The following is a 110803-nucleotide window of genomic DNA, read 5'->3' as shown; positions in this document are numbered from 1 at the left end:
CGAGGCCGCGCAGCGCCATCCCCTCCCGGGTGTCCCGCTTGTGGAACAGTCGCCCCGGCCTGCTCGCGGTGGTCACCCTTGGGGCTGGGGGCCGGTGGGGGGGCCCGTCGGCCGCCGCCACCGGGTCCGGACCGCGAGGTACGCGGCCAGGCCGAGCGGTCCGAGCAGGATGGTCAGCAGCAGCACCGGAGCCATCACCAGCGCCGGCACCCCCCGATCGCGGCTGTCCAACCACGCCCACCGCCCGACGAACAGATCGAACGCGATCATGTGTGCCCAACCCGCCGCGGCCCCGTCGGAGGTGCCGAGCAGGTCGCGCACCCCGGTCAGGGTCGGCGACGCCACGGCCGGCAGCACGTCGCCGAACGCCGGGAGCACCAGCAGCGCGTAGATCACCACGACCGGCAGCACGATCAGCGGTGAGGCGATGATCCGGGCGGTCCACGACCAGCGCGGCAGCAGGATCATCAGCGCCCAGAACGGCGCGGCCACCGCGAACGTCAGGGAGAACAGCGTCGCGGTCACGCGGCCAGCGCCAGTTCCGGGCGACGTCGGCGGGCCAGCACCAGGCCGGTCGCGGTCGCCGTCACGACCACCAGGGCCGCGACCACGGCGAGCGTGACGCCGTCCGGCCGCAGCAGCGGCTGCTCGCGCAGGGCCTGCCACGTCAACAGCACGGTGAGTACGCCGTACGCGCCGCCCGCGACGACCAGCAGGCGAGCGCGGGTGCGCTCGTCCAACCGCGTCGCAAACCGGCTCAGCAGGATCGCCAGGATCGGCAACGCCTGGAGGGCGTGCAGCCCCACGAAGTGCCCGATCCGCAGGTCACCGCCCGTGGTGCTCCAGCCGACCACCGGCAACCCCGGCCCACCGTCGGGCACGCCGACGCTGTGCGCCCCACCGATACCCTCGATCCCCGGGTCCTGCATCGGCAGCGCCATCGGCACCGCGGCGAGCATGCCCAGCAGGGACAGGCCGAGCCCCCACCCGACGGCGGTCGCGGCGACCCGATCGGGGATCCGCTGGATCAGGACCACGATCCCGATGACGAGGTGCGCGAAGAACAGCACCATGATCGCCGCGCCCATCGCCGCGAACAGCGCGGTGTTCAGAGGTGTGGTGTCGTTGAAGTGGCTGGTCTGCCCGCGTATCACCTGACCGACGATCCACGCGTTCTCGACGACCGCCACGGCGACGATGACGACGACCGCCCTCTCGACGGCCCGGCTGCGTCGCGGCAGCAGGGAGAGCATCCAGGCGAGCGTCGCGCCGTACAGCACGAACGACACAGCGAACTTGAACGGCTTGAGCCAGATCGGCGCCCCGGTGAGGACGCGCGGGTCGACGAGGATGCCGACGACGGCAATGACGCCGAGCACCGCCATCACGGATACCAGAAACATCAGTGGGCGGTTCCAGCGCGTCGCCCGGCGCACAACGGTAGTCATGCCTGTAGATGTTCGTGGCCGCGTCCGCCGATCGCGTCCGACCCCGAGCCCCGGTTGCGGCCGGTGGTCGGAGCGCGCCTCCTCCCTGGGTAGGAGACGAAACCCGTCGAAGCCGCTCGGTGGTGCTGGCACAATGGCCGGCCTGCCGACCGGACCGGGAGTGACCATGACGATCAACGAGGACCGTGTCCAACCGAACGAGACCACAGTGCCGCTGCTGCACTGCGCGGCCCCGGAGGAGACCCTCGCGTTCTGGCGGGCCCTCGGGTTCGAGGTGGCTTTCGAGCAGCTCAGGCCATATGTGTACCTGGCGCTCACCTGGAGTGGGTTCCAGCTGCACTACGGCCCGGCGCCCAAAGACCTGGACCCGGCGAAGGAGCATTCCGGCGGCTGCCTGGTGATGGTGGACGCGGTCGCGTCGTACCACGCGGTGTTCACCGAGGCGATGCGCCGCAGCTACGGCAAGGTGCTGGTCAAGGGTCTACCCCGGATGACCCGCTACCGCGCCGGGTCGTCGCGGTTCAGCATCGTCGACCCGTCGGGCAACACCATCGTCTTCATCCAGCGGGACGAGCCGAAGGACGTGGAGTACGGCGGGTCGAAGGAACTTGACGGGCTGGCCAGGGTGCTCGACAACGCGCGGATCCTGCGCGAGTTCAAGATGGACGACCGCGCGGCCTATCGGGCGCTCGACTCGGGGATGCGCCGCCGCGCCGAGGACGCCCCGGTAATCGAGCAGGCGATGGCGCTGGCCGGCCTGATCGAGCTGGCCACCGTGTTGGACAGGGCCGACCGGGTGCCCGAGTGGGGCGCCCGACTCCTGGCGCTGCCGCTGACCCCGGAGCAGCGGCAGCAGGTGGCGCAGTACGTCGCCGACCCCACCCTCCTCGAACCGTGGTGGCGGCCCGACGCGACCTGAGCGTCCGCCTCAGCGGGCGGGGGCCGCCGCGCTGTGGCGGAACAGCATCGCCACGCCGGCGAGCATGACAAGTAGCAACCCGGTGAACCAGTTCATCGCCGTGCCGGCGGTGACGGCCTGGGTGGCGACGCCGATGCCGACGGACGGCAGGATCATCCCCAGGTAGCCGATGAGGAACAGCCCGGCCAGGGCCTCGCCGCGCTGGGCGGGTGCGGCCATCGCCGCGACGGCGCCGACGGCGGCCTTGAAGAGCACGCCGGCGCCGATGCCGGCGACCACCCCGCCGACCAGGAACACCGAGAGGCTGGCGGTGTGCATCCCCGTCAGCAGGACGGGCACGCCGACGGCCTGGGCGAGCAGCCCCAGGCGCACCTTCGCCGGGGCGGCCAGCCGGCTGGTGAGGGTCTGCGCCACGGCCGCACCGCCGAACACGGCGAACACGATCGTGCCGGCCAGGGCCCGCGACGGGAGGTGCAGGGCACCCGCGACGAAACCCGGGGCGACCGAGGTGAACAGGCCGAACACGGCGAACGAGGCGAACCCGGCGGCTGCCGCGGCCAGGTAGCCGGCGCGGTCCCCGTGGTCGGCGCTGATCCGCTGCGGCCGGTAGGTGGGCTTGACCAGCCGCTCCTCGACGGTTTCCGGGGTCAGGGCGACCGCCACGATGCTCACCGTCAGCAGGACGGCGAACACCAGGTACGGCGTACGCAGCGGCGCGTCGACGTACTGGGCGAGGACGCCCGCGACCAACGCGCCGACGCCCAGCCCGCCGATGTTGGCGGCGGTGGAAACCATCTCGAAGCGCTGACGGGACGAGCCGGGCCGGTGCGCGGCGTGCAACTCCTGGAGGTATGCGGTGGCGGTCGCGGTGATCAGGCCGATGCCCAGCCCGCTCACCAGCCGGGCGACCAGCAGCACCGGCAGGGACGGGTCACCCAGGAACAGGGCGGCGGCCACCAGCTCCAACGCCAACGCCGGAATGAGGATCTTCTTGCGGCCGACCCAGTCCGAGACGTGGCCGGCGAGCAGCAGGCTGATCACCACGCCCACCGCGTAGACCGCGAACACGATAGTGCCCATGAACGTGGAGAAATTGTCCCGCGCCATGTAGAGCGGGTAGAGCGGGGCAGGCACGGTGCAGAACGCCATCGCGGTCAGGAACGCCAGGGCGATCGCCCAGAAGCCACGGCCGTGCCGGCGGGACGAGCCGTCGCCGTTGTCGGACGTGGTGGGGCGGGGTGTCAGGGTCGACAAGGACATGACCCCACTCTTGCCTCGCCCAAGCATCAGGTCCAACGAAAGTTGATGTTTGCGACGATCGCGATCAGTGATACTTGGTGCCGTGGAGCTCCGCCAACTTGAGTATTTCGTCGCCGTGGCCGAGGAACAGAACTTCACCCGCGCCGCCGCCCGCCTGCACGTCGTCCAGTCCGCCGTCTCCGCCGCGGTCAAGACCCTCGAACGCGAACTGGGCGCGTCACTGCTGGACCGCAACTCCAAGCGCGTACGCCTCACCGACGCCGGTGCCGCACTGCTGCCGCGCGCCCGGATCGCCCTCGACGCGGCCCGCGACGCCCGCGACGCGGTCGCCGAGGTGCACGGCGGCCTGCGCGGCACCCTGCGCATCGGCACGATGACCTCGACCAGACTCCTGCACCTGCCGGCCCTGCTCGGCGAGTTCCACCGTCGACACCCCGGAGTGCTGCTGCACACCAGCGTCGCCCCGCACGGCTCCCAGGGGCTCATCGACGCCCTCGCGGAACGCCGGCTCGACCTCGCGTTCGTCTCTCTGCCCGGCGCGCCCCCGGCGGAGATCCACCTCACCGAGCTGGCCAGCTCGGTCCTCGACCTCGTCGTCCCGGACGACCACCCGCTGGCGACCCGCGAGGCGGTCACCCTCGCCGACATCGCCGGGTCGGACTTCATCGACTCCCCGGTCGGCTACGGCAACCGGGCCGTCACCGACCGGGCGTTCGCCGCCGCCGGCCTGTCCCGGCGCGTGACGATCGAGATCCCCGACATCGCCACCGGCGCCGAACACGTGCGGCACGGGCTCGGCATCGCGCTGTTGCCCCGCTTCGCCGTCGCCGACGACCACGGTGTGCGCCTGCTGAGCGTCGCCGGCGTCGACCTGAACTGGACGGCGTCCCTCGCCACCCCGGTGGACCGCCCGGTCGGGGCCGCCGCCCGTGCGCTGATCAGCCTCACCGCCGAGTTCCTGCCCTGACGTGCCGACGGTCCGCTTCGCCGTAGGTCACATCCGCCCGCACGTCTGCTGATTCCACGTAACGGCACGAAATTACCGCTTTAGGGTAAGTGAGTCGAACACGCCTACCTGCTCCGATAGCTTTCGAAGGAGAGGAAAACTCGTATTCCTCCCTTCGGGTGCACAAGGAGTCAGTGATGAAGCGCAGTGTCGCGCTCGCGGCAGCCCTCCTGGCAGGTCTGACCAGCATCGGATCGATCCCCGGCGCCGCCTCCGCCGATGGCCCCGGGTACCACGACGACCGCAAGGGGGGTGACCACCACCATGGCGACGAGGGCGCGGTCTTCGTCCAGACCAACAAGGCCGAGGGCAACACCATCAAGGTGTACGACCGGGACGAGGACGGCAAGCTCACCAAGGCGGGCGAGTACGAGACCGGCGGGCTGGGCGGCTTCACCATCGGTGCGCCGCTCGACGCGCTGGCATCGCAGGGCTCTCTGACCTACCACCGCGGACTGCTGTTCGCGGTGAACGCCGGCAGCAACACCGTGACGGTCTTCCGCGTCGAGGGCACCGGGCTGCACAAACTCCAGGTCATCTGGTCCGGCGGTCTGCTGCCGGTCAGCGTCGCGGCCCGTGGCGACCTCGTCTACGTCCTCAACGCCGGCGGCGAGGGCTCGGTGCAGGGCTTCGAGCTGCACAAGGGGCGCCTGTCGCGGATCGAGGACGCCAACCGGTCGCTCGGGCTGCACAACGGCAACCCGCCCGCGTTCGGGACCGCCCCGGCCCAGGTCAAGATCGACCCGGACAGCGAGTTCGTCCTGGTGTCGACCAAGGCCGCCAACGTCATGTTCAGCTACGAGATCGGTCGCAACGGCAAGTTGTCCCGCAACCCCGTCATCAGCGACGCGGGGAACACCCCGTTCGGCTTCACCTTCGACACCGATGACTCGCTGCTGGTCACCGAGTCGGGTGCGAACGCCGTGAGCCGGTTCGAGCTGGAGGACGACGGCGCGCTCGACCAGGTCGGCCCGTCGGTGCCCAACGGGCAGCAGGCGACGTGCTGGATCCAGCGCGTCGGCGACTACTTCTTCGTCGCCAACGCCGGCAGCTCCACCATCAGTTCCTACCGGGTCGACGACGACGGCAAGCTCGAACTCGTCAAGAACGTCGCCGCCGACACCAACGGCGGTTCGATCGACATGACCACCAGTGACGGCTTCCTGTACGTGCAGAACGCCACCGCCGGCAACGTGCAGGGCTACAAGGTGCACGAGGACGGGTCCCTGAATCTCGTCACCACCGTGGAGGGTCTGCCGAAGTTCGCCGACGGCATCGGCATGGAGGGCATCGCCGCCTCCTGAGCGCACCACCCGCTGGCCCCGGTCGTCCATCGACCGGGGTCAGCTCGCGCCGTGTCATGAGGCTGAGGCAGCTGGCGCGGCTTTCCCCCGTTCGCGCCGGCCGGCCTGCGTGGGCTCGGTCGGTCTCCGCCCGGTTGAGTTCCGGCTGCCGGATCACGTTTCTAGACGGCATCGGCTGGGTCCGGGCGCGTTCGCTCGCCCCACCGGACGACCGCGGGTGCGGCGAGCCCGACCGCGACGAAGATGCCGCCCATCAGCAGCCAGCCGGGGGCACCCCAGGCGATGCAGAGCAGGCCCAGGATGGAAGGGGCGACGACGTTGGCCAGGCCCGTGCCAAGGCCGGAGATTCCCATGTACTGCCCCTGCGCGTGCGCGGGTGCGAACCGGAACTGCAACTCGAGTGAGCCCGCCGCGTGCCACAACTCGCCGACGGTGTGCGAGGCGACCCCCAGCGTGATCACCGTGACGGCGACCCATCCGGGCATCGCCGACGTGGCGGCGATCAGCGCCATCCCGATCAGGAACGCCAACCCGGAGCGGCGCATCGCCCGACCTGCCGCTGAACTGGTGTCGACCCCCCGGCTCGCTCTGACCTGCAGCGTCGCCACGAGGGCGGTGTTGACCAGCACGGCCACCCCGACGAGCCAGCGTGGCGCGTTCGTCTGCGAGATGATCCACACCGGCAACGCGAAGACCAGTACCTGGCCCTGTATTCCCAGGATGGCGTCGAGCACGGTGACTGCCAGAAAGGGTCTGTCCTTCAGTGCGATCCAGCGCCCGGTCAACTGGGGCGCTGGAACGGGCGGCAGCGAGGGCAGCCGAGTGATGATGGCGGCGCATGCCACGAAGCTGACGGCGTTGCCGACGACCAGGGCCAGGTAGGCCGCGCGGGTGTCCAGTTGCACCGCTGCGCCGGCGGCGAGGGCGCCGCAACATCCCGCGAGGTTGGCGATCGACCGTAGATAGGCCCGGTACTGGCCAGGGTTGGTGCCGCCGAAGCCCCGCACCAGCGGACCGCGAGACGCCCCGCCGGCTGAGTGCGCGAGCTGGGTCAGGCAGACCAGGACGACGAATGGCCAGAACGTGTGCACGAGGGCCAGAGCGGCCATGGTGGCGGCGCGGATGGCCAGGGTCAGCAGGTAGATCTCGCGTGGGCCTCGACGATCGGCGAGGTGCCCCACCGGAACCCCGGCGAGCATCCCGACGAGCGCCGCGATGCCCATCCCCAGAGCGACCTGCGCGAGGGGAAGCCCGACGGACCGGGTGAAGAAGAGCACGGCGCTGGCCATGAAGATGCCACTTCCGAGCATGTTGACGAAGGTCGCGAAGGCCAGCACGCGCCGAGGGCCGTGCTCGGGGATGAGTCCTCGGGCAACGAGCCACGAGGTGTCGCGCGGAGGAATGGGAACGGGCGTTGTCGCTGCCTGCACAGGGACGAACCTTCCGGCCGAGATGCCGGATGAGTCCGGCGTCACGTAGCTCGGACCAGCGCGCCGAATCCGATCCGATTGACGCTCAGGTCACCGAGCGTCCAGGTACCCGCGGATTCCGCACCGATCATGTTGGTGGGCATTGGCGAACTTAGCCACCCCCGCTGACCTGCGCAGTCGGGCGTCTGCCCGATACCGATCGGGAAGAATCACTGTTAGGTTATCTATCGTGGGAAGCGCTCTGCCGGCGTGCGCAGTGACAGCCCGCAGTTCATTCGGGTCCTGACCGCATCCGCGTTTCGCACCCGACGACAGGCCGTCCCGACGACGAGGCCTTGACCGAGTCCTGGCCGACAAGGCGTCCACAGCGGAAGCGAATCGGGCCCACCCGCGGCGGCGTCAACCAGCTCGACGGCAGCGCACTAGGAGGCCAACCGTTCGCGCGCGGTGCGCGTCGGTCGGGGGAGTTCAGCGCTGCCGTCCGACGTGTTGATCTCGGACCAGACGGCGTCGAGGGAGAGGCCGAGGACGTCGGCGATCGCCGCGATTGTCGGAAACGCGGGGGTGGCTATCCGGCCGGACTCGATCTTTCGAAGGGTCTCCGGCGAGACGCCCGCGTCCAGCGCGGTGAGGAGCATCGAACGCTCTCCACGGGCTCGACGCAGGAGGGCACCGAGGCGCTGTCCGCGTTCGAGCTCTGCGGGAGTGAGCGGCAACCTGACCATGCTCCGATTCTAGTACCGGGATAATATGGCCGGGATACTTATTGGTCGTCCGAGGAAGGCGCTGCATGATCGAGATCCTGAGCCCCACCGACGTGCTGCGAGCGAAGGACACTGGCGCGTTGGTCGCCGGCATCCTGCAGACGCTGAAGAGCCGCTGCGTGGTCGGCACCAACCTCCTGGACATCGACCGGTGGGCGCAGGCCATGATCATCGAGGCCGGGGCGCAGTCCTGCTACGTCGACTATGAGCCGTCCTTCGGGCGTGGGCCGTTCGGCCACTACATCTGCACGTCGGTAAACGACGCCGTGCTGCACGGGCTGCCGCACGACTACAATCTCGCCGACGGCGACCTGCTCTCGCTCGACCTCGCCGTCTCCCAGGGTGGAGTCGTCGCGGACTCGGCCATCAGCTTCATCGTGGGCGACGTGCGGCCCCCGGAGAGCGTCGCGCTGATCGAGGCGACCGAACGCGCCTTGCAGGCGGGGATCGCCGCCGCCGGCCCCGGCGTCCCCATCGGTGACATCTCCCACGCGATCGGCTCGGTCCTGAAGGCGGCGGGATACTCGGTCAACACCGAGTTCGGCGGCCACGGAGTCGGATCGACGATGCACCAGGACCCGCACGTCTCCAACACCGGGCGTCCCGGTCGCGGCTACCGGCTACGCCCGGGGCTGCTGCTGGCGCTGGAGCCGTGGGTGATGGCGGACACCGCCACGCTCGTCACCGATGCCGATGGTTGGACCCTCCGCAGCGCGACGGGCTGCCGGACGGCGCACAGCGAGCACACCATCGCCATCACCGACGACGGCGCGGACGTGCTCACCCTGCCGACGCCCTGACCCGGACGGGACGATCGACGCCCCTGTGGGTGGGCCACCCACGATGGACGATTAATCGGCGGCCGAAGGGGCACGTCCCTCCGTGGCGCCCTGCCGGGTCGCGTTCAGAATGAACCGATCGGTCATATTTTCCGTGATGACGGTCAGGGTCACCCACCAGAGTCACGGAGGCACGATGTCAACGGTTCGAACTGGTCCGGTCATCGGACTGCTCGTGCAGATCGTCCTGCTGGCGGTGCTGGCGGAGACGGTCGGTCTGGGCACGGCGGGCTGGGTGGCGGGGCTGGCGTACGGGGTGGTGCTGTGCGCCCTGCTCAGCCGGGGGATGTCCCGCTCGGGCGCGGGTGCGCTCAGCCCGGCCGACCGGGTGACCCTGAGCCGGGCGATCCTCGTCGGCGGCGTGACGGCCCTGGCCGCAGACTCGTTCGGCCGGTCGGCGCCGATCACCCTGATGGTCGTCCTCACCAGCGTGGCGTTGGCCCTCGACGCCGTGGACGGGTACACGGCCCGCCGCACCGGGACCGCCAGCGAGCTCGGCGCGCGCTTCGACATGGAGATCGACTCCTTCCTGGTCCTGGTTCTCTGCCTGCACGTGGCCCCCGCGGTGGGTGGCTGGGTGCTCGTGATCGGCGCGATGCGCTACCTCTTCGGCGCCGCGACCTGGGTGTTGGAATGGATGCGGGGATCCGCGCCGCCGCGTTACTGGAGCAAGGTCGTCGCCGCGATCCAGGGCGTGGTGTTGACGGTGGCGATGGCCGACGTGCTGCCCGCGCCGCTGACGACAGTGGTGCTGGTGGTGTCGGTGGCGCTGCTGGTCGAGTCGTTCGGGCGGGACGTCGCCTGGCTCTGGTCGACCCGGCGCCTTAGCCGCACCGTCATCCACGGCGCTCCGGGTGCGATGGTCCAGCCGGCCAGCTCGGCGAGCCACAGCGCCCCGGGTGCCGGAGTGGGGCGGGCCGAGCTGACCCCGAGCACTACCGATGGGCTGGCGTGGTCGGACCGTCCCGCTGTCGCCGTGGCCCGACGCGGGATCGCCCGCGTCTGAGCCGCCCGGATGCCGCGCCCAGCAATGATCATGGAAGGATGCCCGGGTTGTCGCTCTTGACGCGCGTACGTCAGTTGCCGAGCCAGGGACGGAGGGCGATGAGGGGCGAAGCCTCGGGCGGGACCGCCGACGGCACCGACGTCGAGGATCGGCCGAGACGCTCCATCGCCGCCCGGCTGACGACCGTGCTGGCCGCGCTGCTCGTGCTGCTCGTCCTCACCGTGCCGTACGACTTCGGCCGGCTCAGCCCGGCGGCGTTCGCGCGGATCCCTTTGGAGGCGCTGCTGGTCGTGGCCCTCCTGCTCGCTCTGCCGTCTCGCGGCAGCCGACTGGTCGCGACGCTGGCCGGCGTGGCCCTCGGCCTGCTCGGCCTGTTGAAGCTGCTCGACCTGGGGTTCACCGCCTCGCTGAGCCGGGCGTTCGACCCGGTGCTCGACTGGGCGCTCCTCGACGAGGGGTTCGCCTTCCTCAGCGAGTCGTACGGTCGACCCGCCGCCATCGGCGTCGCCGTCGCCCTGGCGGTGGTGTTCGTGGGCCTGCCCACACTGGTCACGCTGTCGATGCGGCGACTGCGGCGGCTGGTGGTCCGGCACCGCACCGGGACCACCAGGATCGTGGCCGCGCTGGTGGTCGTCTGGGTGGCCTGCGCCGCGTTCAACGTGCGGGTGGTCGAGGGCGTGCCGGTCGCCGACACGTCCGCGACCACCCTGGCCAACGGTCACGGCTTCCAGGTGCGCCTGCGCCTCGACGACCGCGAGACGTTCGGCGCGCTGATCGAGGCCGACAGGTTCGGCGACACCCCGGGTGACCAGCTACTGACTGCGCTGCGCGGCAAGAACGTGGTCGTCGCCTTCGTGGAGAGCTACGGCCGGGACGCCGTCGAGGACCCGGAGTTCGCGCCGCAGGTCGGCGCGGTCCTCGACCGCGGCACCAGCGAGTTGAGCACGGCGGGTTTCGCCGCGCAGAGCGGCTTCCTCACCTCGCCGACCTTCGGTGGCGGCAGCTGGCTGGCGCACGACACGCTGCTCTCCGGCCTCTGGATCGACAACGACCAGCGGCACCGCACCCTGCTGGCCAGTGACCGGATGACGCTCAACGGCGCCTTCCGACGGGCGAACTGGCAGACCGTCGGCGTCATGCCCGCCGTCACCAGGGCATGGCCGGAGGGTTCCTTCTTCGGCTACGACAGGTTCTACGACGCCAAGACGCTCGCGTACCGTGGCCCGAAGTTCAGCTTCGGCACCCCGCCCGACCAGTACACCCTGGCCAGCTGGCAGCGCCTGGAGCAGGCGAAGCGCGACGGCAACGTGATGACCGAGCTGGCGCTGGTGTCGAGTCACGCGCCCTGGACGCCCGTCCCGCCACTGCTCGACTGGGCCGACATCGGCGACGGCGCGGTCTACAGTGGGGCCGGCGCGGGCAGGTCGGACGACAAGCGCCGCAACACCGCCCAGATCCGGGCGGACTACCGAAAGTCCATCGAGTACACCCTCGGCTCGCTCATCTCCTACGTGCGGACCTACGGAGACGACGACCTCGTGTTCATCGTCCTCGGTGACCACCAACCCGCCGCTGTCGTCACCGGCGAGAACGCCAGCCACGACGTGCCGATCTCGATCATCACCCGTGACCGGGCCGTGTTGGACCGGATCTCCGGGTGGGGCTGGCAGGACGGGCTGAAGCCCGGGCCGCAGGCGCCGGTCTGGCGGATGGATGCCTTCCGGGACCGGTTCCTGACCGCCTTCGGACCGTAACCCGGCCATCTCTCTCACGGACTGGACCAGACAGATGACGGCTACCACCGACACCAGGATCGCCGCGCTCCGGAACGACCCGGCCCTGTCCCTGCTGCGCCGGTCGCTGGACGTCTACTACGGCGATCCCGAACGGGACGCGAGGATGGACGCCTTCTACTCCCGCTTCGTCAGGAGTGGGGACCTCGTCTTCGACATCGGCTCCCACGTGGGCGACCACATCGCCAGCTTCCGTCGCCTCGGTGCCCGGGTCGTCGCTGTGGAACCGCAGCCGCTGTGTCTGCGCGTCCTGCGGGCGATCTACGCCGACGACGACCAGGTGACACTGGTCGACGCGGCGTCTGGCGCGCTCCCTGGGCGCACCCGGTTGCACGTCAACTCCGCCAACCCCACCGTCTCGACCGCCTCACCGGACTTCGTCCGCGCCGCGAAGGGCGCGGGCGGGTGGGAGGGCGAGGTGTGGGATACCGACATCGAGGTCCCGGTGGTCACCGTCGACGCGCTGATCGAGACGTACGGCGTGCCCACCTTCACCAAGATCGACGTTGAGGGTTTCGAGGACGAGGTGCTGGCCGGCCTCAGCCGCCCACTGCCCGCGCTGTCGTTCGAGTTCACCACCATCGCGCGTGCGGTCGCCGACCGGTGTCTCGATCGCCTGACCGCGCTGGGCTTCGACGGCTTCGACGTCGCGGTGGGCGACGACAAGTCGATGACGTTCCGACGTTGGATGTCCGCTACGGACCTGGCGACGCACCTGCACGAACTGCCGCACGCCGCGAACTCCGGCGACGTGTACTGCGTGGCTCGCGACAGGCAGACCATCACCACGCCGTAGCCATACCCGACGTCAGATCATGCGCAGGACGAGCGCGGTGGAGACCGCCAGCTCACGATCGAGCACCTCGTCCCGGGGGACGAACACCATCGCCTGCCCCTCACCGAGGACCACCTCCTCCTGCCGAGCCGTGGTGGTGCCGTGGAACACGTGGACGGTCACGGTGTGGGGAAAGCCCGGTGCTGCAGCAGCACGGCACCCGACGGATCGACAAGTAGCACGAGGGCGACGCCGTAGGTGGCCACAACGAGACCGTGCCACGTCGGCGCGGGCATGTCGACGACGGCCCCTCACGGCGCACCCGATCGCATACCCTTCGCGGATGGACCTCGACGATCTTCCGCTTGCCGAGTTCGCGTTTCCGGGGCCCCTGCGGGACAAGCTCGTGGGTGCGATCCTGTCCGGGGCAAAGACCTCGACGACCGGCCTGCTGGCCGGGTACGAGTGCGCGAACGAGCCGCTGCCCGAAGTGGGTCACCTGTCCGCCGTGGTCGACTCCGCCGGCCGCCGGGTCGCCGCCATCGAGCTGACCGACGTACGGGTGGTCCGGCTCGCCGAGGTCGACCTGCCACACGCCCTGGCCGAGGGGGAGGGCGACGAGTCGGTGGCGCAGTGGCGTGCGGGGCACGAGGCGTTCTGGCACAGTGCCGAGGTGCGCGCCGAGCTGGGCGACCCGGACTTCACAGTGGACGACGACACCCTGGTGGTGACCGAACGCTTCCGGCTGGTGCACGTCGCCTGAGCGCTCCGTCCACCATGGACCTCTAAGCGGCGGGCCACACGGTCGCGCAAGGTCACCTATGCTCGGCGCGTGATCCCCCCGGCACTAGAGATCCGTGGCCTGGTCAAGACCTTCGCGGCGCATCGCGCGGTGGACGGCATCGATCTGACCGTCCACCCCGGCACGTTCCACGGCATCGTCGGGCCCAACGGCGCCGGCAAGTCCACCACCATCGGGATGGCCGTCGGCCTGGTCACCCCGGACTCCGGGCAGATCCGGATCCTCGGCCACGACGCGCTGCGCGAGCGCGGCCTGACCCGCGCGCTGACCGGCGTGCTGCCCGACGGCCTCGACTTCCCGGAACGCCTCACCGGTGCCGAGCTGCTGCGCTACAGCGCCGGCCTGCGCGGGCTACCCCGGGCCACGGCCACCGACCGTGCCGCCGAACTGATCGACGTGCTCGGCCTGGCCAAGGGCGCCGGCACCCCGCTGGCCGACTGCTCCACCGGCACCCGCAAGAAGCTGGGCCTCGCCCAGGCGCTGCTGCACGCGCCCCGGCTGCTCGTGCTCGACGAACCCTTCGAGGCGGTCGATCCGGTCTCCGCGGCCACCATCCGCCAGGTGCTGCGCCGGTTCGTGGCCGGTGGCGGCACCTGCGTGCTGTCCACCCACTCGATGCTGCTCGTCGAGCAGATGTGCGACGAGGTCACCGTGATCCATCAGGGCCGGGTGGTCGCCGCCGGCTCGGTCGCCGAGGTCGCCGCCGGCAGCAGCCTGGAGGACCGGTTCGTCGAGTTGGTCGGCGCCGAAGCCTCCGGCAGCGCCGGTCTGGACTGGCTGACCGGGGCACGATGAGCAGGGAACTGACCGCGCGCGGCACCCTCGCCGCGATCGCGGTGCCGGCCCGGATGCGCGCGACGATGCTGCGTCGCTCGCTGCGCGAGCACCCCGGCCCCACGGTGGCCGGTCTGGTCGGTCTGCTCGCCGCCGCCTGGTTGATCCGGTACGCGCTCCGCGGCGACCAGCACACCCTCGGGCTGCTCGTCGGGGCGTGGGTTCTCGGCTGGATCGTGTTGCCGCTGCTGCTCGGCGGTGGGCGTGGCCGGGTCCGCCCGGCCCACCTGCGGTTGGAGCCGATCGGCGGGGTCCCGGCCGCGATCGGTCTGCTCGCCGCGTCGGCGATCGGTATCGGCCCGGCCGTCTCGCTGGTGGCACTCGCCGCGCTGCCTGTGCACGCCGCCCGGTACGGCACCGTGGCGGTCCTCGTCACCGCCGGCGGCGCGGTGCTGCTCTGGCTGCTCGGGCTGGTCGGCTCGGCCATCGCGCTGGAGGTCGTCGGCCACGCCGGCGGTCCGGCCGGTGCGCTGCTCACCGGCATCTTCACCGGCACGGCGATGGGTGTCGCCGGGTCGCTCTGGGCGGTCTTCCCGTGGGTGTCGGTCCTGCTCGTGGCAGCGCCGCAGGAGGTGGTCCGGGCCATGGCGTACGTGCCGAGCGCCTGGCCGGTCTCCGCCGCGTCCGGGCCAACCGGGCAAGGGGTGCGCCTGATGGCGACCCTGCTGGGCATCGTGGCGCTCTGCGCCGCCGCGTACATCATGCTCGTCCGAAGGGTGATCGCCGCCGGCGCGCCGTTCCGGCCGCGCCGGGCCACGGCGGCGTCACCAGCCGTGGCTGAACGCGAGTGGCTGGGGTGGGTGCCGGCGGCGACGCGGGCGGTCGTCGGCCGTGAGCTGCGGGCCTGGATGCGGCATCCGTTGCGGTTGCAGTATCTGGCGTTCGCTGTGGTGTACGGGACGCTGCTCGCCGGACTGCCGATGTTGTCCGACGTTGATCTGCTGCTGCCGTGGGCCGGACCGCTGGCCGTGCTCGGCGCGGCGGCGATGTCCGCCGGGCTGGTCGGGCTGGACGGCACCGCGTTGTGGCTGCCGCTCACCACGCCGGGCGGCGAACGGGCCGAGGTCCGGGGTCGGGCCTTGGCGTGGCTGGTGCTGGTCACCCCGATCGGCGTGCTGCTCACCGTCGCGGGCATCCTCCTCGCGCCCGACGTCGACCCGCTGGCCGCGCTCTCCACCCTGCCGGCCCTGCTCGGCGCGGGCGCGTCCGTGCCGGTGTGGGTGTCGCTGCTACGCGTACGCCCGGTGGCCGACCCGCGGCATCCGACCGCGGCTGACAACCCGACCGACATCGTCAGTGTGCTGGTCGCCACCGCGGCTGGGCTGCTCGCCGCCGCGCCGGTGCTCGCCCTGGTGATCTGGGGTCCGGCGGAGGCGGCACCGCTGTTGCCGCTGGTCGGGCTGCTCGGAGGCGCCGCAGCCTGGTGGGGTGGCGTGTGGCTGGCCGACGAGCGGCTCGCCCGGCGCGGCACGACGGTGCTCGCCGCGGCCGGTCAGCGGAGCCGGCCCCCGGAGACGGTGCTCCCGCTGACCTGGGACGCGCAGTGGTACCGGGAGAACAAGTCGACCGCGTGGGCGCTGGGGTTGCTGACGGTCGGGTGGATCCCGGTGATCCCGCAGGGGTTGATGCCACTGGCGTTCGGGATCGACAGCGGGTGGATCGTGGCGGGCCATCTGGACGGGGGCGCTCGCACCACCGTGGGGTTGGCCATGGTCGGTCTGGGCGTCGCGATGCTGCTCACCGGTCTGGTGCTGTGGGATCGCCGACCGCAACCGGGCGGCCCTGCCCAACCTGCTCCCCCCGAGTGACCGTCCCCGGTACGCGGGATCGCCACGTCGATCGGTGGCAGCTCAGCAGGGCGCCGCTCGGCGTGTCGAACAGCTCAGCTGCCAACGATCAAGGGAGCAGCACCACCTACAGCAGCGCGAGCTGGCCCTCGACCTCATCCGTGTGCGGCTCCCGCAACTGCCAGAGCCGGAGCACGCCAGCACCGGCGTCGTGCGTCATCCACCGTCCATGTCCACCGGCGGACCGGATCGAGTTCTGCGGCATGTCGATGCCGTAATCCATCACGGTCTGCGGGCGCAGAGTGCGGGTCGAGAGTAGGAGGTGCTGCTCGGCGTCGCCCTGGTCGGTCGCGACGCCGACCACGACCCAGTCGTCGGATACGACGGCTGCGGCCTCGTACATCCGGTAGTCGTCGGAGTCGCCCAACTCCGGGATGTCGTCGTAGCGGCGCTCCACCCGGGCACTGTCGTCGGCAGCATCGCGTATCGCGATCCAGCCGCTGCCGTGCGGCATGGAGAGATAGAAGCTCCCGCCGGCGTTCATGTCGGTCAGGCAGCCGTTCATGGTCTGCCCGGCGACCAACCGCCGATCGCTCGTCGTCCAGCGGTAACTGAGGCAGGTCTCCGATCCCACCCCGATGTGCAGCCCGACGTGCCGTCGATTGGCGTCCAGGATGAATGCGCCAAATCCTTCAACCGTTTGAAGGGGGCGCCGGTCGACCTCGGTGCCGACTTCGGACGCGTCCAACACGACGAGTTGGTCGCCGGAAGCGTCGGGCAGAAACAGCCAGAGAAGATCGTCCCCGGCCAGGTGACAACTCGGCCGGGGCCAACCTGTCGACAAGACCCTGCCGTGTTCGACCGCCCACCGGACGCGTCCGTCAGCGCTGCGGACCTGCACCTGTCGGGGTCCCACGAGCGCGAACCGCGACAGGTCCGGAGCCACGCCGACCGCCAGGATCGGGTCCTCGTCGGCCGGCTCCCACGCCAGCACGACGTTCAGGTCCGAGTCCAACACGCGCAGCGAACGATGGCACCACGCCAGTAACCCCGTGCCGGTCAACCACTCGACAGTGGTCGGCGGCGTCATCACTGTCTCGGCGATCAGCAACGGATGCACAGCGGTGAGCCTACGCACGACGAGAAGCCGCGACGGCACTCGCTATCTTGACTGACCACGCCAGGGGCGGGCCGGCCCTGAGGGGTGCGACTACAGCATTTCGACGGGAACCAGATTGATGCCGTCGACCCCGTCGAGCGTCATCAGGTGAGACGCTCCAGAGCCCTTGCCATTCAGGGGACGCGCGAAGCGGACGACTCGTGCGGCATCGGCGGTTTGAGCTGCGTGCTCAGGTCGCCCTTGTCCCGGCACCGCTGACGCAGGCGCTCGTACGCGGCGTCACGGCCCTCGAACCTGACCGACGTCGCGTGTGGCAGTCCGCGGACAGCGTCCTGGATCGCGGCTCGTTGGTCGTTGGTCGCTGGTCGCCGAGGATTTCAGCCGGACGATGACCCCGCGTAGGTCATCGTGAAGCAGGAAAGACGTCCGCGTCAGCGGCGGGCGACGCTGGGGAAGGTCGCCGGTTATGAAAGATCGCTTAGCCTCGGCTGGTGGATGACGGACTCCTTCGCCGGCTCCGGGCTGAACAGGCCCGAGCGCTGCTCGACGACGCCGACCCGCACCACGCGGTGATGCTGGCCTGCGACCTATTGGTGGCTGGCGTCGACGGCGACGCCGTGGTGGCGCTCGCAGCGGAGTCAGCTCGGACACTGCCGGCGCATGACGCCAGTCGGCGCCTGGCGGCAGTCATTGCCGAACTCGGGCTTCCGGAGCCGGCCCTGCCAACCGCTGTGGCGCTGGTCGCGGCCGACACCTGCGAGCGGATCCTCGACGGGAGCATCCCGGCCGAGGTGGGGACACACCGTCTCTACGTTGTCGGATATGAGGGCAGTCGATTGGACGACCTGCTCCCGGCAGTCGCCGCCCTGGCCAGGCATCTTGAGGACGACCTCGGTGGGCGGGCCGACGACGACCTGCGAACCCGGCTCGCTGCGCTGGCGCGGACCATCCTGAACCGCCTGGCCAGAGATCCGGCTTGAGGCTGCGACTGGTGGCTTGCGGCCGGTGGCGCGCAGGTGCGGAGTCGTCACGATCTCAGCCCCGTGGCTGGTCTTCGTAACCTTGGTCCGCCAGACTGCGCGGTATGGGTGATCGTTGGCGCCGGTGGGCGTGGGTCGGGGTGTTCGTCATCGGGCTGATCCTCTATCTGGCGGTTCTGCGGACCCTGGTCAGCACCAAGAATCCGAACTTCGTCCCGGCGTTGATCCTGCTCGGGGCGACGTTGGTGCCGTTGACGTTCCTGACGTTCGCGCAGGCCCGCACCGGGCGGTGGCAGGTGCCGGCGTCGGTGTTGGTGACGTCGGCGTTCTTCGGCGGTGTGATCGGCACGGTGGTCGCCGGCACCCTGGAGTACGACACCCTGCGCGGCCTCGGCACCCTGCCGATGCTGTTCGTCGCGTTGATCGAGGAGTCGGCGAAGCTGATCGTCCCGGTGGTGCTGCTGTTCACGGTGGTGGCCCAGCGTCGTCGCCGGGTGCCTTCCGACGGGCTGATCATCGGCATCGCCGCCGGGATGGGGTTCGCCGCGCTGGAGACGATGGGCTACGCCTTCAGCGCGCTGCTGAGTTCGCAGGGCAACATCGGCGCGGTGGAGCAGACGCTGTTCATTCGGGGTCTGACGGCGCCCGCCGGTCACACCGCCTGGACCGGGCTGACCGCCGGCGCGCTCTGGGCGTTGCTGGCGAGCCCGAGCGTCGCTCGGCTCTTCGGGTTCATCGGCACGTTCGTGGGTGTCGTCGTCCTGCACACCCTCTGGGACACGTTCTCCGGTTCGCTGGTCTTCGTCGTGTTGGCGATCATCAGCATCGGCTGGTTGTTCTGGGAGCTGCGCCGCTACCGGACGTTCAGCGATCAGCAGATTGGCCAGCTGCAACCGCACTGACCAACGCCGTACTCCATGCCTCTCCCGGCCCGCACCAGGGGCTGGGGGAGGCATGACTGTTTGTGATCCCGCTGCGACCGGGCCGGCACCTCATCTAACGTCAGAGTGTTCATATTTGCCGGGATTGGTGGGGAAGGTGCGGCGATGGGGGTGCGTAGCTGGTTCGAGGGTTGGCCGGTCTATCGCCAGCTCACCGGCACGGACCCGCTGGGCCGGGGTGCTGCGGCGAAGTCCGACGGGTCCCGCGCGCTCACCGCCCGCACCGACACCGCCGATTCGATGGCCCGGTCCGTCTGCCCGTACTGCGCTGTCGGTTGCGGCCAGCGGGTGTTCGTGAAGGACGGGCAGGTCAGTCAGATCGAGGGTGATCCGGACAGCCCGATCTCGCGGGGTCGGCTCTGCCCGAAGGGCGCGGCCAGCAAGAGCCTGGTCACCAGCCCGCTGCGGCAGACCACCGTCCGCTACCGCCGGCCGTACGGCACCGAGTGGGAGGACCTCGACCTCGACACGGCGCTGAACATGATCGCCGATCGGGTCCTGGCCGCCCGGGACGAGACCTGGGAGGACGTCGACGCCGAGGGTCGACCGCTCAACCGGACGCTGGGTATCTCCAGCCTGGGTGGGGCGACGCTGGACAACGAGGAGAACTACCTCATCAAGAAGTTGTTCACCGCGATGGGGGCGCTCCAGATCGAGAACCAGGCCCGTATTTGACACTCCTCCACCGTCCCCGGTCTGGGGACCAGCTTCGGTCGTGGCGGCGCCACCCAGTACCAGCAGGACCTGTCGAACTCCGACGTCATCGTCATCCAGGGTTCGAACATGGCCGAGGCGCACCCGGTGGGCTTCCAGTGGGTGATGGAGGCCAAGCGTCGGGGGGCGAAGGTCTTCCACGTCGACCCGCGGTTCACCCGGACCAGCGCGCTGGCTGACTCGTACCTGCCGATCCGGGCGGGCACCGACATCGCGCTGCTCGGCGGGGTGGTGCGCTACATCCTCGACAATGAGCTGGACTTCCGGGAGTACGTCGTCGCCTACACCAACGCCGCGACGATCGTGACCGAGGAGTACGCCGACACCGAGGACATGCACGGCCTCTTCTCCGGCTTCAACGACGACAACGCCACCTACGACCAGTCCAGTTGGCGGTACGAGGGCCACTCGCAGAACCAGACGACCCGCGACAGCGAGACACAGCGGGAGACGGCGGCCGGGCTGGAGAACGAGTCGCACGGCGCGCCTGTCGGCGGCCAGACCGAACGTGACGAGACGTTGCAGCACCCGCGCTGCGTCTACCAGATCCTCAAGCGACACTTCTCCCGCTACACCCCGGAGATGGTGGAACGGGTCTGCGGCATCCCGCAGGAGAAGTTCTTCGAACTGGCCCGGGCGTGGACGGAGAACTCCGGCCGGGACCGGACCGGCATGCTCGTCTACTCCGTGGGCTGGACGCAGCACAGCGTCGGCGTGCAGTACATCCGCACCGGCGCGATCATCCAGCTCCTGCTCGGCAACGTGGGCCGCCCGGGTGGCGGGGTGATGGCCCTGCGCGGGCACGCCAGCATCCAGGGGTCCACCGACATCCCGACGCTGTTCAACCTGCTTCCGGGCTACCTGCCGATGCCGCACCACGCCGACCACCCGACCCTGGACGAGTGGGTGGACAGCATCGCGCACCCCGGGCAGAAGGGCTTCTGGGGCAACGCCCGCACCTACGGCGTCAACCTGCTCAAGGCGTACTGGGGCGACGCGGCCACCGCCGACAACGACTACTGCTACGGGTACATGCCGCGGATGACCGGCGACCACGGCACCTACCAGCAGGTGCTCGACATGATCGACGGGAAGATCAAGGGCTACTTCCTGCTCGGGCAGAACCCTGCGGTCGGGTCGGCGCACGGCCGGGCGCAGCGTCTGGGCATGGCCAACCTCGACTGGCTCGTGGTCCGCGACCTGTTCATGATCGAGAGCGCCACGTTCTGGCAGAACGCGCCGGAGATCGAGACCGGCGAGATCGTGCCCGAGCGGTGCCGCACCGAGGTGTTCTTCCTACCGGCCGCCTCCCACGTGGAGAAGGAGGGCACCTTCACCCAGACCCAACGGCTGTTGCAGTGGCGGGAGAAGGCCGTCGAGCCACCAGGCGACGCCCGCTCCGAACTCTGGTTCTTCTACCACCTCGGTCGCGTCATCCGGGAACGGCTCGCGACGTCGACGAAGCCGCGCGATCGTGCGCTGCTCGACCTCGCCTGGGACTACCCCACGCACGGTCCGCACGCGGAGCCGAGCGCCGAGGCGGTGCTGCGCGAGATCAACGGGTACGACGTGGCCACCGGCCGGCCGCTGGCGTCGTTCACCGAGATGAAGGACGACGGCTCCACCGTCGGCGGTTGCTGGATCTACACCGGCGTGTACGCCGACGGCGTCAACCAGGCGGCCCGCCGCAAACCCGGCTCGGAGCAGTCCCTGGTGGCACCCGAGTGGGGTTGGGCGTGGCCGGCGAACCGGCGCATCCTCTACAACCGGGCGTCCGCCGACCCGGACGGCAACCCGTGGAGTGAGCGCAAACGCTACGTCTGGTGGGACGCGGACAAGAGCGAGTGGACCGGCTACGACGTGCCGGACTTCGAAAAGACCAAACCGCCGTCCTACCGACCGGAGCGCGACGCCTCGGGCGTGGCGGGAATCGCCGGCGACGACCCGTTCATCCTTCAGGGCGACGGCAAAGGCTGGCTGTACGCGCCCACTGGCGTCCTCGACGGACCGATGCCCACCCACTACGAGCCGGTCGAGTCGCCGGTGCGCAACCCGCTCTACCGACAGCAGGCCAACCCGACCCGCAAGGTGTACACGCACCCGATCAACACGCTCAACCCGAGCCCGCCGCAGGAGCACAGCGAGGTCTTCCCGTACGTGTTCACGGTCAGCCGGCTCACCGAGCACCACACCGCCGGTGGGATGAGCCGGACGGTGTCACCGCTGGCCGAGCTGCAACCCGAGATGTTCGTCGAGGTGTCGCCGGAGTTGGCGGCCCTGCGGGGGTTGACCCACCTGGGCTGGGCCCACCTGGTCACCAGCCGGGCGGCGGTCGAGGCGAGGGTGCTGGTGACCGACCGCGTGACGCCGCTGCGAGTGGATGGCCGGATCATCCACCAGGTCTGGTTGCCGTACCACTTCGGCTACGAGGGCCTGGTGACCGGCGACTCGGCCAACGACCTGTTCGGGATCACCCTCGATCCCAACGTCCTGATTCAGGAGAGCAAGGTCGGCACGTGCGACGTCCGACCCGGACGGCGCCCCAGAGGACAGGACCTGGTGGACCTCGTCGTCGACTACCGGCGGCGGTCGGGCAACCTCGTCCACCGCTACCCGCCGATGGTCACGACCGACGTCGCCGACAGCAGCAGCGACCAGGAGGCCTGACCGATGCCCCACGCCAACGCCCTGTACGGGCCGCTGGACCCCGCACCGGACGCCGGCTACGAGAACCCGCCGCCCCGGATGGGGTTCTTCACCGACACCAGCGTCTGCATCGGGTGCAAGGCCTGCGAGGTGGCCTGCAAGGAGTGGAACGGCGTCCCCGAGAGTGGGCTCGACCTGCTGGGCATGTCGTACGACAACACCGGCGCGTTGACCGCGAACTCGTGGCGGCACGTCGCGTTCGTGGAGCAGCCGCGCTCGGCCGGCTGGGCGACTCCGGCGTTCGAGGGGGACCCGGACGGGCCGGCGATCAGCCCGGTGACGGCGGCGGCCGGCGCGCGTACCAGCACCGACACCGGAACAGACCCGGGTCTGGCCACCGGCTCGCCCGCCGCGGCGGCCCGCATGTCGGGCGGGCCGGAGTTTCTGGGGATGCCGGGCGCGCAGCCGCCGGGGAGGGGTTCGGGCGCGGAGGGGCGGACGGATTTCCGCTGGTTGATGATGTCGGACGTGTGCAAGCACTGCACCCACGCGGCCTGCCTGGATGTCTGCCCGACAGGTTCCCTGTTCCGGACGGAGTTCGGCACCGTGGTGGTGCAGGAGGACATCTGCAACGGCTGCGGTTACTGCATCTCCGCCTGCCCGTACGGCGTCATCGATCAACGCAAGGACGATGGCCGGGCGTGGAAGTGCACGCTGTGCTACGACCGGCTCGGGGTCGGCATGACGCCGGCGTGTGCGCAGGCGTGTCCGACGGAGTCGATCCAGTACGGGGAACTGGACGAGTTGCGGGAGCGGGCCGCCGCGCGGGTGGCGAAGCTGCATGAGCGGGGCGTGCCGGAGGCGCGGTTGTACGGGCACGACCCGAAGGACGGCGTCGGTGGTGATGGTGCGTTCTTCCTGCTGCTCGACGAGCCGGAGGTGTACGGACTGCCACCGGACCCGATTGTGACCACCCGCGACCTGCCGGCCATGTGGAAGCGTGCCGGCCTGGCGGCGATGACGATGGCGGTCGCCACGGCGGTCGCGTTCCTGGGCAGGCGGCGATGACCGACGAGACATCATCGAACGAGCCGGTCGGCGCCCGGTTCCGCGAGTTCCAGGCCGGCATCGATCAGCCCGACGGAAAGCGCCAGCGGCGGCTCCGCAGACGAGGCGGCGACGGCGGCGAACAGCTCACGGTGCCGCCGGCCGACTTCGCCTCCTACTACGGCCGACCGGTACTGAAGCCGCCGGTGTGGAAGTACGACATCGCCGGCTACCTGTTCACCGGAGGCCTCGCCGCCGGAAGTGCGCTGATCGGCGCTGGCGCCCAACTGACCGGACGACCCGCGCTGCGCACTGTGGGCCGTTGGACGGCCCTCGGCGGCGTCGCCGCCAGCACGTACCTGCTGGTCCACGACCTCGGCCGGCCGGCCCGGTTCCATCACATGCTCCGGGTGGCCAAGGTGACCTCGCCGATGTCGGTCGGCACCTGGATCCTCGCCGCGTTCGGCCCGATGGCCGGCGTGGCCGCGGTCGCCGAGCTCGCGCCGCTGCTCCCGCAGCAGGGTGTGCTCGGCCTCGCCCGTCGGATCGCACCGCCCATCGGCAACGTCGCCGGCCTGGCTGCCGCGGCCACCGCGCCGGCGCTGGCGACGTACACCGGGGTGCTGCTCGCCGACACGGCCGTGCCGTCCTGGCACGACGCCTACCCGTCGCTGCCGTTCGTCTTCGCCGGCAGCGCGCTCGCCGCCGCGTCCGGGGTCGGCCTGATCGCGGCACCGACCGCGGAGACCGCCCCACTGCGGCGACTCGCCGTGGCCGCCGCGGCCATCGAGTTCGGCGGAGGGCACCAGCTGGAGCGGCAGGGCCTCACCAGCGAGCCCTACACGCACGGACGCAGCGGCCGGCTGGTCAAGGCGGGACGCGCCCTGCTCGCCGTGGGCACCGCCACCGCGCTGCTCAGTCGACGTAGCCGGATCCTGTCGGCGATCTCCGGCGCCGCCCTCGTGGCATCGTCGGTCGCCACCCGGTTCGGCGTCTTCGAGGCGGGACGGGTGTCGGCCCGCGATCCGAAGTACACGGTCGTGCCACAACGGGAGCGGCTCGACGAGAACCGGTCGGTGACCCGGCTCTGAGCGGACCGGCGCAACGGAAGGCGCCCCCTTGAAGGGGCGCCTTCCGTTGCGATGCAAGCGGTCCGGCGGCGATGGGCCGTCGCGCGTCAGCCGGTGAACAGCTTCGCGGCGGTGATGGCGGTCTGGACGATGCCGTACCCGAGTAGCACCGCGACCAGCAGCCACGACAACCAGAGCCGCCCGGTCTGGCTACCGACGCGCGGCGGCGCGGGCGGCTGGCTGTCCCGCCCGAGAGCGACCGGCTCGGTGACGGTGGCCTTCGCCACGGGTGAGGTCGGTCCTCGGTTGGGTTCGTGGAAGCGCTCGGGCACGGAACGGACCAGCAGGTTCGCGATGAACCCGATGGCGAGGATGCCGACCATGGTGAACAGCGCGGGCCGGTACGCCGCCGCGGTGAGGGTGCCGGGCTTGCCCTGTGTGTCGAGGATCCCGTTGACGATCAGCGGGCCGGCGACACCCGCGGCCGACCAGGCGGTGAGGATCCGGCCGTGGATGGCTCCGACCTGGAAGGTGCCGAACAGGTCCCGCAGGTAGGCGGGCATGGTGGCGAAGCCACCGCCGTAGAAGGAGATGATCGCGGCGGCGATCAGCACGAAGACCGCGGTCGCGGCGTGGCCGGCCACGGCGAGCAGCAGGTACAGCACCATGCCGACGCCGAGGTAGACCATGTAGATGGGTTTGCGGCCGATGAGGTCGGACGTCGTCGACCAGACGAACCGGCCAGCCATGTTGAACAGCGACAGCACTCCCACGAAACCGGCCGCCGCCGTCACCGAGACCGTGGTGGCGGTCCCGTTGTCCCGGAAGAAGTCCTGGATCATCGGGCTTGCCTGCTCCAGGATGCCGATGCCCGCGGTGACGTTGCAGAACAGCACGATCCACAGCAACCAGAACGACCGGGTACGCACGGCGTTCGACGCGGACACGCTCGCCGTTGTCACCAGTGGCCGAGCGGCGACGCTCGCAGGATCGAACCCGGCGGGCCGCCAGTCCGGCGCCGGAACCCGGACGTTGAACGGGCCGAACATCATGATCACGAAATAGCCGATGCCGAATGTGACGAAGAGCGCCACGAGGGCGCTGCCCGACGCGACGGCGGCCGGGTTGTTGGGGTTGTAGCCGGAGTCGTAGAGGGAGAGGAGTTGGCGCGCGAGCGGGCCGGCGACCAGGGCGCCACCGCCGAACCCCATGATGGCCAGCCCGGTGGCGAGGCCGGGGCGGTCCGGAAACCACTTGATCAGTGTGGAGACGGGCGAGATGTAGCCGATGCCGAGCCCGATGCCGCCGATGACGCCGTATCCGAGGTAGAGGAGCCAGAGTTGCTGGGTCGCGATGCCGAGCGCGCCGACCAGGAACCCGACGGCCCAGAAGCACGCCGAGACGAACATCGCCCGGCGCGGTCCGTTCCGCTCCACCCAACGGCCACCCACCGCCGCCGACGAGCCCAGCATCACGATGGCGATGCTGAAGATCGCCCCGATCGCCGTCTGGCTGGTGTCGAAGTGCGCGATGAGGGAGTTCTTGTAGACACTCGTCGCGTAGACCTGGCCGATACATACGTGCACGGCCAGTGCCGCGGTCGGGATGAGCCAGCGGCTGTATCCCGGGGGAGCGACAGTGTGCCGAGGATCGAAGACCGACAGCATGGGCATCGTCCACACCTCCTGCGGCCGAACAGGCCGCGACGTTGCCGAGCTGTCCGACCCGGCAGTTGGCCGAGCGGCGCCGCCGCAGTGGCGGCCCGGCGCACGTCTGGCGTCAGCCGTTGACCGGCTCAATCTCACGTTACGTGGCAACGGGTTCACGTCATGTCATTACCGGCAAACGCGGGACTGGGCGCAGCGCGGGGGCGGGCCAACCGGCCCGCCCCCGCCCTGCTGGCGTACGGCTCAGTGAATCGCGGCCTTTGCCGCCGCCTCCTCCTGGGCGCGTCGTTCGTCCCCGCTGAGGGTGTGCAGCGGCTTCTCCTTGATGAACAGCACGACGATCAGCGCCAGCAGCGCGATAGGCGCGCCGACCAGGAAGAGGTCCGCGGTGGCGATGCCGTACACATCCTGCACGATGCGCAGCACCGGCTCGGGCAGGGTGGACAGGTCGGGCACCTCGGCGGAGCCACCACCGGCGGTCGCCGCCGGGCCGAGCCGGTCGGTCGTCAGCGAGGTCACCCGACTTGCCAGGACCGCGCCGAGGGCGCTGACTCCGATCGCGCCGCCCATGCTGCGGAAGAACGTCAGCACGGAGGTGGTGGCACCGAGCTCGTGGGCCGGCACGTCGTTCTGCGCGGCGAGTACGAGATTCTGCATGAGCATGCCGACGCCGACGCCCAGCACGGCCATGTAGATCGACAGCACGAGGACGCTGGTGTTGGCGTCGATGGTGCCCAGCAGCAGCATCCCGACGGTCATCACCGCGGCGCCGGCCACCAGGTACGCCTTCCACCGGCCGTACTTCGTGATGAGCTGGCCGGCCACCGTCGACGAGACGAGCAGACCGAAGATCATCGGAAGGCTCATCAGGCCCGCGACGGTGGGCGACTTGCCCAGCGAGATCTGGAAGTACTGGGACAGGAAGACGGTGCCGCCGAACATCGCGACACCGACCAGCACGCTGGCGATGGTGGCCAGGGACACCGTGCGGTTGCGGAAGATGCTCAGCGGGACGATCGGCTCCGCCGCCCGCGACTCGACGACCACGGCCAGCGCCAGCAGAACCAGCCCGACGATGACCATCAGGGCCGTCCAGCCGGAGGCCCAGTCGAACTTGTTGCCGGCCAGGGACGACCAGATCAGCAGCGTGGAGACGCCCGAGGTGATGAGCAGGGCGCCCAGCCAGTCGATCTTCGCCTTGCGGCGGACGACCGGCAGGTGCAGGGTGCGCTGGAGCAGGGCGATGGAGATGATGCTGAACGGGACGCCGATCAGGAAGCACCACCGCCAGCCCAGCCACGAGGTGTCGACGAGCAGGCCACCGATCAGCGGACCGGCGATGGTGCCCACACCGAAGACCGCGCCGAAGATGCCGGCGTAGCGGCCCAGCTCACGTGGCGGGATCATCGCCGCCATGACGATCGTGGCCAGCGCCGTCATGCCGCCGGCGCCGATGCCCTGGACGACCCGGCTGAGCAGCAGAACCTCGACGTTCGGCGTGAGGCCCGCGATGAGTGAACCCACCACGAACAGCCCCAGCGACAACTGGATCAGCAGCTTCTTGCTGTACAGGTCGGCCATCTTGCCCCACAGCGGCACGGTCGCCGTCATGGCGAGCAGTTCGCTGGTGACGATCCACGTGTAGACGGTCTGGCTGCCGTTCAGATCCGCGATGATCCGCGGCAGCGCGTTGGCCACCACCGTGGAGGCGAGGATGGACACGAACATGCCGACCATCAGGCCGGAAAGGGCCTGCAGAACCTCCCGACGCGACATGCGCGTGCCGACGTCGGCGGTGTCGGCGGGCGGGACGGTGGTGGTCATTGACGCTCCCTTGTCGGGTTTGTGGCGGAGTGGCTGACCCCGGACCTGATGCGGCGGGGCGGGGACCGGCGGGTCAGGAGGGGGCCGGCGGATCCGGCAGTCCGGCGGCGATCGCGGCGAACGCCTCGTCGACGAAGTCGTGCAGGGGCCGGTCGTCGTCACCGGCGGCCCAGCGCAGCACCGCGGTGCGGAAGGCGGCACCGGCGACAGCGACGACCAGCGGCGGATGGCCGTGGTCGAGGCCGACACCGAGGCGGGTGGCGACGACAGTGACCATGGCCTGCTCGGTCGCGCTGTTACCGGCCACCAGTCGGGGCAGCAGCGCGGGGTTCTGGGCGATGACCGTCAGCCGCAGCCGCCACAACTCCCGGTCGGCCTGGATCGAGTCGACCGACTCGTCGAGGGCGACCCGCACGGCCTGCAACGCCGACACCTGCGCGGGGGCGGCTGCCAGACGCGCCACGACCGGGTTGCCGTCGAGTGCCGGATCGTCGGTGAGGGCCTCGTCCTTGCAGGTGAAGTAGTTGAAGAAGGTCCGGGAGGACACGTCTGCGGCCTCGCTGATCTCCTCCACCGTGACGTGCTCCAGGCCGCGTTCCGCGACCAGCCGCAGCGCGGCGGCGGTCAGCGCGGCCCGCGTCTGCGCCTTCTTGCGGTCGCGGCGCCCGGGTGCCGCGTGGTCGGTGTCGATCACGCGGGCGAGATTAGGAGCAAACTTGCAGACCCTGCAAGTTTTTAGACTGTGAAGTGATCTTCCTGACTCGTGACCTGGACGGAGGCCGACGGACCCGGTCGTTCGGTACGGGGCACGGCACCGGTGGTCTCCAGGATGAGCGCGGCGACCAGGTCCGGGTCGTCGCTCATCGGCACGTGCCCGCATCGGGGCAGCGTCACCACCCGCGCCGCCGGCAGGCCCGCGCGGACGCGCTCGGCCTGGTGCACGCCGAAGATCCGGTCGCAGTCCCCCCAGCCGATGGTCACCGGCACCGTCGCGTCGGACAGCCGAAGACAGTCGAAGCGATAGTCGCGGGCGGCTCGGGCCACGGCGTTGAAGCCGGCCCCGCGTCGCAGGGCGAGCGCGTCGCCCACCGCGCGCTCGACATCCAGCAGCGTCGGGCGGGCCATCAGCGGCGCGAAGCACAACGCCCGCAGGTACGCCGACCGCAGCGCGACCCGCATGATGGGGGTGGGCAGGTACGAGTTGGCCCGCAGCATCCGGAGGATGGCCAGCGCCCGGCGGCGCTCGGCCGGGGTGAAGAAGCCGGCGGGGGAGAAGGCGGTGGCCGAGGCCACCGCCCCGGTGGCGGCAAGCTCCAGGGCGATCGCCCCACCGAGGCTGTATCCGGCGACGTGCGGACGCTCCAGCCCCCACTCGGTCAGCGCCGGCAGGACCCCGGCCACGGTGGCGGCCATGTCGGCGGGCATGCCGGTGCCGGGCATCGGAGAGTTCCCGAAGCCGGGCAGGTCGAGCGCGATCACCTCGTGGTGGGCGGCCAGTCGGTCGAACACCGGCTCCCACGCCTGATGACGGTGACCGATGCCGTGGATGAGCACGAGCGGCTCTCCGCTGCCCGCACGTCGGAAATGAATGCTCATGACCGCCCTCCCACCGACGTCCTGCCGAAGGAACGCCCGAGCTGGCGTACCTCGTCTTCCATCTGGCCGACCATGGTCCGGCCGCCGAACCGGGTGATCAACGCGTCCGAGAGGCCGCTGAGCACCACCGGCCGCAGCGCCTGCACCAGGGCGAGCGACCGTGGCACGTACACCTTGCGCCTGCGGCGCTCGATACCGCGGAGCAGGGCCTCGACGCACTGCTCGACGGGTACGACGGTGGACAGCGGCCAGGGCAACCGGCGCAGCGCGGTGCGGAACGATGCCAGGTCGTCACGGATGTCGCGGACCAGGTCGGTGTCGATCCAGATGGGATGCGCCGTGCCGACGGTGACGCCGCGTGGGCGGGTCTCCAGGCGCAGCACGTTGGCGAACTGCTCCACACCCGCCTTGGACGCGCAGTAGGCGGCCATCCCGGGCATCGCCGTGAAAGCGGCAGCCGACGAGACGATCAGGACGTGGCCACGGGCGGCGGTGACGTGAGGCAGCGCGGCGCTGACCGTGCGGATCGCGCCGCAGAGGTTCACCTCGACGGTACGGACCAGCGCGTCGACCGGTCCCACGGCCACGGTGCCGAGGTTCGCGATGCCCGCGTTGGCCACGACCACGTCGATGCCACCGAAGCGGTCCACAGTGGAGGCGACCGCCGCGTCCAACGCCGTCTGATCGGTGACGTCACACTCGTACCAGTGCGCGTCGAGGTCGGCGCTGAGCTGTTCGAGCAGCTCACCTTCCAGACCGACGAGGGCCACCCGGGCCCCGCGGGCGACGGCATCGCGGGCCAGCTGGGCCCCGATGCCGCGCGCCGCGCCGGTGATGAGCAGGATCTTGCCCGCCAGGTCATACCGCATCGGCGTGCTCCCGTTCCGGTTCGTTGGGGGTGCTGCCGGTCGAGGCGACCTGGTAGTCGGCCGGCCGGAACCGGCGCAGCCGCATCCGGAAGCTGGTGGCGAAGCCCGGCCAGATGGTGGTGTTGCGGCCGGTGGCGTCGAGGTACCAGCTCGAACAGCCGGTCTGCCAGACGGTGCCGGCCATCTTCTGGTCGACCCGCTCGGTCCAGCGTCGTTGCGCCTGCGCGGTGGGCTCGATGGCCTGGATGCCCCTGGCCCGCATGTGACGCAGGGCCGCGAGCACCAGATGCAGCTGCGCCTCGATCATCAGCACCACCGAGGTGTGCCCGAGCCCGGTGTTCGGGCCGAGCAGGAAGAACAGGTTGGGGAAGCCGGCGATGGTAGTGCCCCGGTACGCGCGCATGCTGGGGGTCCACGCGTCGCCCAGGCTGCGCCCGCCCCGACCGTGGATGCGCCGGACGACGGGGGAGTCGGTGACGTGGAAGCCGGTCCCGAGGATGATCGTGTCCGCCCGGTGGTGGACGTCGTCGTCGGTGACGAGGCCGTCCGGCACGATCCGGGCGATGCCGGCGGTGACCACGTCGACGTTCGGTCGGGTGAGCGACGGCCAGTAGTCGTTGGAGATCAGCACCCGCTTGCAGCCCATGGCGTACCGGGGGGTGAGCTTGTCCCGCAGGATCGGGTCGGGAACCTGACGCCGCAGCGTACGCAGGGACAGGCGCGAGGCGAGGCGGTTGACCGCCGGGTGCAGGAAGCCCAGGCCCATGCTCTCGCGTACCAGGTAGAGCCCTGCCCGGGCGGCCCGCTGCGCGCCGGGCACGGTGCGGAACGCAGCCTGCTCGACCCCGCTGATCCGACGTGACAACCTCGGCATGATCCAGGCCGGGGTGCGCTGGAAGAGCGTCAGCTTCTCGACCGTCGGCTGGATCTGTGGCACGAACTGGACGGCCGAGGCGCCGGTGCCGATCACCGCGACGCGCCGGCCGGTCAGGTCGTGGTCGTGCCGCCAACGGGCGGAGTGGAACACGGTGCCGGCGAACTCGTCGATCCCGGGCAGGTCGGGGATGGCCGGGTCGCTGAGCGGGCCAGCGGCACAGATCAGGACCCGGGCGCTGTGGTCGCCGCCCGAGGTGCGCAACAGCCAGCGTTGGCGCTGCTCGTCCCACCTCGCCTCGCGCACCTCGTGGCGCAACCGCAGCCTCGGGCGTATCCCGAAGCGGTCGACGCAGCCGCGCAGGTAGTCCCAGATCTCCGGTTGGCCGGAGAACGTGTTCGACCAGCCGGGGTTGGGGGCGAAGGAGAACGAGTAGAGGTGCGACGGGACATCGCAGGCGCAGCCCGGGTAGCTGTTGTCACGCCAGGTGCCGCCGACGTCCTCACCCCGGTCGAAGACGAGAAAGTCGGTGAAGCCGGCCCGCTGTAGGCGGATGGCGGCGCCCAGACCACCGAAGCCGGCGCCGATGATGGCAACGTCTGTCTCCATTCACTCCTCCGTGAGCTCGGGCGCGCAGGTCGGGTCGGCCACGGGTGGCCAGGGCGGATCGCCCACGCCGGTGATTCGTACGCCACCCCACGGATCGACCTCGGCCAGTCGGGCCGCCCGGACGCGGTCGGCGATGCGCAACTCGACGTCGCGCCGGCCGGAGCGCAGCAGGTGGGCCACCCGTGGCTCGGGCTCGATCCGTCCGCCCCAGTGGAAGCGGCCGTCCACCGGCTCCCACCGCCCGCTGAGGTGCACCCGGACCGAGGTGCCCTCGACACCCGCCGGGCCGTGGTAGCTCATGGCACGATCCGCTCGTGGGCGCGGGTGAGCTCGTGCGGCAGATCGGCGCTGGCCCGTACCCCCTCGATGCCGCTCCACAGCAGAGTGGTCAGGTAGTCGGTGAGGGCGGCCCGGCTGATCGGCTGGCCGTGCGTGGTCCACCAGTCGCCGACCGCCTGCACGAAACCCACCAGGCCGTACGCCCAGGGCTCGGCGGGACCGGCGTCCAGGCCCAGCGTGCGTAGCCGGTCGCCGATCACCCGGGCCAGCCCGGCGGCCACCTGCCGGCTGGTGCCGGCGATCACCTGGTGAATGCCGGGGTCGCCGGACTGGTGCATCAGGAACCGGTAGAGCCTCGGCTCCGACTCGATCACGCCCAGGTAGGCGTCGATCGTCGCTTCGACCAGGCCGCGTTCCTCGCGGACCTGTTCGACGGCGGGCGCGATGGTGTCGACCATGCGGGCCGCCACCACCTCGCTGACCGCCACCCAGAGCTGCGACTTGTCGGCGAAGTAGCGGTACAGGACCGGTTTGCTGACCCCCGCGGCGGCGGCAACCTGTTCCATGTCGACCTCCGGCCCGTGTCGCAGCAGCGCCTGCACGGCGGCACCCACCAACTCCTGTCGTCGCTGCTCGCGATGGTCTGCCCAGCGGTCTCGGCGGCCGTTGCCCTTCGCCTTCGGGCTGCCGTCGGGGGGCGTGGCCGGCGGGTCGGACGCATTGACATCGGTGAGCGGCGATTGCATGCTACTACTCGTAACAGTTACTGGTCGTCACGTCAATATGGAGGAGCCATGGAGGCGGCGGAAACCGGGCGCGCGGCGGTCGCCGAGCGACTGCTCACGTCCTCACTGCGGACCAGCTACGACCCCACCGTCGAGATCGACTGGGACGCTCCGCACACCCCCGGTGCCTACTGGCTCCCGCCACAGCGCAGCAGTCTCTACGGCACGCCACTGTGGGAGCAGCTCAGCGAGGAACAGCGCGTCGAGCTGACCAGGCACGAGGTGGCCAGCGCGGCCAGCGCCGGGTTGTGGTTCGAGACGATCCTCATGCAGATGCTGATCCGGGAGTACTACCGCGCCGACCCGACCAGCCGGCAGGCGCAGTACGCGTTGACCGAGGTCGCCGACGAGTGCCGGCACTCCATCATGTTCGGCCGGCTGATCGAGGCGATGGGTTGTCCGGTCTACCGCGCGAGCACCGTGGACCACCACCTCGGGCGCTTTCTCAAGGCCACCGCCAGCGGCCCCCGGATGTACGCCGCGATCCTCATCGCGGAAGAGATCCTCGACGCGTTCCAGCGCGAAATCATGGCGGACGAGTCGCTCCAGCCGCTCATCCGGATGGTCTCCCGCATCCACGTGGTGGAGGAGGCGCGACACGTCCGGTTCGCCCGCGAGGAACTCGCCGCCGCGGTCGCGGCCACCGGCCCGGTGGGCATGGCGTACGCCCGACTGCTGGTCGGTCGCGCCGCCTACACGATCGCCAACCGCCTGGTCCATCCCGACGTGTACGCGGCGGTGGGCATTCCGCCGGCGGTCGGTCGGGCCGCTGCCCGCGCCAACCCGCACTGGCAGGCCACTCTCCGCTGGTCCGCGGCGCGGGTGCACGCCAACCTGGCGGACGTTGGCCTGGTGGCGGGGCCGGGGCGTCTGCTGTGGGCCCGGGCCGGCCTGATCTGACCCGTTGTCCCCGGAGTGAGTGGCATGGGGCCGGGCCGTTCCCGGCCGGACCCCACGCCGCCCGTGCGGCTCACTCGCCGCGGGCGAAGCCACCCTTCGGCGCGATGATCTCCACGTCATGCGACGTCGCTGTCAGGCCCGTTCGACCCGCGCCTGCTGGTGATCGGTCAGCCGCAGTCCCACGCCGCGGACGACATCGATGGTGGCCCCGGTGCCCAGGTCGTGCAGCTTGCGGCGCAGCCGCTTGACCAGCGACTGCACGTCCGCCTTGCGTTCGCGCCCCTCGTCACCCCAGACCGACCGGTGTAGCTCGGCGTAGCTCCAGACCCGGGCCGGCTCGGTGATCAGGCAGGTCAGCAGGTCGTGTTCCAGGCGGGTGAGGTCGATCTCACGTTCTCCGCAGCGGGCGCTGGAGCGGGCCGAATCGATCACCAGGGCGGCGACCGGCGGCGGTTCGGACGGGGCGGCTGCCTGCTGCGGGGCGGCGATCAGCCGGCGCAGCTCGTCGAGGTCGGAAACCAGCAGCAGCGGCGCGATGCCGTCGAGAAGCTCCGCGAGCCGGATGCGCTCGGCCGGCGACGGGGTCACCGCGATCAGCAGTGGGAACGGCTCGTCGGCCGGATCACCCCTGTTCACCGTTGCCTCGTCCTCGGCCACCGCACCACCCGGGATCGATGGGCATCCCTGCCCAACTCTCGTCACGGTCCTGACAATGATTGGCAAGCGTGCCGCCAGCCAGGGCAACTCTTAGCGACAAGTTGCTCACGGCAAGTTCTTGATCGTCCGTTCTTCTCGATCATAGTGTCCACTCGGGCAACCGGCGTGACCCGCGCGGTGCATGGGGGAGGTCCACCATGGCCCATTACACCCTGGGTCGTTCTGAGGGAGGCAGCACCGATGTTCAGACGTCCACAATGGCGGCGCGCGGCCAGATCGCTGGTGAGCGCCGGCGCGGCGACGATCCTCGCCGCGACATGCTTGGCCACGATCAGTTCGGGCGCGCAGGCCGCGCCGGGCGGTGCGATGGGGGCGGGCGCCCCGACCGGGGACAAGATCCGACCGGAGCTCGCCAAGCAGCTCCAGGCCAAGAGTGAAGGGGACTTCTGGATCCGGTTCAAGGACCGGGCGGACCTGAGCAAGGCCAGCGCCATCAAGGACTGGTCGAAGCGTGGTACGGCGGTGGCGGACGCGCTGCGCAAGACCGCCGCCGCGAGCCAGGGCAAGATCCGGGCCGACCTCGACAGCTCGGGCACCAAATACCAGACCTTCTGGGCCACCAACGCCATCAAGGTGAACAGCGGTTCGCTGGCGATGGCCCAGAAGTTCGCCGGGCACTCGGAGGTCGAGGGCCTCTACGCGCCGGTCTCGTACAAGGTGCCGGAGACGACCAAGGGCACCGACGAGAAGACCGTGAACGCCCTGGAGTGGGGCATCGCCAACATCAACGCCGACGACGTCTGGTCCCAGTACGGCGTCAAGGGCGAGGGCATCACGGTCGCGAACATCGACACCGGGGTGCAGTTCGACCACCCGGCTCTGGTGAACTCCTACCGGGGCAACAACGGCGACGGGACGTTCGACCACAACTACAACTGGTTCAACGCCGCCAACGCCACCGGGGCCTGCGCCACCGCCCCCTGCGACGGCGACGGCCACGGTACGCACACGATGGGTACCATGGCCGGCTCCGACGGCGCGAACCAGATCGGTGTCGCCCCCGGGGTCAAGTGGATCGCGGCGAACGGTTGCTGCCCCAGTGACGCCGCTCTGGTCGAATCCGGTCAGTGGATGCTCGAACCTCTGGACCTCAACGGTCAGAACGCGGACGCGAGCAAGCGCCCCAACATCATCAACAACTCGTGGGGCACCCGGGACCCGTCCAACGAGCCGTTCATGGAGGACGTGACGAACGCCTGGGCCGCGTCCGGGATCTTCGGCACCTGGTCCAACGGCAACAGCGGGCCGGCCTGCCAGACCAGCGGCTCGCCGGGCAGCCTCGTCAGCAACTACTCGACGGGCGCGTACGACAGCAACAACAACGTCGCCGGCTTCTCCTCCCGCGGCGCCGGCCAGAACGGCGAGATCAAGCCCAACATCTCCGCGCCGGGCGTGAACGTCCGGTCGAGCATCCCGGGCAGCGCCTACGGCAGCATCAGCGGCACCTCTATGGCCGCACCGCACCTCGCGGGCGCGATCGCGCTGCTGTACTCGGCGGCACCGTCGCTGGTCGGCGACGTCAACGCGACCCGCGCGCTGCTCAACGGCGCCGCGATCGACAAGGCCGACGACCAGTGTGGCGGCACCGCCGCCGACAACAACGTCTACGGCGAAGGCCGACTGGACGCCCTCGCGTTGCTCAACGCCGCCCCGACCGGCGACATCGGCACGCTGGCCGGCACGGTCACCGACGCGACCTCCGGCGCCCCGATCGCCGGCGCGACACTGACGCTCACCGGTGTGTCCGAGCGTGAGCTGACCACCGGTGCCGACGGCAAGTTCTCCACCCAGCTACCCGCCGGCGACTACCAGGTCGCCGTCGCGGCGTTCGGGTACGCCAGCACCACCCAGACGGCGACGGTCGCCAAGGGCGCGACCACGACGCTCAACGTCGCCCTCACGGCGGTGCCGAGTGTCAACGTCACCGGTGCGGTCACCGACGGCTCCGGCCACGGCTGGCCGTTGTACGCGAAGGTGACAGTGACAGGCGTGTCCGGCGTCTACGACTACACCACCCCGTCGAACGGTCGCTACAGCATCAAGCTGCCGGCCGGGCAGACGTACACCCTGAGGTACGAGCCGCAGTACCCGGGCTACCAGACCGTCACCAAGGAGGTCGTGGTCGGGTCGGGCAACGCCACCGCCAACGTCGCCGTTCCGGTGGACAGCACCGTCTGCACCACCGCGCCCGGATACACGACCGGCTCCGACGGTGAGTACGAGACCTTCGACGCCACGACCACGCCGGCCGGCTGGACCGTCGTGGACAACGCGGGCAGCGGTCAGGTCTGGAAGTTCACCGACGACGGCGACCGGGGGAACCTGACCGGCGGCACCGGCAACTTCGCGATGATCGACAGCGACAACTACGGTGCCGGCACCAGCCAGGACACCTCCCTGGTCAGCCCGGTGGTCGACCTGACCAGCGTCACGGCCCCGGTCATCCGGTTCAACCAGGACTTCAACCAGCTCAACGACGACACCGCCGACGTGGACCTCAGCATCGACGGCGGCGCCACCTGGACCAACGTGCTCCGGCAGGAGACCGACGTCCGGGGGCCGAAGCTGACCGAGATTCCGATCCCGCAGGCGGCCGGTAAGGCGCAGGTGCAGGTTCGGTTCCACTACTACGACGCCTCGTACGAGTGGTGGTGGGAGGTCGACAACGTCCTGATCGGCAGCCAGGTCACCTGCGTGCCGGTCGACGGCGGTCTGGTCGTCGGCAACGTCCGCGACAAGAACGACGACAGCTACGTCAACGGCGCGACCGTCACCAGCAAGGACCGGCCCGCCGAGAAGGCCGTCACCGTGGCGACCCCGGACGACCCGGGGCTGGCCGACGGCTTCTACTGGATCTACTCGTCGCTGACCGGCGAGCACCCGTTCACGGCGACCGCCGGCAACTACGTCAGCCAGACCAAGCAGGTCGACGTCGAGGCCGACTGGGCGACCACCGCGAACTTCCAGCTCGCGGCCGGTCGACTGGCGGTGACGCCGACGCAGCTGAGCGCGACGCTCCAGATGCCCAACGGCAAGACCAGCAAGTCGTTCACGGTGACCAACACCGGCGGCGCGCCGGTCGAGGTCAAGTTCGGTGAGCGGGACAACGGGTTCGAACTCCTGCGGGCGGACGGCTCCACGGTCACCCGGCAGCAGGTGCTCGGATCCAGCGGCGCGCCGGAGCAGCGGCTCACCGTACCGACGTCGTTCGCCGCCAGGGCGTCCGGCAAGGAGGCCAAGGCGGCTGCCGCGGCGGCCGGCCCGCTGGCGGCGCCGTGGACCGACATCGCCACCTACCCGGCTGCGATCATGGACAACCGGGTGGTGAACCTGGACGGCAAGGTGTACTCGCTCGGTGGCGGCAACGGTGAGGCCTCCACCACCAAGAACTACGCCTACGACCCGGCCGCGCAGACCTGGACGGCGATCGCCGACCTCCCCGGCGCGCGTAACGCGGTGACCGCGGGCGTGGTGAACGGCAAGATCATTGTCACTGGTGGCTGGGGCGACGCCGGCCCGGACTCCGCCACCTGGTCGTACGACCCGGGGGCCAACACCTGGACGGAGCTGGCCGACAACCCGGCGCCGCGGGCCGCGGCCGGTCAGGCCGTCGTCGACGGCAAGCTGTACGCGGTCGGTGGCTGCACGACGGCGGCCTGCCTGCCGATGTCGAACAGCGTCGTCCGGTACGACCCCACCGGTGACAAGTGGGAGACGATGGCCAACTACCCGAAGTCGGTGGCCTTCGCCTCCTGCGGCGGGATCGACGGCGTCCTCTACTGCACGGGCGGCAACGACGGTTCCGCCGCACAGAAGTCCAGCTACGCCTTCGACCCGGGGGCCAACACCTGGACCGCCATCGCCGACGCGCCGGCCGACAACTGGGCCAGCTCGTACGCCGTGGCCAGCGGCAAGCTCCTCGTCGTCGGTGGTTCGCAGGGTGGGGCCATCAGCAACGCCGGCTTCGCCTTCGACCCGGCCGTCGGTTCGTGGTCCAGCCTGCCGAACTCCAACACCGCGCGGTACCGCGGTGGCGCGGCGTGCGGCTTCTACAAGATCGGCGGCTCGTCCGGCAGCTTCAACGCGGCTCCGGACAGCGAGGTGCTCCCGGGCTTCGAGGGATGCTCCGAGTCGGCGGCCGACGTCAGCTGGATGACCATCGACAAGTCGGCGGTCACCCTCGCACCGGGTGCGAAGGTCACTGTCACCGTCGGTCTGACGGCGAACGTGGACCAGCCGGGCACCTACTCCGGCGCTGTCGCGATCGCCGAGAACACCCCGTACTCGGTGGCACCGGTCGCGGTGACCATGACCGCGAACCCCCCGAAGACCTGGGGCAAGCTCATGGGTACGGTCACCGGCACCAGCTGCCAGGGTGCGACCTCGCCGCTGACCGGCGCGGTCGTGCAGGTCGACTCGTGGGCGGCGTCGTACACCTTCGCCACCGACGCCGAGGGCAAGTACGCCTACTGGGTGGACCGCCGCAACAACCCGCTCACGATGATCGTGGCCAAGGACGGCTGGAAGCCGCAGACCCGTCAGACCCGGATCGACACCGCCACTCCGACGGTGGAGAACTTCGGGTTGGCACCCATCAAGTGCTGACGCCTGAGCACTAGCCCGAAAGAAGTCCGGCCCGCCTGGTCCTCGACCGGGCGGGCCGGACCGCGCCCGGGGTGATCAGACGGAAGCGAGCCGGAAGCCGACGCCGCGTACCGAGTGGATCGTCGCCGTGGCGTTGAGACTGGCGAGCTTGCCGCGCACCCGGCGGACCACCGAGTGCATGTCGGAGCCCCGGCCGAGGTGCCGGTTGCCCCAGACCTCGAGGTGCAGGCGCTCGTAGGTCCAGACCTGCCCGGGTGCGTGCACCAGGCAGAGCAGGACGTCGTGCTCCAGCCGGGTCAGGTCGATCTCCTGGTCGCGCCAGCGCAGCACCCGGCGGTCGGAGTCGACGGCCAGATCCGGTGGCGGTGGCTGTGGGCTCGGCGCCACCTCGGCGAGCGCCGCCCTGGTCGGGGCAGCCGGGGCGGCAGGCGCCTCGACCACCCCGAGGAACTCTCGTGCCTGGTCGACGGTCGAGACGATCAGGAAGGCGTCACTGCCGCCGAGCAGCCGGGCCAGATGTCGCCGCTCGGCCGGCGAGGATGCGATGCCGATGACCAGGCTGGCCACTGGAATTCCCTGCATTTGCCAACACCTTCCGGTTCCCCAACTCACTCCGGATGGATTTTTCGCACCGCCGACCGAAACATCGATCGGCGTCCTGACCCTAGTGGTGACTGATCTCGGCTGGGTAAAACCTGGTCGCATGTAAGCATGTGAATCCCGCCGCCCCGTCCGGGTCCACCCGGCCCACCGCCGACGATCCGCTTTCCGGAAGCGACGGGGGCGGTTGTGACAGAACCAAGACAATTCGAGGACGGGGTACGGACCTGCCGGGGCGAGCATGGTCGCCATGTCCATCGGATCGTTGTACTCCGTCGGGCGGTCGACGCCCGGTCCGGCGCGACCGCTGCCGCACGCCCGCGCGGCGGTGCCACTGGGGCTTCGACTGCTCGCGGCGGCGCTGTCCGGTCTGGTTACCCTGACCCTCACCGCCGCCGTGTTCGTGCGGACGCTCCCCGGGCAGTGGCTGGACGGGGTGCTCCTGCCGCGCGCCGAGCGGGGCGGGGGGTACGAGCAGCAGACCGTGCTGGTGGGCCCGGCCAGGACCGTGTTGGCCACCTTCGGCAGGCCGAGCCTCATCGCTGCCCTGCTCGGTGTGGTGCTGCTGGTGGGTGTGCTCCGCCGGCGGCTGGTGGCGGGGGTCGTCGGTGTGGGCATGGTCGTGTGCGCGGTGCTGCTGGCCGGCGCGGTGAAATCGGAGCTGCCCCGCCCGGATCTGGAGATCCTGAGCTCCACCACCCACAACAGTTTCCCCAGCGGCCATGTCGCGGCGGCGACCGCCCTGCTGCTGGCGTTCATGCTGGTCCTGCCCGGGTGGGCCCGGCGCTGGCTGGCGGTGCCGGGCGCGGTGGGTGTCTCGGTGATCTCCTCCGCCACGATGATCGCGGGCTGGCACCGGTTCAGCGACGTGCTCGGTGGCGTACTGCTGGGGGGCACCCTGTTCTGCCTGGCCGCGGCAGCGTTGGCGGCCTGGTCCGGCGACCGCGACCCGAGCGGCGGTTCGGGCGGCGGCAGCCTCTGGCGCAGGCTGGTCGAGGCGGGGGCCGGGCTGGTGGTGCTGGTCTGGGCGCTGCTGGTGGTCGTACCCGGTCTGGCCGCGTCGGTGCAGCGCGGCTTGTTGATCGCCATGGTGGCCGCGGCCGCGTCGACGATGTTCCTGGTGGGCGCGGTGGTGTTCCTGGTGCGTTCGACGGATTTCGCGGTGCCGCTCTCCGCGCGAGGCCCCGCGCAGCCACCGCCAACGACCGAAACCCGAAAGATCTCATGATGGGATACTTGACGACATGTCCCAGGTGCTGTTGATCGAGGACCACCAGACGGTGCGCGACGGACTGCAGTTGGCGCTCACCCGACAGGGCCACACCGTGCATGCCGTGGGCACCGGTGAGCAGGGGTTGGATCGGCTGCGCACGACCCCGTCCGATGTCGTGGTCCTCGATCTCATGCTGCCCGGGATGGACGGGTTCGAGGTCTGCCGCCGGATTCGGCAGCTCGGCGACCTGCCGATCATCATGCTCACCGCCCGCAACGACGACATGGACGTGGTGGCGGGCCTGGAGGCCGGCGCCGACGACTACGTGGTCAAGCCCGTGCAGGCCCGGGTGCTGGAGGCGCGCATCCGCGCGGTGCTGCGACGGACCGGTGGCGACCCGCGGCGCGGCGGCGACCGGGCCGGCCGGGAGCAGCACGGCGCGTTGACCATCGACCGGGCCGCGCTGGTGGTCAGCAAGGACGGAACGCCGGTCAGTCTCGCCCCGACGGAGCTGCGGCTACTGCTCGAACTCTCGCACACACCGGGCCAGGTGCTCAGCCGTCAGCAGCTGCTGGAGGCCGTGTGGGAGCACGGCTATCTCGGCGACTCGCGACTCGTGGACGCGTGCGTCCAGCGGGTACGCGCCAAGATCGAGGCCGACTCGTCGGCACCGGTCTACATCCAGACCGTGCGTGGTTTCGGATACCGGTTCGGGCCGCTGTGACACCGTGGCGCCGGGTCGGCGCGTGGGTCTCGGGTCTACGGGTCCGGCTCGTCCTGGCGTTCGCGCTGCTGGGCGTGACCACGACGGTGGCGGTGGCCGGTGGCAGCTACTTCCAGGCTCGGAACGTCATCCTGCAACAGGCGCAGGACGCCGCGGTGATGTCGCTGACCGACCAGCTCACCAAGGTCTACCCGATCGCCCAGCTTCCGCCGACCCAGGACGACCTCGAACTGTTGGCCCAACGCCTCAGCGACCGGGAGAGCTTCGCGGTGGTCGTCTACCGGGACATGCGGGCACAGGGCAGCTCCGAACTCGCCGACCCGCTCACCCCCGAGCTGCGGCAGAAGGTCCGTGACGGTCGCATCGCCTGGCAGCGGATCTCACTCGCCGGACAGCCCGCGCTGCTCATCGGTACCCAGTTGGCGCTGGACCGCCCGGACGGCACGTCCCGCCCGTCCGGGGTGGAGGTCTACTCGGTGCGCAATCTCGTGCCCGAGCAGCAGAGCATCGACCAGCTCGCCACCAGGGCGTGGCTGACCGGCGGGTTGTCCCTGGTCCTCGCCGTCCTGCTGGCCCTGCTGTCCGCCCGCGGAGTCCTGCGACCCGTCCGCGACCTCAGCCGGGCGGCGCGTCGCCTCGGTGAGGGCGACCTGAGCACCCGGTTGACGGTCCGCGGCGCCGACGAGCTGGCGGATGTGGCACGGACCTTCAACGACACCGCGGGCACGTTGGAGCGGCAGGTCGGCGAGCTACGGCGGTTGGAGTCCGACGCCCGCCGCTTCGTGGCCGACGTCTCGCACGAACTCCGGACACCGCTGGCCGCGATGACGGCGGTCACCGACGTGCTCGACGAGGAGGCGGAACACCTGCCCGGGGACGCGGGCCGGGCCGCCCGGCTGGTCAGCCAGGAGACCCAGAACCTCACCCAGCTGGTCAACGACCTCATCGAGATCAGCAGGTTCGACTCCGGCACCGCGCGACTCGCTCTGGACGACGTGGACGTGGCCGCGGCGGTGACCGCGACCCTGCGGATCCGCGGCTGGCTGGACCGGGTACGAACGGAGTTGCCACCCGGCGTCGTGGCCCGACTCGACCCCCGCCGACTGGACGTCATCGTCGCCAACCTGGTCGGCAACGCCTTCCGGCACGGTGCCGAGCCGGTGTCGGTGCGCCTGCGCGCCGACCCGGACTGGGTCACCATCGAGGTGGCCGACCGGGGGCCCGGACTGGACCCGGAGGTGTTGCCGCACGTCTTCGACCGCCTCTACAAGGCCGACACCGCGCGAACCCGCTCCGAGGGCAGCGGCCTCGGTCTCGCCATCTCCTGGGAGAACGCGCGCCTGCACCGCCACGGGGAGCGACGGGGTGCCCTCGTCGCCGCCAACGGCCCGGATGGCGGCGCGGTCTTCACACTCCGGCTGCCCCGCGACACGACGGACGCCGGAGGCACCCGGTGACCGGCCGGCGGATCGTCCGCGCACTGCTCGCCGCCGGGCTCCTGCTCGGCACGCTGCCCGCGGCGGGATGCGGAGTACGGCCCACCGCCGTCATCACCGGTCGTCCCGCGGTCAGCGGCCCGGCGCAGGGCATCGGGCTCTACCTGGTCGGGCAGGGTGAACTCGCGTTGGTCCTGCGCCCGGCGAAGGCGGTACCGGAGCCCGCTGCCGTCCTCGCCCTGCTGGCGGCCGGCCCGGAGGAGAACGAACGCGGCCAGGGCCTCACCAGTGAGGTGCCCGCCGACCTCGACCCGGTCACGGTGATGTTCACCGATGATCAATCCGGTGGCCTCACCGTGCGGACGGCCACCGCGGCGCGGGCGTTGTCGGTGACCGCGGTCGACCAGATCGTCTGCACGGTCGTCGACGCCGCGGCGCAGGCCGGCTCCACGAACAGCTCCGCAGCGGTCACCATCGTCGGGCCGGACGGCGCCCGGCCGCCCCGGCGGTGCCCGATCAGCTGACCGGCGCCGCCCACCGCCTCACACCAGGTCGACCGCTCGGGCCGGCCGGGGCAACCCGCTGTGGTGGCCGTGGTCCTGGTCGGCCAGCGCACCGGCGATCAGGATGTCGATCAGGGCGGCGAAGCCGATGCCGGCCTGCTGCCAGATCTGCGGGAACTGGGACGCGGCGGTGAAACCGGGGAACGTGTTGACCTCGTTCACGATCGGCTCGGGCGACCCCTCGGTGGGCAGGAAGAAGTCGACCCGCAGCAGCCCACGGCAGTCGAGGGCCTGGAAGGCGCGGATCGCACGGTCCTGAAGCACCTCGGTGGTCGCCGCGTCGAGCGGGGCGGGAATCTGGAAGATCGCCCCGCCGTCGTACTTCGCGTCGTAGTCGAAGAAGCCGGCGCCGGTCACCCGGATCTCCAGCGGCGGGCCGGCCTGCACCCGGCCGTCCGGGTGCTGGAGGACAGCCACGTCGATCTCGCGTCCCCGCGCTCCCTGCTCGACGAGCACCTTCGGGTCGACCTGGCGGGCCTGCTCCAGCGCGGCGGGAACCCCCGCCCAGTCGTCCACCCTGAAGACGCCCAGGCTCGACCCGGCCCGGGCCGGCTTGACAAAGACCGGCAGCTCCAGCCGACGCTGGTCCTCGGGCGACAGGGCCTCACCGGAACGCAGCGTCACCCCCGGGCTGACCCGCAGGCCCTCCGCCGCGAGGAGCCGCTTGGTGACCCCCTTGTCCATGCCGGCGGCGCTGGCGAAGACGCCGTTGCCGACATACGGCACGCCGAGCCATTCCAGCAGCGACGACACGGTGCCGTCCTCGCCGTACGGACCGTGCAGGGCCGGGAACACCACGTCCTGGGCGCGCAGGACACGCAACGCCGCAGGCAGGGGCGTCGGTCGGCCGCCGACGTGCCACCCGCCGTCGCGGTCGATGAGCACCTCAATGACCTGGTACCGCTCACGGTCCAGGTGGGCGAGGATGCTCGCCGCCGAGCGGCAGGACACCTCGTGCTCGCCGCTCTGCCCGCCGTACAGCACTGCCAGTCGGGTTGTCATGAGTTCCGTGCCCTTCCGTGGAGGTGCTCGCGGGCCACCCGGGCCCCGATGCCGGTCAAGATCTCGTGTGGGTTGGTGTCGGCCCAGCGGGCCCACTCGACGACCGTCGGAGGGTGCTGGTCACCCTCGGCCGCGCCGAACACAACGACCGGGTCGCCGATCGTCACGGGAAGATCCCCGGCGTCGACCACGCACTGGTCCATGGCGATGCGCCCGACGATCGGGCACCGCCGGCCGGCGAGCCACACCGAGGCGCGGCCACCCGCGGCCCGGGGCAGCCCGTCGGCGTAGCCGAGCGGCAGCAGCGCCAGCGTGGTCGGCGTGCCGGTCACGTGCTCGGGCCCGTAGGAGACGCCCGTGCCGGCCGGCACCCGCTTGACGTTGACCACGCTCGTTCGCAGGGTCATCGCGGGGTGCAGTCCGAACTCGCCCGGACCGCTCACGCCGAACGGGTCCACGCCGTAGAGGGCGATCCCGATCCGGCACAGGTCGAAGCGGGTCCGCGGTGCGGAGAGCGCGGCCGCCGAGTTGGCCAGGTGGACGAGATCGGGGTCCAGGCCGGCCGACCGTGCGGTCCGCAGAGCCTCCTCGAAGATCGCCACCTGACGGGTGAGCGCGGGCGCGCCCGGCAGGTCGGCGTCGGCGAGGTGGGACCACACCCCGCGCACCCGGATCCCGCCCTCTCGTTCGTACTTGCGGGCCCAACCGACCAACTCGGGCCAGTCGTCCCCGGCGGCCCCGTTGCGGGACAACCCGGTGTCCGCCTTGAGCTGCACCATCGCCGGTGCGCCGAGCAGACGGGCCGCGTCGGCGACGGCGTGCAGGTGCGTCGTCGTGGACACGCCGACGTCGACGCCACTCTTGATCAACATACCGAAGTCGTCATTCGGGCCGTGCAGCCAGCTCAACGTGGGCGCGGTCACACCCGCGTCGCGCAGGGTCAGCGCCTCGGCCGTCGAGGTCACTCCCAGCCACGATGCGCCGGCGCGCAGCGCGGCCCGGGCCACCTGCACCGCGCCGTGGCCGAACCCGTCGGCCTTCACCACGGCCATCAGCCCGGTGCCGGTGATCGACGCGATCGTCCGCACGTTGCTGGCGATCGCGTCCAGGTCGACCAGCGCTTCGGCGAGGGAGCTCATCCGGCCGCCTCCACCCGGCGCGTTCCGGGCAGCGCGAACAGCCAGCCCCCGCGAACCGCCAGCAGCCCACGGTGAACCGCCAGGCTCAGACCGATCACCAGCCCGCTCAGCAGAATCGGATAACCGAGCACGATCAGGCCCTGAGCGGACCCACCCAACCCGGAAACCGGTACCAGCAACAGCCGGTGCAGCAGGGCCAGGACCGGCATGTGAATGACGTAGATCGGCAGGGTGATGCGGCCGAGCCTAGCCAGCGGTTTGCTGAGCGCCGACCACCGCGACAGCCGCGCAGCGGCGGTTATGCCGAAGATCACTGCCAGCACGGAGACCGCCGGCCACACCCCGAACCACTGCTGGGCGCCGGTCACGGCCATCGCGGCGAGCGCCAGGACGTAGCCACCGGAGGTCAGCAACAGCCGGCGGCGGCTGGCGGTGGCGGCCCATTGCTGGATCTGCGGCCGCAGGTACAGGCCGGCGAGGAAGAAGACCAGGTTCTGGTAGAGGCCGGCGCGGTTGCCTGGTGTGTCGAGCAGGCCGGCGGCGGCGACGGCGGACAGCGCGGCGGCGGGGACCAGGACCAGCGTCCGGGGCACCCGGCGGGTCAGCTTGGCGATCGTGAAGTACAGCGCCAGGGCGTACAGGTACCAGAGATTGGACGGTGTGATGGTGAGCTGCCCCAGCAGGCCGAGCGCCGAGGTGGCCCGGTCGGTCGGCAGTTCCGGTGCGGCGGCGAGGACCACGGTGTGGATCAGCAGCCAGACGGCGTACAGGTAGAGGAACCCGGCGATCCGGCTGCGGGCGACGGCCCGCCACGGGCGTTGGGCGGCGTTCGCCGCGAAGACGCCAGAGATGGTGAAGAACAACGGCATCCGCAGCGGAAGGAACTGCTCACCCAGCGTTCCCCAGAAGCCCGGCACCGGTACGCCGATGTGCCAGTCGATCTGGAGGTAGTCCTTCACGACGACGTGCCACAGAACGACGAGGATGATGCAGACGCCCTTCGCGGCGTCAGCCCACTGCGCCCGGTGCGATCCGGCGGCGGGTGCGGAGGCAGGGGCGGGTCCGGACCGTTGGCGGTGGCGGAACCGGACGCGCGTCGCGTCGGGCTCCAGCTCGGGGGGCCGGGACTCGGTGGGCTGTCGGATCACTCACCGAAAACTGCCAGTCGGATATCCGCACGTGATCCACGAATTGTCATGATCCGGTAATGGACGTCGCCGGACCCGACTCGTAGGGCGGTTCCGAGCCGCCCCCGGCGGACTCCGGGCGGCACTAGGCTCGTTGCGGAGGTGCCGAACATGAAGCTCGGGCTGCACTACTGGAACTACTCGACCCCGGCCGACCCGGCCGCGATCGCACCGACCCTGGCGCAGACGGCGACCGTCGCCGAGCAGGCCGGGGTCGCGTCGTTCACGGTGATGGACCACTTCTTCCAGATGGACGCGGTGTTCGCGGCCGAGGAGCCGATGCTGGAGGCGTACACCACGCTGGGCTACGTCGCGGCCATGACCCAGCGGATGACGCTGGGCGTGCTGGTCACCGGCGTGATGTACCGCTATCCGGGGTTGCTCGCCAAGACCGTGACGACCCTCGACGTGCTCTCCGGAGGCCGAGCCCGCCTCGGCATCGGCGCCTCCTGGTACGAGCGGGAGCAGCTCGGGTTGGGCGTGCCGGTCGTCCCGGTGGCCGAGCGGTTCGAGCGGTTGGAGGAAACGCTGCGCATCTGCCTTCAGATGTGGAGTGCCGACGACGGCCCGTTCAACGGGAAGCACTACCAGCTTGCCGAGACCATCAACTCGCCGCAGCCGTTGAGCCGCCCGCGCCCGCCGATCATGATCGGTGGTGGGGGTGAGAAGAAGACCCTGTTGTTGGTGGCCCGGTACGCCGACGCCTGCAACCTGTTCGGCCGTGGCGGCATCGACGACATCACCCGCAAGCTGGATGTGCTGCGCGGGCACTGCGCCGCCGAGGGCCGCGACTACGACACCATCGAGAAGACGGTGGTCGCCTCCCAGGCGCCGCTGGACGACACCGACGCGTTCCTCGCCGAGGTGTCCGAGTACGCAGCGCTCGGGGTGAGCGAGGTGCAGGTGACGCCGGATCGGGACCCGATCGAGTTCGCCCGGCGGCTCGGTGACGACGTGCTGCCCCGGTTGGCCGACATCGGCTGATCTCGCCGCGACTGGTGCGGGTGCCATCGTGAACAAATAGCCAATTCCTGGTGGCTCAACGATGCGCCGGCACCGTCATCGGCTCCACAAACGACGTTCCCGCCAGGGATGAGCCGGATCACATACGGTGGGTCGCTGCGACTGCCGAAAATTGTTCGAAGAGGTGCCAGGTAGCCTCTCCGGGTGCCGCAGATGTTACCGCTTCTTGTTACCGATCGGTATGACGTCGTCGAGCTCATCGGCCAGGGCGGAATGGGTCGAGTGTGGAAGGCCCGCGACCGAATGCTGCAACGGGACGTCGCCATCAAGGAAATCGTTCCACCCTCCGGCCTGACCAATGAGGCGCGACAGGAATTGCGGGTCCGGTCACTTCGGGAAGCCCGGGCAATTGCGCAACTCGACCACGTCAACGTCGTCCGGGTCTTCGATGTGTTGTTGAGCGCCGACGGCGACCCGCAGATCGTGATGGAGTACGTGCCGTCCCGTTCGTTGCACGACACCATCACCACCGACGGTCCCGTCCCGCCGGTGCGGGCGGCCGAGATCGGGCTGGCCGTGCTCGGCGCTCTACGCGCCGCCCACCGCGCCGGGATCATGCACCGCGACGTCAAACCGGCCAACATCCTCATCGGGGCGGACGACCGGATCGTGCTCACCGACTTCGGCCTGGCCACCGCCGTCGAGGACGTGAACCTGACCCTCAGCGGTGTGGTGCTCGGCTCGCCCGCGTACGTCTCTCCCGAGCGGGCCATGCGGGGCACTGTGGGCCCGGAGGGGGATTTCTGGTCGCTCGGCGCAACCCTGTACGCCGCCGTCGAGGGTCAGTCGCCGTACGCCCGGCCGTCGAGTCTGATGAGCCTCGCCGCGCTGGTCACCGAGCCACCGCCAGCGGCGCGACGGGCGGGACCGCTCGCGCCGGTGCTGAGCGGTCTGCTGCGCAAGGACCCGGCCGAGCGGATGGACGCCGACGCGGCCGAGCAGTTGCTCCGGGCGGCGCTGGACGGCACAGCGCGGCCGCCCATCGCGGTGACGTGGCGTCCGGCACCCGCCGCACCCGCACCAGCGGCGATCACGGCCCATCCGATCGACGTGCCCGACGTACCCCGGTCGTCGGCACCGGTGGCGGCGGATCGTGCCGGCCCGGGACCGGCCCGCCGTCGGCGGACCTGGCTCCTCGGTGGTCTCGCGGCAGCGGTCGTGCTCGGCCTGGTGGCCGGGGTTCCGCTGGCCACCCGCCGTGCGTCACGGCCGGCCGGGGGAGGGGCCGAACTGGTGGACGCCGCTGTGCCGGGTGCGCCGTCGACGCCCGGTGCCGCACCGACGACCGCTGCGCTCCAGCCGATCTCGTGGTCGGTCTACCGGGACAGCAGCGGCTTCTCATTGCCGGCGCCGAGGGACTGGCAGATCGTCCGGCGCGGGCAGCGGGTCGAACTCCACGAGCCGGGCGGCGAACGGATGCTGGTCGTCGGCCGGACCGACGCGCCGCGCGGCGACCCGTTGGCCGAGCTGGGCGGCCCGGCTGTCAGTGAGCGGTACCGCGACTATCGCCGGGTCGAGCTGCTCGCGGTCAACTACCAGCTCAAGGCCGCCGACCTGGAGTGGGTCTACACCAGCGAAACGGGCACGGCGATGCGCGGGCGTCAGCGCACCTTCACGACGGAGAAGCGCCTGGGCTACAGCATCGCCTGGCTGACACCCGAGTCGGCCTGGGCGGTGGCCGGAGCGGACGCGTTCCGGGAGATCACCGCGGGCTTCCGGCCGGCGTCGACGGTGGGCGGGGCCACGCCGTCCGCCACACCGGACCGGCGAGTGTCGCCGACGCCGAGTGTGCCCCCGGCGCGCTCGGGCAACCGGATCGTCGGGGTGGCGAGCAACCGCTGCCTGGACGTCAGCACGCCGGACTCACCCGACCCCGTCCGGCTGAGGATCTGGGACTGCCGCGACGATCGCGCCTCCCACCAGGTCTGGGCCATCCGGCCGGACGGGAGCGTGCAGTTGGGTGGGCGCTGTCTGGACGTGCTCGGCGCGTCCAGCGACGCCGGGGCGGCGATCCAGCTCACCACCTGCAACACGACCCCGGCGCAACAGTTCACCCTGAACGAGGCCCGGCAACTCGTCAACGCGCACAGCGGACTGTGCCTGGGCGCGGTCGGCCAGAGCACCGCGAACGGCGCGATGATCGAGCAGCGCAGCTGTAGTGCTGGCACCAGCCATCTGCAGTGGACCCGGCGATAGCGCCCGGACACCGACGAGGCCGTCCTCCCGGTGGTGCGGAGGACGGCCTCGTCGGTGGTTGGATCAGGCGACCGCGGCGGGGAACCGTTCCCAGACCCGGTGTGCGGCCATCAACTGCTGCACCGCCGTCAGCGCCTCGGCGCCCGAGCCCGCCGCCACGACGCCCGGGGTGCCGGCGACGCCGGCCTGCTCCAGCACTGTGACGCCGGCGCCCCAGGCACCGATCGCCTTGGCGTGGCGCCAGGACTCCTCGACGAGCAGCAGTACGCGGGGATCGACGGCTGCCGGGCCGGGCCTGCCGGCCTTGTCGTCGCGGGCGGGCAGGGCATCCGGTGCGGGTGCCGGCGCACCGGCCAGCAGGACCGCGTCGAACTCGACCGACCGGCCGGTGGCGAAGGTGCGCTGTACCGGCAGGTCGCCCACCATGCCGCCGTGCGGGGCGATCAGCAGCGGCACCATGCCGGCGTCGAACACGGCCCGGCGGACCTCGTCGACGCCGTCCAGGTCGCCGTCCGGGTCGACGACGATCCCGACCATGCGGCCGTCGCTCGGCCACTCCCGCCCGACCTGCGACAGCGCCGGGCTGGGCGTGACGTCGGGGAGCGGCACGGTCGGCTGGGGTGCGGGCAGGCCCAGGCCGGTGGCGACCTGCTCACACAGCACCGGGTCGATGTTGGCGAGGCTCTGCAGCTGACGCTCCTTGATCGCCTGGTGGTAGCACTTGCCCAACTCGAAGGTGTACGCCCGGATGATGTGTTCCTTCTCGACCGGCGACATGCTCAGCCAGAACAGGCGGACCTGGCTGTAGTGGTCGTCGAACGAGGCCGGGTTCGCGCGTACCTTCGGTGCCTGCGCGACGGTGACCGGCACGTCGACGAAGGCGTGCTCGGCGTCCCCGGCGGGGAACGGGTTGCCGCCGTCGAGCGAGTTCGGCCGGTACGGCGCGACGCCGGCGTGCACGGCGTGCTGGTGGAAGCCGTCGCGCAGCATGTCGTTCACGGCGGCGTGCGGGCGGTTGATCGGGATCTGCGTGAAGTTCGGCCCGCCCAGCCGGGTGAGCTGCGTGTCGACGTACGAGAAGAGCCGGCCCTGCAACAGCGGGTCGTTGGTGACGTCGATGCCCGGGGGCAGGTGACCGAGGTGGAAGGCGACCTGTTCGGTCTCGGCGAAGAAGTTCGTCGGCGTCCGGTTGAGCACCAGCCGCCCAATGGGCTGCACCTCGGCCAGTTCCTCCGGCACGATCTTCGTCGGGTCAAGCAGGTCGATGCCGGCGAAGGTCTCCTCGGGAGTGTCCGGGAAGACCTGGATGCCCAGCTCCCACTCGGGGTACGCGCCGGCCTCGATGGCGTCGTAGAGGTCGCGGCGGTGGAAGTCCGGGTCGATGCCGCCGATCAGCTGCGCCTCCTCCCAGGTCAGCGAGTGCACGCCCAGCTTCGGCTTCCAGTGGAACTTGGCCAGCACCGTCTCCCCGGCCTCGTTGACGAGGCGGAAGGTGTGCACGCCGAAGCCCTCCATCGTCCGGTACGAACGCGGAATGCCCCGGTCGGACATGTTCCAGATGGTGTGGTGCTGCGCCTCGGTGTGCAGCGACACGAAGTCCCAGAAGGTGTCGTGGGCGCTCTGCGCCTGCGGGATCTCCCGGTCGGGGTGCGGCTTGCCGGCGTGGATGATGTCCGGGAACTTGATCGCGTCCTGGATGAAGAAGACCGGGATGTTGTTGCCGACCAGGTCGAAGGTGCCCTCGTCGGTGTAGAACTTCGTGGCGAAGCCACGGGTGTCGCGGACCGTGTCGGCCGAACCCCGCGAACCGAGCACCGTGGAGAACCGGACGAAGACGTCGGTCTCGCGTCCCTTCTTGAGGAAGCCGGCCCTGGTGACCGCCTCGGCGGTGCCGTACGCGGTGAACATACCGTGCGCACCGGCGCCCCGGGCGTGCACCACGCGCTCCGGAATGCGCTCGTGGTCGAAGTGCGTGATCTTCTCGCGTAGGTGGTGGTCCTGTAGAAGCACCGGCCCGCGCGGGCCGGCCTTGAGCGAGTGGTCGGTGTCGCGCAGCCGCGCCCCGTTAGCGGTCGTGAGGTAGGCACCCTGCTGACCGTTCGCGATCGTCGGCGCGCCGGTCTCCGCGCCGGTCGGCGTGCGCGTCTGCGGTGCCCCCTGTTCCGGCTTCGGCGGCAGCGGGTCGTGCGGGGTCGTCGGCTCCTCGAGCGGCGGTGGCGCGCTCCCCGGCGCACCGGGGACATCCGGGGTGAGGGCGTCGGCGATCTTTCCTGAGGCGGACTTCACTGCGTTCTTGACCGCCTCGGCGGGCTTGCTGGAATCCACTGAATGAACCTCTCCATGGCGCGTGTGCGGGCCGGCGCCTGCCCTGCTACCCCAGGTCAGAGGGTCGAAACACGACTGGCCTCGGCATCCTGTGCCGGGACTGGTGATTTCGCCGATGCCGGGATCGGCGGAGCAGCCAAAACTGACACACGTCGATATCCCTCGACTCTAGGGAGTGCCCGACGTGTCCTCACCAACCACCACCCGTCCCCGTTCCGTCGCAGCCCGTGCCACCCGGTTCGCGCTGGCCGCCGTCCTGGCCGCCGGCGGCGTCCTGGCCGGATCGTCCGGTGTCGCCCAGGCCGCGAGCCCGTACGAGCGGGGTCCCGACCCGACCACCGCGATCCTGGAAGCCAGCCGCGGCCCCTTCGCGACGGCCTCGCAGAGCGTGTCCTCGCTGAGCGTCACCGGCTTCGGCGGCGGCGTCATCTACTACCCGACCAGCACCAGCGAGGGCACCTTCGGCGCCATCGCCATCTCGCCCGGTTACACCGCCGCCTGGTCCAGCATCAGCTGGCTCGGACCACGCATCGCCTCGCACGGTTTCGTGGTGATCGGCATCGAGACCAACAGCCGGCTGGACCAGCCGGACAGCCGGGGCCGGCAGCTGCTCGCCGCGCTGGACTACCTCACCCAGCGCAGCTCGGTGCGGACCCGGATCGACAGCAGTCGACTCGCGGTGGCCGGCCACTCCATGGGCGGCGGGGGCAGCCTGGAGGCGGCCTCGTCGCGGCCATCGTTGCAGGCCGCGGTGCCGCTGGCACCGTGGAACCTGGACAAGAGCTGGTCCGAACTGCAGGTGCCCACGCTGATCGTCGGTGGCGAGAGCGACAGCGTCGCGCCGGTCTCGTCGCACTCGGTGCCCTTCTACAACAGCATCCCCGCCTCCGCCGAGAAGGCGTACCTGGAGCTGAACGGGGCGAGCCACTTCTTCCCGCAGACCACTAACACGCCGACCGCGCGGCAGATGGTGGCCTGGTTGAAGCGGTTCGTCGACGACGACACCCGCTACGAGCAGTTCCTCTGCCCCGGCCCGAGCGGCTCGCAGATCGAGGAGTACCGCAACACCTGTCCCAGCGCCTGACGGCGGTCACGGGGCGGTCGCCGCTGGCGGCCGCCCCGTCCACGTGCCCAAAGGGGGCATTGAAGGTCTTGACGCCAAACCCGAGAAACGTACACTGCGAGTGTAAATAAACACCCGCCACGACAGAGGGATGGGTGATGGAGCGCGGCCTCGAACTGCACCACATCGGCGTCCGTTTCGGCGGCCTCACCGCCCTCGACGACGTGTCCCTGCGGGTGCCACCCAACCGGGTGGTGGGCGTCATCGGGCCCAACGGCGCCGGCAAGACCACGCTGTTCAACGTGATCTGCGGCTTCGTCGCACCGGAGACGGGTTCACTCAGCCTCGACGGCCGGCCGCTGCGGCCACGGCCGCACCGGCTGACCCGGCTCGGCATCGCCCGGACCCTGCAGGGCACCGGGCTCTTCGCCGGGCTCAGCGTGCTGGAGAACGTGATGACCGGCGCTTCGCACACCGCCCGTGCCGGCTTCGTCCCGGCGCTGCTCGGGCTGCCGGCCAGCGACCGCGACGAGCGCCGGCTGCGCGGGGACGCCCTGGCCATCCTCGACGAGCTGGGCATCGCCGAGCACGCCGAGGCCGCGCCGACCACCCTGCCCTTCGCCGTACGCCAGCGGGTCGCCCTGGCCCGCGCGCTCGCCGCCCGGCCCCGGCTGCTCCTGCTCGACGAGCCGGCCGGCGGCCTCGGGGCGGACGACATCGCCGAGCTGGCGGAGCTGGTCCGGCAACTGCCCCGACGGGACACCGATCCCTGCGCCGTGCTCCTGGTCGAGCACCACATGGACCTGGTGATGGCCGTCTGCGACGAGCTCGTGGTCCTCGACTTCGGCCGGGTCATCGCCGCCGGCACCCCGGACGAGATCCGCGACGACCCTGCGGTCACCGACGCGTACCTCGGTGCCACCGTCGAGGAAGAGGTCTCCCCATGAGCGGCACCGACCTGCTCGTCGTGCGGGGGCTGGTCGCCGGTTACGGTGCCGCGCCCGTGTTGCGGGCCATCGACCTCACCGTCCCGGCCGGCACCATCGCCGCGGTCGTCGGCGCCAACGGCGCCGGCAAGACCACTCTCCTGCGCGCGCTCTCCGGCATGATCCGCCCGGCCGCCGGCCAGGTCCTGCTGGCCGGGGAGGACCTTCGCGGTACGCCGGTCGAGCAGCTCGTCCGACGCGGCATGGCGCACGTCCCGGAGGGTCGGGGCGTGATCAGCGAGCTGACCGTCGACGAGAACCTGCGGCTGGGCGGGCTGTGGCGACGCGACCGGGCCGACGCCGGGCGGGCCCTCGACGAGGTCTACCAGCTTTTCGAGCCGCTGGCCCGACGCCGTCGGCACCTCGGTCACCAGCTCTCCGGCGGCGAGCGGCAGATGCTCGCGCTCGGTCGGGCCCTGGTCGGCCGCCCCCGTCTGCTGCTGCTGGACGAGCCGTCGCTCGGCCTGGCGCCACGGGTGGTCGCCCGGACCATGGCCCTGCTCCGCCAACTGCGCGACCGCACCGGGCTGACCGTCCTGCTGGTCGAGCAGAACGTGCGCAGCGCGCTCGCCGTCGCCGACCAGGGCGTCGTGATGTCCCTCGGTCGGGTGGTGATCGCCGCGCCGGCGGTGCAGCTACGCGACGACGTCGACCTGCGCCACGCGTACCTCGGTTTCTGACCACCACCTCGTCCCCCGGAGGGAGAACTGTTGGACCGCTTCGTCTTCCTCACCGTCGACGGCCTGTCCCGGGGCGCCGTGTACGCCGCGTTCGCGCTGGCCCTGGTGCTCATCTGGCGGGCGGCGCGGGTCGTCAACTTCGCCCAGGGAGCGATGGCCGTCGCCGCCGCGTACGTCGCCTACACCGTCAGCACCGCGACCGGTTCCTACTGGCTGGGCTTCGTGGTCGCGATCGTCGCCGGCCTGCTGCTCGGTGCGCTGGTGGACCGCGTGGTGATGCGGCACGTCGATCACGCCTCACCGCTCAATCCGGTGATCGTCGCGCTCGGGCTGGTGCTGCTCATCCAGGCCGTGCTCGGCATGGTGTACGGCAGCGAGTTCCGTCCCGCCGAGGCCCCGTTCAGCCGGTCCGCCCTCACCGTGGGTGGCGTCGCCGTGCTGTCCCCGTACGACCTGTTCGTCTTCGCCACGATCGGCGTGGTGGTCAGTGGCCTGGCCTGGATGTTCGCCCGTACCCCGGTGGGGTTGCGGATGCGCGCGGCGGCCTTCGCTCCGGAGGTCTCCCGGCTGCTCGGGGTCAACGTCGGTGGCATGCTGACCCTCGGTTGGGCGCTCGCCTCCGGGGTGGGCGCGTTGGCCGCCATGCTGGTCCTGCCGACCGAGCTGGGCCTGCACCCGCACGCGATGGACCTGGTGTTCGTCTCGGCGTTCACCGCGGCGGTGGTCGGCGGGTTGGACAGTCCACCGGGGGCGGTGGTCGGTGGTCTGGTGGTGGGGCTGCTGCTCTCCTACGTGAGCGGCTACGCCGGTAGTGACCTGACTCCGCTCGCGGTGCTGGTCCTGCTGCTGGCGGTGCTGCTGGTCCGGCCCGGCGGGCTGTTCGCCCCGGTCGCGGCGAGGCGGGTGTGAGCGCCACGAGGGCGGCCCTGCCGCCGAAAGAGCAGCTCGACGAACCGGGCGGCCGACCGGTCGACCGGCGACGCGGCTCCACACTGCTGCGCCACCTCGCGGTGGTGCTGGCCGCCGGATTGCTGCTGGTGGCGGTCAGCTACTCCGTCGAGCCGTTCCGCAACTTCCAGCTCGCCACGGTGGCCGCCTACCTCTGCGCGACCGCCGGGCTGACCGTCCTGACCGGGCTCAACGGTCAACTGTCGCTCGGGCACGGCGCGCTGATGGCCACCGGGGCGTACACCGTGGCGCTGTGCCAGACCGCGTTCGCCGACCGGGGGATGACCGGCGGCTGGCTGTTGCCGCTGTCGTTGGGTGCGGCGATCGTCAGCACGGTCGCGGTCGGCGCGGTGGTCGGTGTGGCCGCGGCCCGGCTGCGCGGTCCCTATCTCGCCGGGGTCACCCTCGCGGTCGCCGTGGTGGTGCCGGCTCTGGCGGTCACCTTCGACGGCGTGTTCAACGGCGAGCAGGGGCTGTCGGTGCCGGTGGAGCCGCCGCCGCTGTCGCTCGGCCCGTACTTCCCCTACGAGCGGTGGCAGCTCTGGGTCACCGGCGCGGCCACCCTGCTCGCGTTGCTGCTGTTGGCGAACCTGATCCGCAGCCGGTACGGGCGTACGTTCCGGGCGGTCCGCGACGACGAGGTGGCGGCCCGGCTCGCCGGCATCCACGTGGCCCGCACCCAGGTCCTCGCGTTCGTGGTCAGCGCTGCCACCGCCGGGCTCGGCGGCGCGCTGCTGGCGGTGCTCGCGCAGAGCGTCTCGCCCGGGGCGTTCTCGCTGACCCTGTCGCTGTTCCTGCTGATGGCCGTCGTGATCGGTGGCCTGGGTCGACTGACCGGGGCGCTGTGGGGGGCCGTCCTGCTGGTCGCCCTGCCCGATCTGACCCACTCGGTGACCGAGATGCTCACGCTCTCGCCCGCGGTGGCGCAGCGGATGGAGGGCAACCTCCCCCTGGCGATCTTCGGACTCACCCTGATCGTCGTCATGATCGCCGCCCCCGGCGGTGTGCAGGGTCTGCTGTCGCGTCTCGGCCGGGCGTTGCTGGCCAGGCGGCCGACCCGGCGTTCCTGAGCTGTCCTCGGTCCGGCCTCGGCCGGGCGCCCCACCACCACACCGTTCCCACAGACAACCGGACCGAGAAAGGTCGGTGTTTCCCATGCACCGTAAAGCGCATCGCGGCCTCGCGATCGCCAGCACCCTTGCCCTGCTCATCACCGCAGCCGGCTGTAGCGGCGACGACGGCCCCGGCTCCGGCGGGGCGTCGGTGCCGGGCGTCACCGACACCGAGATCGTCGTCGGCACCCACATGCCGCTGACCGGGCCGGCCTCGGCCGGCTACTCGAAGATCGCCCCGGCGACGAAGGCGTACTTCGACTACGTCAACGCCAATGGCGGAGTGCACGGCCGCAAGATCACCTACAAGATCATGGACGACGGTTACAACCCGGCGAACACCCAGCAGGTGGTCCGTCAGCTCGTCCTCCAGGACAAGGTCTTCGCCGTCCTCAATGGCCTGGGTACGCCCACGCACACCGGTGTGCTCGACTTCCTCAAGAGCAACCGGGTGCCGGATCTGTTCGTCGCCTCCGGCAGCCGCAGCTGGGACCAGCCGGACAAGTATCCGGGCACGTTCGGGTTCAACCCGGACTACACGGTCGAGGGCAAGATCCTCGCCAACTACGCGAAGACGAACCTGGCCGGCCAGAAGGTCTGCTTCCTCGGTCAGGACGACGACTTCGGCCGGGACAGCCTGGCCGGCGTGGAGAAGGTGCTCGGCGCCGGTGCCGTGGCGGTCAAGCAGACGTACGTCACGAGCAACACCAACGTGGCACCGCAGATCGGCGCGTTCAAGGCGGCCGGTTGTCAGGTCGTCGTGCTCGCCACCGTGCCCGGCTTCACCGCGCTCTCCGTCGGCACGGCGGCACGGCTGGGCTTCAAGCCGCAGTGGCTGGTGTCCAACGTCGGTGCCGACCACCCGACCCTGGCCAAGCAGCTCGGCGCCGCCGCGCCGCTGCTGGAGGGCATGGTCGGCACCAACTACCTGCCGATGCAGAACGAGACCGCGAACCCGTGGATCCAGCTCTTCACGAAGGTCAACAAGGAGCACAACGGGGACGCGCCCTTCGACGGCAACACCGTCTACGGCATGTCGGTCGGCTACCTCTTCGTGCAGGTCCTGCTCGCCGCCGGCAAGGACCTCACCCGGGAGAAGGTGCTGGACGCCGTGCAGAAGGGTGGCTACCAGGGCCCCGGGCTGGTGCCGCTGCGCTTCTCGGCCACTGACCACTCCGGGTACGGCGGCCAGCGGTTGAGCCGGGTGAGCGGGGGAGTGCAGAGCTACTTCGGGCCGGCGTACGAGACGGACGAGGCGGACGGGCCGGTCAACGAGTACACCGCCACCCCGGCCGCGCCGCCGGCGAACGGGGTGCCGACCGTCTCCTGAGGCCCGCACCCCTGACGTCCGACCGGGCGTGGTCCCGCGTGACCACGCCCGGTCGGACGGCTGCCCGGGTGCTGCCGGCGTGGCCGGACGGCCGATCGTCCGAGGCGTTGACCGATACCGATCGACGCTCCTACTATCTGCACCGTGAATGCATATTCGGGTCGGCTCGCGGGCCGGGTCGCCATCGTCACCGGTGCCAGTCGCGGGATCGGTCTGGCCATCGCGCAACGCCTCGTCGCCGAAGGCGCGCGGGTGGGCCTGACCGCCCGCCGCCCCGAGGGGCTGACCGAGGCGGTCGCCACCCTGGGCGGTCCGGCACACGCCCTCGCGGTGCCGGGCCGAGCCGACGATCCCGAGCATCGGGCCGCCGCGGTGGGCCAGGTCAGCGCGGCGTTCGGGCCGGTGGACCTGCTGGTCAACAACACCGGCATCAACCCGGTGCACGGCCCGCTGGTCGAGCTGGACCTGGCCGCGGCCCGCAAGATCCTCGACGTGAACGTGGTCGCCGCACTCGGCTGGGTGCAGGAGGTCTGCGCCGCCGGCATGAGCGAGCGCGGTGGCTGCGTCGTCAACGTCTCGTCGATCGCCGGGCTCGGCCCGTCGCCCGGCATCGCCTGCTACGGGGTCAGCAAGGCCGCGCTCAACCACCTCACCGCCAGCCTCGCCGTGGAGCTGGGGCCGACGGTCCGGGTCAACGCGGTCGCCCCCGGCGTGGTGAAGACCCGCTTCGCCGCCGCCCTCTACGACGGGCGGGAGGCCGAGGTCGCCGCGCGGTACCCGCTCGGGCGCCTCGGTCTGCCCTCGGACGTGGCGGGCGCGGTCGCCTTCCTGGTCTCCGACGACGCCAGTTGGATCACCGGGCAGACCGTCGTCTGCGACGGCGGCGTCTCGCTGACCGGCCGGGCCGGATGACGGCGTCGGCGGAGCGTCCGGAGCCGCTGATCAACGGCTGTCTAGACTCGGCGGTGCGTCGGGGGACGCCGTGGCGGTGAGAGGGCGAGGGCGGATGGACGGGGTCGATGTGGCGGGCCGGGTCGACGGGCGCACCGCCCGCGCCGAGCGGACCCGCGCGGCCATCGTCGAGGCGCACCTCGCGCTCATCTCCGAGGGCGACCTCCGCCCGACCGGGGAACGCATCGCCGAGCGGGCCGGCATCTCGCTGCGCACCCTCTGGACCAACTTCAAGGACATGGAGACGCTCTTCGAGGCCAGCGGCGCGGAGGTGCTCCGCCAGCAGGACGCCGCCTACCGGCCGATCTCGACTGGGCTGCCGTTGGCGAAGCGGGTCGACGCGTACTGCCGGCAGCGGGCTCGACTGCTCCAGCTCATCGCGCCGTCGGCGCGTGCCGCCCAGATGCGTGAGCCGGTCTCCGAACAGCTGCACCGCAACCGTCTCAAGCACATCGAACGGGTCCGCGACGAGGTCGAGGAGCTCTTCGCCGTCGAGCTGGCCCAGGCCGGGCCGGGGCGGGAGCAGTTGCTCAACGCCCTCGTTGCGGCGAGCACCTGGCAGGCCTGGTCGATGCTGCGCTACGGGCTCGGTCTCGGCGTGGACCAGGCCCGCGCGGTGATGGCCCGGACCGTGGGCGCCCTGCTGGCCGAGGTCGCGCCCGACTGATTCCGGCCCGGCCCGATATCGCCGCCTCTTTCCATTCGGTTTCCGATGGGTAACACTGGCAAGCATGGTTACTGCATCAAGAGTGCAACTAACCGTGCTGCGTGGCCGGGACGACGAGTGCCGGGCTGTCCGGAGCCTGCTCGACGGCATGACCAACGCCGGCGGTGCCCTGCTGTTGTGCGGAGAGCCCGGATCGGGCCGGACGGCACTTCTCGGCTACGCCCATCGGCACGCCGAGAGTGACTGCACAGTGCTCGCCGGCAGCGGGCTCGCCGAGGAGGCCGCCCTGCCGTACGCCGGCCTGCAACGTCTGGTCGACCCGGTGCTCGACCGGGCCGCCGCGCTCCCCGACGAGCAGCGCCAACTGCTACGGCGCGCACTGGGCGGGGAGAGCTGCCCGGCCGACCGGCAGCTGACCCTGTCGATGGCGGTGCTCGGGCTGCTCGCCGCCGCCGCCCGGGACCGGCCGTTGCTCGCCACGATGGACGACATCGACCGAGGTGATCCGCAGACCGCGCAGGTGCTGGCGTTCGTGGCCCGCCGACTGCGGCACCTGCCGCTCGCCGTCCTGCTCAGCGCGGACGTCACCGCCAACCTCGACGGGATACCGGCGCACCGACTGCGCGCGCTGACCGAGCACGAGAGCGCCGCCGTCCTCACCGACCGGCTCGATCGGCTGACCGGGCGCGAGGGCGGCGACCGGCTCCCCGACCGGCCAGCCGCGTCGGCCCTGACCGCGTTGGCCACGATCGGCGGCGGCAACCCGCAGGCCCTGGTGGACCTCGCCGAGGTGCTCACCGCGGGGCAGTGGCGGGGGGAGGAGTCGCTGCCCGCCGCGCCACCGGCGGACGGTGCGCTGGGCCGCGCGTACCGCGCCCGGCTGGACCGGCTGCCCCCGGAGACCCGACGGGTGCTGTTGCTCGCCGCGCTCGACGAGGACGGCGAGCCCGGCACCCTGATCCGGGCCGCGGCGGCCGCCGGCGCCGAGGTCGAGGCGCTCGCCCCGGCGGAGGTCGCCGGCCTGGTCCGCGTCGAGCAACGCGGCGTCACCTTTCCGCAGCCGCTGGTGCGCACGATGATCGCGGCCAGCGCGCCGCTCGCGGAGCGCCGCGCGGCGCACCGACTGCTCGCCGAGGTGCTGGTCGCGGACGGGCAGCGGCTCCGCCGGGCGATGCACCTCGCCGCCGCGACCGCGGGTGCCGATCCGGCTCTCGCCGCCGAGCTGGAACAGGCGGCGGTCGGCGGATCCGACGGCTGGGCCGCCGCCTCGGTGGCCCTACGGTGGGCCGCCGAACTGAGCGACCATCCGAGGCTGACCGCCACCCGTCTGCTGACCGCAGCCCGCTACGCCTGGGCCGGGGGGCAACCCGACGAGGCCCGGCTGCTGCTCGACCGCCTCCGCGCGGTCTGCGTCGACCCGGTCGTTCGAGGCCGCGCCGACCTGCTCCGCGGTGAGCTGGAGTTGCGCTGCGGCACCGCCTCGAGTGCGTCGGCCACGCTGCTGGCCTCCGCCGCGGCGGTGAACGACACCGACCGCGCCCTGGCGTTGACCGGGCTGGTGCGGGCCGGCGAGGCGGTCTGCTTCACCGGCGACCAGTACCGGTACGCCGAGGTCGGCCGGCGGGCGCTGGCGTTGCGGCGCCCGGACGACCCGCCGGCCCTGGAGGTCATGGGCTGTCTGATCGCCGGTGTGGCCGCGACCCTGCGGGGCGACCACGAGCGAGCCGGGCCCGCGCTGCGCCGCGCCGTGGTGCTGGGCGACCGCCTGACCGGTTGGGCGTTGACCCCCACCGCGCTCAGCTGCGCGGCGGCGGCCGGACTGCTGGTGGCCGTGGACGGAGCGGCCCACCGGCTCGCCGAACGTGCCGTCGAGCTGGCCCGGGAACGGGGTGAGCTGTCCATGCTGTCGCGGGCGTTGGAGCTGCGGGCGGTCGCCGAGTACTGGCTGGGTCGACACGAGGCGGCGGCGGAGACCTCCCGCGACGGGCTGCGCGTCGCCCGGGCAACCGGGCAGGTCAACTGCGCCAACGTCCATCTGGGCATGCTCGCCGTCCTCGCCGCGATCCGGGCCGATCGGGAGACCAGCCTGCGGCGGATCCGCGAGATCGGCGAGTCGCCGACGCCGGGCAGCCGCCCGCACGCGCTCGCCGCGTGGGCCCTGGCGGTGCTCGACCTGGTCGACGGCCGGCACGCCGAGGCCGCGGAGCGGTTGGCGTCGCTGGCTCGGCTCGGCACGCGTCGAGGTCAGGTCCTCGTGCAGGTGATGGCCACCCCGTACCTGGTGGAGGCGGCGGCGCACCTGGCGCACCGGCCGGCGGCGACGGCCGCGCTCGCCGCGTTCGACAGGTGGGCCAGCAGCACCGCGAGCCCGTTGCGCCGGGCCCTGTCCGCGCGGTGTCACGCACTGCTCGCCCCTCGGGGCGGCACCGAGGCGGAACGGGACTTCCAGGCGGCGCTGCGCCTGCACCCGACCGAGGCCGGCACGTTCGAGCGGGCCCGCACCGAACTGCTCTTCGGCCAGGAGTTGCGCCGCAGTCGACGCCCTCGTGACGCGCGGACGCACCTGCACCAGGCCCGCGAGATGTTCGGTCTGCTCGGGGTGGAGTGCTGGGCCGAGCAGGCCACCACGGAGCTGCGGGCGGCCGGGGAGTCGATCGGTCCGCCGGACCTGCCCGCGGCGCGGTTGCTGACCGGCCAGCAACTGCGGATCGCCGAGCTGGTCGCCGAGGGCGCCACCAACCGGGAGATCGCCGCCCGGATGTTCCTCTCCACCCGTACGGTCGACCACCACCTGCGCAACGTGTTCCACCGGCTGGGCATCCGTTCACGGACCGAGCTGGCCCGCGCGTTCACCGTCGAGCGGCACGCCGGTCTGGCCTCCGACCGGTGAACGTCCGGTCTGGACGCGTTTAACTATCACCGCTAGTTTGAGCGTCATGGACCTCACCCTCTCCGCCGAGCAGGCGGCGGTCCGCCAGCTGGCCGCCGAGTTCGCCGACCGCGAGCTGCTGCCGCACGCGGCCGCCTGGGATCGTCGCGAATCGGTCGACCCCGCCATCGTCGGCATGCTCGGTGACCTGGGCTTCCTGGGGCTGACCATCGCCGAGACCGACGGCGGTTCCGGCGGCGACCACCTCGCGTACTGCCTGGTCCTGGAGGAGCTGGGCCGGGGCGACTCGGCGGTACGCGGCATCGTCTCGGTCTCCCTCGGGCTGGTGGCGAAGTCGATCGCCGCGCACGGGAGCGCGGAACAGCGGGCCGAGTGGCTACCGAGGCTCTGCGCCGGCAGCGCACTCGGCTGCTTCGCGCTGACCGAACCGGACAGCGGCTCGGACGCGGCGGCCCTGCGTACGCGTGCGGTCCGCGACGGCACCGACTGGCTGATCACCGGTACGAAGATGTTCATCACCAACGGCACCACCGCCGACGTCGCGCTGGTCTTCGCCCGCACCGGCGGCCCCGGGCACCGAGGAATCACCGCGTTCCTGGTGCCCACCGACAGCCCGGGGCTGACCCGGCGGGAGATCCACGGCAAGCTCGGCCTGCGCGGTCAGGCCACCGGCGAGCTGGGCTTCGACGAGGTGCGCGTGCCCGACACGGCCCGCCTCGGCGCCGAGGGCGCCGGATTCCGGCTGGCCCTGGCCACCCTCGCCAAGGGCCGGATGTCGGTGGCCGCCGGGTGCGTCGGCATCGCCCAGGGCTGCCTCGACGCGGCTGTCGGTTACGCCGGGCAGCGCACCCAGTTCGGCAAGCCGATCGCCGGGCACCAGCTCGTCCAACAACTGCTCGCCGCCATCGCGGTGGACACCGCCGCCGCCCGGCTGCTGGTGTGGCAGGTGGCCGACCTGATCGACCGCGACCAGCCGTTCGCCACCGAGGCGTCGATGGCCAAGCTCTTCGCCAGTGAGGCCGCCGTCCGCGCGGCCAACAACGCGGTCCAGGTCTTCGGCGGGTACGGCTACATCGACGAGTATCCGGTCGGCAAGTATCTGCGCGATGCCCGGGTGGCCACGCTCTACGAGGGCACCAGTCAGATTCAGCAACTCCTCATCGGACGCGCGCTCACCGGCGTCAACGCCTTCTAGCAGCTGTAGGGAGATCCGGCATGAGAGTCTTCACCTCCTTCGAGGAGTTGGCCGCCGCGACCGGCGAGAGCCTCGGGCCCGGTCCGTGGCAGCGCATCGAGCAGAGCCGCGTCGACCTCTTCGCCGACGCAACCGACGACCACCAGTGGATCCATCTCGACCCGGTCCGAGCCGCGGCGGGGCCGTTCGGCGGGACGATCGCCCACGGGTACCTCACCCTGTCGCTGTTGCCGGCGTTGGCGAGCGGGCTCTACCGGGTCGAGGGGGTGGCGATGGGCGTCAACTACGGGCTGAACCGGGTCCGCTTCCCCGCGCCGCTGCGGGTCGGCGCCGCCGTACGCGCCACCGCCACCATCGCCGACGTGTCGCCGGTGAGCGGCGGTGTGCAGCTGGTCGTGACGGTCACCGTGGAAAGCGACAGCGGCGGCAAGCCCGTCTGCGTGGCCGAAACCGTGAGCCGGCTCTACCACGCCGCGGAGCAGTGACCGCCGAGCTCGACGAGGGCCGGCCGAGGTGCTGGAGTCGCCCGGCGGTGCGTTCCTGCACTGCCTCCTGAGCGCCCACGCAAGCTGACGGGGCGGCAACGGATTCCGTCCCCGCCCCGGCAGTCGATGCGGAACGAACTGGTCTTGTTCCTCGCGCCGGTCGCCAGAGTGATAGCGAAATCGTAATCGAATAAAATCCCCCTCGTCTATCCGGGATTGCGTGACACCCCCCGATTCCAGGACGACCAGCAGTGCTGCGGGTAGCAACACCGATGCCGTTTCTGGCGTGCATCACACACCCCCTTCCAGTCCTCCTTGGTGTCGTCGATCGTGTTGGGTCGTCGAACGTGGCCGTACGCCTGGTTGCGCCGTGGCTGCTATCCGACAGTCGTCGATCGGCGTTCACGGAACCAGATATAGTCGGCAATGGATTGTTTGCCAATCATGTCGCCAGGCTGACAAACAACTCTGTGACGGGGGACAACGTGGGAAGACCTGAGCGGCCGCTCGACCCGGAGGCAGGCGAGCTGGAGCGGTTCGCCCTCGACCTACGCCGGCTGCGGACAAAGGCGGGTTCGCCGACCTACCGTCAACTGGCCAGACGCGCGCACTTCTCGGTGACCACCCTGGCCAAGGCCGCCAGCGGAGAGACCGTGCCAAGCCTCCAGGTGACACTGGCGTACGTGGCCGCCTGCGACGGCGATCCAGCCGAATGGACCGAACGGTGGCACAGCCTGATCGCGAGCGTGACGTCCGCCGAGACGGTGGGGGTCGGCCGCGGGCCGTACTGGGGAATGGCAGCGTTTCAGCCGGAAGACTCAGAATGGTTCTTCGGACGCGAGCGCATGGTGGCTCAGCTCTGTGAAATGCTCACCCGCCTCCGGTTCGTCGCGGTTTTCGCCCCGTCCGGTGCGGGCAAGTCGTCCCTGCTCCGAGCGGGTCTGATAGCGGCCGTGGTCGAGAATCCCGTCAGGGGCCAACCGGCCTGGGTCACGGTGCTGATGACGCCCGGCGAACATCCCCTCGAAGAGCTGGCGTGCCAGCTCGTCAATGAGCAGGGCCCGGCTCGTGACACGATCCATCGCCACCTGGCCGCTGATCCGGCCAGCATTCGCGAAACGACCGAGCAGATTCTCAATTCACGTCCATCGGTCGCGAACATGCTCATCGTGGTGGACCAGTTCGAGGAGCTCTTCACGCTCTGCCGGGACGAGGAGGAGCGATCGGGGTTCATCGCCGCGCTGCTCGCCGCAGCGGAGATCCCCGGGGTGCGGGTGGTGCTGGGAGTGCGGGCCGACTTCTATGGTCGGTGTGCCGCCTATCCGGCCCTGGTGGCCGCTCTCCATGGTCACCAGGTGTTGATCGGCCCGATGGACGATGAGGACCTGCGTCGGACGATCACCGGCCCCGCCGAGCGCGCCGGGTTGCTGGTGGATCCGGCGTTGGTGGAGATGGCCGTGGCAGACGTCGGCGGTCAGACGAGTGCGCTACCGCTGCTGTCCCACGCACTGTTGGAGACGGCGCGCCTGCGGCAGGGCAAGCGGATCACGCTGGCCCACTACCGCGAGTCAGGCGGCGTGAACGGTGCCATCACCCGTACCGCTGAAGGGGTGTACGCGCAGTTCGACGAGGGGAAGCGAGGGCTGGCACGGGACATCTTCCTGCGTCTGACCGCCCTCGGTGACGGCACCGAGGACACCCGTCGCCGGGCACCCCTGGCCGAGTTGGTGGGCGGGGTGGACCCGTTGGCCGCGGCTGAGGTGCTGGCCAGGTTGACGGCCGCGCGGTTGGTCACGGCGGACGAGAAGGGCGTCATGGTGGCCCACGAGGCCCTGATCCAGGAGTGGCCCCGGCTGCGTCGCTGGCTGACCGAGGATCGGGAGCTGCTGCGCTCCCACCGCAGGCTGACGGAGGCTGCCGCCGAGTGGGATCGGCACGACCGCGTGGACGGATTCCTGTATCGGGGGGTCCAGTTGGCGCTCTGGGAAACGCGCCGAGCGATGGACCTCAGTGACCTGGAACGGGACTTTCTGGAGACCAGCCGTGCACGAGAGAGGCGGCGCCGGGCAGCCCGACGACGGCGGACCAGCGTGGCGTTGACCGGGCTCGCGGCAACAGTTGTCGTGGTGAGCGTCCTCGCGGCAGTGGCGCTGGTGCAGGCGAACCGGGCGGCCGCCGAACGAGACCTCGCTGTTTCCCGGCAGCTGACGGTCGAGGCCGACAACCAACTGCAGATCGATCCGCAGCAGGCGCAGCGTCTCGCCAGACGCGCTCTGACCACCCGCCCGACCGTCGGCGCGGAGATGGTGCTCCGCCAGGCCGCCGTCGATGACCGGCTGCAGGCGATTGTGCCGATGAGCAGCAAGAAGGCCCTGGGCGTGGCGTTCAGTCCGGACGGGCAACGCGTGGCGGCCACCGGGACGGACGGCGAGGTGCGGGTGTGGACCTGGGCCGGGCACGGCGTCTCCGGACCGGGCCTGGCTCTCAGCGGCGGACCCGAGGGACAGGTCTGGAGCCCGATGTTCAGCCCGGACGGGAAGCGACTGGTCACCGCCGGCTCGGACGGCACCGTCCGGATCTGGCAGGTCGATGGAAGCGCGGGACCCATCGTCCTACGGGGGCACGAGGGCCCGGTCTGGGGAGTGGCCTTCAGCCCGGACGGACGGTTGGTCGCCAGTGCCGGCGAGGACACCACCGTTCGGGTCTGGGATGCCCGCGGCGACGGACGACCGGTGGTCCTGCGTGGTCACACCAAGGTCGCGGTCGGCGTGGCCTTCAGCCCCGACGGGCGCCAGCTGGCCAGCAGTGGCCACGACGCGACGGTACGGCTCTGGGATCTGGCCGCGCGATCCACCAGAACGATCCTCACCGGGCCGCGCGAGGGCACCAGGACGCTGGTGTTCAGCCAGGACGGCGCCCGCCTGGCCTGCTCCAGCGCCGACGGTACGGCCTGGGTGTGGCCGCTGACCGGGTCAGCGGCCCCGGTGGTGCTGCGTGGGCATGAGGGCACTGTGGAAGGGCTCGCGCTGAGCCCGGACGAGCAGTGGTTCGCGACCACCAGTGACGATCTGACCGTACGGATCTGGAACGCCAACGGCGCTGGTGACCCGTTGGTGCTGCGCGGCCACACCAACCGGGTCTGGGCGTTGGCGTTCAGCCCGGACGGATCCCGGCTGGTGAGCGCGGCCGATGATGGCACGCTACGGATCTGGGACCCGGGCAGCGATCGTCTGATCCTGCGGGGCCACGAGAAAGCCACCTGGTCCGCCGCGTTCACCCCGGACGGGCAGCGGGTGGTCAGTGGCGGCGAGGACGGCACGGTACAGGTCTGGAACCTGGCCACACCGGCCGAGCCTCGGGTGCTCGGCCGCCACGACGGCGACGTCTACGGTCTCACTGTGAGTCCGGACGGGGCGAGTGTGGCCACCGGCGGCCGCGACGGCAGCGTACGAGTCTGGGACCTCGCCGGCAGACACGATCCCGTGGTGCTTCGCGGGCACGAGAAGCAGGCGTGGATCGCCGACTTCAGTCCTGACGGCCGCCGCCTGGCCAGCGTCAGCAACGACGGAAGTCTGCGAATCTGGGACCTCACCGGCCAGAGTGCCCCGGTGGTCCATCGATCCGCCGAAGAGATCCGGTACGCCGCCTTCAGCCCGGACGGCAGGAAGGTCGCCACGGCTGGCGCGGAGGGCACCCTACGAATCTGGGACGCCCTCGACACCGCCGAACCACTACCACTTCCCGGTCACGAGGGATTGGTATGGGCCGTGGCCTTCAGCCCGGACGGACAACGCGTCGCCAGTGCCGGCTTCGACGGCACCGTGCAGATCCACTCCGTCACGAGCGGCAGCGCGCCGATGGTGTTGCGAGGACACGAGGGGCCTGTCTGGCACGTGTCGTTCAGCCCGGACGGGCAATGGGTGCTCAGTTCTGGAAAGGACGGCACCGCTCGGCTGTGGCGCACTTCGGAGGCAGCGCGGTCGGTGACCTTCGGGGGGTTCGGCGCGTCCGTGGAGACCGTCGACTTCAGCCCGGACGGCGAGCGGCTCGTCTCGACGCATGACGACGGCACCGTACGCGTCTGGCCCTGTCGGGCGTGTGCTCCGGTCCAGAACCTGCTGGAGCCGTGACCAGGAAGGGGTGGGCCGTTCAGGCCCGCGCTGGCTGGAGCACCGAGCCCAGCCAGCGCAACTGACGTCGGACGTGCACGGCCTCGCCGCCCTCATGGCCGTTGAACGGGTAGACGTGCATCTCCCGCTCGGGCGGGACCGGCCTCCCGTTCGCGGCGCCGTAGTGGTTGTAGGCGGCGAAGGCGGTTCGCGGTGGGCAGACGGTGTCGCGTTGGCCGACTCCGAAATGAGCCGGTGCCGTCGCCCGGCGCGCGAAGCTCACAGCGTCGACATAGGACAAGGTGCGCCACACCGCCTCCTCGGCCTCCCGGTGCACCGCCAGGTACCGGGCGATCTCGCCGTACGGCGCGAGGTCGGTGAGCGCGACGGCCCGGCGCATGTCGCACAGGAACGGGGCGGTGGTCAGCACCGCGCTGAGATTCTCGACGAGACCCGCCACCGCCAGGGCGATGCCGCCGCCCTGGCTGTTGCCGACCACGCTGACCCGGTCACCCTCGACCCCCGGCAGCGCGCGGACCGCCTCGACCGCCCGCACCGCGTCGGTGATCAGGCGGCGGTAGTGGTAGTCGCGCGGATCGAGGATCCCCCAGGTGACCGGCCAGGGCCCGCCGGGCGCGCCGTGCGGGTCGGGGGTGTCCCCGGCGCCGTGCTGCCCCGCCTGGCCCCGGTTGTCCATCAGCAGGTGCGCGTACCCGGCCACCGCCCAGGTCGGCCGTTCGTGGGGCAGGCCGCGCCCGCGACCGTAGCCGGCGTACTCGACCACGGCCGGCAGCGGCTCGCGAACCCCGGCCGGGCGGGTGTACCAGGCGCGGACGGGGTCACCCCCGAAGCCGGCGAACGTGACGTCCCAGGAGTCGAGAAGCCGCAGGTCGGTGGGTTCGGGGCGGACGTCGACGAGCACCGGCACCGCGGCCGCCTCGGCGAGCGTGTCCCGCCAGAACTCGTCGAAGTCGTCGGGTTCGGCGACCTCGGGCGCGTACCGCTGAAGGTCGTCGAAGGTGGAGGCGGAGTGGGGCACGGGTCCTCGCAGGGGCCGGGGTCAGTGCGGGTGGGCGGGGGGAGCGGTGCTCTCCCGGACGACCAGCTCGGTCACCAGGTCGATCCGGCTGGTCGCCGGCTCGTTCCCCCTGGTCAGGTCGAGCAACATCTGGGTGGCGATGCCGGCCATGTCGCGCAACGGCTGGTTGATCGTGGTGAGGGCCGGGTCGGTCCAGGCCGAGACCGGCAGGTTGTCGTACCCGATCACCGAAAGGTCCTCGGGCACTCGCAGGCCGCACTGACGGGCGGCCCGGAGCACCCCCATGGCCTGGATGTCCGACCCGGCGAAGATTGCCGTGGGTCGGTTCGGCCGCTGGAGCAGTTGCAGCCCGTGGGCGTGCCCCGCTCCGGCGGAGAAACTGCCGTAGCGGATCAGCTCGCGGTCGACAACTATCCCGGCTTCGTCGTGGGCCGACTGGAAGCCGGCGGCCCGGGCTCTGCTGCACAGCACGTCGGGTGGCCCGGAGATGATGGCTATCCGTCGGTGCCCCAGTTCCAGCAGGTGCCGGGCGGCGAGCAGACCGCCGTTCCAGTTGTTCGACCCGACGGTGGGCACGGACGCTGAGGTGGCACTGTCCGTGTCGACGACGACGAACGGAATGCCCTGCCGGCGCAGGTGCTGCTGTTGGGCGTCGGCCAGGTGGGAGAGGACGAACACCACGCCCAGCGGGCGGTCGGCGAGTAACGCCTCCAGCCATCGTGCCGGCGGACGGTGCGCGCCGTCGAGCTGTGCGATCGACAGCCCGATGCCGGCGGCGGAGGTCACCGCCTCGACGCCGCGCAGGATCTCCATCGCCCAACCCGTGTCGAACTCGTGGAACACGAGGTCCACCCGGCCGCCGCTGGTCGCCTGTCGCCGGGCGCGGCGCTGGTACTGGTGGCGGTCGAGGCTCGCCTCCACCCGGGCTCTGGTGCCGGGGGCGACATCGCCGCGTCCGTTGAGGACCTTGGACACGGTCGCGACCGAGACGCCGACATCGTTGGCGATGGTCGCGATGGTGGTGGAGGCGGGTGGGTCGAGCGGGCGGTGCTCTGTCATCGCGGCCTCATACAACATCCGAAAGTTTCGGGCGACCTTAACACGATGAGACATTCACGCCAGTGGGTGCCGCACTCCCGCTGGGCATTCGCGGGACATTGCGCGGCTTCCCGGCGACTGAGTGCCGATCGTGGGGTCACCGTGTGCAGGAACGACCTCCTGCTAGTCCGATTGAGACTCTTGACAGGCATCGATGGGACACTTAGGTTGCCGAAAAGGTTACGCAGGTTTCCGGAAAGTTTCGGATCGTGAGAAACGTCCGCCACGCAGCTGTTCACGAGGGCACGGGGATGTGGCCGGAGCTAAGGGGTCATGGCATGAGAAGTCGGTCGCTCGAGGACGGCGGCGCCGCGCCGTGGCGTGATCAGCGGCTGTCGCCCACCGAGCGAGCCGATGCGCTCCTGCCGAAGATGTCCCTCGAAGAGAAGATCGCCCAGCTCGTCGGTGTCTGGGTCGGCGCCGACGCCAGCGGCGAGGGCGTCGCACCGCACCAGTCGGACATGATCAGCGAATTGCCGCCGTGGAGCACTGTCATCCGGTACGGGTTGGGCCAGCTGACCCGCCCGTTCGGCACCGCCCCGGTCGACCCGGTGTTCGGCGCCCGGTCCCTGGCCGCCTCGCAGGCCCAGATCGTGGCCGCCAGTCGGTTCGGCATTCCGGCCCAGGTGCACGAGGAGTGCCTCACCGGGTTCGCGGCGTGGCGGGCCACCGTCTACCCGACCCCGCTCAGCTGGGGCGCGTCCTTCGACCCCGAACTGGTCGAGGCGATGGCCGACCGGATCGGGCGGTCGATGCGCGCCGCCGGCGTGCACCAGGGCCTCGCCCCGGTGCTGGACGTCACCCGGGACTACCGCTGGGGCCGTACCGAGGAGACGATCGGCGAGGACCCCTACCTGGTCGGCACGACAGGTGCCGCCTACGTGCGGGGCCTGGAGCGGGCCGGCGTGGTGGCCACGCTGAAGCACTTCGCCGGCTACTCCGCCTCCCGGGGCGGACGCAACCTCGCTCCGGTGCCGATGGGTCGCCGCGAGCTGGCCGACGTCATCCTGCCGCCGTTCGAGATGGCGCTGCGCCTCGGCGGCGCCCGCTCGGTGATGAACTCCTACGCCGAGATCGACGGCCTGCCCGTGGCGGCCGATCGTGAGCTGCTGACCGGGTTGTTGCGTGACGAGTGGGGCTTCACCGGCACCGTGGTGGCCGACTACTTCGCCGTACGATTCCTACAGACCCTGCACGGGGTCGCCGAGGATGCCGCCGACGCGGCGCGGCTCGCCCTGCGCGCCGGGATCGACGTCGAGCTGCCCACCGTGGACGCCTTCGGCCCACCGCTGGTGGAGGCGGCTCGCCGCGGCGAGGTCGACGAGGCGCTGATCGACTGCGCGCTGCGTCGGGTGCTGATCCAGAAGATCGAGCTCGGTCTGCTCGACGAGGGCTGGCAGGAGCTGCCCGACGACGTGACGTCCCTGCGCTTCGACGACGAGGTCAGCCGGGACATCGCCCTTCGCCTGGCCCGGGAGTCAGTCGTCCTGCTGTGCAACACCGGCGTCCTCCCGCTGCCCGTGGGCAGCCGGGTCGCCCTGGTCGGCCCGGCCGCCGACGACCCGATGGCCATGCTCGGCTGCTATTCGTTCCCCAACCACGTCGGCGTCCACCACAGCGACTTCGGCCTCGGCCTGGACATCCCCACACTGCGCGACGAGTTGGCCCGACGCGTCCCGCTGCTCACCCACGAGCCGGGCTGCACCATCACCGGCGAGGACGCCTCGGGTATCCCGGCCGCGGTCGCCGCGGCGGCCGCCGCCGACGTGTGCGTGCTGGCCGTCGGCGACCGGGCGGGAATGTTCGGCCGGGGCACCTCCGGTGAGGGCTGCGACGCCGTCGACCTGCGACTACCCGGCGTGCAGAGCGACCTCGTCCGCGCCGTCCTCGCCACCGGCACCCCGGTCGTCCTGGTGCTGATGGCCGGTCGCCCCTACGCACTCGGTCCGGAGTTCGACGACGCTGCGGCCGTGGTGCAGGCGTTCTTCCTCGGCCAGCTCGGTGGGCAGGCGCTCGCCGAGGTGCTCACCGGCGCGGTCGATCCCTCCGGACGGATGCCGGTCAGCGTTCCCCGCGACGCCGGCGGGCTGCCGAGCACCTACCTGGCGCCACCACTCGGCCGACGCAACAAGGTCTCCTCGGTCGACCCGACCCCCGCGTACCCGTTCGGCCACGGGCTGAGCTACACCACCTTCGAGTGGTCCGACGCGACGGTGGTCGAACCGGGCGAAGATCCGACCGCCTGGCCGGTCGACGGCGAGGTACGGGTGCGGATCACCGTCGCCAACACCGGTGAGCGGGCCGGCACCGAGGTCGTGCAGCTCTACCTGCACGACCCGGTCGCGCAGACCACCCGTCCGGTGGCCCGGCTGATCGGCTACACCCGGCTGCCGCTGGCGCCCGGCGAGGTGGCGCACGTGACGTTCGGCGTACCGGCCGACGTGGCGTCGTTCACCGGGCTGACCGGCCGACGGATCGTCGAGCCCGGCGACGTCGAGCTGCGGTTCGGCCGATCGAGCGGCGACGTGGCGGCGGCCCTGCCGCTGCGCCTGGTCGGTGCCGAGCGCCAGGTCGGTTTCGAGCGGGAACTGCTCACCTCGGTGCGGGTCGAGCCCCTCGTGGCCGTTCCACAGTCGGCATAGGAGGCCACGGATGACATCCACGCTGCGGCCACCACCGCCGGCGCCGCCGAATTCTCCGCGGCAGGCGCAGAGCCCCGCCCCGCGCTCGCCACGACGCCGTCGCAGTTGGCGGCAGGCACTGCGCCGGGACTGGCAGCTCTACTCCCTCGCCATCCTGCCGCTGCTGTTCTTCCTCGTCTTCCGGTACCTGCCAATGATCGGCAACATCATCGCGTTCCGTCGGTTCAAGCCGGGCGGCAGCATCTTCGGTGAGTACTGGGTCGGGCTGCGCTACTTCCGGATGTTCCTCACCGACCCGACGTTCTGGGAGGTGTTCACCAACACCCTGGTGCTCGGGACGCTGACCCTGCTGTTCTGTTTCCCGCTGCCGATCGTACTGGCGCTGATGCTCAACGAGGTGCGCGCCCGCCGGTTCAAGCGGTTCGTCCAGTCCGTGTCCTACCTGCCGCACTTCCTGTCGATCGTGATCGTGGCGGCGATGGTCATGCAACTGACCTCGGTCGGTGGCGCGGCCAACCAGATCGTCGGCCTGTTCGGCGGCGACCCGGTGGCCTTCCTGCAGAAATCGGAGTGGTTCCGCACCATCTACGTCTCGTCCGAGGTCTGGCAGACCGTCGGTTGGGGGACGATCCTCTACCTCGCCGCGCTCACCACGGTCGACGAGGACCTGTACGAGGCGGCCCGGATCGACGGCGCGAGCCGGTGGCGGCAGACCTGGCACGTGACGTTGCCGGGGATCCGGCCGACGATGATGACCCTGCTGATCCTCAACATCGGCAACTTCCTGGCGGTCGGGTTCGAGAAGATCCTGCTGCTCTACAACCCGCTGACGTACCCGACCGCGGACGTGGTCTCCACCTATCTGTTCCGGATGGGATTCCAGTCCAGCAACTTCAGCTACGCCGCCGCCATCGGCCTCTTCGAGGCGGTGATCGGGTTGATCCTGGTCCTGACGGCGAACCTCATCTCCCGGCGCACTGTGGGGACGAGCCTGTGGTGATCCTCGGTACGAAGAGCGACGCCCCGAAGACGCGGGGTCCGGTGGACAGTCGTGGCTACCGGATCTTCCGGATCGTCAACACTGTCGTCCTGATCGGCGTCGTGGTCGTGACGCTGTTCCCGTTCCTCAACATCGTGGCCCGCTCGCTCAGCGAAGAGGCGTACATCATCACGGGGAAGGTGAGCATCGTCCCGCGCGGGTTCGACCTGACCGCGTACAAGCTGCTGATGTCGGACGCGATGTTCTGGACGAACTACCGCAACACGGTGGTGTACACGGTGGTCGCCACGCTCATCTCGATCGTGCTGACCACCTGTTACGCGTACGTGCTGTCGAAGCCGCAGCTCAAGGGGCGCCCGTTCCTCATCGGTGTCGCGCTGTTCACCATGTTCTTCTCCGGCGGCCTGATCCCCAACTACGTGCTGGTCACCAGCCTGGGGATGAAGAACACCATCTGGGCCGTGGTGGTCCCCAATGCCATCAGCGTGTTCAACCTGCTGGTCATGAAGGCGTTCTTCGAGAGCCTGCCGAGCGAGCTGGAGGAGGCCGCCGCGGTCGACGGGCTGAACACGTACGGCATCCTGCTGCGAATCGTGCTGCCGCTGTCGAAGGCGATCATCGCGACGATGGTGCTCTTCTACGCGGTGTCGTTCTGGAACTCGTGGTTCACCGCGTTCCTCTACATCGACCAGCAGGACCTGCTGCCGGTCACGGTCTACCTGCGCAACCTCATCGCGGGCGCCACCAGCGCCGAGTCCGCCGCCGCCGACGCCGACAAGGTCCAGGCCGCAGCCACCCTCGAGGCCGTGACGATCGTGCTCACCACCCTGCCGATCCTGGCGGTCTACCCCTTCGTCCAGCGGTATTTCGTCCGCGGCGTGATGCTCGGCGCGGTCAAGGGATGACGCAGGCGCTGCACCGTCCCACATTCGAATCCCCACCACCGAAAGGACGAGCCATGCTCCACAAGACGTGGCGCCGGGTGGCGATAGCCACCGCGGGTCTGCTCGCGCTCACCCTCAGCACCGCCTGTTCCGAGGACCCCGGCGAGTCGACGGACCTCTCGGAGAACAAGGTCGGGGCGATGGCCACCTACGGCGTCGGCGACCAGTTCAAGGCCACCGAGGCGCTCTCCTTCTCCACCCTCTACAACAACCACACGTTCTACCCGCTCAAGGAAGACTGGGCGTTCTGGTCGGAGCTGACCAAGCGGACCAACGTCAAGATCGAGCCGGTGGCCGTTCCGCTCAGCGACTACGAGCAGAAGCGCAGCCTGCTGATCGGCGCCGGAGACGCCCCGCTGATCATTCCGAAGACGTACCACCCGCAGGAGAACGCGTTCGTGTCCTCCGGTGCGATCCTCCCGGTGAGCGACTACCTGGACCTGATGCCCAACCTCAAGGACAAGATCGCCAAGTGGAACCTCAAGCCGGAGATCGACAACCTGCGGCAGTCCGACGGTAAGTTCTACCTGCTCCCCGGCGTCCACGAGAAGCCCACCCAGGACTACACGGTGCTGGTGCGCACCGACATCATGCAGGAGCTCAACCTGGCGGTCCCGAAGACCTGGGACGAGCTGTACACGGTGCTCAAGGCGATGAAGGCCAAGTACCCGAACGTCTACCCGTACTCCGACCTCTTCAGCAAGCCCAACCCCACCGGTGCCCTGCTGAACATCCTCGGCTCGGCCCACGGCACCCAGGCGGGCTGGGACTACCAGCACGCGACCTGGGACCCGGCGGCGAAGAAGTTCAACTACACCGGCGCTTCCGAGCAGTACAAGCAGATGGTCACCTACCTGCACAAGCTCGTCGCCGAGGGCCTGCTCGACCCGGAGAGCTTCACCCAGACCGACGACCAGGCACGCCAGAAGCTCGCCAACGGCAAGTCCTTCGTGGTCACCGGCAACGCGCAGACCCTGGTCAACAACCACCGGCCCGACCTGGCCAAGACCCTGCCGAACGCCAAGCTGGCCAAGATCCCGCTGCCGATTGGCCCGGCCGGCGAGATCAACCCGTTCCCCCGGTTGGAGAACGGCATCATGATCTCCACGAAGGCCCGGGAGAGCAAGAACTTCGTCGCCATGATGCAGTTCATCGACTGGCTGTGGTATTCGGACGCCGGCTTGGAGTTCGCCCGCTGGGGCATCGAGGGCACGACCTTCACCAAGGACGCGTCCGGCAAGCGCACACTCAACCCCGGAGTCGACTTCCTCGGCCTCAACCCGAAGGCCCCCAAGCACCTGCAGAAGGACTTCGGCTTCCAGAACGGCGTCTTCGCCTACGGCGGCAGCCCCGACCTGGTCCGCGGCTTCTTCTCCCCGGAGGAGCTGGAGTTCCAGAAGGTGATGGACGCCCGTACCCCGAGGGTGGTGCCTCCGCCCGCCCCGTTGACCGATGAGGAGCGCGAGCAGGTGTCGCTCTGGGAGACGCCGTTGAAGGACTTCGTCACCCAGAACACGCTGAAGTTCGCCCTGGGTCAGCGCCCGCTCAGCGAGTGGGACGCGTACGTGGCCGAGCTGAAAGCCAAGAACTCCGACCAGTACATCGACCTGGTCAACAAGGCGTACGAGCGGTTCCAGAAGAACAACGGCTGATCAGCGGGAGTCCGGTCGGGCGGCGTGTCGCGGCCCGGCCGGACCCCCGGCGACCACGGATCAGCTGAGTCGACCGGAGGGAGCGACAGTGAGTGGCGCGACTCAGACCCGGCGACAGTTCGGCGACGGACCACTGTCGCGGATCACCTCGCGCGTCTACATCCTGCTCGTGGTCGAGCTGCTCCTGCTGCTCACCACGTTACCCGCCCTGCTCCCGCTGCTTCTGCTGGGCCGCGATCCGAGCAACCTGCCGCTGGCCGCGCTCCTCCTCGTACCGGTCGGCCCGGCGATCTCCGCCGCCCTGTACGCCCTGCGCCACCAGCGAACCGACCTCACCGACCTGCGCCCGGCCACCCTGTTCTGGCGTGGCTACCGGGCCAACGTCCTCGGCGTGCTGCGCGTCTGGGTGCCGACGCTGCTGTGGCTGACAGTGCTCGCCGTGAACCTCGCCTACCGCGGCGCGGTAGGCCTGTCGAGCTGGTGGACGGTGCCGCTGGTGCTGATCGGAGTGGGCGTGACGCTCTGCGCCGCCAACGCCCTGGTGATCACCTCGCTGTTCGACTTCCGCACCCGGGACGTGCTCCGGCTGGCCGTGCACTTCCTCGTGCGTACCCCCGGTGTCTCCGTCGGCAACGCCCTGCTGCTGGCCGCGGCGGCCGGGGTCACCGCGGTCTTCTCCGAAGCGGTGTTGATGCTGCTCGGGTCGGTCGCGGTGCTGGCGTACCTGCGCATCAGCGACCCGATGATCCACCTGATCCGGAAGGAGTTCACCTCATGAGCCTGCCCGTCAGCGCCAAGGTGCCCTTCGGGGGCGACTACAACCCGGAACAGTGGCCCGAGGACGTCTGGAAGCAGGACTACCGTCTCTTCGACACCGCACGGATCGACCTGGTCACCCTTGGCGTGTTCGACTGGGCGCTCACCCAGCCCGCGGAGGACACCTACGACTTCGCGCTACTGGACAGGATCGTCGAGCGGGCCAGTGCCGAGGGACGCGGGATCTGCCTGGCCACCGGCACGGGCGCCCACCCACCGTGGCTGGCCAAGGCGTACCCCGAGGTGACCCGGACCGACTTCGAGGGCCGCAAGCACCGCTTCGGTCAGCGACACAACTCCTGCCCCAGCTCGCCGGTCTTCCGCCGGCTCTCGACGGAGCTGGCCCGCCGGGTCGCCCGCCGCTACGCCGACGCCCCGGCGGTGCTCGCCTGGCACGTCGGCAACGAGTACGGCGGCGCCTGCTACTGCGCACTGTGCGCGGCCGGCTTCCGGAACTGGCTGCGCCACCGCTACGGCACCCTCGACGAACTGAACGAGGCCTGGTACACCACCTTCTGGTCGCACACCTTCACCGACTGGGACGAGATCGAGCCGCCGTCGGCGCTGACCGAGCACTGGCGCGGCCCGGACCACACCGCGTTCCCGGGCATCACAGTGGACTACCTGCGGTTCACCTCCGACGCGATGCTGACCAACTTCCGTGACGAGAAGGCGGCCATCCGGGAGTCCAGCCCGACGCTGCCGGTGACCACGAACTTCATGGGCATGTACCGGCCGATCGACTACCACCGCTGGGCCCCTCATCTGGACTTCGTCTCCTGGGACAACTACCCGCCCGACGACGGGTCCGCGGCCCGGATGGCGCTGACCCACGACCTGATGCGCGGGCTCAAGGACGGCCAGCCGTTCTGGCTGATGGAACAGACCCCGAGCTGCACCGCGTGCCGCGACGTCAACCCGTTGAAGCGCCCCGGCCTGATGCGGCTTTGGAGTTGGCAGGCCGTGGCGCACGGCGCCGACGCGGTGCTCTTCTTCCAGCTGCGTGCCTCCCGGGGGGCCAGCGAGAAGTACCACGGTGCGGTCATCGGCCACGCCGGTCGCTCCGACACCCGGGTGTTCCGGGAGGTCGCTGAGCTGGGCGCCGAACTGGAAAGGCTCGCCCGGCGTCGATGGGCGCGCGGACCCCGGCCCGGGTGGCGCTGCTGTTCGACTGGGACAGCTGGTGGGCGTTGGAGCTGTCCGACGGCCCGTCCCGGCTGGTCCGCTACCAGCAGGTCGTGCTCGCGTACCACCGGGCACTCTGGGACGCCGGTGTGGACCTGGACGTCGTCGCGGTGACCGCCGACCTGTCCCGCTACGACGTGGTCGTGGCCCCGGCCCTGCACCTGCTCAAGGGTGACCTGCCGCAGCGGCTGGAGGCGGTGGCGACGCGCGGCGGGTCGGTGCTGACCACCTACCTGTCCGGCCGGGTGGACGAGAACGACCAGGCGTTCCTGATGGACGTGCCGGGCCCGCTCGGGCAGCTCATGGGTGTACGGGTCGACGAGTGGGACGCCCGCGGTCCGGAGGTGGTCAACCCGGTCCGCCTCGGCGACGGCGTGGATCAGATCGACGTCGACGCGCGGCTGCTGTTCGAGCTGGTGATTCCGCAGGGCGCGCAGGTCGTCGGCACCTATCAGGCCGACTTCTACGCGGGCACCCCGGCGGTGACCCGCAACTCCTTCGGCGCCGGCGACGGCTGGTACGTGGCGGCCGGGTTGGACCAGGCCGGGGTGTCCTGGGTGGTGCGGCAGGTGCTCGCCCGCCACGACCTGCTCGGGCCCTACCCGGACGTGCCGGACCTGGAATCCGCCGTGCGGGTCGCGGCGGACGGGTCGCGGCTGCTGTTTCTGCTCAACCACCGCGCCGAGCCGGTCGAGGTGACCGCCCGGACCGGCGGCGTCGACCTGCTCACCGGCGACCGTACGGCGCCCGGCGGTGCCCTGCGGCTGCCGGCGTACGGGGTTGTCGTGCTGGAGGAGGACCGGTGAACGCCGAAGAGTCGGTGGAGTTGGAGCAGCTGATGTTCGTCGAGGAGCCGATGGACGGTGACGAGCCGCGCGTCCACCCGGCCTGGCTGCCCCCGGAGGCGTTCCGGTCGCTCGGCGCGCGCCGCGTCCTCCTGCACGGCGAGGGGTTGCTCGTCGACACCGTCCTCAACGAGGTCTCGCGCGCCTGCGCGCGTTACGGCGGACGGGTGTGGCACTCTCCGTCCTGGGACGTCGACGTCGACCTGGTGCTCGCCCTGCGCGACGCCGGTGAGCTGCCCAACCCTGCGGTGGAGGCGGCACGCGCCGCCGGCGAGGCGGCGCTCGTCGAGTTGGGCGACGGCGGGACGCTCGGCGACGAGGGTTTCGTGTTGGCGCGGGCCGGCGAGGTGACCGCCGTGCTGGCCGACGCGCCCGCCGGCCTGCTGTACGGGCTCTTCCACGTGGTCCGGCTCTGCGCGGCGGCCTTCGACCCGGCCCGACCGCCGGAGCGGCACCGGCCGGCGCTGCGCCGACGCATGCTGAACCACTGGGACAACGTGGCCGTGCACCCGGTGATGGGCCAGGTCGAACGGGGGTACGCGGGCGGCTCGATCTTCTGGCAGGACGGCCGTCCGCGCGGCGACCTGGCCCGGGTACGGGAGTACGGGCGGCTGCTGGCCTCCTGCGGGGTCAATGCGATCTCGGTGAACAACGTCAACGTGGCCCGTACCGAGGCGCTGCTGCTCACCGAACGGCTCAGCGACGTGGCCGAGATCGCGGACGCGCTGCGCCCGTACGGCATCCGGGTGCACCTGTCGGTCAGCTTCGCCGCGCCGGTGCTCCTCGGTGGCCTGCCGACCGCCGACCCTTGGGACGAGGCGGTGCGGTCCTGGTGGGCCGCTACCACCCGGCGGGTCTACGACCGTATCCCGGACTTCGACGGTTATCTGGTGAAGGCCGACTCCGAGGGGCAACCCGGCCCGTTCACGTACGGCCGCGACCACGCCGACGGGGCGAACCTGCTGGCCGAGGCGCTCGCCCCGCACGGGGGAGTGGTGCACTGGCGGGCGTTCGTCTACAACCATCACCAGGACTGGCGGGACCGGTCCACCGACCGGGCTCGGGCCGCGTACGACCACTTCGTCCCGCTCGACGGGCGGTTCCGCACCAACGTTGTCGTCCAGGTGAAGTTCGGTCCGGTGGACTTCCAGACGCGCGAGCCGGTCTCCCCGGTGCTCGCCGCGATGCCGGCGACCCGGTTGGCGGTGGAGTTGCAGGTCACCCAGGAGTACACGGGCCAACAGCGGCACGTCTGCCATCTCGGCCCGTGGTGGAGTGAGGTGCTTGGCTTCGCCCCCTGGGGGCCGGGCGGACGGACGATCGCCGACGTGGTCGCGGGGGAGGCGGCGGCCGGTGGCGGAATGGTCGCCGTCGCCAACGTCGGCGACGACCTCTTCTGGACCGGGCATCCGTTGGCGCAGGCCAACCTGTACACGTTCGGCCGGCTGGCCTGGGACCCTCGGCGGGACCCGACGGCGATCCTCGACGAGTGGATCACGCTGACCTTTCCGCCGTCGGCGACCGCCGACGCGGAGCTGGTGCGGCGGACCCTGCACGAGATCATGGACGACTCGTGGCGCACGTACGAGCGCTACACCGCCCCGCTGGGCGTCGGCTTCATGGTCAACCCCGGCGACCACTACGGTCCCGGCGTCGACGGGTACGAGTACACGCGGTGGGGCACCTACCACTTCGCCGACCGCGACGGCGTCGGGGTGGACCGCAGCCGCGCGTCGGGCACCGGCTTCACCGGCCAGTACCCGCCATACTGGGCGGAGCTGTACGAGTCGCCCGAGACCTGCCCCGACGAGCTGCTGCTCTTCTTCCACCATGTGCCGTACGGGCACGTGCTGCACAGCGGCTCGACCGTCATCCAGCACATCTACGACACCCACTTCGCGGGAGCCGAGGAAGTGACGACGATGCGACGGAAGTGGCAGACGTTGACCGGCATGATCGATCCGAGCGTGTACGAGCGGGTCGCCGAACGCCTCGACGAGCAGGTGCGCTGCGCCACCGAGTGGCGCGACCAGATCAACACGTACTTCTTCCGCAAGTCCGGGGTGCCGGACGAGCGAGGGCGGGACATCTACTGAGCGGCGGTGAGGGCGGTTCGGCCATCCGGTCGGCCGCCCTCGGGCCGTGCGCCCAGCGGCCTGGCAGGTTCCGAAAACGTCCCGATAATTTCTCGCCACCCATCGGCGCTGACAATGCCCGCCAGTGCCCACTGCTGCGCAGGTGACCGCCGGAACCGTTGCGGCGGAAGGTTTCCGGAAGTCTTGACAATCGAGGGTGCTCGATCGAAGCTGACATGGTCACGCGAGCCGCGGTCAAGGTCGGGCGAAGGGCAGTCCTCGACTTAAGTCCCCTTCCACGCGCCTTTTTCGCAAGGGATCGCGACGATGACACTGAAGACGAGAATGCTTGGCGTCGTCATGGCGGCCGTGACACTGGCCGCCGCGGCGTTGACGTTCGCCACTCCCGCGTCGGCGGCGACGCTCACGCAGGTGACCAACTTCGGCACCAACCCCACCAACCTGCAAATGCACCTGTACGTCCCGGACCGGGTGGCGGCCCGACCGGCGATCCTCCTGGCCATGCACTACTGCACCGGGACGGGCCCCGCGTTCCACTCGGGCACCCAGTACGCCTCCCTCGCGGACCGGTACGGGTTCATCGTGATCTACCCGTCGGCCACCCGCAGCAGCAAGTGCTGGGACGTCTACTCGCCGCAGGCGTTACGCCGTGGCGGCGGCAGCGACCCGGTCGGTCTCATGTCGATGGTCGACTACGTGCGGCAGCGCTACTCCGCCGACCCCGCGCGGATCTTCGCAACCGGCACCTCCTCCGGCGCGATGATGACCAACGTCATGCTGGGCGTCTACCCGGACGTGTTCGCGGCTGGCGCCTCGTTCGCCGGGGTGCCGTTCGCCTGCTTCGCCACCGGCGGCACCTCGGAGTGGAACAGCCAGTGCGCCAACGGGCAACTCATCCGGACCGCCCAGCAGTGGGGTGACCTCGTCCGCGAGGCGTACCCCGGCTACACCGGCCAGCGACCCCGGATGCAGATCTGGCACGGCACCAACGACGAGACGCTGCGCTACCCGAACTTCGGTGAGCAGGTCAAGCAGTGGACCAACGTGCACGGGCTGAGTCAGACCCCGACGTACACCGACTCCCCGCAGTCCGGCTACACCCGCACCCGGTACGGCAGCAGCGGCCCGATGGCGCCGGTCGAGGCGATCAGCATGCAGGGTGTCACGCACAACCTGCCGGTCGACGCCGCGCAGGTGATCCGCTTCTTCGGGCTGGACGGCACCGCGCCGCCGACCACCCCGCCCCCGACCACCCCGCCGCCGACGACCCCGCCCCCGACCACCCCGCCGCCGACGACTCCGCCCCCGACCACGCCGCCGCCGACCGAGGGCACCTGCCGGGTCGGCTACACGGTCAACGCCTGGAACAGCGGCCTCACCGCGAGCGTGGCCATCACCAACACCGGTGCCACCGCCGTGAACGGCTGGGCGCTGACCTTCACGCTGCCCAGCGGACAGCGCATCACCAGCGGCTGGAACGCCCAGTACGCCCCGACGAGCGGTGCGGTGACCGCCCGCAACGTCTCCTACAACAACACCATCGCCCCGAACGCGTCGGTCGAGATCGGCTTCCAGGCCACGCACGAGGGCGGCACCGGCAAGCCCACGTCGTTCGCCCTCAACGGTGCCGCCTGTTCGGTGTCCTGATTTCCCTTCCCACCCCACCACCCTCAGAAGGAGCCACACGATGAGAAGTACGAGATGGAAGGCGGCATCCAGAGCCGCCATCGCGCTCGCCGGGGCGGGTGCCCTCGCCGCCAGCATGGCGCTGTTCGCGACGGCACCCGCCTCCGCCGGGACGACGCTCGGTGCGTCCGCCGCCGAGAAGGGTCGGTACTTCGGCACGGCGGTGGCTGCGTACAAGCTCTCCGACAGCGCGTACACCACGATTTTGAACCGTGAGTTCAACTCGGTGACGCCGGAGAACGAGATGAAGATCGACGCGACGGAGCCGCAGCAGGGTCGATTCAGCTATACGGCCGCGGACCAGATCGTCAGCCACGCGCGCAGCCGTGGGATGAGCGTACGGGGTCACACCTTGGCGTGGCATTCACAGCAGCCGCCGTGGATGGAGAGCATGAGCGGTAGTGCGTTGCGGCAGGCGATGCTCAACCACGTCACGCAGGTGGCCACCCACTTCCGCGGTCAGGTCGTGGCGTGGGACGTGGTGAACGAGGCGTTCGCCGACGGCAGCTCCGGAGGCCGTCGCGACTCCAACCTCCAGCGCACCGGCAACGACTGGATCGAGGCGGCGTTCCGCGCGGCGCGTGCCGCGGATCCGGGCGCGAAGCTCTGCTACAACGACTACAACACCGACAACTGGACGCACGCCAAGACCCAGGGCGTCTACAACATGGTGCGCGACTTCAAGGCCCGTGGCGTGCCGATCGACTGCGTGGGCTTCCAGTCGCACTTCAACAACGAATCCCCGTACGTGAGCAACTACCGCACCACGCTGTCGAGCTTCGCCGCTCTCGGTGTGGACGTGCAGATCACCGAGTTGGACATCCAGGGCGCGTCGGCGAGCACCTACCGCAGCGTCGTCGAGGACTGCCTGGCCGTGGCCCGCTGCAACGGCATCACCGTGTGGGGCATCCGCGACAGTGACTCCTGGCGGGCTTCGCAGACCCCGCTGCTGTTCAACAGCAACGGCTCGAAGAAGCCCGCTTACGATGCGGTTCTCGCCGCGCTTAACAACGGCACCACGCCCACGGACCCGCCGACGGACCCGCCGACGGACCCGCCGACCGACCCGCCCACGACTCCGCCTCCGGGCCCGGGTGGCTGCACGGCGACGGTGTCCGTGAACCAGTGGACGGGCGGTTTCGTGGCCACGGTGAAGGTGACGGCCGGTTCGTCGGCCATCAGCGGCTGGACCGTCGCCATCGGTCTCCCGTCCGGCGCGACGGTCACCAACGCGTGGAACGCCAACCGCAGCGGTAACACCGGCACGACGAACTGGACGAACGTGGCGTACAACGGCCAGGTCGCCGCCGGACAATCCACCGAGTACGGCTTCCAGGCCAACGGCACCGCCGGCAGCCTCAGCCCCACCTGCTCAGCAAGCTAGAGCCCCACCGGCCGGTGCGGAGGCGGCTCCCGCCCCCGCACCGGCCTTCGTTGATCAAGAGGTCTGCGTCATCCTGCCTGGCGATCGTGACGCAAACCTCTTGATCACCGGGGTTCACCGGCTTGTTCCGGTTACGCCTGGGCGGCGACGAGGAACATCGGCACGGCGACGAGGGTCCGGTTCGCGCGGGCGCGCTCGGTCTGCTCGGAGAGCCAGGTCTCCTCGTCGGTGATCCGTTTCAACACGCCGAGCGCTGTGTCGTCGGTGAACACAGCCGTGTGCACCTCGACGATCGGGTCGGTGAACCCGGCGTCGAGCAGCAGGTTGCGATACCTACGGGCAACGCGCGGCGACGGCAGCGTGTCCGCCTTCTCGTGGACCAGCCGACGGGTGGTCGCCGGGTCGTCCGAGTCAATGGCGATCAGGTCCCAGTCTTGGCCCAGCAGCACGGCTCGGCCGCCCGGTGCGAGCACCCGCCGGGCCTCGGCCACGGCTCGCGTCGGGTCGTCGAGGACGTGCAACACCTTGTCCGCCCGGTAGTAGGTGACCGACCCGGTCTCCAGCGGCAGCTCGGTGACGTCGCCGACATGGAACTCGCCGGCCGGCCAGCGCTTGCGGGCCACGGCGATCATCTCGGGATCGAGGTCGACGCCGACCGCGTGGGCTCCGCGCTCGGCCAGTTCGGCGACGGCGCGGCCACTGCCACAGCCAGCGTCGACGACGGTTCGGCCAGTGAGGTCGCCGAGCAACTCGTAGGAGCGGGCGCGCAGTTCGACGGCCGCTGGCTCGCTCTCGATGGCATCGAGGACAGCTAGAAGACTGGACATACCCGCCATGCTCGGACTTAATGTCGACATGAAGTCAAGCACGATGACGATCGGCGAAGTGGCCGACCACTTCGGCCTGCCGGCGCACGTACTGCGGCACTGGGAGTCGGTGGGCCTGCTCTGCCCCGCCCGGGTCACCGGCGGTCGTCGCCGCTACACCCGCGACGACCTCTTCCGGGTGGCCTCGATCCTGCGCGCGAAGCAGGCCGGCCTGTCGCTGCCGGACATCCGGGCGTTCCTCGCTGCGGGCGACCCGGCCACCCGCAAGGACGTTCTGCGCCGCAACCACTGTGCACTGCAGGTCAGGATGGCGGCGCTGCGGTCGGCGCTCGACCTGCTCGAGGCCGGGCTGAACTGCTCACACGAGGACGTCACGACCTGCCCGAACTACCGCGGTCGGTTGGCGGAGCTTGTGGAGGTCGGGGGTGGTGGCTAGCCGTCGATGCGGACGATGTTGCGGATCTTGTTGGACGCGTCCAGGGCGGCGACCTTGTACGCCTCGGCCAGCGTCGGGTAGTTGAACACCGCGTCGACCAGGTAGTCGATCGTGCCGCCGCAGCCCATCACCGCCTGACCGATGTGGACGATCTCGGTGGCGGCGGTGCCGAACACGTGCACCCCGAGCAGTCGGCCGTCGTCGGGGGAGACGAGCAGCTTCAGCATCCCGTACGAGTCGCCCACGATCTGACCCCGGGCCAACTCGCGGTAGCGGGCGATGCCCACCTCGAAGGGTGTCGAGCTTTCGGTGAGCTGCGCCTCGGTCTGCCCGACGAAGCTGATCTCCGGAATCGTGTAGATGCCGATCGGTTGCAGGCCGTGCATCTCCCGGATCGGCTCGCCGCAGGCGTGCTGCGCGGCCAGTCGGCCCTGCTCCATCGAGGTGGACGCGAGCGCGGGAAAGCCGATCACGTCGCCGACGGCGTAGATGTTCTCCACCGGGGTGCGGTAGTTGGCGTCCACAGTGATCCGACCGCGTCGGTCCGCCTCCAGCCCCGCCGCCTCCAACGCCAGGTCGTCGGTCTGCCCCTGCCGCCCGGCCGAGTACATCACCGTGTCGGCGACGATCTTCTTGCCGCTCTTGAGGATGCACAGCGCCGCCGTCTGGTGCTTCTCCACGGCGGCGACCTCCTCGCCGAAGCGGAACGCCACGGACAGGTCGCGCAGGTGGTACTTGAGTGACTCGACGACCTCGTCGTCGCAGAAATCCAGCATCCGCTCACGGCGTTCCACCACCGTCACCTTGGTGCCGAGGGCGGCGAACATCGAGGCGTACTCCATGCCGATCACGCCGGCGCCGACCACGACCATGCTGCGGGGTACGGCCTGAAGGTTGATGACCCCGTCGGAGTCCACGATCGTCCGGTCGTCGAAGTCGACGCTGTCCGGGCGGGCCGGGCGGGTGCCCGCGGCGATGACGATCTTGTCGAAGGTCACCTTGGACTCGCGGCCGGAGTCGCCGTCGACCCAGATCGAGTGCGCGTCGGCGAAACGCCCCGTGCCGGTGATCATCGTGACCCGGTTGCGGGCCAGTTGATTGCGGATGACGTCGGTCTGCCTGGTGATCACGTGCTGTGTCCGGGCCGCCAGGTCGCTGACCGTGATCTCTTCCTTGACCCGATAGCTGCTGCCGTACAGGTCCCGCTGACTCAGGCCGGTCAGGTAGAGCACGGCCTCGCGCAGCGTCTTGGAGGGCACGGTGCCGGTGTTGATGCACACCCCACCGATCATGTCGCGGCGGTCCACGATGCCGACCCGCCTGCCGAGCTTGGCGGCGGCGATCGCGGCCTTCTGACCGCTGGGTCCGGAGCCCAGCACCAACAGGTCGTAGTCATACACAGGCGTTAGCGTCGCAAGATGTCGCCGCCGGCGCCAGACCCCGGAGTCGAGCGTTATTCGTCTGCCACAGTGCAGAGGCCGCCGTTCAGCGTGATCTCCTCCGGCAGTTGCGTGCCGGTGGCGACGAGGCCCAGCGACACCGTGCCGCCGGGCGGGATCACCGCGTTGCGACCGGTGTCGCGCACCCGCAGGTAGCTGTTGTTGAGCCGGTCGACGACCTTCGCGCCCCAGATGCCCTGCACCTGCTGGCTGGCCCAGAACCGCCACGTCATCGTCCAGCCGTCGATGGCCGTGGTGCCGGTGTTCTCAACGACGAGGTGGGCCACGAAGCCGTCCGGCCACTGCCGCACGTCGGACCGGACCGCGCAACTCGGCGGCGGCGGCAGGGTGGTCACGGTGACCGGTGCGGACAGTGGGGACAGGTGTCCGACCTCGTCGCGGGCCTGCACCACGAAGGTGTACGTGGTGTTCGGCGCCAACCCGCTGATCTGTGCACTGTTCACGGGCGGGTACTGGTACACCTCGCGAACCCGGGTGAGGGTGCCGCCGGCGTCGACCCGGAACACCTCGTACCGGTCGAGCGCGACGTTCTCCACCGAGTGCGCCCACCGCAGCCGGACCACAGTGGCGGCCACGTCGTACGCGACCGGTTGGCCCGGCGCGCTCGGCGGTTGGTCGTCCCCCGGCGGCATGGTCAGCCGCAGGGTCGGGTTGGACAGCGAGCTGTTGCCGGCCGCGTCCTCCGCCCGTACCGAGAAGGTGTACGTGCGCGAGGGCCGCAGGTTGGTGATCCGGATGCTGTTGGTGTCGGTCGAATACTGGGCGCCGGAATCCTCGAACTGCGCGCCGACCGGGTAGCGGACCACGCCCACGTTGTCGGTCGAGGCCGCCCAGGTCAGCTCGACCGAGGTGGTGTCGATGGCGACGACCGTGATCGGGCCGGGTGCGGTGGGCCGTTCGGTGTCCGCCGTGGCGTACGCCGGGGTCGCGCCCGCCGCGACCACTGTCACCGCCAGCGCGCACAGGGCCAGGGCGGAGACCGTGGACCGGATTCTGCGGAACGGATGATCAGGCACGATGGTGACCTCGCTTCCGAGTGACCGCAGCGGACCAGCTATCGACTGCCATTGATGTTAGGGCAGTGCCGGTCGCACCGTTGTCCCGTCAGCCGACGAGGCGGCGTTCCCAGGCCCAGGCGGCGATCTCCACCCGGTTGCGGGCCTTGAGCTTCATCTGCACGCTCGCCAGGTGGGTCTTGACCGTGCCCACGGCGATGAAGAGCCGGGTGGCGATCTCGGCGTTGGTCAGACCCCGGGCGACGAGCTTCACGACATCGAGTTCCCGTGGCGACAGGCCACCGTCGTCGCGCGCCGGAGCCGGCGAGCTGAGGTGCTCCAACAGCCGTACCGTGATCGAGGGGCTGATCAGCGCGTCGCCGGACACGGCCGCGCGGACGGCCTCCACCAGCAGGGCCGGGCCGGAGTCCTTGAGCAGGAAGCCGCACGCGCCGTTGGAGAGTGCGGTGTGCACGTACTCGTCGAGGTCGAAGGTCGTCACGACGACCACCCGGATCGGGTCGGCGACGCCGGGCCCCGCGAGCAGCCGCAGTGCCTCAAGACCGTCGAGGCGGGGCATCCGGATGTCCAGCAGCACCACGTCCGGGCGCAGTCGTCGGGCCACTTCGACGGCCTGGACGCCGTCGGCGGCCTCGCCGACCACCTCCATGTCCGACTGGGCGCCAATGATCATGCCGAAGCCGGTCCGGACCATGGCCTGGTCATCGGCGATCAGTACCCGGATCACCGCGTCACCGCCACGCGGAGCGGGAACGCCGCGTCGAGCACCCAGCCACCGGCGACGCCGGGCCCCGCGGTGATCGTGCCGCCGAGGGCGCGTACCCGCTCGGTGAGGCCGATCAGACCGAAGCCGTGCCCGCGGGCCGGCGCGGTGCGCGGCGACGCGCCGTCGTCGGCCACCCGGACCAGCAACCAGTCCGGGGTACGCCGCACCGCCACGTCCACGGACCGCGCGTCCGGCGCGTGCTGGCGGGTGTTGGTCAGCCCCTCCATCACCACCCGGTACGCCGACGTGGACACCTCCACCGGCAGTCCGTTCAGGTCGCCGTCGACGTGCAGTCGTGCCGGCGTGTTCGCCGCGCCGTTGAACCCGGTCAGCAGCGGCTCCAGCTCGGTCACCCCGGCCAGTGGCGCCAGCGGCGCGTCCGGCGGGGCGTCCGGGTTGCGCAGGATGCCGACCATCCGCCGCATCGAGGCCATCGTCTCCGCGCCGGCCCGCTCGATCTGCTCCAGGGCGACGATCACCCGTTGCGGGTCCTGCTCGGCGACGAACCGGGCGCCCTGCGCCTGCACCACGATGCCGGTGACGTGGTGGGCGATGAAGTCGTGCAGGTCCCGGGCGAACTCGGCGCGTTGCTCGGCCCGGACCAGCGCGATGGCCCGCTCCCGGCCGGCGGCCATGATGCGCAGGTAGAGCCCCACCCCGGCAGCGCCGGCCGCGGCGAGCACCTGGAGCAGGCCGAAGATCACCAGCAGGTTCTCGGTGCCGACGCGCAGTGGCATCGCGGCGACGGCGAGCCCGGCGGCCACCGCCGCCCACGGGGCGAGCCGGGGCGCGCCCCAGCGGCTCACCACGAAGACCACGCCGATCAGCCCGGCCGACTCGGCGAGCCCCCAGGTGCGGGCGAGCAGGATGCCGCCGCCTCCGGAGAGGAGCACCACCCCTGCGGTCACGGCCAGTGAGGCGGTGGCGAGTGCCAGCGCGGCCAGCGGCAGCCGGCGGGAACCCAGCCGGTGCACCGGCAGCCACAGCGGCACCGTCGCCAGCGCCAACCCCATCGGCACCAGCAGGAGCAGAAGAGTACCGATGCCGGAGCCATCCGCCGTGCTGGCCGCAAAGTCGAAGAGGGCGAGCAGGCCGAAGGCCACCAGCCCGGCCGCTTGGGCCAGGCGTACCCACAGACGTCGAAGATCCGGCGTGCTCATGGTGACCCAGCGTAGCCAGCTGGGTGGAGGTGGCGGATCGGCCAAAAGGCAGACCCGGCACCGGCGATACCCGGCCCCGGGCCGATGCGCGCACCCACCGGTGGCGGCGACGCTTTCCGGGTCACCACGCAGCCACTGGAGGAACGATGACAACCCACGCCCCGCCGGAGACCAGCCACGCCGCGGTCGCCGCGGTCGACCTGGTGAAGGTGTACGGCAGCGGCGACACCGCCGTCCGTGCCCTGGACGGGGTCTCGGTCGGCTTCGGCCGGGCCGAGTTCACCGCGATCATGGGCTCGTCCGGGTCCGGCAAGTCGACCCTGATGCACTGCCTCGCCGGCCTCGACACGGCCACCTCCGGTCGCGTCCTGCTCGGCGGCACGGAGCTGACCGGTCAGTCGGACCGGACGCTGACCCGGGTACGCCGGGAGCGGATCGGGTTCGTCTTCCAGTCCTTCAACCTGCTGCCGCAGCTCACCGCCGCGCAGAACATCACGCTGCCGTTGGACCTCGCCGGTCGGCAGCCCGACGCTGAACTCCTCGCGCACCTGGTGCGGGTGCTGGGCCTCGGCGACCGCCTGAACCACCGGCCCAGCGAGCTGTCCGGCGGTCAGCAACAGCGGGTGGCGCTGGCCCGGGCGCTGGTGGCACGGCCCGAGGTGGTCTTCGCCGACGAGCCGACCGGCAACCTCGACTCCCGCTCCGGCGCGGAGGTGCTCACCATCCTGCGCGACTCGGTACGCGACCTCGGCCAGACCGTCGTCATGGTCACCCACGACCCGATCGCCGCCGCGTACGCCGACCGGGTGGTGCTGCTCGCCGACGGGCGGCTCGCTGGCGAGATCGACAAGCCGAACCAGGTGTCGGTCACCGACGCCCTGCGCGACCTGGCGGCCCGCCGATGAGGGCGACAGTGCTGCGTACCCAGACGACCGCTGCGGCCCGGCGGCCCGGCCGGCTGATCCTGACCGGCCTGGCGATCCTGGTCGCGTCGTTCGTCGTGTTCGGCACCGTGCTGGTGCAACAGATCACCGAACGGACCGTGCGGGACAACCTCAGCGGCACCCCGGCCGTCACCGACCTGGTGATCGGCATCCCCGGCGTGCCGCCACCCACAGTGACCGACGTGCGGCAGGTCCGGGCCGTGCCCGGGGTGGCCGAGGCGGTGGCCCGGGTGTCGACCGGGGTCTCCATCGGGGAGGGGTACCTCAACCTCCAGTCCGATCCGGGCACCGGCCCGCTGACGACGGTCCGGGTGATCGAGGGCAGCTACCCGGACCAGCCGGGCGAGATCGCGATCACGCCGCGTACCGCCGAACGGCTCGGGCTCTCGGTCGGCACCGCCACCAGCGGCACCGGCGGTGAACTCACCACGCCCGCCCCGCTCACCGTCACCGGCCTGGTGGAGAGCAGCGCCGACGCCGGCTACGACGCGTACGCACCGGACAGCGCCGTGATCGCCTGGGCGCGCCTGACGACGGTGGAGCGCGTCGATGTGCGGGTGGCCCCCGGGGCCTCGACCGACGCGGTCCGCCAACGGGTGACCGCGGCGGTCGCCGGCCAGCCGATCCGCTCCGGTGCCGAGGTGCGCGAGGCCGAGGCCCAGGCGGCGGCCGAACAGGTCGGGAGACTCTTCATCCTGGTCGGCATGTTCGTCTCCATCGCGGTCGTCGCGGCCGCGCTGGTGGTCACCTCGACCTTCCGCATCGTCTTCGCCCAGCGGATGCGGCAGCTCGCGCTGCTGCGGGCGGTCGGCGCGAGTCGGGCCACCCTGGTGGCTGCCCTGACCGCCGAGGGAGCCCTGACCGGGCTGGTCGCCGGCGTCGTCGGGGTCGCCAGCGCTCTCACCCTCGGGTACGCGCTGCCGGCGATCCTGCGCGCCACCGGCCACGCGGTCTCCTCGCCGGGCCTGCCACTGGCGGCGGCGGTCACTGTGGTGATCGGTGCCGTCGTGATCACCGTGCTGGCCGTGCTGGCACCGGCGCTGTCCGCCGCCCGGGTCTCCCCGCTGGAGGCGCTGCGGACGGCGAGCGTCACCGCCGGCCGGCGCGGCATCGGGGTCTCGCGTCTGGTCTTCGGGCTGCTCCTGGTCGTCGGCGCGGTCCTGGCGGCGGTCGGGACGGTCAGCCAGTTGCCGAAGCCGGAGCAGTCGGACTACGACCCGTCGATGCCGCTGCTCCTGCTGGTCGGGTCCGGGACGCTGGCGTTCTTCGCGCTGGTGGCCCTCGGCCCGCTGCTGGTGCGCCCGGTGCTGGCCGTGGTGGGTTGGCCGCTGCGCCAGCTCGGGCCGCTCGGGCGGATGTCGGTCGGCGGGATCGGCGGGACGCCGCGCCGCGCCGCCGCGGTCTCCGTCGTGGTCGCCCTCGGCGTGACCCTGATCTCCGGGGTGGTCATCGGCGGCGCGTCGTTGCAGATCCTGGCCAACCGCGAGATGGCACTCTCGGCCCCGTCCGACTTCGAGGTCACCAGCAACGGTGGGACGCTCCCGCCGGCTGTCGTGAGCCGGGCCGAGGCGGCGCGCGGCGCGCTGGCCACCGTGGTGCCGTACCGGATGGTCGACGACGCCACGCTGCTGCGCGGCGCGGACAAGCTCGGCGACGTCGAGGCCGGCTATCCGACCAGCGACCTGGACCTGGCGGCGTTGCCGAGCACCGGTGCCCTGGACGTGGCCCAGGGCACCCTGACCGATCGTGGCCCGGGCCGGATCGTGCTCAACAGCTGGGTCGCGCGGGACGCGGGTCTGCGGGCCGGCGACACGGTCACGCTCGCCGTCGCCACCCGCACCGTCGACGTGCGGGTGGCCGCGGTCCTGCCCGGTGACGGGCCGCTGCACGCGGGCATCCTCGCCGATCCGACCGACCTGGACCGGCTCGGTGTGCCGGCCGCGTACACCGGTCTGCTGGCCGACGCGGCCGGCGCCGGCGAAGAGGGCCGCACCGCCGGCGTGCGAGCGCTGCGGCAGGCGATCGGGGGCAGCGACGGGGTGGGCCTCGCGGTGCTCGCCGACGAACGGGACCGCAACGACGACCTGGTGCGCACCCTGGTCTGGATCGCTGTCGGTCTGGTCAGTCTGACCGTGCTGATCGCGGTGGTCGGCGTGGGCTCCACGACCGCGCTCTCGGTGGTGGAGCGGGTACGCGAGTCCGGGCTGCTCCGGGCGATCGGGCTGTCCCGGACCGGCCTGCGCACCATGCTGACCGTCGAGTCCGGCCTGTACGGGGTGATCGGCGCGACCATCGGCCTGGTGCTCGGCATTCCGTACGCCTGGTTGGCGGTCCAGACCCTCGGGATCGAGGCACCGCTGACCGCGCCGCTGCTGCCGCTGGCCGGGCTCTTCGTGGTGCTGGTCGGGCTGACCGCGCTGGCCGGGGTGCTGCCGGCCCGTCGGGCGTCGCGGGTCAGCCCGGTGGAGGCGCTGGGGGCCGACACCTGAGCACCATCGTGGGGTGGCGTCGCGCCTTCGGCGCCACCCCACGACGGCCTGGTCAGTTGGGGTTGTTGGCGTGGGTCAGCGTCTCCCAGGCGACGAAGAGGTTGTTGGTTCCGGCCGGACGTTGTTGCAACGTGAGGGTCTGGGTGTTGGTCATGACGTTGCCCAACCGGGTGCTCATCGCGTTGAAGCCGACCTCGGTGATCGGCCCGAGGCCCCGGGTGAGGCTGCCACCGCAGAGCCAGGAGGGCGGTGCCTCGCCGAGCTGGTAGCGCGAGTGGAAGCCCAGCGCCTGACGCAGCCGCTCACCGACCTGTGGGTACAGGTCCCGTCCCTGGATCCGGGAGGTTTCCGCGACGTGCGAGATGGCGGAGATCCCGTACCCGGTGTGGACGAAGTCGCGGCAGGTCTCCTGGGCGAGGCCGGCGACGAAGGTGGACTGGCCCTGCCAGTAGCCGATGATCTCCGCGCTGGTGTCCAGGCCGCTCCCGGGCATCGTGTACGGCAACGCGCCGTCGCTGGGCAGGTAGACGAAGGCGCGGGCGCGGTTGAGGAAGCGGGTGGTCGCCGCGTCGTACACCGCCCGGTCGTCCAGGAACACCGCGATGCCGACGGTGGCCTCCATCATGGTCAGTTCCCAGTTGCCGTTGCTGTTCGAGCCGTTGCGAACCATCGGCAGGTAGACGTTGCGCAGCATGGTGGCGAAGCGGTTGGCGTTGGGCCAACTCGTGTACGTGTACTTGATGATCTCGGCCGCCCGGGGCCAGACCGAGGCGGCCCAGCCGGTCTGCAGTGGGGCGTTGCTGCCGGTGTGCGCGGTGATGGTGGCCGACCACGCGTCCATGATCTGGATCGACTTCTGCGCGTACCGGGCGTCCCCGGTGACGTACCAGGCGAGCGCGTCGGTGTACGCCGCGATCGCGTCCTCCCGCTCGTCCGTGCAGCCGTTGTTCGGGTTGGAGTAGGAACCACACTCGACCACCGAACGGGGAGCCGGGGTGCGCGACAGGGAGGCGTACCGGCTGCTCATCATCTGGTTGTGGGCCGCCGCCCACGGCTGCGCGCCGGCCTGCACCCGGCCGCGGACGAAGTCGAGCTGGCCTCGACTGACCAGCACGCCGGGGTGGGTGAAACCACCCGAGGGCGGTGGTGTGGTGCCGCCGCCGGTGGGCAGCGCCCAGGTCTGGTTGGCGGTGCCGGTGCAGCTCCAGATCTGCAGCGGGGTGCCGTCGGCCGAGCTGGGGCCGGTCGCGTCGAGGCACTTGCCCGAGGTCGGGTTGACCAGTTGCCCGGCGCTGGGCGACCACTGCTGCGCTCCGGTGCCGTTGCAGTCGTAGATCTGCACCCGGGCGCCGTTGGCGGTGCTGGCGGCGGCGATGTCCAGGCACTTGCCCAGCGCCCGGATCGTGCCGTCGTCGGCCACCGTCCACTGTTGCGCGGTGGAGCCGTTGCAGGTGAAGAGCTGCACCGGTGTGTTGTTGGCCGGGTTCGCTGCGGCCACGTCGACGCACTTGCCGCCGTACCCGGTGATGGCGCCCGTCGCGGCCGCCACCGCGGGCGATGCGGCGACGACCAGGCCGGTCGGTACGGCGAGCAGGGCCGCGGCGAGCGCGGAGGTCAGTCTGATGCGGGGGCGGCGGGGCAGGAGCCCGGCCGATCGTCGCGCCATGTGGGGGTCCTTCCGGGGCGGCGAAACAACTGTAAAGTGTGTTAATCATTACAGTCATACACACCGATATCAATGTCTTCGTCGCCACGGATGCCGTTACGGGTGCATGGACGCACCCTTGAGCACCTTGTCCACCACGTTGCGCGGCGCGTGCAGCGCCAGGCCCACCAGGTCGAGCTTCTCCCGTCCGACCGCCTCGACGGCGGCGCGGTTGTCCCGGTCGTTGCCGGTGGCGAACAGTTCGGACGTGAAGATCGCCAGCCGCAGGCCACGGGTCAGGGCGCGCGAGTGCGCACCGACCAACGTCGCCCGATCCCCGGCGAAGACCAGCACCGGCTGGCCGAACATCGGCAGGTAGCTGGTGCCGTCCGCGTCGCGGTACTCCTCGCCGACCAGCTCCGGCAGCGCGCTCGCGATGCCGCTGACCAGGAAAGCCGTGACGTTCAGCCGCTGCCAGCTCGCCAGGTCGTTGCGGAGCAGAACGGCGATCTTGGTGGGAAAGCGGATCGGTTCGGTCATGCCCTCGAGCCTGCCCGCCCCCACGCCTACCGGTCTTGTACGTTCTTAGCGTGGCCACCCGCCCGGCGGGCTCGCACGTCAGCGCGTGGCGACCCGCGGTAGCCGGGGTCGCCGAGGTCTTCCACGCCCATTTCGTCGACCACGCCTACCCCCGGCACATCCACGAGGTGTGGACGCTGTTGATCGTCGACGACGGCGCAGTCCGCTTCGACCTGGACCGGCACCGGCACGGCGCGCTGCGCACGTCGGTCACCCTCCTGCCGCCGTACGTGCCGCACGACGGCAGCTCCGCCACACCGGACGGCTTCCGCAAGCGGGTCCTGTACCTCGACACCTCGGCGCTCGACGCCGAACTGGTCGGCCGGGCCGTCGACGAGCCGGACCTGGCCGATCCGCAGTTGCGCGACCGGGTCCACCGCCTGCACCAGGTGCTCGCCACGCCCGGCGACGAGTTCGAGGCCGAGAGCCGGCTCGCGTTCATCCTGGACCGGCTACGCCGCCAGCTCCGCCAGCGCTCCCCGGCCCATGACCAGCCCCCGGGACGCGGCCTCGCGGTGCGACTACGGGAGCTGCTGGACGCCCGGACCGTCGAGGGCGTCACGCTGGGGGAGGCCGCGCAGCTGCTGCACGCCCACCCGAGCCACCTGGTCCGAACGTTCACCCAGGTGCACGGCGTGCCACCGCACGCGTACCTGACCGGCCGTCGGGTCGAGCTGGCGCGTCGGCTGCTCCTCGCCGGGCAGCGGCCCGTCGAGATCGCCGTCGCGGCCGGGTTCTTCGACCAGGCGCACCTGACCCGCCACTTTCGGCGCTACCTGGGCGTCAGTCCGGCCCGCTACCCCCGCCCGAGCTGATCGCTGTCAGACGAGCTGGCCGCCGATGACGGCGAGCAGGCGCAGCTTCTCGTCGCTCGGCGACCCGGGTACGGCGGTGAAGACCAACAGTGTCTGCGACTCGTCGGGGTCCACCAGCGTCTGGCAGTGCAACTCCAACGCCCCGACCTCCGGGTGCACGAAGTGCTTGGGCGGGCAGTAGCCGGCGGGCACCGGGTGCTCCCGCCACAGCTGCCCGAACTCCGGGCTCCGGGCCAGCAGGTCGTCGACGAGCGCGGCGGCCCGCGAGCCGCGCCCGTCGCGGGTGTACGCCGCGTGCAGGTGCGCCACGAGCAGGCGACTCTGCGTCTGGTGATCCTGCGCCGGGTGCAGCCGCCGTGCCGTCGGGTCGGTGAACCAGCGGTGGTGCGCGCTGCGCGCCAACCCGGTGTACCGGGTCTCGTCACCGAGCAGGGCGATGGCCGGCGCGGTCTGCGCCAGGGTCTCGCCGAGGTGGTTCACCACCTGGGCCGGGGTGTCGTGCATCCGGTCGAGGATGCGCATCATTCCGGGGTTCACGTGGTCGGCCCGCACCGCGCGGCGCGGAACGGCGTGACCGGCGAGCTGGAACAGGTGGTCGCGTTCGGCGAGGGAGAGCCGCAGGCCCCGGGCCAGGGCGGCGAGCATCTGCTCCGAGGGGTGCGGCCCGCGCTGCTGCTCCAACCGGCTGTAGTAGTCGGTGGACATTCCACTCAACGTGGCGACTTCCTCGCGCCGCAGCCCTCCGGTGCGCCGGCGCGGCCCCCGGGGCAACCCGACGTCCTCGGGCTGGAGGGCCTCGCGGCGGGTGCGCAGGAAGCTGGCGAGTTGGGCGCGGTCCACGGGTGTCTCCGATCAATGGGTGCCGGCGGGTGAACCGGCACAGGATTTGCAACAAACCATCCCCGCCCCGCTGTTCCACCCCACCCCACCCCGGCCCTGCCCCCGCGCCCCAGCCCCCGCTTTCGCGATCTTGCACTTTCTGTTGGGACACAAGGTTCGTAACACCCCATGTCGGCGACCGAAAGTGCAAGATCGGCGGGGGCGGGGGCGGGGGTTTGGGGGGTTAGCGCTGGATGGACTTGGTCTCCAGGAACTCCTCCAGCCCGAAGCGGCCGAACTCGCGGCCGTTGCCGGAGTGCTTGTAGCCGCCGAACGGGGCGAGCGGGTTCCAGTGGCCGGCGTTCACGTCGACCTGGCCCACACGCAGCCGCCGGGCGATCGCCAGCGCGTGCTCCGGCTCACCGAAGACGCCGCTGGTCAGGCCGTACTGCGTGCCGTTGGCGATGGCCACGGCCTCCTCCTCGTCGGCGTACCCGATGATCGTCAGCACCGGGCCGAAGATCTCCTCCTGGGCGATCGCGGAGGCCGGGTCGACGTCGGCGAAGATCGTCGGCTGGACGTAGGCCCCGACGGTCAGCCCCTCGGGCCGCTGCGGGCCGCCGAACACGAGCCGGGCGCCGTCGGTGATGCCCCGCTCGATGTAGCCGACGACCTTCTGCCGGTGGGCCTCGGACGCCATCGGGCCGATCCGGGTGGCCTCGTCGCCAGGGTCGCCGACGGTGTACTGCTTCGCGGCCTCGACGGCCAACGCCACGACCTCGTCCTGGCGGGAGGCGGGCACCAGCATCCGCGGCCACGCGCCGCAGACCTGACCGCCGTTGGCGAAAGCCATCATCACGCCCCGCTCGACCGCGGCGGGCAGGTCGGCGTCGTCGAGGACGATGTTCGCGCCCTTGCCGCCCAGCTCCAGCGCGACCCGCTTGACGGTCGCCGCGGCCACCGCGGAGATCCGCTGCCCCGCCCGGGTGGAGCCGGTGAAGGAGATCATGTCGATGTCCGGGTGTGCGGAGATCGCCTCGCCGACGGTCGCGCCGGTGCCGTAGACGACATTGAAGACACCCGCCGGTACGCCGGCCTCGGCGGCGACCTCCGCGAGGATGCGCGCGGTCAGTGGGGCGTTCTCGGACGGCTTGAAGACCATCGTGTTGCCGGCGAGCAGGGCGGGCGCCAGCTTGGAGACGATCTGCTGAAGCGGGAAGTTCCACGGCGTGATCGCTCCGACCACGCCGATGGGCTCGCGGACGATCAGCGAGTTGCCGACCTCCTCGGTCCAGGCGAAGTCGTCGGCCAGACCGGCGATGGACTCGACCACCGCGGCCGGGAACGCGACCTGGGCGGTCCGGGACATACCGATCGGAGAGCCCATCTCGGTGGTGATCGCCTGGGCGATCTCCTCTGTGCGGGCGGCCAGGCCGGCGCCGAGGCGGCGCAGCACGTCCGCCCGGTGCTGCGGGGTGGTCGCCGACCAGGCCGGGAAGACGGCTCGGGCGGCGGCGACCGCGCGGTCGACGTCGGCGGCGGTGCCGGCCGGGGTCTCGGCGACGACCTCGCCGGTGGCCGGGTTGACGACGGGAAGGGTGCCGGCGGAGCCGGTGACGGTCTCGCCACCGATCCAGTGGCCGGCGACGGTGTAGGTGGAGGGTGTCATGGACCGACCGTCGCACCGCTGCCGAACCCCAACCAGGTGCGGTTTATCCAGGGTTCCGCGATCCCTGGCTGGGGCCCGGCCCCCTCAGAGCGCGAGGACGATCCGGCCGGCGGTGGTGCCCGCGTCCTGCCGGGCCCAGGCGTCCGCGATGGCGTCGAACGGCACGATCTCGTGGTCGACGGTGAGCCGGCCGGCCGCCGCGTGCCCGGCCACCACGGTCAGCGCCGCGGCCCGCTCGGCGGTCGACAACCCGTTGTTGGTGTAGCCGATCATCCCCAGTGCGCCGCTGCGCAGCACGGCGGACTCGATGGGGGCGGTCGCGCCGGCCGCGCTACCCAGGTTGACCAGCCGTCCCCCCGGGCGCAGCACCCGCAGCGCCGCCGCGGCCGGGACACCGAAGACCGGGTCGAGGACGAGGTCGACCGGCCCGTCGGCGGCGTGGCGCAGCCGGTCGGCCATCGACGCGACGTCGTCGTCGGGGAGCAGCGGGACCGCCACGGCGGCGCCGAGCTCCTCGGCGCGGGACCGCGCGGCGGCCGAGCGGGCCACGGCGATGACGCGGCGGGCGCCGCCGAGCAGGGCGAGCTGAACGGCGGCCTGACCGACCACACCCCCGGCGCCGAGCACGATGACCTGGTCGCCGGCCACCAGGCCGCCGGCGTGGGTCAGCGCCGCGTACGCGGCGACCGCGGAGAGACCGAGGGCCGCGAGCACTGTCAGTGGTACGCCGGCCGGCAGCGCCACCACGTCGACGGTCGGCACGGTGACCGTGGTCGCCATGCTGCCGTCGACGCCGGAGCGCATCCCGGCCGACGTGCCGAACCAGATCGGGGTGCCGTCGGCGAGCCGACCGACCCCCTGCACACCCGGCACGTACGGGGTGCTCGGCGGTCCGAAGTAGCTGGTGCCGCTGGCGCAGAGCACGTCCAGCGGGGTGATCGGCACGGCCTCGACGGTGACGGCCACCGCACCGTCGGCCGGTACGGGCGCCGGCCGCTCGGCGATCGTCGGCGCGGCGCCGCAGGTGGTGAGCACTGCCGCGCGGATCACGTCGCGATGTCCGGGTAGGGCATCGAGAAGTGGGCCAGCCGCGCGCCGAAGGACTTCTGGTATTCGAGCGGCTCGGTGTTGTCCCGCTCGAAGAGGGCGATGAAGAGGGTCAGGGTGAGGAACGGGTGCGCGCCGAGCGCGAAGAGCTTCACGTGGTCGTGGGTGGCCAACGCCTCGCGCTCCACGTCGTCGAAGCGCAGCCAGGTGCTCGCCTCGCCGGTGTGGCAGTTCAGCACCGTGTTGGCGCACTCGGCCTCCCACCAGGCGACCAGCTCACGCGGCTCGCTGCGGTAGCGCTCGACCAGCTCCGGGTCCCGGTCGACCATGAAGAGGAACTTGTTCAGCAGGTACCTGCTCATGCCGTCGGCGCTCCGTTCGGGTACCAGGTGAAGTACGCCTCCATGGTGTGGAACAGATCGAGGGTGTCCACGTAGTCGGCCTTCACGCCGGCACCGGCCACCCCCATCATCAGCATGAAGTCCATGAAGCCGTGGGTGGCGTTGCCCGGTGTATGCAGGCTGTCCAGGGTGACCTCGCGCAGGCACTCGTCCAGGTCGCCGTTGGCGATCCACTCGACGGCCCGCTGGTCGAACTCCGGGTCCGGGCCGTGCGGGCCGAACTGCCGGGGGCCGCCCAGCTCCAGCGAGAGGTGGCCGGTGCCGATGACGGCGACCCGCAGGTGCGACGGCCACGACTCGACGATGTCGCGGATGCTCTGGCCGAGCTGGACGAAGCGCTTCGGCTGCGGCAGCGGCGGCGCGAAGATGTTGGTGTAGATCGGCACGATCGGCAGGTCGGCCTCGGGCCGCAGCGTGATGATCGGGCAGGTGATGCTGTGGTCGATGCGCAGCTCGTTGCTGAACGCGAGGTCGAAGCCGGCGTCGAGCCCGGCCCGCAGGATGTGCCCGGACAGGTCCTCCTGGCCCGTGAGCAGCATCCGGGGGAGCCCGAACTCGCGCTCCTCGTTGTACCAGTTGGCGTCGTAGTAGGGCGCCTTGCCGACCAGGAACTGCGGCATGTTGTCCAGCCAGAGCTGGTGGAAGTGATCGGAGCCGACCATCACCAGCACGTCGGGCCGGGCTCGGGTCAACGTCTCCCGGAACCCCAGGATCTTGCGGGTCCACTCGTCGGCGAACGGCGGCCGGTCCTCGCCGGTGGCGGTGCTGGCCCGGTAGTAGAAGGGGTGGTGGGTGGAGGCGATGACCGCGACGATGGAGGCCATTCCCGCTCCTTTCGGGGGTGGACGAGGAGATCAGGGCTCGTAGACGGCGTTGCGGTCGACGGTGCGGTAGATGTCCATGCCGAGCGGTCGTCGTCGCTCCTCGGCGAGGTGCCCGAGCAGCCCTGCCGCGCGGGCCAGCAGGGCGAAACCGCGCAACATCTCGACCGGGAGGCCGAGGTCGGCGAGGGCCGCCCCGCAGACTCCGGCGCCGTTGAGCGGCAGGGTGCGGCCGAGCACCTGCGGGTGTACGCGTCCGATCGCCTCGAACAGCCGCAGGTGCGGGCCGTGCAGACCCTCCTCGGTGGCGATCCTGATCAGCACGGGGGTGCGCGGGTCCTGCTCCTTGTGCACGGGGTGCCCGAGCCCGGGGACCAGACGACGCTCCCGCTTGGCCCGGGTGACCGCGTCGAGCGCCACCGCGTCGTAGTCGGTCACCTCGCCGGCCTGGGCGAGCGTGTCGGCGAGGAAGCGTCCACAGTCCTCGGTGACACCGAGGAAGCGGGAGCCGCCGCCGAGCAGGCCGGCGGCGAGCGCGCCCTGCAACGACTCGGGCGCGGACAGGTACGTCAGCCGAGCGGCGATCGCCGTCGGGGTGAAGCCGTGGTCGGCGAGGGCCACCAGCACCGCCTCGAAGACCCGTACCTCTCCCGGGGTGGGACGGCGGCCGGCGACCAGCCAGTACGCCAGCTCGCCGAAGCCCACAGTGCCCATCAGGTCGGCGGCCAGATCCTGCCCCAGCAGCGAGATGGTGGTCGGGTCGGAGGTGCCGATCCCGGTGGGGAAGCTCAGTTCTTCAGCCACGCGCGGATCTCCTCGCCGTGTTCGTCGAGCCCCGGCGGCGGCAGCTCGTACCGGGCCGGGGTGTCGGAGAAGGTGATGGGGTTGCGGACGCCGGGCACGTCGCCGACGGTGACGACCGGGTCGAGCCCCAACTCCTCGGCGAGCGCCACGCCACCGTCGATGGTGTTGATCGGCGCGCACGGGACGCCGGCGGCGAGCAGGTCCCGGAACCACTCGTCAGTGGTCCGCTTGGCGAGGCGTTCGACAAGCAGGGGCCGCAGTTGCTCTCGGTTGGCCGTGCGGTCCTGGTTGCGGCCGAAACGGCTGTCGTCCGGCAGGCCGGGCAGGTCGAGCACCTGGCAGAGCTTGCGGAACTGCCCGTCGTTGCCGGCGATGACGACCAGCTCGCCGTCGGCGGTGGGCAGTGGCTCGTACGGGAAGAGGCTGGGGTGCGCGTTGCCCATCCGGAACGGGACGGTGCCGCCGGCGACGTAGCCGCTGGAGTGGTTGACCAGCCCGGACAGCGCCGAGCTGAGCAGGTTGACCTCGACGTGCTGGCCTCGTCCGGTCTCGCCACGGTGGTGCAGCGCGGCGAGGATGCCGATGCTGGCGTGCAGCCCGGCCATCACGTCGAAGACGGAGATGCCGGCCCGGTACGGCGAACCGTCCGGGTCGCCGGTGAGGCTCATCAGGCCCGAGATGGCCTGCACCATGAGGTCGTAGCCGGGGAAGTCCTTACCGGCGCCGGTGCCGAAGCCGCTGATGCTCGCGTACACGATCTTGTCGTTGGTCACGGTGACCGTGTCGTAGTCGAGGCCGAACCGGGCGAGGCCACCGGGCCGGAAGTTCTCGATCAGCACGTCGGCCCGGTGGGCCAACTCCTGCGCGGCGGCCAGGTCGTCGGGTTTCCTGAGGTCCAGGGCGACCGACCGCTTGTTGCGGTTGATGCCGAGGTAGTACGTCGAGACACCGTCGCGGGTGGGTGGCATCCAGGTGCGGGTGTCGTCGCCACCGGGGCTCTCCACTTTGATCACCTGGGCGCCCAGGTCGGCCAGGAGCATCGTCGCGTACGGCCCGGCGAGGATCCGGGAGAAGTCCGCGACGAGCAGGCCGGCCAGTGGGCCTGTCGAATGCTGCACCATGTTTCCGCCCGTTCTGCGGACACCTGTCCGCCGAGACAGCTTGCGATACCGCACGGTGCGTGTCAACGGTGTGCTCATCGAGCAGGACCACGCTCTTGACACGAATCGTGACCGGGACCACACTTGCGCCACTCGGGCTGGCCGCACAGCGGACAACGGTCCGGATTCCCCTCGTACCGTGGAAGGAATGGGTGGCGAATGAGCGCAACCGACCGGCCGGTGGTCTTCCGTAACGGCCTGGTTCTCACCATGGACGACGCGCACACGGTGCTGCCCGGCGCCGACGTGCTGGTCATCGGCGGCCGGATCGCGCAGGTCGGCGTCGGTCTCGCCGCACCCGACGACGCCCTGGAGATCGACGCCACCGACGGCATCCTCATGCCCGGCATGGTCGACACCCACCGGCACCTGTGGCAGACCGCGATGCGCGGGTACGGCGCCGACTGGACCCTGACCCAGTACTTCGTCTGGTACTACCTCGAGTCGGGCAAGCTGTTCCGGCCCGAGGACGTCTACGCCGGCAACCTGCTTGGCGCGATCGAGGCGATCGACGCCGGCGTCACCACCACCGTCGACTGGTCGCACGGGTTGCAGACGCCCGAGCACGCCGACGCCGCCGTGGACGCCCTGGAGGCGGTCGACGGACGGTTCGTGCTCGCCTACGGCAACATCCAGCAGGGGCCGTGGGAATGGGCCACCTCGCCGGAGTTCCGCGACTTCCACCGCCGCCGCGTCGACGGTGGCAAGCTGGCCGGCTTCCAGTTGGCGTTCGACGTCACCGGTGACCCCGCCTTCCCGGAACGGGCCGCGTTCGAGGTGGCCCGGGAGTTGGGCGCCGCGGTGACCACCCACGCGGGCGTGTGGGGCGCCACCAACGACGACGGCATCCGGCTGATGCACGAGAACGGCTTCATGACCCCGTCGAACGTGTACGTGCACGCGGCGACGCTCACCCAGGACTCGTACAACCGGATCGCCGCGACCGGCGGATCGGTCTCCGTCTCGACCGAGAGTGAGCAGAGCGCCGGCCAGGGTTACCCACCCACCTGGCAGTTGCGCCACCACGACATCCCGGTGTCACTGTCGATGGACACCAGCGTGTGGTGGAGCGGCGACCTCTTCTCCGCGATGCGCAGCACGCTCGGCGCCGACCGCTCCCGGGAGCACCTGGAGGCGCACGCCAAACAGGAAACCATCACCCACTGCCACCTGCGCGCCGAGCAGGTCGTCGAGTGGGCCACCCGAGGCGGCGCCCGTGCGCTCGGCATGGACACCACGATCGGCGCGCTCACCCCCGGCCGTCAGGCCGACGTCGTCCTGATCAAGAACGACGCCTCGCCGGTGATGTTCCCGATCCTGAACCCGCACGGTCACGTCGTCTTCCAGGCCCAGCGCGCCGACGTGCACACCGTGCTGGTGGACGGCCGGGTCGTGAAGCGCGACGGCCGCCTCGTCGGCGTCGACCTCGCCGCCGCGCGGGCCGGGGTGGCCGCGACCATCGACCACCTGCGCGAGACGATGGGGGAGGAGGCGTGGCAGCGGGGAATGAACCCGGACGTCCCCGAGACCGCGATCCTGGAGAACCCGTACCAGTACACCGAGTGGGACGCCGGGTCGGCGCAATGGAAGCATTAAGGACATGAGTGACAACGGAAGGGGCGCCGGGCCCGACTTCATCGAGGCTCTCGCCCGTGGCCTCGACGTCCTGCGCTCCTTCCGTCCCGCCTGCCCGTCGATGACGCTCAGCGAGCTCGCCGCCGCCACCGGCCTGGCCCGCCCCACCGTCCGGCGCATCCTCATCACGCTCGAATCGCTGGGCTACGTCCGCGCGGTCGGCCGCGGCCACACCCTCACACCACGCGTCCTGGAGCTGGGGATGGCGTACGTTAACGCGCTGAACATGTGGGACGTGGCCCGGCCGCACATGGAGAAGCTCGTCGCGCAGACCAACGAGTCGACCTCGATGGCCCAGCTCGACGGCAGCGACATCGTCTACGTCGCCCGGGTGGCCGTACCCAAGATCGTCACGCTGGGCGTCACCATCGGCACCCGCTTCCCGGCACCCGCGACGTCGATGGGCAAGGTTCTGCTCGCGGCCCTCCCACCGGAGACGCTGGCTACCGTTCTCGCCGAGCCCAGCCGCTCCGGCATCACGCCGCGCTGGCAGCCCGCACCGGGCGACCTCGACGCCGTGCTGCGTGAGGTCCGGGCGAAGGGCTGGGCGCTCGCCGACCAGGACCTGGCACCGGGAATCCGGTCCGTAGCCACCGGCGTACGCGACGGCGACGGGCGCGTCGTCGCCGCCATCAACGTGACAGTGCACGCGGCCGAGACCTCGCTGGAGACCCTGCGCGAGGAACACCTTCCGAGGTTGCTGCGCGCGGCCGCCGACATCGGGCACGACTGGGCGCTCACCGCCGCCGTGCCGGTGGTCACGGTCTAGAGAAGCAGATTTTCCACGTCGGGTTGGCCGGGACCCGGTGGTTGTCCTACCGATCCTGAGCTTCGCGGATCGTCCGGGGCAACGCCGATACCCGACCGGATGCCATAGTGCCGCGATGAAGTCGGACCTGCACAGTTACTTGAAGGGCGGCCGCGAGTCGCTGTTGTGGAAGCTCGACGGGCTGGGCGAATACGACATTCGGCGTCCGTTGACCCCGACCGCGACCAACTTGCTCGGTCTGGTGAAGCACGCGGCGGCCATGGAGATCCTCTACTTCGGCGTCGTGTTCGGCCGGCCGTTCGAGCAGGAGCTGCCGTATGTCGGCGACGGGGCGGAGACCAACGCCGACATGTGGGCGAGCGCGGATGAGACCCGCGAGGAGATCGTGGCACTGTACCGTCGCGCGATCGCCCACGCCGACACCACCATCGAAGCCCTTGGACTGCACGAGGTAGGCCACGTGCCGTGGTGGGGCGATGCGGCGGTCACGTTGCACCACGTCCTGGTCCACGTCATCGCGGACACCCAACGGCACGCCGGCCACGCTGACATCGTGCGCGAGCTCATCGACGGCAGGGCCGGGCTGTTGTCCGGGAACGACAACCTGCCCCCCGTGAACAAGTCATGGTGGCTGGACTACCGCCAGCGAGTCGAGCAGGCTGCCCTCGACGCCAGCAAGCACAGCAGCTAGTTCTCCGCCGGTCGTGGCAGCCAGATCGCCGGCCTGGCACCTGGGCCGGGGCTCCGCGAATCGATCATCATGACTGAAAGTGTCGTACAGCTGTACTAGATTTCGGGTCGTGGTCGAAGAGTTGACGCAGGCAGAGGGTGCTATCGCGGCCTGCGCCGACACGGCCACGTGGGCGCAGCCCGAGGACGAGCTGATCGCCGCGCTCGACACCGCGCACCGCATCGAGCAGCGGCTCGCCGCGGTGAAGCTGGCCCTGATCCGTGAGCTCGACGGCCGAGGCACCGCCACCGGGCGGGGCGCCTCCTCCACCGCGGTCTGGCTCCGCGAACGGTTACGCCTCACCATTTCGGCCGCCCGCCGCCTCGTCGACCTCGCCGCTGTCCTGGACACCGGCAACCCCGGGGTACGCCACGCGCTGGCCGATGGCCACATCGCCGTCGACCATGCCCGGGTCATCTCCGACACGGTCGACAAGGTGCAGACCGTCGCCGGTCCCGAGGCCGCCGACAAGGCCCTCGGAGTGCTCGTCGAGTGGGCCGGGCAATTCGATCCCACCGTCTTACGCAAACTCAGCACCCGCATCCTCGACCACGTCGCACCCGACATCGCCGACGCCGCCGCCCGAGCAGCTCTGGACGCCGAAGCCCGCCGCGCCACCCGCGACCGGCACCTCACCCTCTCCACCCTCACCGACGGTCGCCTGCGACTCACCGGCATCCTCGACACCGAGACCGCCGGGCTGCTCCGTGCTGCCATCGACCCACTCAGCGCACCCTCGGGCCCTGACGACCAGCGCTCTCCCGGGCAACGCCGGCACGACGCTTTCAGCGATGTGTGCCGCCTCGCCCTGCGCACCGGCGAGTTGCCTGAGCACGGCGGTGATTCCGCGCAGATCGTCGTCACCACCAGCTACGACGGGCTGACCCGGCAACTGGGCAGCGGCGCCCTCGACACCGGCCTGCACCTCACCCCCGAGGCCGTGCGCCGCCTCGCCTGCGACGCCGCCATCCTCCCCGCCGTCCTCAGCGGAGCTGGCCAACCACTCGACCTCGGCCGACAATGTCGTCTCATCACCGGCCCTCTCCGGCGAGCTCTGGTGCTGCGAGACGGGGGCTGCGCCTTCCCGGGCTGCGACCGACCACCGCGCTGGTGCGACGCCCACCACATCCACCACTGGGCCGACGGCGGCCCAACCAGCCTCGCCAACGCCGTCCTGCTCTGCGGCCACCACCACCGGCACCTGCACCACAGCGACTGGGCGGTGCGACTGGCCGGCGACGGCCACCCCGAGTTCGTCCCACCGGCCTGGCTCGACCCCGAGCAGGTCCGCCGCCGCAACCACTACCACCGACGAACGTGAGCCCCACCAGCACACGACGATCACCCCGGTCGCAGGCCGACCGAGTGGCCAGGCCGGCACGCCCCGATCTCGCGGCCACCGACGCCAAGAGCGGCGCGCGACCAGGGCTCGGCGCGTGCCAGTGGTGGACGCGCCAACCGTCACGACGGTGATCGCTTGGCCGTCGCGCAGCCGATCCCGGGCCTCACCGCGCTGATCCGGACCGCGACCCTTCCCTGGCTCGCGGCCCTGCCGGCTGATTGCCACCCCGACGTCCGGCCACAGTCGTACGGCCGATCGGATGCGACGCCCGGACGAGCGTTAATCCGGCGGCGAACCGTCACATCCTCCCGATACTCTTCCTCCGCGCGTCGTCGTCCTGGCACGTCGCGCCCCGCGCCCGGTTGGCGCGGCATCGCCGCCACCGCCCACCGTCGGCCGGCTCAATCGACTTCAGGAGAGTTAGTGACACAGCAATCCCTCGCGACATCGGACAAACTCGACGGCGCGGTGCTCAAGGTGGCGGGCGTTGTCGTCCTTGGCGCGATCATGTCGATCCTCGACGTGACGGTGGTCAGCGTGGCGCTGCCCAAATTCCAGAGCGAGTTCGACGCGTCCTACGCCCGCGTCGCCTGGACCATGACCGCCTACACCCTCGCGCTCGCCACCGTGATCCCGCTCAGCGGGTGGGCGGCGGACCGGTTCGGCACCAAACGGCTCTACATGGTGGCGCTGACCCTGTTCACGATCGGGTCGGGGCTCTGCGCCATGGCCGACACGATCGGCGAGCTGATCGGCTACCGAGTCCTGCAGGGCCTCGGTGGCGGCATGCTCATGCCGCTGGGCATGACCATCATGACCCGGGCGGCCGGTCCGCACCGGATCGGCCGGTTGATGGCCGTCCTCGGCATCCCGATGCTGCTGGGGCCGATCGGCGGCCCGATCCTCGGTGGTTGGCTGATCGACACCGCGAGCTGGCACTGGATCTTCCTGATCAACCTGCCGATCGGCCTGATCGCCCTGATCTACGCGCAGGTCGCGCTGCCGAAGGACGCGCCCGAGCCGTCCGAGTCGTTCGACTTCGTCGGCATGCTCATGCTCTCGCCGGGCCTGGCCCTCTTCCTCTACGGCGTCTCGTCCCTGCCGGAGGCGGGCACCTTCGCCGAGGCCAAGGTGTGGGCCCCGATGCTGGTCGGCGGCGCGCTGGTGGTGGCGTTCGTGCTCTACTCGTTCAAGCCCCGGCACCCGCTGCTCGACCTGCGGCTGTTCCGCAACCGCAGCCTGACCATCGCGTCGGTGACGATGTTCGTGTTCATCATCGCGTTCATGGGCGCCGGCCTGCTGTTCCCGAGCTACTTCCTGCAGGTGCGCGGTGAGTCGACGCTGGCCGCCGGCCTGCTGATGGCGCCGCAGGGCATCGGCGCGATGATCACCATGCCGATCGCCGGCACGCTGGCCGACCGGGTGCCGATCGGGCGTACCGTCCCGTTCGCGCTGGGGCTCATCGTCGTCGGGTTCTTCGGTTTCACCCAGGTCGATCCGCAGACGTCGTACTGGCTGCTCGGCGGGTCGCTGTTCGTGATGGGCCTGGGCATGGGCGGCACGATGATGCCGATCATGACGTCGGCGCTGCGGACGTTGTCGGCCAACGACGTGGCTCGCGGCTCGACGCTGGTCAACATCCTCCAGCAGATCGGCGGCTCGGTCGGCGCCGCCGTGATGTCGGTGATCCTCACCAACGAGCTGAACGGCTCCCGGCAGATCCCCGGCCTGGTGGACGAGAGCGGCAAGCCGGTCACCGAAGCCGGGCTGGCCATCGCCGCCCAGCAGCGGCCGGAGCTGCTCCAGCAGATGCCGGTCGACCCGTCGATCATCGAGCGTGGGCTGGACTTCGCCGCCAAGTCGTTCGCGAGCACGTTCTGGGTCGCGTTCGCGCTGGTCGTGCTCACGATCATCCCGGCGGCGTTCCTGCCGCGCCGACGTCAGCCGGCGCAGCTCGACGACCCGCAGGGCGAGCAGGTCAGGACGCCCGTCGTCATCCACTGACCGACCCCGCCGGGGGGGGGGGGCCGGGGGGGGGGGGGGCGGGC

General features: G+C 70.8%; 89 protein-coding genes and 3 pseudogenes. 54 read left to right on the top strand and 38 right to left on the bottom strand.

All coding sequences use genetic code 11. The features are described 5' to 3' along the window. Nucleotides 1–72: 72 nt before the first annotated feature. Together ABTW72_RS29975 and ABTW72_RS29970 are read right to left on the bottom strand one after the other, a co-directional pair. Complete coding sequence (locus ABTW72_RS29975; protein ID WP_350864529.1) at nt 73–525, bottom strand: ABA4-like family protein; 453 nt, start codon at nt 523–525, stop codon at nt 73–75. Further along, a complete protein-coding gene (locus tag ABTW72_RS29970; protein WP_350864526.1) occupies nt 522–1448 on the bottom strand; it encodes a hypothetical protein in 927 nt (308 codons plus the stop codon). Before ABTW72_RS29970 ends, ABTW72_RS29975 begins: the two co-directional genes overlap by 4 nt. A gap of 166 nt (nt 1449–1614) precedes the next feature. On the opposite strand from ABTW72_RS29970, the gene ABTW72_RS29965 reads away from it, so the two are divergent. Next, nucleotides 1615–2367, top strand: a complete 753-nt coding sequence (locus ABTW72_RS29965) for a DUF8817 family protein (protein ID WP_350864523.1) — start codon at nt 1615–1617, stop codon at nt 2365–2367. A 9-nt stretch (nt 2368–2376) separates the two neighbouring features. Here the strand turns inward: ABTW72_RS29965 and ABTW72_RS29960 are convergent, their stop codons facing one another. Next, on the bottom strand, nt 2377–3627 hold the full coding sequence (locus tag ABTW72_RS29960; protein ID WP_350864520.1) for an MFS transporter: 1251 nt from the start codon (nt 3625–3627) through the stop codon (nt 2377–2379). A gap of 82 nt (nt 3628–3709) precedes the next feature. Between ABTW72_RS29960 and ABTW72_RS29955 the strand changes: the two genes are divergently transcribed. Together ABTW72_RS29955 and ABTW72_RS29950 are read left to right on the top strand one after the other, a co-directional pair. Then, entirely contained in the window at nt 3710–4594 is an 885-nt protein-coding gene (locus tag ABTW72_RS29955; RefSeq protein ID WP_350864517.1) for a LysR family transcriptional regulator, read from the top strand. Nucleotides 4595–4770: 176 nt separating this feature from the next. After that, nucleotides 4771–5937: a lactonase family protein gene (locus tag ABTW72_RS29950; RefSeq protein WP_350864514.1), complete on the top strand. Its 1167-nt coding sequence runs from the start codon at nt 4771–4773 to the stop codon at nt 5935–5937. Between the two features lie 161 nt (nt 5938–6098). Here ABTW72_RS29950 and ABTW72_RS29945 read toward each other — a convergent pair whose 3' ends face one another. After that, complete coding sequence (locus ABTW72_RS29945) at nt 6099–7367, bottom strand: MFS transporter (protein ID WP_350864511.1); 1269 nt, start codon at nt 7365–7367, stop codon at nt 6099–6101. Nucleotides 7368–7789: 422 nt separating this feature from the next. Further along, a complete protein-coding gene (locus ABTW72_RS29940; protein WP_091399313.1) occupies nt 7790–8092 on the bottom strand; it encodes a helix-turn-helix domain-containing protein in 303 nt (100 codons plus the stop codon). Nucleotides 8093–8157: 65 nt separating this feature from the next. Between ABTW72_RS29940 and map the strand changes: the two genes are divergently transcribed. The 4 genes and pseudogenes from map (at nt 8158) to ABTW72_RS29920 (ending at nt 12565) form a co-directional block, all read left to right on the top strand. After that, nucleotides 8158–8931, top strand: coding sequence for a type I methionyl aminopeptidase (gene map, locus ABTW72_RS29935; RefSeq protein WP_350864508.1), 774 nt, complete (start codon nt 8158–8160; stop codon nt 8929–8931). Between the two features lie 175 nt (nt 8932–9106). Then, nucleotides 9107–9808 (top strand): annotated as a pseudogene (locus tag ABTW72_RS29930) (CDP-alcohol phosphatidyltransferase family protein); the annotation flags it as partial. Between the two features lie 266 nt (nt 9809–10074). Then, nucleotides 10075–11730: a sulfatase-like hydrolase/transferase gene (locus ABTW72_RS29925; protein ID WP_350864505.1), complete on the top strand. Its 1656-nt coding sequence runs from the start codon at nt 10075–10077 to the stop codon at nt 11728–11730. Between the two features lie 34 nt (nt 11731–11764). Further along, nucleotides 11765–12565, top strand: a complete 801-nt coding sequence (locus ABTW72_RS29920) for an FkbM family methyltransferase (RefSeq protein ID WP_350864502.1) — start codon at nt 11765–11767, stop codon at nt 12563–12565. A gap of 12 nt (nt 12566–12577) precedes the next feature. Here ABTW72_RS29920 and ABTW72_RS29915 read toward each other — a convergent pair whose 3' ends face one another. Next, nucleotides 12578–12727 carry an NUDIX hydrolase gene (locus tag ABTW72_RS29915; protein WP_350864499.1) on the bottom strand — a complete coding sequence of 50 codons (150 nt, stop codon included), beginning with the start codon at nt 12725–12727 and terminating at the stop codon, nt 12578–12580. A gap of 160 nt (nt 12728–12887) precedes the next feature. Here ABTW72_RS29915 and ABTW72_RS29910 point away from each other — a divergent pair, with 160 nt between their 5' ends. From ABTW72_RS29910 to ABTW72_RS29900, 3 genes are all read left to right on the top strand, one after another. Next, on the top strand, nt 12888–13307 hold the full coding sequence (locus tag ABTW72_RS29910) for an ASCH domain-containing protein (protein WP_350864497.1): 420 nt from the start codon (nt 12888–12890) through the stop codon (nt 13305–13307). A 69-nt stretch (nt 13308–13376) separates the two neighbouring features. Beyond that, nucleotides 13377–14141: an ABC transporter ATP-binding protein gene (locus ABTW72_RS29905; RefSeq protein WP_112669154.1), complete on the top strand. Its 765-nt coding sequence runs from the start codon at nt 13377–13379 to the stop codon at nt 14139–14141. Continuing rightward, nucleotides 14138–15988 (top strand): hypothetical protein, encoded by a 1851-nt coding sequence (locus ABTW72_RS29900; protein ID WP_350864494.1) that lies wholly within the window; start codon nt 14138–14140, stop codon nt 15986–15988. The genes ABTW72_RS29905 and ABTW72_RS29900 overlap by 4 nt, the downstream gene beginning before the upstream one ends. 106 nt (nt 15989–16094) lie before the next feature. On the opposite strand, the gene ABTW72_RS29895 is transcribed toward ABTW72_RS29900, so the two are convergent. Further along, on the bottom strand, nt 16095–17087 hold the full coding sequence (locus ABTW72_RS29895) for a hypothetical protein (RefSeq protein ID WP_350864491.1): 993 nt from the start codon (nt 17085–17087) through the stop codon (nt 16095–16097). 173 nt (nt 17088–17260) lie between these two features. Then, a pseudogene (locus ABTW72_RS29890) lies at nt 17261–17437 on the bottom strand (hypothetical protein); the annotation flags it as partial. 141 nt (nt 17438–17578) lie between these two features. On the opposite strand from ABTW72_RS29890, the gene ABTW72_RS29885 reads away from it, so the two are divergent. The 5 genes and pseudogenes from ABTW72_RS29885 to nrfD all read left to right on the top strand — a co-directional run bounded on the left by ABTW72_RS29885 (nt 17579) and on the right by nrfD (nt 24506). Then, nucleotides 17579–18067 carry a hypothetical protein gene (locus ABTW72_RS29885; RefSeq protein ID WP_350864488.1) on the top strand — a complete coding sequence of 163 codons (489 nt, stop codon included), beginning with the start codon at nt 17579–17581 and terminating at the stop codon, nt 18065–18067. Nucleotides 18068–18171: 104 nt separating this feature from the next. Continuing rightward, nucleotides 18172–18969 carry a PrsW family intramembrane metalloprotease gene (locus tag ABTW72_RS29880; RefSeq protein WP_350864485.1) on the top strand — a complete coding sequence of 266 codons (798 nt, stop codon included), beginning with the start codon at nt 18172–18174 and terminating at the stop codon, nt 18967–18969. Between the two features lie 144 nt (nt 18970–19113). Next, a pseudogene (gene fdh, locus ABTW72_RS29875) lies at nt 19114–22362 on the top strand (formate dehydrogenase); the annotation flags it as partial. A gap of 30 nt (nt 22363–22392) precedes the next feature. Then, the gene (locus ABTW72_RS29870) at nt 22393–23436 is read left to right on the top strand and encodes a 4Fe-4S dicluster domain-containing protein (protein WP_350864479.1); all 1044 of its coding nucleotides are present in this window, start codon (nt 22393–22395) and stop codon (nt 23434–23436) included. Continuing rightward, the gene (nrfD, locus tag ABTW72_RS29865; protein WP_350864476.1) at nt 23433–24506 is read left to right on the top strand and encodes an NrfD/PsrC family molybdoenzyme membrane anchor subunit; all 1074 of its coding nucleotides are present in this window, start codon (nt 23433–23435) and stop codon (nt 24504–24506) included. The genes ABTW72_RS29870 and nrfD overlap by 4 nt, the downstream gene beginning before the upstream one ends. Before the next feature lie 86 nt (nt 24507–24592). Here the strand turns inward: nrfD and ABTW72_RS29860 are convergent, their stop codons facing one another. The 8 genes from ABTW72_RS29860 to ABTW72_RS29825 all read right to left on the bottom strand — a co-directional run bounded on the left by ABTW72_RS29860 (nt 24593) and on the right by ABTW72_RS29825 (nt 32949). Then, nucleotides 24593–26152, bottom strand: coding sequence for an OFA family MFS transporter (locus ABTW72_RS29860; RefSeq protein ID WP_350864537.1), 1560 nt, complete (start codon nt 26150–26152; stop codon nt 24593–24595). A gap of 243 nt (nt 26153–26395) precedes the next feature. After that, the gene (locus tag ABTW72_RS29855; protein ID WP_350864474.1) at nt 26396–27976 is read right to left on the bottom strand and encodes an MDR family MFS transporter; all 1581 of its coding nucleotides are present in this window, start codon (nt 27974–27976) and stop codon (nt 26396–26398) included. A gap of 73 nt (nt 27977–28049) precedes the next feature. Continuing rightward, the gene (locus ABTW72_RS29850) at nt 28050–28670 is read right to left on the bottom strand and encodes an acyl-CoA-like ligand-binding transcription factor (protein WP_350864472.1); all 621 of its coding nucleotides are present in this window, start codon (nt 28668–28670) and stop codon (nt 28050–28052) included. A gap of 41 nt (nt 28671–28711) precedes the next feature. After that, nucleotides 28712–29572, bottom strand: a complete 861-nt coding sequence (locus tag ABTW72_RS29845; protein ID WP_350864469.1) for an alpha/beta fold hydrolase — start codon at nt 29570–29572, stop codon at nt 28712–28714. Further along, nucleotides 29569–30441: an SDR family oxidoreductase gene (locus ABTW72_RS29840; RefSeq protein WP_350864466.1), complete on the bottom strand. Its 873-nt coding sequence runs from the start codon at nt 30439–30441 to the stop codon at nt 29569–29571. Before ABTW72_RS29840 ends, ABTW72_RS29845 begins: the two co-directional genes overlap by 4 nt. Beyond that, nucleotides 30431–31924, bottom strand: coding sequence for a flavin-containing monooxygenase (locus ABTW72_RS29835; RefSeq protein ID WP_350864463.1), 1494 nt, complete (start codon nt 31922–31924; stop codon nt 30431–30433). The genes ABTW72_RS29840 and ABTW72_RS29835 overlap by 11 nt, the downstream gene beginning before the upstream one ends. Beyond that, nucleotides 31925–32224, bottom strand: a complete 300-nt coding sequence (locus ABTW72_RS29830) for a DUF4873 domain-containing protein (protein WP_112589425.1) — start codon at nt 32222–32224, stop codon at nt 31925–31927. Then, on the bottom strand, nt 32221–32949 hold the full coding sequence (locus ABTW72_RS29825; RefSeq protein WP_350864460.1) for a TetR family transcriptional regulator: 729 nt from the start codon (nt 32947–32949) through the stop codon (nt 32221–32223). The genes ABTW72_RS29830 and ABTW72_RS29825 overlap by 4 nt, the downstream gene beginning before the upstream one ends. 48 nt (nt 32950–32997) lie before the next feature. Between ABTW72_RS29825 and ABTW72_RS29820 the strand changes: the two genes are divergently transcribed. Then, nucleotides 32998–33888, top strand: coding sequence for an AurF N-oxygenase family protein (locus tag ABTW72_RS29820; protein ID WP_350864458.1), 891 nt, complete (start codon nt 32998–33000; stop codon nt 33886–33888). 132 nt (nt 33889–34020) lie between these two features. Here the strand turns inward: ABTW72_RS29820 and ABTW72_RS29815 are convergent, their stop codons facing one another. Further along, nucleotides 34021–34545, bottom strand: a complete 525-nt coding sequence (locus ABTW72_RS29815) for a winged helix-turn-helix domain-containing protein (RefSeq protein WP_350864456.1) — start codon at nt 34543–34545, stop codon at nt 34021–34023. A gap of 240 nt (nt 34546–34785) precedes the next feature. On the opposite strand from ABTW72_RS29815, the gene ABTW72_RS29810 reads away from it, so the two are divergent. After that, nucleotides 34786–39210 carry a S8 family serine peptidase gene (locus ABTW72_RS29810; protein ID WP_350864453.1) on the top strand — a complete coding sequence of 1475 codons (4425 nt, stop codon included), beginning with the start codon at nt 34786–34788 and terminating at the stop codon, nt 39208–39210. Between the two features lie 75 nt (nt 39211–39285). Here ABTW72_RS29810 and ABTW72_RS29805 read toward each other — a convergent pair whose 3' ends face one another. After that, entirely contained in the window at nt 39286–39792 is a 507-nt protein-coding gene (locus tag ABTW72_RS29805) for a winged helix-turn-helix domain-containing protein (RefSeq protein ID WP_350864451.1), read from the bottom strand. Nucleotides 39793–40060: 268 nt separating this feature from the next. Between ABTW72_RS29805 and ABTW72_RS29800 the strand changes: the two genes are divergently transcribed. From ABTW72_RS29800 to ABTW72_RS29785, 4 genes are read left to right on the top strand one after another with little or no spacing between them, the layout of a single operon-like run. Next, a complete protein-coding gene (locus ABTW72_RS29800) occupies nt 40061–41038 on the top strand; it encodes a phosphatase PAP2 family protein (RefSeq protein ID WP_350864445.1) in 978 nt (325 codons plus the stop codon). Between the two features lie 16 nt (nt 41039–41054). Further along, nucleotides 41055–41747 carry a response regulator gene (locus ABTW72_RS29795; RefSeq protein ID WP_350864442.1) on the top strand — a complete coding sequence of 231 codons (693 nt, stop codon included), beginning with the start codon at nt 41055–41057 and terminating at the stop codon, nt 41745–41747. Next, nucleotides 41744–43204 carry an ATP-binding protein gene (locus tag ABTW72_RS29790; RefSeq protein ID WP_350864439.1) on the top strand — a complete coding sequence of 487 codons (1461 nt, stop codon included), beginning with the start codon at nt 41744–41746 and terminating at the stop codon, nt 43202–43204. Before ABTW72_RS29795 ends, ABTW72_RS29790 begins: the two co-directional genes overlap by 4 nt. Then, a complete protein-coding gene (locus ABTW72_RS29785) occupies nt 43201–43707 on the top strand; it encodes a hypothetical protein (protein ID WP_350864436.1) in 507 nt (168 codons plus the stop codon). The genes ABTW72_RS29790 and ABTW72_RS29785 overlap by 4 nt, the downstream gene beginning before the upstream one ends. 18 nt (nt 43708–43725) lie before the next feature. Here the strand turns inward: ABTW72_RS29785 and ABTW72_RS29780 are convergent, their stop codons facing one another. The 3 genes from ABTW72_RS29780 to ABTW72_RS29770 are packed head-to-tail and all read right to left on the bottom strand — an operon-like array spanning nt 43726 to nt 47035. Further along, the gene (locus tag ABTW72_RS29780; protein WP_350864433.1) at nt 43726–44748 is read right to left on the bottom strand and encodes a D-alanine--D-alanine ligase family protein; all 1023 of its coding nucleotides are present in this window, start codon (nt 44746–44748) and stop codon (nt 43726–43728) included. After that, nucleotides 44745–45887 (bottom strand): alanine racemase, encoded by a 1143-nt coding sequence (gene alr / locus ABTW72_RS29775; protein ID WP_350864430.1) that lies wholly within the window; start codon nt 45885–45887, stop codon nt 44745–44747. The genes ABTW72_RS29780 and alr overlap by 4 nt, the downstream gene beginning before the upstream one ends. Then, nucleotides 45884–47035: an acyltransferase family protein gene (locus ABTW72_RS29770; protein WP_350864428.1), complete on the bottom strand. Its 1152-nt coding sequence runs from the start codon at nt 47033–47035 to the stop codon at nt 45884–45886. The genes alr and ABTW72_RS29770 overlap by 4 nt, the downstream gene beginning before the upstream one ends. A gap of 150 nt (nt 47036–47185) precedes the next feature. On the opposite strand from ABTW72_RS29770, the gene ABTW72_RS29765 reads away from it, so the two are divergent. Together ABTW72_RS29765 and ABTW72_RS29760 are read left to right on the top strand one after the other, a co-directional pair. Beyond that, entirely contained in the window at nt 47186–48058 is an 873-nt protein-coding gene (locus tag ABTW72_RS29765) for an LLM class F420-dependent oxidoreductase (protein WP_350864425.1), read from the top strand. A 192-nt stretch (nt 48059–48250) separates the two neighbouring features. Continuing rightward, the gene (locus ABTW72_RS29760; protein WP_502892267.1) at nt 48251–50293 is read left to right on the top strand and encodes a serine/threonine protein kinase; all 2043 of its coding nucleotides are present in this window, start codon (nt 48251–48253) and stop codon (nt 50291–50293) included. Between the two features lie 63 nt (nt 50294–50356). On the opposite strand, the gene ABTW72_RS29750 is transcribed toward ABTW72_RS29760, so the two are convergent. Continuing rightward, nucleotides 50357–52618 carry a catalase gene (locus ABTW72_RS29750; RefSeq protein WP_350864422.1) on the bottom strand — a complete coding sequence of 754 codons (2262 nt, stop codon included), beginning with the start codon at nt 52616–52618 and terminating at the stop codon, nt 50357–50359. Between the two features lie 184 nt (nt 52619–52802). Here ABTW72_RS29750 and ABTW72_RS29745 point away from each other — a divergent pair, with 184 nt between their 5' ends. From ABTW72_RS29745 to ABTW72_RS29690, 12 genes are all read left to right on the top strand, one after another. Further along, nucleotides 52803–53702 carry an alpha/beta hydrolase family protein gene (locus tag ABTW72_RS29745; protein ID WP_350864420.1) on the top strand — a complete coding sequence of 300 codons (900 nt, stop codon included), beginning with the start codon at nt 52803–52805 and terminating at the stop codon, nt 53700–53702. A 137-nt stretch (nt 53703–53839) separates the two neighbouring features. After that, nucleotides 53840–54628 (top strand): ABC transporter ATP-binding protein, encoded by a 789-nt coding sequence (locus ABTW72_RS29740; protein ID WP_350864417.1) that lies wholly within the window; start codon nt 53840–53842, stop codon nt 54626–54628. Next, entirely contained in the window at nt 54625–55347 is a 723-nt protein-coding gene (locus ABTW72_RS29735; protein ID WP_112672860.1) for an ABC transporter ATP-binding protein, read from the top strand. Before ABTW72_RS29740 ends, ABTW72_RS29735 begins: the two co-directional genes overlap by 4 nt. A gap of 30 nt (nt 55348–55377) precedes the next feature. Further along, nucleotides 55378–56256: a branched-chain amino acid ABC transporter permease gene (locus ABTW72_RS29730; protein WP_091399163.1), complete on the top strand. Its 879-nt coding sequence runs from the start codon at nt 55378–55380 to the stop codon at nt 56254–56256. Next, nucleotides 56253–57365, top strand: a complete 1113-nt coding sequence (locus tag ABTW72_RS29725) for a branched-chain amino acid ABC transporter permease (RefSeq protein ID WP_350864413.1) — start codon at nt 56253–56255, stop codon at nt 57363–57365. The genes ABTW72_RS29730 and ABTW72_RS29725 overlap by 4 nt, the downstream gene beginning before the upstream one ends. 85 nt (nt 57366–57450) lie before the next feature. Next, nucleotides 57451–58737 (top strand): ABC transporter substrate-binding protein, encoded by a 1287-nt coding sequence (locus tag ABTW72_RS29720; protein ID WP_350864410.1) that lies wholly within the window; start codon nt 57451–57453, stop codon nt 58735–58737. A gap of 144 nt (nt 58738–58881) precedes the next feature. Further along, nucleotides 58882–59649 (top strand): SDR family oxidoreductase, encoded by a 768-nt coding sequence (locus ABTW72_RS29715; protein WP_350864407.1) that lies wholly within the window; start codon nt 58882–58884, stop codon nt 59647–59649. 94 nt (nt 59650–59743) lie between these two features. Next, nucleotides 59744–60355, top strand: a complete 612-nt coding sequence (locus ABTW72_RS29710; protein ID WP_350864404.1) for a TetR/AcrR family transcriptional regulator — start codon at nt 59744–59746, stop codon at nt 60353–60355. Between the two features lie 82 nt (nt 60356–60437). Next, nucleotides 60438–63245 (top strand): helix-turn-helix transcriptional regulator, encoded by a 2808-nt coding sequence (locus tag ABTW72_RS29705; protein ID WP_350864401.1) that lies wholly within the window; start codon nt 60438–60440, stop codon nt 63243–63245. 46 nt (nt 63246–63291) lie between these two features. Next, nucleotides 63292–64440 (top strand): acyl-CoA dehydrogenase family protein, encoded by a 1149-nt coding sequence (locus ABTW72_RS29700; protein WP_350864398.1) that lies wholly within the window; start codon nt 63292–63294, stop codon nt 64438–64440. Nucleotides 64441–64460: 20 nt separating this feature from the next. Next, complete coding sequence (locus ABTW72_RS29695) at nt 64461–64925, top strand: MaoC family dehydratase (RefSeq protein ID WP_350864396.1); 465 nt, start codon at nt 64461–64463, stop codon at nt 64923–64925. Between the two features lie 347 nt (nt 64926–65272). Next, complete coding sequence (locus ABTW72_RS29690; protein WP_350864393.1) at nt 65273–69055, top strand: nSTAND1 domain-containing NTPase; 3783 nt, start codon at nt 65273–65275, stop codon at nt 69053–69055. 19 nt (nt 69056–69074) lie between these two features. On the opposite strand, the gene ABTW72_RS29685 is transcribed toward ABTW72_RS29690, so the two are convergent. Both ABTW72_RS29685 and ABTW72_RS29680 read right to left on the bottom strand, forming a co-directional pair. Continuing rightward, nucleotides 69075–70073, bottom strand: coding sequence for an acetylxylan esterase (locus tag ABTW72_RS29685; protein ID WP_350864390.1), 999 nt, complete (start codon nt 70071–70073; stop codon nt 69075–69077). Nucleotides 70074–70094: 21 nt separating this feature from the next. Further along, on the bottom strand, nt 70095–71132 hold the full coding sequence (locus ABTW72_RS29680; protein ID WP_350864388.1) for a LacI family DNA-binding transcriptional regulator: 1038 nt from the start codon (nt 71130–71132) through the stop codon (nt 70095–70097). A gap of 317 nt (nt 71133–71449) precedes the next feature. On the opposite strand from ABTW72_RS29680, the gene ABTW72_RS29675 reads away from it, so the two are divergent. The 10 genes from ABTW72_RS29675 to ABTW72_RS29630 all read left to right on the top strand — a co-directional run bounded on the left by ABTW72_RS29675 (nt 71450) and on the right by ABTW72_RS29630 (nt 85421). Next, the gene (locus ABTW72_RS29675) at nt 71450–73813 is read left to right on the top strand and encodes a beta-xylosidase/alpha-l-arabinosidase (protein ID WP_350864385.1); all 2364 of its coding nucleotides are present in this window, start codon (nt 71450–71452) and stop codon (nt 73811–73813) included. A 10-nt stretch (nt 73814–73823) separates the two neighbouring features. After that, nucleotides 73824–74813, top strand: coding sequence for an ABC transporter permease (locus ABTW72_RS29670; RefSeq protein ID WP_350864382.1), 990 nt, complete (start codon nt 73824–73826; stop codon nt 74811–74813). Further along, nucleotides 74810–75718: a carbohydrate ABC transporter permease gene (locus ABTW72_RS29665; protein ID WP_350864379.1), complete on the top strand. Its 909-nt coding sequence runs from the start codon at nt 74810–74812 to the stop codon at nt 75716–75718. The genes ABTW72_RS29670 and ABTW72_RS29665 overlap by 4 nt, the downstream gene beginning before the upstream one ends. A 53-nt stretch (nt 75719–75771) precedes the next feature. Next, nucleotides 75772–77409 carry an ABC transporter substrate-binding protein gene (locus tag ABTW72_RS29660; RefSeq protein WP_091399124.1) on the top strand — a complete coding sequence of 546 codons (1638 nt, stop codon included), beginning with the start codon at nt 75772–75774 and terminating at the stop codon, nt 77407–77409. 88 nt (nt 77410–77497) lie between these two features. Beyond that, nucleotides 77498–78187 (top strand): DUF624 domain-containing protein, encoded by a 690-nt coding sequence (locus ABTW72_RS29655; RefSeq protein ID WP_350864376.1) that lies wholly within the window; start codon nt 77498–77500, stop codon nt 78185–78187. Beyond that, entirely contained in the window at nt 78184–79524 is a 1341-nt protein-coding gene (locus ABTW72_RS29650) for a beta-galactosidase (protein ID WP_350864373.1), read from the top strand. Before ABTW72_RS29655 ends, ABTW72_RS29650 begins: the two co-directional genes overlap by 4 nt. Continuing rightward, the gene (locus tag ABTW72_RS29645) at nt 79416–80216 is read left to right on the top strand and encodes a beta-galactosidase trimerization domain-containing protein (protein ID WP_350864531.1); all 801 of its coding nucleotides are present in this window, start codon (nt 79416–79418) and stop codon (nt 80214–80216) included. Before ABTW72_RS29650 ends, ABTW72_RS29645 begins: the two co-directional genes overlap by 109 nt. Next, nucleotides 80213–82351, top strand: coding sequence for an alpha-glucuronidase (locus ABTW72_RS29640; protein ID WP_350864370.1), 2139 nt, complete (start codon nt 80213–80215; stop codon nt 82349–82351). The genes ABTW72_RS29645 and ABTW72_RS29640 overlap by 4 nt, the downstream gene beginning before the upstream one ends. A gap of 306 nt (nt 82352–82657) precedes the next feature. Beyond that, entirely contained in the window at nt 82658–83998 is a 1341-nt protein-coding gene (locus ABTW72_RS29635; RefSeq protein ID WP_350864367.1) for an extracellular catalytic domain type 1 short-chain-length polyhydroxyalkanoate depolymerase, read from the top strand. 40 nt (nt 83999–84038) lie between these two features. Then, nucleotides 84039–85421 (top strand): glycoside hydrolase family 10 protein, encoded by a 1383-nt coding sequence (locus ABTW72_RS29630; RefSeq protein ID WP_350864364.1) that lies wholly within the window; start codon nt 84039–84041, stop codon nt 85419–85421. Nucleotides 85422–85552: 131 nt separating this feature from the next. Here the strand turns inward: ABTW72_RS29630 and ABTW72_RS29625 are convergent, their stop codons facing one another. Continuing rightward, nucleotides 85553–86248, bottom strand: coding sequence for a methyltransferase domain-containing protein (locus ABTW72_RS29625; RefSeq protein ID WP_350864361.1), 696 nt, complete (start codon nt 86246–86248; stop codon nt 85553–85555). 28 nt (nt 86249–86276) lie between these two features. Here ABTW72_RS29625 and ABTW72_RS29620 point away from each other — a divergent pair, with 28 nt between their 5' ends. Then, entirely contained in the window at nt 86277–86684 is a 408-nt protein-coding gene (locus ABTW72_RS29620) for a MerR family transcriptional regulator (RefSeq protein ID WP_350864358.1), read from the top strand. Here the strand turns inward: ABTW72_RS29620 and sthA are convergent. The 4 genes from sthA to ABTW72_RS29600 all read right to left on the bottom strand — a co-directional run bounded on the left by sthA (nt 86681) and on the right by ABTW72_RS29600 (nt 91086). Continuing rightward, nucleotides 86681–88084 carry a Si-specific NAD(P)(+) transhydrogenase gene (gene sthA, locus ABTW72_RS29615; RefSeq protein ID WP_350864357.1) on the bottom strand — a complete coding sequence of 468 codons (1404 nt, stop codon included), beginning with the start codon at nt 88082–88084 and terminating at the stop codon, nt 86681–86683. The genes ABTW72_RS29620 and sthA overlap by 4 nt on opposite strands. Before the next feature lie 53 nt (nt 88085–88137). Next, nucleotides 88138–89160 carry a fibronectin type III domain-containing protein gene (locus tag ABTW72_RS29610; RefSeq protein WP_350864355.1) on the bottom strand — a complete coding sequence of 341 codons (1023 nt, stop codon included), beginning with the start codon at nt 89158–89160 and terminating at the stop codon, nt 88138–88140. A gap of 88 nt (nt 89161–89248) precedes the next feature. Beyond that, nucleotides 89249–89887, bottom strand: a complete 639-nt coding sequence (locus ABTW72_RS29605; protein WP_350864352.1) for a response regulator — start codon at nt 89885–89887, stop codon at nt 89249–89251. Continuing rightward, entirely contained in the window at nt 89884–91086 is a 1203-nt protein-coding gene (locus ABTW72_RS29600) for a sensor histidine kinase (protein ID WP_350864349.1), read from the bottom strand. Before ABTW72_RS29600 ends, ABTW72_RS29605 begins: the two co-directional genes overlap by 4 nt. Nucleotides 91087–91232: 146 nt before the next feature. Here ABTW72_RS29600 and ABTW72_RS29595 point away from each other — a divergent pair, with 146 nt between their 5' ends. Beyond that, nucleotides 91233–91991 carry an ABC transporter ATP-binding protein gene (locus ABTW72_RS29595; RefSeq protein WP_238682516.1) on the top strand — a complete coding sequence of 253 codons (759 nt, stop codon included), beginning with the start codon at nt 91233–91235 and terminating at the stop codon, nt 91989–91991. Then, nucleotides 91988–94519 carry an ABC transporter permease gene (locus ABTW72_RS29590; RefSeq protein WP_350864346.1) on the top strand — a complete coding sequence of 844 codons (2532 nt, stop codon included), beginning with the start codon at nt 91988–91990 and terminating at the stop codon, nt 94517–94519. Before ABTW72_RS29595 ends, ABTW72_RS29590 begins: the two co-directional genes overlap by 4 nt. Before the next feature lie 52 nt (nt 94520–94571). Here ABTW72_RS29590 and ABTW72_RS29585 read toward each other — a convergent pair whose 3' ends face one another. Then, nucleotides 94572–96185: a ricin-type beta-trefoil lectin domain protein gene (locus tag ABTW72_RS29585; protein ID WP_350864344.1), complete on the bottom strand. Its 1614-nt coding sequence runs from the start codon at nt 96183–96185 to the stop codon at nt 94572–94574. Nucleotides 96186–96281: 96 nt separating this feature from the next. Beyond that, nucleotides 96282–96704 (bottom strand): DUF2000 family protein, encoded by a 423-nt coding sequence (locus ABTW72_RS29580; RefSeq protein WP_350864342.1) that lies wholly within the window; start codon nt 96702–96704, stop codon nt 96282–96284. Nucleotides 96705–96754: 50 nt separating this feature from the next. Here ABTW72_RS29580 and ABTW72_RS29575 point away from each other — a divergent pair, with 50 nt between their 5' ends. Beyond that, the gene (locus ABTW72_RS29575) at nt 96755–97558 is read left to right on the top strand and encodes a helix-turn-helix transcriptional regulator (protein WP_350864340.1); all 804 of its coding nucleotides are present in this window, start codon (nt 96755–96757) and stop codon (nt 97556–97558) included. 6 nt (nt 97559–97564) lie between these two features. Here ABTW72_RS29575 and ABTW72_RS29570 read toward each other — a convergent pair whose 3' ends face one another. From ABTW72_RS29570 to ABTW72_RS29540, 7 genes are all read right to left on the bottom strand, one after another. Continuing rightward, nucleotides 97565–98398, bottom strand: coding sequence for a helix-turn-helix transcriptional regulator (locus ABTW72_RS29570; RefSeq protein WP_350864337.1), 834 nt, complete (start codon nt 98396–98398; stop codon nt 97565–97567). Between the two features lie 223 nt (nt 98399–98621). Next, nucleotides 98622–100046: an aldehyde dehydrogenase family protein gene (locus tag ABTW72_RS29565; RefSeq protein ID WP_350864334.1), complete on the bottom strand. Its 1425-nt coding sequence runs from the start codon at nt 100044–100046 to the stop codon at nt 98622–98624. A gap of 84 nt (nt 100047–100130) precedes the next feature. After that, nucleotides 100131–101096: a quinone oxidoreductase family protein gene (locus tag ABTW72_RS29560; protein WP_350864331.1), complete on the bottom strand. Its 966-nt coding sequence runs from the start codon at nt 101094–101096 to the stop codon at nt 100131–100133. Further along, nucleotides 101093–101455, bottom strand: a complete 363-nt coding sequence (locus ABTW72_RS29555; protein WP_350864329.1) for a hypothetical protein — start codon at nt 101453–101455, stop codon at nt 101093–101095. Before ABTW72_RS29555 ends, ABTW72_RS29560 begins: the two co-directional genes overlap by 4 nt. Continuing rightward, nucleotides 101452–102318 carry a DODA-type extradiol aromatic ring-opening family dioxygenase gene (locus ABTW72_RS29550; RefSeq protein WP_350864326.1) on the bottom strand — a complete coding sequence of 289 codons (867 nt, stop codon included), beginning with the start codon at nt 102316–102318 and terminating at the stop codon, nt 101452–101454. The genes ABTW72_RS29555 and ABTW72_RS29550 overlap by 4 nt, the downstream gene beginning before the upstream one ends. Nucleotides 102319–102348: 30 nt before the next feature. Beyond that, nucleotides 102349–103119 (bottom strand): citryl-CoA lyase, encoded by a 771-nt coding sequence (locus tag ABTW72_RS29545; protein ID WP_124820911.1) that lies wholly within the window; start codon nt 103117–103119, stop codon nt 102349–102351. Further along, nucleotides 103104–104240: a CaiB/BaiF CoA transferase family protein gene (locus ABTW72_RS29540; protein WP_350864323.1), complete on the bottom strand. Its 1137-nt coding sequence runs from the start codon at nt 104238–104240 to the stop codon at nt 103104–103106. Before ABTW72_RS29540 ends, ABTW72_RS29545 begins: the two co-directional genes overlap by 16 nt. A gap of 198 nt (nt 104241–104438) precedes the next feature. Here ABTW72_RS29540 and ABTW72_RS29535 point away from each other — a divergent pair, with 198 nt between their 5' ends. From ABTW72_RS29535 to ABTW72_RS29515, 5 genes are all read left to right on the top strand, one after another. Further along, a complete protein-coding gene (locus tag ABTW72_RS29535; protein ID WP_350864320.1) occupies nt 104439–105875 on the top strand; it encodes an amidohydrolase family protein in 1437 nt (478 codons plus the stop codon). A 4-nt stretch (nt 105876–105879) separates the two neighbouring features. Further along, complete coding sequence (locus ABTW72_RS29530; protein ID WP_350864318.1) at nt 105880–106683, top strand: IclR family transcriptional regulator domain-containing protein; 804 nt, start codon at nt 105880–105882, stop codon at nt 106681–106683. Nucleotides 106684–106798: 115 nt separating this feature from the next. After that, a complete protein-coding gene (locus ABTW72_RS29525; RefSeq protein ID WP_350864316.1) occupies nt 106799–107374 on the top strand; it encodes a DinB family protein in 576 nt (191 codons plus the stop codon). Nucleotides 107375–107483: 109 nt separating this feature from the next. Beyond that, entirely contained in the window at nt 107484–108734 is a 1251-nt protein-coding gene (locus ABTW72_RS29520; protein ID WP_350864313.1) for an HNH endonuclease signature motif containing protein, read from the top strand. Between the two features lie 444 nt (nt 108735–109178). Beyond that, on the top strand, nt 109179–110759 hold the full coding sequence (locus tag ABTW72_RS29515) for a DHA2 family efflux MFS transporter permease subunit (protein WP_350864311.1): 1581 nt from the start codon (nt 109179–109181) through the stop codon (nt 110757–110759). The last annotated feature ends 44 nt before the right edge of the window (nt 110760–110803 follow it).

It is taken from the genome of Micromonospora sp. NPDC127501, assembly GCF_040302185.1.
Lineage (GTDB): Bacteria > Actinomycetota > Actinomycetes > Mycobacteriales > Micromonosporaceae > Micromonospora.
This window is presented reverse-complemented; position numbering and strand designations above follow the sequence as displayed.

Excerpts from the sequence above, each read along its gene's own strand:
- ABTW72_RS29845 (WP_350864469.1), bottom strand. The coding sequence starts at position 29,572 with ATGAGCATTCATTTCCGACGTGCGGGCAGCGGAGAGCCGCTCGTGCTC.
- ABTW72_RS29760 (WP_502892267.1), top strand. The coding sequence starts at position 48,251 with ATGTTACCGCTTCTTGTTACCGATCGGTATGACGTCGTCGAGCTCATC.
- ABTW72_RS29805 (WP_350864451.1), bottom strand. The coding sequence starts at position 39,792 with ATGCAGGGAATTCCAGTGGCCAGCCTGGTCATCGGCATCGCATCCTCG.
- ABTW72_RS29780 (WP_350864433.1), bottom strand. The coding sequence starts at position 44,748 with ATGACAACCCGACTGGCAGTGCTGTACGGCGGGCAGAGCGGCGAGCAC.
- ABTW72_RS29830 (WP_112589425.1), bottom strand. The coding sequence starts at position 32,224 with ATGAGCTACCACGGCCCGGCGGGTGTCGAGGGCACCTCGGTCCGGGTG.
- ABTW72_RS29825 (WP_350864460.1), bottom strand. The coding sequence starts at position 32,949 with ATGCAATCGCCGCTCACCGATGTCAATGCGTCCGACCCGCCGGCCACG.
- ABTW72_RS29910 (WP_350864497.1), top strand. The coding sequence starts at position 12,888 with ATGGACCTCGACGATCTTCCGCTTGCCGAGTTCGCGTTTCCGGGGCCC.
- ABTW72_RS29925 (WP_350864505.1), top strand. The coding sequence starts at position 10,075 with ATGAGGGGCGAAGCCTCGGGCGGGACCGCCGACGGCACCGACGTCGAG.
- ABTW72_RS29870 (WP_350864479.1), top strand. The coding sequence starts at position 22,393 with ATGCCCCACGCCAACGCCCTGTACGGGCCGCTGGACCCCGCACCGGAC.
- ABTW72_RS29920 (WP_350864502.1), top strand. The coding sequence starts at position 11,765 with ATGACGGCTACCACCGACACCAGGATCGCCGCGCTCCGGAACGACCCG.
- ABTW72_RS29680 (WP_350864388.1), bottom strand. The coding sequence starts at position 71,132 with ATGACAGAGCACCGCCCGCTCGACCCACCCGCCTCCACCACCATCGCG.
- ABTW72_RS29900 (WP_350864494.1), top strand. The coding sequence starts at position 14,138 with ATGAGCAGGGAACTGACCGCGCGCGGCACCCTCGCCGCGATCGCGGTG.
- ABTW72_RS29695 (WP_350864396.1), top strand. The coding sequence starts at position 64,461 with ATGAGAGTCTTCACCTCCTTCGAGGAGTTGGCCGCCGCGACCGGCGAG.
- ABTW72_RS29625 (WP_350864361.1), bottom strand. The coding sequence starts at position 86,248 with ATGTCCAGTCTTCTAGCTGTCCTCGATGCCATCGAGAGCGAGCCAGCG.
- ABTW72_RS29820 (WP_350864458.1), top strand. The coding sequence starts at position 32,998 with ATGGAGGCGGCGGAAACCGGGCGCGCGGCGGTCGCCGAGCGACTGCTC.
- ABTW72_RS29620 (WP_350864358.1), top strand. The coding sequence starts at position 86,277 with ATGAAGTCAAGCACGATGACGATCGGCGAAGTGGCCGACCACTTCGGC.
- ABTW72_RS29675 (WP_350864385.1), top strand. The coding sequence starts at position 71,450 with ATGAGAAGTCGGTCGCTCGAGGACGGCGGCGCCGCGCCGTGGCGTGAT.
- ABTW72_RS29555 (WP_350864329.1), bottom strand. The coding sequence starts at position 101,455 with ATGAGCAGGTACCTGCTGAACAAGTTCCTCTTCATGGTCGACCGGGAC.
- ABTW72_RS29565 (WP_350864334.1), bottom strand. The coding sequence starts at position 100,046 with ATGACACCCTCCACCTACACCGTCGCCGGCCACTGGATCGGTGGCGAG.
- ABTW72_RS29590 (WP_350864346.1), top strand. The coding sequence starts at position 91,988 with ATGAGGGCGACAGTGCTGCGTACCCAGACGACCGCTGCGGCCCGGCGG.
- ABTW72_RS29700 (WP_350864398.1), top strand. The coding sequence starts at position 63,292 with ATGGACCTCACCCTCTCCGCCGAGCAGGCGGCGGTCCGCCAGCTGGCC.
- ABTW72_RS29740 (WP_350864417.1), top strand. The coding sequence starts at position 53,840 with ATGGAGCGCGGCCTCGAACTGCACCACATCGGCGTCCGTTTCGGCGGC.
- ABTW72_RS29795 (WP_350864442.1), top strand. The coding sequence starts at position 41,055 with ATGTCCCAGGTGCTGTTGATCGAGGACCACCAGACGGTGCGCGACGGA.
- alr (WP_350864430.1), bottom strand. The coding sequence starts at position 45,887 with ATGAGCTCCCTCGCCGAAGCGCTGGTCGACCTGGACGCGATCGCCAGC.
- ABTW72_RS29940 (WP_091399313.1), bottom strand. The coding sequence starts at position 8,092 with ATGGTCAGGTTGCCGCTCACTCCCGCAGAGCTCGAACGCGGACAGCGC.
- ABTW72_RS29860 (WP_350864537.1), bottom strand. The coding sequence starts at position 26,152 with ATGCTGTCGGTCTTCGATCCTCGGCACACTGTCGCTCCCCCGGGATAC.
- ABTW72_RS29630 (WP_350864364.1), top strand. The coding sequence starts at position 84,039 with ATGAGAAGTACGAGATGGAAGGCGGCATCCAGAGCCGCCATCGCGCTC.
- ABTW72_RS29880 (WP_350864485.1), top strand. The coding sequence starts at position 18,172 with ATGGGTGATCGTTGGCGCCGGTGGGCGTGGGTCGGGGTGTTCGTCATC.
- ABTW72_RS29540 (WP_350864323.1), bottom strand. The coding sequence starts at position 104,240 with ATGGTGCAGCATTCGACAGGCCCACTGGCCGGCCTGCTCGTCGCGGAC.
- nrfD (WP_350864476.1), top strand. The coding sequence starts at position 23,433 with ATGACCGACGAGACATCATCGAACGAGCCGGTCGGCGCCCGGTTCCGC.
- ABTW72_RS29765 (WP_350864425.1), top strand. The coding sequence starts at position 47,186 with ATGAAGCTCGGGCTGCACTACTGGAACTACTCGACCCCGGCCGACCCG.
- ABTW72_RS29855 (WP_350864474.1), bottom strand. The coding sequence starts at position 27,976 with ATGACCACCACCGTCCCGCCCGCCGACACCGCCGACGTCGGCACGCGC.
- ABTW72_RS29660 (WP_091399124.1), top strand. The coding sequence starts at position 75,772 with ATGCTCCACAAGACGTGGCGCCGGGTGGCGATAGCCACCGCGGGTCTG.
- ABTW72_RS29950 (WP_350864514.1), top strand. The coding sequence starts at position 4,771 with ATGAAGCGCAGTGTCGCGCTCGCGGCAGCCCTCCTGGCAGGTCTGACC.
- ABTW72_RS29970 (WP_350864526.1), bottom strand. The coding sequence starts at position 1,448 with ATGACTACCGTTGTGCGCCGGGCGACGCGCTGGAACCGCCCACTGATG.
- ABTW72_RS29600 (WP_350864349.1), bottom strand. The coding sequence starts at position 91,086 with ATGAGCACGCCGGATCTTCGACGTCTGTGGGTACGCCTGGCCCAAGCG.
- ABTW72_RS29550 (WP_350864326.1), bottom strand. The coding sequence starts at position 102,318 with ATGGCCTCCATCGTCGCGGTCATCGCCTCCACCCACCACCCCTTCTAC.
- ABTW72_RS29840 (WP_350864466.1), bottom strand. The coding sequence starts at position 30,441 with ATGCGGTATGACCTGGCGGGCAAGATCCTGCTCATCACCGGCGCGGCG.
- ABTW72_RS29735 (WP_112672860.1), top strand. The coding sequence starts at position 54,625 with ATGAGCGGCACCGACCTGCTCGTCGTGCGGGGGCTGGTCGCCGGTTAC.
- ABTW72_RS29580 (WP_350864342.1), bottom strand. The coding sequence starts at position 96,704 with ATGACCGAACCGATCCGCTTTCCCACCAAGATCGCCGTTCTGCTCCGC.
- ABTW72_RS29710 (WP_350864404.1), top strand. The coding sequence starts at position 59,744 with ATGGACGGGGTCGATGTGGCGGGCCGGGTCGACGGGCGCACCGCCCGC.
- ABTW72_RS29635 (WP_350864367.1), top strand. The coding sequence starts at position 82,658 with ATGACACTGAAGACGAGAATGCTTGGCGTCGTCATGGCGGCCGTGACA.
- ABTW72_RS29530 (WP_350864318.1), top strand. The coding sequence starts at position 105,880 with ATGAGTGACAACGGAAGGGGCGCCGGGCCCGACTTCATCGAGGCTCTC.
- ABTW72_RS29585 (WP_350864344.1), bottom strand. The coding sequence starts at position 96,185 with ATGGCGCGACGATCGGCCGGGCTCCTGCCCCGCCGCCCCCGCATCAGA.
- ABTW72_RS29960 (WP_350864520.1), bottom strand. The coding sequence starts at position 3,627 with ATGTCCTTGTCGACCCTGACACCCCGCCCCACCACGTCCGACAACGGC.
- ABTW72_RS29670 (WP_350864382.1), top strand. The coding sequence starts at position 73,824 with ATGACATCCACGCTGCGGCCACCACCGCCGGCGCCGCCGAATTCTCCG.
- ABTW72_RS29535 (WP_350864320.1), top strand. The coding sequence starts at position 104,439 with ATGAGCGCAACCGACCGGCCGGTGGTCTTCCGTAACGGCCTGGTTCTC.
- ABTW72_RS29810 (WP_350864453.1), top strand. The coding sequence starts at position 34,786 with ATGTTCAGACGTCCACAATGGCGGCGCGCGGCCAGATCGCTGGTGAGC.
- ABTW72_RS29525 (WP_350864316.1), top strand. The coding sequence starts at position 106,799 with ATGAAGTCGGACCTGCACAGTTACTTGAAGGGCGGCCGCGAGTCGCTG.
- map (WP_350864508.1), top strand. The coding sequence starts at position 8,158 with ATGATCGAGATCCTGAGCCCCACCGACGTGCTGCGAGCGAAGGACACT.
- ABTW72_RS29800 (WP_350864445.1), top strand. The coding sequence starts at position 40,061 with ATGTCCATCGGATCGTTGTACTCCGTCGGGCGGTCGACGCCCGGTCCG.
- ABTW72_RS29965 (WP_350864523.1), top strand. The coding sequence starts at position 1,615 with ATGACGATCAACGAGGACCGTGTCCAACCGAACGAGACCACAGTGCCG.
- ABTW72_RS29650 (WP_350864373.1), top strand. The coding sequence starts at position 78,184 with ATGAGCCTGCCCGTCAGCGCCAAGGTGCCCTTCGGGGGCGACTACAAC.
- ABTW72_RS29835 (WP_350864463.1), bottom strand. The coding sequence starts at position 31,924 with ATGGAGACAGACGTTGCCATCATCGGCGCCGGCTTCGGTGGTCTGGGC.
- ABTW72_RS29595 (WP_238682516.1), top strand. The coding sequence starts at position 91,233 with ATGACAACCCACGCCCCGCCGGAGACCAGCCACGCCGCGGTCGCCGCG.
- ABTW72_RS29720 (WP_350864410.1), top strand. The coding sequence starts at position 57,451 with ATGCACCGTAAAGCGCATCGCGGCCTCGCGATCGCCAGCACCCTTGCC.